Origin of the sequence: Gordonia sp. w5E2 (assembly GCF_036540975.1) — a bacterium.
In the GTDB taxonomy this organism is placed as follows: Bacteria; Actinomycetota; Actinomycetes; order Mycobacteriales; family Mycobacteriaceae; genus Gordonia; species Gordonia jacobaea.
Genome location: NZ_CP144213.1, coordinates 4,089,939 through 4,205,281 on the forward strand (window position 1 = coordinate 4,089,939; position 115,343 = coordinate 4,205,281).

Sequence of the window (115,343 nt, forward strand, 5' to 3'; positions counted from 1 at the left end):
CGCCTCGGCACTGCCGGCGTGAGCGGGTCTGATCCCGACGGTCGCGAACCCGTCGCATCGTTCCGGCACGCCCGACTCGCCTTCGGTGAGCGGGTGCTCTGGGATGATCTCGATCTCGACATCATGCCCGGCGAGTTCGTCGCGGTGCTCGGCCCCAACGGCTCGGGCAAGACGTCATTTCTACGCACACTGCTGCATCAGTACCCGTTGTCGGCGGGTGAGCTGACCGTCACCGACCAGGTCGGATACATCCCGCAGCAGCACGCAGACGACGCCGACTCGATGGCGATCCGCGGTCGCGACCTCGTCGGATTCGGAGTCGACGGCGCACGCTGGGGTCTCGGCATCCGCGGGCGTCGTGCGCGCAGAGCGAAGGTCGACGCCGCGCTCGCCGAGGTCGACGCGACCGAATACGCCGACGCACCCGTCGGCCTGCTGTCCGGCGGCGAGCAGCAGCGGCTGCGCGTGGCCCAAGCACTGACCACCAATCCCGAACTGCTGCTCTGCGACGAACCGCTGGCCAGCCTCGACCCGGCCAACCAGGAGCGGGTCGTCGAACTCATCGACAAACGACGCCGCGACGCCGGCACAGCCGTCGTATTCGTCACGCACGAGATCAACCCCGTACTCCCCTACGTCGATCGCGTGCTGTACCTGGTCGGCGGCCGGTTCCGCATCGGCACCACCGAGGAAGTGATGAACACCGCGACGTTGTCGGAGTTGTACGGCAGCGACGTCGAGGTGTTGCGGGTCAACGGTCGGTTGCTCGTCGTCGGCGGTGAAGAGGACGCACACCACTGCACCGCTCCCGAGGGGCTTCCGGCGACATGACGATCAGCTCGACCCCAACCGACCTCGCCGCCGGGCACACGGTGCTTGCCGCCGACGTGCACTGGAGCGACTTCTGGGACTTCTCGGTGACCGCGGATCTGCTGCACTACGACTTCGTGCTGCAGGCCATGCTCGCGCTGGCACTACTCGGACTGCTCGGCGGCGTACTGGCGCCGCTGATCGTCGTGCGACAGATGTCGTTCGCGGTGCACGGCGCAAGCGAACTGTCGGTGACCGGCGCCGCCGCCGCACTGCTTGCCGGCATCAGCGTGAACATCGGCGGGATCATCGGCGCCGTCGTGGCCGCCGGAGTGTTCGGCTATCTGGGAAACAAAGCGCGAGAACGTGATTCGGTCATCGGCGTGGTGATGGCGTTCGGGCTTGGTCTCGGCGTGCTGTTTCTCGCGCTCTACGGTCGGATCGGCACGGGCTTCGCGCTGCTGACCGGGCAAGTGGTCAGCGTCGGCGTGCAGGGCCTGACCGCGATCGCGGTTACCACCGTCGTCGTGCTCGCAGTGCTCGCGGTGATCTACCGGCCGCTGCTCTTCGCGTCGATGGACCCGAGGGTCGCGGAAGCGAACGGCGTTCCGATGCGCACGCTGTCGGTCATCTTCGCGATCCTCATGGGCCTCGCATGCGCGCAGGGCGTGCAGATCATCGGCGCACTGCTGGTGATGTCGCTGATGATCACCCCCGGCGCCGCCGCGGCCCGCCTGACCGCCAACCCCACATTGATGATGGTGCTGTCGGTGATCTTCGCCGAGGTCGCCGCCGTCGGCGGGCTGATCCTCTCGCTGGCCCCCAAGCTGCCGGTCTCGGTGTTCGTCACGACCATCTCATTCGTCATCTACGTGATCTGCCGCCAGATCGGCGCGCGCCGCGAGCACACGACCCGCCGCGCCATCGCCGCCGCGGGGTAGGGGTTTGGGCTGTGGTCGGAGCGGGTCTTGCGGCCCGCGGCGCTGGCAGAAAGTAGGGGAAGGATTCTTTCCGCGGGATGTTCACCCTTCCCCTAGCAACAACTCGAGGAAACGTACACAACCCAAGGAAGGATTCCTTCCCCTACTTTCTGCGCCGCTCGACGACCCTCCCCTACTTCCCGCGCCGCGCCTCACTCCTCCGGCGCGCCGGGGTTGCAGCGGGTGGCGATCATCGTCGAGTCGTCGACGACGGGTCGCTGCGGTTCGATGTTCCAGCTCGGTTTGTTCGGGTCGACGGCGCGGGCGAAGTTCCAGTGGCACACGAACTGCGCGTTCATGCCGGGGGTGTCGGCGTCGGGGGCCAGCGCGAGCACCTCGCGCCAGGCGACCTGCGCGCCGTCGTCGGCGATGCTCGCGCGGCCGTTGGGCGTTGGATAGATCTGCAGACTCGGCCCGACGGCCGTGCTCACCCACGTGACGTGGTCGACGTATGGCGGCGGGTGCGCCGGATCGAGGACTGGGGACGCTGACGGCGCCCCAGACGCAGTACCGGACGGCGCCCCGGAGCCAGACGCAGCATCCGACACACTCGACTCGGCCCCAGACCCCGACACACTCGACGCCGCCCCGGACGTCGGCGCGCTCGACGTCGAGTCCGCGCCGCAGCCAGTCAGCGCGGAGACGAGCGCCACCATCAACGAGAGCACCGCCGTGGCGCGCGTCGTCCGGAATGTTCTCACCGCTTCGACGGTAGTCGGCGGAGTAGGGTTCGATGCGTGACCTTCCGGCACGCACTCCGATCCGTCGTGACCGCTGCGCTGGTCATGGTCATCGCCGCCGCGTGCGGCCAACCTGCTCCCAGAACGCTCGACGACGAGTCGGCGGCACCCTCGGCGCACCACGACTTCGCGGGCAGGGTGGCGACGACAGAAACCGGGCTCACACTCGACGGACGCACCTGGTTTCCCGCAGGTTTCAACAGCTACCAGCTCGGCACCGATTGGGCGATCAATGTCGGATGCGGCGCCCAGGTCGATCTCGACGAGTACTTCGGCAAGCTCCCACCGCGGGCGCTGACGCGGTTCAACCTCTACTCGGCGTTCATCGTCGACAAGAAGACCGGCAGAAGCAACTTTTCACGGCTCGACGCCGTCTTCGCCGCAGCCAAGCGGCACAACCAGATGATCCTGCCGGTGCTGACCGGAAGCTCCGGCGCGTGCGAGAACGAGAAGTTCAAAGAGCGTTCCTGGTACCAGAGTGGTTGGCGCACAACTGAAATCGCCGCAGCAATGACCTTCGACGACTGGCTGTCCACTGCGATCAAACGCTGGCACGACGAACCGACGCTCGCGGGCTGGGAGCCGGTCGGAGAGCCCGAGGCGAGCAACTGCGGAGCCACGGGATGCGCCTGGCAGACACGTACCTGTCCAGCCAACGGCGCGGCGGTTCTGCGTACGTTCTTCGACGAAATCGGCCAACGCATCAGGGCCATCGACTCCAAGCACCCGATCTTCGCAGGCTTCGTCGGGGGCGACCAATGTGGGCTCACGGGAGGCGATTACGCGCGCGTCGCCGCATCCCACGGCCTCGACGTTCTCGACTACCACGACTACAGCGCGGGCGGCGCGATCGCACCGGGTGGCAGCAACCTCCCTGCGCGCCTTACCCAAGCAAGGAATCTCGGTAAACCGTTGGTGGTCAACGAGATCGGGATCGAGGCCGGGTCGTGTCTACCACTCGACACTCGCGCACGTCGGTTCATCAGCAAGTACGAGTCGCTACGCTCCGTCGGGGTCGCGGGCGCCCTGCTGTGGGCATTCGTCCCCGACCCGCGGCTCGACGACTGCACGTTCGACATCGGCTACGACGACCCCGCCTGGCAGGTCGTTGCACGCGAAATCTCCTGACACGGACCTCACGACGTCCGCGGATTCACCTCGTACACACGCCAATTCGGCATGTTGGCGCCCTGGTTGCGGGCCTCGAGGACGAGTGTTGAGATCTGATCGCCGTTGTCATACAGCGTGGGGTATCGAATGTTCAATGCGTCCGACGACCCGCGGCCGGCTCGCGGCACCGCGAGCAGAAACCGCACTCCGAACCGAGCGGGTTCGTTCAATATCTGGTCGAAGTCCTGATCCGACGGAATCACGAACTGCTTCGGATGTCGGGACTGCACGACGACGGCGAATCCGTAGACGGTGTCGGTGAGCACGCTGCCGTCCGGCAGATGCAGCGAGTCGAGGTACTCCGCGAGCGCCCGCTCCGTGGAGAACGACCGCAGCACTCGGGCTTCGTCGAGATAGCGCTTCTCCGTCGAATCGGGTTTGGGCGCAACGACAGAGCGGTATGCGAACTCCTGCGGCGCATACTTCGGCGACGTCATGCCGGCGGCGGTGACGGGGAGTCCCACCACGAATGCGAGGACCGCGACAGTGCCGATCACACCGTAGCGCCACCCTCGTCCCGCGCGCGGATTCACTTGCGGCAGTGACGCTCGCGGTCCGAGTCGACGATACGGTTCGATGCGGCGCGCCGGGGTGGCGAGCAGCGCGGTCACCGCGGCCAACAGGATGATCGTCATGTAGAAGCGCAAGAATCCGAAAGTGGTTCCGCGGACGTAGCTCAGTACCTGAAACGCAACAACAGCACCGATGATCAGGACCGGTACCGCGAGCGGATACAGCCGGTGTCGGCGAATACGCACCCACGCGACGAGAACGAACAGCACGATGTACAGCGGCGCGAGGATGAGTAGTTCGGTAATCGAGAAACGCAGTGCCTCAATGCCGGTCGCGCTGCCCGTGCCACCCGACTGATCGATGATCGCGGTGTTTCCGTACTGCGAGGTGAACTGCGCGAACGCCTGGCCTGTGATCAGCCAACTCGTGATTGCCCAGACGATGAACGCCAGCAGGCTCGGCGACGCGACGAGCACGACGTCGAGCAGCGCCCGCTGCGCGCGCAGCCTTCGCCCGACCGCCTTGTCGGAACGTCGATACGTCACGAACGCCACAAAGCACCCTGCGACAAATGCTGCGACCGCGCCGTCGTATCTCGTGAGGTAGGCGAGGCCGAGAGCGATTCCGGCGACGATCAATTCGTGTACGTCGTCGGTGTCGACCCACCGGATCAATCGCCGGACGGCCCACGCGAGAAAGAAGATGTACGGCGCTTCGCTCATTCCGTTGGCCCCGTACAGGACGATCATGGGGTTGAGCGCGAACACGAGCGTCACGATGACGGTCATCGCCGGAGGCAGTGCGCGGTCGCGCGCCACCCCAGACACCTGCACCACGGCGCCTGCCATGAACGCCGAAGACATGATCGCGGCCGACAACGCATCGGTCGTCATCTGCGGCCACCACACCGACAGCGCGGTGAGCGGTAGCTGCACCAGCGCGGTCAGGGGCGTGAAAATGAATCCTATTGCGGCCAAGTGGGGATCCCGACTGAACAGCACGCTCTGCGCTGCTTGCACACGCGCCAACGAGTCGCCGAAGTAGGCATGTACGCCGACTGCCAGGTACACACCGAAAGACAGGTAGGCCAGCCACACGACGAGCCACAGCGCGACGGATCGACGGGTCATTGAGCCGCCTGCGTCGACGAAGCCGTACCCGACGAAGCCGACGTGTCAGAAGCACCGGAAGCGTCAGACGTGTCAGACGGACTGGCGTCGGACGTGAGCCCGTGGGCCGTCTTCTCCCAGTACGACGGCCGAAACAGCAACTGCCACATGCCCTTGATCGCCGCGATACTCATCATCACCCAGTAGAACGGGACGATGAGCCCCGACCAGAGCAGTTCGCCACGGTCGTCCTCCCGATTCGCGACGAGCGTCATGTAGATCGCCGCGCTGTTACCGATGACGAACGAGATCAGCGACAGGTAGTAGATCGGCCCGGGGAAGAGCTGCGCGACGAACGCCGGCTGCCCGGCGATCCACACGATCAGGATGAGCCAGAAGATCATGTTCATACACGCGATGAAGGGAGTGCCTGCGATCAGCAGGGTGAACCGAATCATCCCGAGCAGACCCATGAAGTGGAAGAGGCGCCGCGGCCTGCGCATGTGCACGAGCCACGTCTGCATGTAGCCCTTGTACCAACGCGACCGTTGACGAATCCAGTTGATCCCGTCCACATTTGCTTCTTCGAGCGTGACCGAGTCGAGCACAGCGGTGCGGTAACCCTCGCCCGCGATGCGGACCCCGAGATCGGCGTCCTCGGTGACGTTGAACGGATCCCACGCACCGAGCTCGATGAGCATGTCCTTGCGGAAGTGATTCGACGTCCCGCCCAACGGAATCGTCGCCTTGCTGACCATCAGTCCCGGCAACAGGTAGCCGAACCAGATGCCGTAGTCGGCGGTGAACCATTGCGTGAGAACGTTATCGGTGACGTTGTAGAAGCTCAGCTTTCCCTGCACGCAGATGACGGAATCGTCGTCGAGTTCACGAAACGTAGCCACCACCCTGCGCAACTGGAGCGGGTCGGGGTGATCCTCCGCGTCGAAGATGGTGACGATATCGCCTGTGGCGAAATGCAATCCGTAGTTGCAGGCTTTCGGTTTGGTCCGCGGATCGCCGGGCGGTGTGAGCACCGAGGTGATGATGGGCGACGAGTCGACCGCGTGAGCGGCCTCGATCGTCGGGGCGTCGTCCTCCTCGAGCAGCAGCAACACCTGCAGCTTCTCCTGCGGGTATTCGAACGACTCCATCGCCTCGATCAACTGTCCGACGACCTCCGGCTCACCGTATGCGGGAACCAGCACGGTGTACTTCGGCAGGTCGTCGTCGGCGATCGCACGCGCCGCCTCGTCGGAGATCCGGATCGCACCGTTGACCAGGCCCAGCCGAAATGTGTTGAGCCGCTCGATGAGCGAGACGATGTAGATCACCGTCGCGATCGACACCAGCGTCGCCGCGGTACCGACCGGCCAGAAGACGAATCCGACGACGATGACGGCGACCACGACGGCACCGATGATCTTCTGCGTCCGACTGAACGCGACAGACGCGGTCATCATCGGATCTTCGCGACGCAGCCGGTTGATCGCATCGTCGAGCGCTGCAGTGCGGTACTTCTCGTCCGAAAGCAGTTCGTCGACTTCTTCTTTGGTGGTAGGCGAGGCGAATGTCGGTTGCTCCGACGCGGATTCGGTCATGGCTGATCCTCCCGCCGTACGCCGGACAGTTGTTCGTTGACGATGTCGCGCCCGGCGTCGAGTACCAGCTGTCGGTCCTTGAAATCAGGGCGGTCGTCGCGGGTCACCGCGTTGCCCCGCAACGTGATGTCGACCAGCGCACGCAGATTAGACGCGATCGTCAGGTCGGGTTGGGGAAAGTAGGCGTTCGGCTCGTGGTTGTCGACCGACCACACCGACACCTGCTGCGCGTGCGTACCGTTGCCCCATAGCCAGGTGAGCAGGGTGTAGGTGAGGTACCTCTTGTCGTCGAGGATCACCTCGAGAACTGCTGGGATGCCGTGCGGCAGAATCACATTGACAGAGTCCGAGAAGCGGTCACCGAAGAGGTCGTAGGTGAAGATCTGCGGATAGAGGTCGAACTGCAGCGGGTGAAGCGTCTCGATCGAGTCGACGACCACCTTGCGCGGGCGGGCCTCCTTGTCGAATGCAATATCCCCGGATTGCTGGATCAGGTTCTGTCGCGCCAACTGCGCACCGCGTCCGTAGAGGTTGTGGGCGAAGTCGTAGCGCAGCGTCGGCCCATCCTGGCGCCACTCGGGTGGCACCGCCAATGGAGCCTGGGTCGACAATCCCGCGATCGTCGTCACCGGCGAAGCAACCACTCGCTGAAACGGCAGCAGCAGTGTGATCACAGCACTGACCACGAGCACGGCGATCGCGCCGGCCTTGACCGTCTCGACGCCCGGCTCGTACAGCGGGCGGTCGAACGGACGCGACGTCGTGTGCCGCCGGCGATGCAGGTACGCGATCAACCCGACGACGAAGACGCTGCCAACCGCGGGGAGTGCCTGAAACGCGAACAGCGGGGCGTCGGGATGCAGTACGTAGACAACCGCGACGATCACGACCCCGAGCACGACCGCCGCGACGAAGCCGATCAGGGCCGACCGTCGATCACGACCGATCGCGATCGCCGCGGCCATCGCCCCGAACACCGTCATCACCAGACCCGCGGACACCTCGTTGCCACCGATACTCAGCAACGCGACCCGGTACACAATCGGAAACGTCACCAGTCCGAACAGCCACACCCAGTGGTAGCGCATCGTCGGCCGCAGCCCGAACATCAGGATCGAACCGCCGAAGAAGAACGTCAGCAGGCCGAGGATGTCGAGGTGCGTCAGCAGATACAGCGAACCGGTGAACCGGTTGGTCAGCGCGCCGTCGAAGCAGAACGACAGCAGCATCACGATGACACCGACGATGATGTCGGTCTGACGATCGCGGATCGCCCGCTCCTCGTGGCGGCGCAACGTGACCCCGTACGCGGCCATGGCGACAAGGACCAGCACCACGAGGATGTAGCTGAGATCCGACTCGTATACGAAGATCTCGCGGTACCACTGCCCGATGTTGTGCCAGTAGGCGACAACCGTCGCCGCGACCAGCAGCAGCCACCTGAGGAGCAGCCGCGAGACAATCGACCTACCCGCACTCCGCGATTCCTCCGACGACGCGCCGGAGGAGTCCGCGGGTGCCTCGGTGACGGTCATCGCGCGCTGTCGTCACCGGTGTGTCGACGCCGCAGCAGCTTGAGTCCTGCGGCGACGATCAGGAACAGGATCACCGCTCCCAGGATCACCGCCACGACGACGAGCCACCCCAGCGGATGACTGTTCGACGTCTCGTCGTGGGCACCCGCGTCGGCGTCGACCGTGATCGGATCGCGGCCCGAGATCTTCAGCGCGGCGTCGCCCGTCGCGTTCGAGGCGTTGTCGGAGAACCAGCGCAGTAGATCGTCGAGGTCACCGACGTCGTTGGTCGAGGTCGCGACCAGCATGCTGCGGTCGTCGGACCGCGTCACCTGCAGCGACCCGAACTGCACCTGCGGATTCAGCGTCACCTTCGATTCGGCGCCGGACGACGAGCGCACGGTGACCGTCCCCGACTTCTGCGTCACCGGCAGCGCGACGCCGTCGGGTAGTCCCTGTCCGTCAGCGGCGATCAGCACCGCAGGCTGTGTCGATGACGCGGCGTCGGACATCGAGACCACGTCGACGCCGAGCGGCACCGCGGACAACCGCTGCATAGTCGTCATGATCGAGACCGCACGCGCGACGTCGGGGACGTCGCCCTTGGTCCATGCCAGTTGCGTGCGCGGCATCAGTGACTGTGGCATCGATCCGAGCCCCGCGGGGATCGGCGGATCTGCGGGCGAGCTACGTATCTCGCCTGCCGCAGAGACGCTCAGCGACCCACGGGTCCCGTTGCCGCAGCCCTCTTTGACGTCGCCACGTTCGAGCGTGACGACCAGCCCGTTGTACCTGCTCAACGCATCGTTTGGCAGGTCGACCCACTGGTTGAACGCACCCGAGTCATCGGTCTTGATCGTCGCGATGACGCGATCGCCCAGCCGTACCGATACCACCGGCGACGACCCGTTCGCCGCCGGTGTCGCCGATCCGATGAGTTGCACACGGATGTCCTGCGACGGCCTGCCAAGGCGCGTCTGGTCGATCCCGAGCGTGATCGACGGCCATGCCGACGACGTGACGATCTGATCGTTGATGCCCAGATCGGCCAGCGTCTGCACCTCGGGAGTCAGCTGCGGCGCGTCGTGCAGCGGACCGGCGACCGCGGAGGAACTCTGCGCGATCGGCGACAGACTCGACGTCAGAGCCCGCGCCTGGTTGGTCAGCTCGTTGGCCTGACCGCCGATCACCAGATAGGCCGCGCCGTTCTGATTCTCGACGCTCAGCCCGGCGGGCGCCGCGCTGCTGATCACGATCTGACGTTCGAGCGAATCCGGTTGACCGCTCGGCACGAGCGAGCCCGCACCCAGTGATGCGACGTCGATGTCGAAGTCGGCGGTGCCGTAGTTCGACGCGACGGACGTCGCCAGACCGACGGCCGCCGACGCCTCGGCACTCGTCGGGTTCTGCGGGACGAAGATCGTGAGTTTGCGCAGGATCGGGGGAAGGAATTCGGCGACATTTCGGGGGATCGCCTCGCGCCCGGTGAAGGAGAGCGTCGTGTCGCGGATGTGGAACGCGTTGTCCGGGTCGAACTGGCAGATTCCGCTCACGGTGAGGTAGGCCCGCAACGTGATGTCGGCGGCGTTGCGGGTCACACGAACACCTGCCAGCGGCAACTCGATCGGCGAGTTCGGTGCCGGATTGATCGGCGTCCGCGAGATCACCCGGTCACCCTGCAGTACGTCGACCGTCCCGCCGGTGACGAACGGCGGGACGTCGGTGAATCCGCTCAATTTGTCCGGCGTCAGGTTCTGTGGCACTGGAATCGAGACGCTGACTTGGGCCTGCTGGCCCGCAAAGGTGATGTCGGGAGCCGCCCCGATCGATCGCAGTCCCAGCGGAGGTGGTGTGTCGCCCTGCGCTGCCAACGCGTCGCCGACTCCGGATAACGCCAGCACTGCACACAGTGCCGCGGCGATCACAACAATCCGACGGCACATGCCCACTCTGCACACCCAATCCCCCGTGACGGGAACTCCACCGATCTCGCCTCAATGCGTCTGGCCGGAAGCACTTGCACGTTTGAGGTTAATGCTGTGCAGATGCGACTGTCAGCGAACACACATCAGCGTGTCAGCGTTGGGACGGGTGACCTGCCGCATGTGTGCTGCCGTTGCAGTTTCGAGTCCATTCCGTGTCCACAGGCTCCACGGCTTCTGGAAGCATGGGCCGCATGTCCAACGGCAGTTGTCGCCGCCTGGGAGGGTTGGCCGGAGAATCGAGCGGATGATCGACGCACATTTCCGCAGTGCATCACCGAGTGTCGGCGACCGCGCCGACGGTGGAAGCTACATCGACATCAACGGGGATCTGCTGTGGCATTTTCAAGGTGGCGACCCGATGGGTCCGCCCACCGTGCTCCTGCACGGCTCGTTTTCGTCGGCGTCGAGTTGGGGTGCGCAGTTCGGCGACTTCACCGACGCGGGCCTTCGCCTGTTCGTACCCGAGCGCAGCGGTCACGGCCACAGCCCCGACTGCCCCGGCCCCTACAGTTTCGCGTCGATGGCCGACCAGGTCATCGCCTACCTCGAGAATGTCGTGCGCGGCCCCGCGAACATCGTCGGCTGGAGCGACGGTGGCGTCATCGCCCTGATGATCGCGCAACGCCGTCCCGAACTCGTGGCCCGGATCGTGACAACGGGTAGCTATGTCAACCGGCACGGACTCACGGTCTCAGCACTGACCGACCGCCTCGACGAGAGCGACGAGAAGGTCGTCGCGTGCCTTCGGGACTGCTTTCTGCACGACGACGGACAACACGACGGCAGGGAATCCGACGTCGTCTTCGACAAGACGGTCACCATGCTGCGCTTCGAGCCGGAATTCGAGAGCACCGACTTCGCGGCGGTGGCTGCCCCGACCCTCGTCATCGCGGCCGACTGCGGCATCGTTCGGATCGAGCACTCCGTCGACCTCGCGGCGACCCTGCCCAACGGTCGGCTCGCCGTTCTCCCCGGCACCCATATCCTCCCGTTGGAGTCACCGCACCTGTTCAACCCACTGGTGCTGACCTACCTGGCGTCAGATCCCCCGAGCAGCGTCGAACTCTGACTCGATCAGGTCGTCGCCGACGATCACTCCGGTCCCCCGGTGCCAGGCGAGTCTGCGTTCCCCGTCGGGATCAGCTTCGACGCGATCGGTCCTGTCGATGACCAGGACCTCGCGGTCGTCCTCGAAGTAGCGCGGCCAGTCGTTGCCGGGGACGCCGGTGCGCGCGAAGGTTCCCCACCGCGACTGCACGTCGGCGGTGACGCGGGCGACGGCACGCCAATCCCCGACGCTCAGCGGCGCTCCGAGAGCCGAGCGGTAGGCACCGAACACCGCGAACAGTTCGGTCGCGTGCGTCGCTCCGACGCCGAGCTTGCCGAGCACCTTGGTGAAGAAGTCGTAGCGATAGGTATAGGTAGGCGCAACGCGACTGTGCCCGTCGGCAAAGGCCACCGCTGGCGCCCAGAAGGTCGCGTCGGCCGACAGTCGCAGCCGTTCGCCCGGACCCGCATAGAGCGCGGAGATCTGCTCGCGGGCACCCTCGTCCTCGACGCGCAGGAGCATGCGCTCGGCGTCGGGAAGCATGTTCCACAGCTTCTCGAAGAGTTTGCCCTCGTCCCGGTTACCGCCGACGATCAGCGGAACCGGGTGTGTTTCGCCTGCTCGCGCCGCGTCGACCGGTAGTTTCGGCAGCAGCGCGCTGCCCGCGACGGGCGCGAACGGTACCGGTTCCGGGGTCTGCGCCCTGGCGGCGAAGCGCATCAGCCGATTGCTCGCCCGGAAGATCTGCTCGGGGCTCGCGCCGTCGAGGAGTTCACGCGCGGTGACGGGGTCGATCGGCTCTTCGCCATCGTCGGGGTCTCCGGTGCGACGCTCCGGGTCACGCAGCAGGCGCAGGAACTCGTCGGCGAACGTTGTCGCGCTCGGCTTGCTCACGACGAGTTCGGGCGCGGGACTCTCGGCGATCGCGCGCGCGAACAAACCCTTGGCTTCCGGCGTCGCGAGCAGCGTCAAGACCGCCGATCCGCCCGCACTCTCGCCGAACACCGTCGTGTTGTCCGGGTCGCCGCCGAATGCCGCGATGTTGCGCTGTACCCAGCGAAGCGCGGCGAGCATGTCCGACAGTCCCGGGTTCTCGTCGAAGGTGCGTTCCGGCGTCGAATAGTCACTTAAATCGAGCATTCCGAATGCCCCGAAGCGGTACTGCACAGTCACGACGACGACGTCCTGCGCGCGTGCGAGCGCCGCGCCGTCGTACAGCGGCGTCGCCGCGGTGCCGAGGATGTATGCGCCACCGTGGATGAAGACCATCACCGGGCGCGGCGTCGACGACTGCTCCTCGGGAGAGAAGACGTTGAGCGTCAGGCAATCTTCGCTGGTCGGTACGTAGCGCCCCGGACCCGTCGCCGTGAATCGACGCTCCTGGATGGCGGCGTTGCCGAATGCCGTGCAGTCGCGAACACCCGGCCACGGCGCCACCGGTTGTGCGTCGCGAAAACGGCCCTCACCGACGGGCGGAGCCGCGAACGGAATGCCCTTCCAGCTGATGGTGCCGCGTCGGGCGCGTCTTCCCCTGAGACCCCCGACAAGTCCGTCGGTCGTGGTCACGATGGTGTCGATCAGCGTCATTGCCTCAACCTAACGAACGTCGGGCGACCACGGTCACACAGGTCCGATGGGACGCCTGCCGGCAGGGGGCTACTGCTGACGACGCTGGCGCGCGAACTCGGCGAGCACCACACCCGCGGCGACCGACGCGTTGAGGCTTTCGACGTCGCCCGCCATCGGAATCGAGAGGATCGAGTCGCACGTCTCGCGCACGAGCCGCGACAACCCCTTGCCCTCCGATCCGACGACGATCACGGTCGGCCCGGTGCCGTCGTAGTCGTCGAGCGTCACGTCGCCCTCGGTGTCGAGGCCGACGATCTGCGCGCCGGTCTCCGCCCACTCCTTGAGCGTGCGGGTCAGGTTCGGTGCCTGCGCGACCGGTAGGCGCGCGGCTGCGCCGGCACTGGTCCGCCACGCCACCGCGGTGACGCTCGCACTGCGGCGCGCCGGGATCACTACGCCGTGCCCACCGAACGCGGCGACCGAACGGATCACCGCGCCGAGATTGCGCGGGTCGGTGATGTTGTCGAGCGCGACGAGAAGCGGCGGGCTGCCCGACTCCATGGCGTCGCGCATCAGGTCGTCTGGATGTGCGTACTGGTACTCGGGCACCTGCAGTGCGACACCCTGATGCAGTCCGTTGGCCGACATGCGGTCGAGTTCCGGCTTGCCGACCTCGAGGATCGCGATGCCCTTGTCCGCCGCGAGTTTCACCGATTCGGCGACGCGGTCGTCCGGTTCGCTGTTGACCGCGATGTAGAGGGCCGTCGCGGGAACGCCTGCGCGCAGACACTCCAGCACCGGGTTGCGGCCGAGCACGTACTCCGGACCGTCGTCTTTGCGACGCGGATTCGGCCGTCCCGCAACGCTTTTCCCGGCAGCCTTCGCCTTCTTGTGCGCGGCGTGGTACGGACGGTCGACGGCCTTGGGTGTCGCGCCACGGCCTTCGAGTCCGCGTCGACGCTGCCCACCGGAGCCGACGGTCTGCCCCTTCTTGCTGCCCGATTTGCGCACTGCGCCACGGCGTTTGGAGTTTCCGGCCATCGTTGTCGTCCCGTCCGCTTGAATTGCTTACTTGCCCTTGAGCGCCCAGGTGGGGCCGTCGGGAGTGTCGGTGACCTCGATACCGGCCTCCGACATGCGATCTCGCACAGCGTCGGCCGTCGCCCAGTCCTTGTCGGCACGCGCCTGTGCGCGCCGACCGAGTTCCGCATGCACCAGCACATCGAGCGCCGACATCGCATCGGTCTCGTCGGAGCCTTCCAACCAATGCTCGTCGAGAGGGTCGACGCCGAGCACATCCATCATCGCGCGGACGGATTCGGCGGCGGCAACAGCCGCGGCACCGTCGCCCGCCTCGAGAGCGGTGTTGCCCTCGCGCACGACGTTGTGGATCGTCGCCAACGCGGCGGGCACGCCGAGGTCGTCGTCGAGCGCCGCGGCGAAGTCGGGATGCACCTGCCCCACGGCGACCTGGCCCACGCGCGAAACAACCCGTCCCACAAAGGATTCGATACGCCGATATCCCGCAGCAGCCTCGGTGAGCGCGCCGTCGGAGTACTCGAGCATCGACCGGTAGTGCGCACTACCGAGGTAATAGCGCAGTTCGACGGCCCGCACCCGCTGCAGCATCGCCGGGATCGCCACGACGTTGCCGAGCGACTTGCTCATCTTCTCGCCACCCATGGTGACCCAGCCGTTGTGCAGCCAGTACCGAGCGAACGGATCGCCTGCGCCATGCGCCTGCGCGATCTCGTTCTCGTGGTGAGGGAAGATCAAATCCATTCCACCGCAATGGATGTCGAACTCAGGTCCGAGCAACGACGTCGCCATCGCCGAGCATTCGAGATGCCAGCCGGGCCGGCCAGGACCCCACGGCGTCGGCCACGACGGCTCGCCCGGTTTCGCGGCCTTCCATAGGGTGAAGTCCTGCGGGTTGCGTTTGCCGGTGCCCGCACTCTCGCCCTGATGCATGTCGTCGAGCTTCTGCCCCGACAGCGCACCGTAATCGGGGAGGCTGCGGACGTCGAAGTAGACGTTGCCGTCCGAGGCGTAGGCATGTCCGCGCGCGATGAGTCGCTCCATGTACTCGACCATCTGCGTCACGAAACCGGTCGCACGCGGTTCGGCCGACGGCGGTTGCACGCCGAGCGCGTCATACGCCTTCGAGAACTCGCGCTCGTGCGTCGCGGCCCACTCCCACCAGGGCCGCTCCGCTTCGGCGGCCTTGCGCAGGATCTTGTCGTCGATGTCGGTGACGTTGCGGACGAACAGGACGTCGTCGCCCTTGTACTCCAGCCAGCGGCGCAGTACGTCGAACGCGATGCCGCTGCGCACATGACCGATGTGGGGAACGCCCTGCACGGTTGCGCCACACAGATAGATCGTCACTCGGCCGGGGTGCAGCGGCACGAAGTCGCGCACCTCTCGAGCAGCGGTGTCATGTAGGCGCAAGGTCACGACGTGCGATTCTACCGGTCGCCCGGCGTCGGACCCGCCTCGGTCACCAGCGCCGTCGCCACTGCGGCCACACCCTCGCCGCGGCCGGTCATACCGAGGCCGTCGGTTGTCGTCGCCGAGACCGAGACCGGAGCACCGAGCGCGTCACCGAGAACCTGCTGCGCCTCCACACGGCGCGGACCGATCTTGGGTGTGTTCCCGATCACCTGAACCGCGGCGTTGACCACGACCAACCCGTCGTCGGCAAGGAGTTGCGACACGTGCGCGAGCATCGTCACGCCCGATACCCCGTCCCATTCGGGCCTTCCGGTCCCGAACACCGAGCCGAGGTCGCCGAGACCTGCAGCCGACAGCACGGCGTCGCACAGTGCGTGCGCGCCGACGTCGCCGTCGGAATGCCCCGCACATCCGGGCGTGTCGGGAAAGAAGAGCCCGACCATCCAACACGGAGCGGCCGGGTCGAGTGCATGTGCGTCGGTACCGATGCCGACTCTCATCGAGTTGCTCCTGAAGTCATCGGGCGTCGTTTCATCAGGCACCGTCTTGTCACCGTGCGCTGCGTCATCGTGCGACCTCTTGCACCAGATCACGGGCGATGCGGAGGTCCCACGGCGTGGTGATCTTGAAGGCCAGCGGGTCGCCCGCGACGACGTGGACGTCGATACCGATGCGCTCGGCGAGTCCGGCGTCGTCTGTGGCAAGGCCGGAGTCGTCTGCATGCGCCGCGATCAGCGCGTCGCGGGTGAAACCCTGCGGCGTCTGGATGGCGCGGAGTGGTTCGCGATCGACGGTGTCGAGCACCCGGCCAGAACCGTCGACGCGTTTGAGTGTGTCGGCCACCGGCAGGCCGGGCACCACAGCGCGATGTCCGGCAAGCACGGCGTCGACGACTGCGCGGAAGACGCGGGGAGGTGTGAACGGGCGCGCGGCGTCGTGCACGAGCACGATGTCGGCGTTGCCACTCACCGCGATACCGGCACGCACCGATTCGGAACGGTGAGCACCACCGGCCACAACGACGGCCGACGGAACGAGTGCAGCAGCGTGCTCGACGAGATCAGCGGGAACGACGACGACGACCTCGGCGTTGATGTCAGCGTCGAGGACACCATGGACACAACGCTCGAGAATCGTCGATCCGCCGAGGTCGACGAATGCCTTGGGCTGGTCGAGTCCGAGTCGGGTACCCGATCCAGCTGCAGGGATGATGACGCTGGTCAACGGTCCGCCGGGTGTCGGCTTGGTCCCTTGGGCCACGTCTATCAGTAGCCGGTCAGCGTCAAGACGCCGCGGCCAGCACCTCGTCGAGGATGCTGGTGGCCCTCTCGTCGTTGGTGTTCTGTGCGAGCGAGAGCTCGTCGACCAGTACGCGACGAGCGCGGGTCAGCATGCGCTTCTCGCCTGCGGACAAGCCACGATCCTGCTCGCGGCGCCACAGGTCGCGCACAATCTCGGCGACCTTGATGATGTCGCCGGAGATCAGCTTCTCCTGGTTGGCCTTGAAACGTCGGGCCCAGTTGGTGGGCTCCTCGGTGTGGGGTGCCCGCAGCACCTGGAACACCTGGTCGAGTCCCTCTTGACCGACGACGTCTCGGACGCCGACATACTCGAGCTTTGTCGAGGGAATCTGGACTGTCATATCACCATCGGCAACCTTCAGAACGAGGTATTCGATCTGCTCACCTTTGATGGTCCGGGTAACGATGTCTTCGACCCGGGCAGCACCGTGATGGGGGTAGACAACGGTGTCGCCAACTTTGAAATTCAATGTTCCGTGCCCCTTTCGAGTAGGCCCAGTCTAGCACGGGGGTCATTTGGGTCACATCCAACGGTGCAGGTCAAGGCACTACTGCGTGGTCGCAGACCCTCGAGTTTCACCGTTGCAGCAGGTGAGCGGGTAAGGCCGTAACAGCCTCGGCGACAACGCGCAAGAGCTCGCTCCACAGGCCTCTGCGAGACCGATTTCGACGGCCCGCCCACCCGCGTTCGAGAAGCGCGAGATCCGGCTCGCAGATACCAATCCGGTACCCCGTCGGGCTTTTGGCACGCCCGCCCACTACGCTGCGTAGTGCAGGGTTCGCGCCAAGCGATTTCGGCCTTTCGATTACCTGGGAGGAACGGGTGTCTGTGTCATCGCAGAATGAGGCAACTCGGAGTGGGACAACTCGGAGTGGGTCGAGCCATCCGACTCGTCGTGTGCGTCGGTTCGCCGAAGCCACAGCCATCGCAGCAGTCGGAATCGCGATCGCGTTCGGGACGACCGGCTGCGGTGCCGGACAGATCTCGCAGACCGCGAACCAGCTGCCCGCCGTCAACGGCAACAATGCCAACCTCGGCAGCATCGAGCTGCGCGACGTGCAGATCATCTACCCCACGCAGAACGCGGCGTCGGTCTTCGACAACGGCGGCCCGTTCCAGCTGTCCTGGGTGATCGCCAACCAGAGCGAGATCGACACCTACCGCCTCACGGGCGTGACAGCCGAGAAGGGCACGGTCACCCTCAAGGACCGTTACGACCTCGAACCCGGCAAGGCCCTGCGCGCAGGCGAGCCCGCGGCCCTCATCAAGGATTCGAGCATCACCGACGAGAAGCGCATGTCGGCGACCCTCGACGGCACTGGGAAGTCCGTCGCTGTCGGGCTGACCACCAAGCTGACCTTCACCTTCGAGAAGGTCGGCCCCAACGGCGCCACCTCTCCGGTCGGCTCGGTCACCGTCGACACCCCCGTCGACTCCGGCACGCTGCTCACCCGCCAGGACAAGGTCCGCGAGGGCGAGGCACCTGCCGACGAGCACGGCGAAGAAGCGCCGAACGTCCTGCCCAACTGACTTCTCGCGCAGCCTCTCGCGGTGTGACCCCGGTTTACGCTCACCCGCTTCCTTCCGGCTTATTGAATTCAATGAGCCGGAAGGAAATGGGTGAGCCTCATGGCCCCTCCCGACACGTCCCGGTAGCCATGCCGAGAAGTGTCGGTGGCCTGACCTAGGCTCGGATTCGTGGCAAAACCCAAGTCGACGTTCCGCTGTTCCGCGTGCGGCCATACCGTCGCGAAGTGGGTGGGGCGCTGTCCCGAGTGCGGCGAGTGGGGCACCGTCGACGAGGTGGCCTCGCTCCCCGCAGCGACCGCCGCACACAGCGCGGTCGCGCCGTCGAGTCCAGCCGTTCCGATCACCCAGGTCGACGCCGCGTCGTCGAACGCAATCCCAACGGGCATAGCCGAATTCGACCGTGTCCTCGGACGCGGCGTCGTACCGGGATCGGTCATCCTGCTGGCTGGCGAGCCGGGCGTCGGAAAGTCGACGCTGCTCCTCGAGACGGTCAAACATTGGGCACGCGGCGGGCGCATCGCGCTGTACCTCACCGGCGAGGAGTCGGCAGGGCAGGTCCGGTTGCGCGCCGAACGTACCGACGCCGTCCACGAAAACGTCTATCTCGCAGCCGAAACCGACCTCGCCACGGTCCTCGGCCACGTCGACGCCGTGCGCCCGACACTCCTCGTGATCGACTCGGTGCAGACCATGGTCGCCACCGGAACCGACGGCGTGACGGGTGGCGTCACCCAGATCAGGGCTGTCACCACAGCGCTCGTCTCGCTCGCCAAGAACCGCGGGATCGCGGTCATTCTCGTCGGGCACGTCACCAAGGACGGCAACGTCGCCGGACCGCGCTCACTCGAGCATCTCGTCGACGTCGTGCTGTCGTTCGAGGGCGACCGCCACACGTCGTTGCGCATGGTGCGCGGCATCAAGAACCGGTTCGGCTCCGCAGACGAGGTCGGCTGCTTCGAGCAGCGCTCCGACGGCATCCATCAGGTCACCGACCCGTCGGGAATCTTTGTGCACCAACACGATTCGGACGTGAGCGGATCGTCGTCGATCGTCGCGATGGACGGCAAGCGCGCGCTTGTCGGCGAGATCCAGGCTCTGCTCGCCGAGTCCAAGATGGCCAATCCGCGTCGTGCGGTGTCCGGCCTGGACTCGGCACGCTCCGCGATGGTCCTCGCCGTGCTGCAGGGTCGGGCAGGGTTGCCGCTCGGCGAGAAGGAGATCTATCTGTCGACGGTCGGCGGGATGAAGGTCACCGAGCCAGCCGCCGATCTCGGCATCGCGCTCGCGGTGAACTCCTTCGTCACGAACAAGCCGACGCCGCGCACCACCGTCGCGATCGGCGAGGTCGGCCTGGCCGGAGAGGTGCGTCGGGTCTCGGCTGTCGGACGTCGGGTCGCCGAAGCCAAGCGGTTGGGCTTCACGCACGCGATCATCCCCGCGGGCTCCGACGATCCGCTACCCAAAGGCATCCGGGTCACTCGTGTGTCGGGGATTTCCGACGCCATCCGCGCGGTCACGATCAGAGACGTGTCGCGCGCACCGTTCTGACGCTCACGGACGCGACATGCGCTGCTTGTACTCGTCGGCCATCGCGCTGTTCTCGACGTGCTCGGCGAAGTGCTGCCGCGCATCGATGGTGACAAAGATGCTGTGGCCGACGACGACCGGCTGCGAGGGGTCGCCGAGATGGCCGACGGCCTCGACATAGACCTTGCGCCGCTGCCTGCCGAGGATGTCGGCCCGCAGGTGCAGCGTCGAGCCGATCGGCACCGGGGCGACGAAGTCGACCTCGAGGTGCACCGTGACGGCCGACGGTCCGACCAGCAGCGGAACGGTCCCCATCACCTCGTCCATCGCGGTCGACAGGATGCCTCCGTGAATGACGCCGGGGCCGCCCTCGAATCGGGACTCCACCAGCATCGACGTCTCGACGGCGAACCCGTCTGCCGCGCGTACCTCCAGGTGCAGTCCCTGTGCCGACTCGGCGCCACAGCCGAAGCACAGCGGATTATGCATGCGGATCGCCTCCCCCGGCGCAGCCGCTTTGGGGTGGCGTTGCAGCGGGTCGAGGTCGGTGGGCACCACGAAGTCACGTTTCACGTGCCGTTACCCTAGTCTGCGACGGACCGTGAGCTTCTCGCGGCCGCGAGAAGGGAACGCAAGCCATGAGCGACATCGCGCGAACCGAGCCTGGAACACGCTCGGAACTGATGCGCGAGACGCTTGCACGCGTCGCGCCGGGAACAGGACTTCGCGACGGGCTCGAGCGCATCCTGCGCGGCGGCACCGGCGCGCTGATCGTCATCGGACACGACTCCGACGTCGAGAAGATCTGCGACGGCGGCTTCCACCTCGACGTCGAATTCGCGCCGACGCGTCTACGCGAACTGGCCAAGATGGATGGCGCCGTGGTGCTGTCCACCGACGGCAAGCGCATCGTGCGCGCCAACGTCCAACTCGTGCCCGACCCGTCGATCCCGACCGAGGAGTCGGGCACGCGGCACCGGTCGGCCGAGCGCACAGCGATCCAGACCGGGCATCCGGTGATCTCGGTGAGTGCGTCGATGTCGATCGTCAGCGTCTACGTCGACGGACTCCGCAAGGTGGTCGAGAGTCCCGACCCGATCCTCTCGCGAGCGAACGTGGCGCTCTCGACGCTCGAACGCTACAAGGCGCGTCTCGACGACGTCAGCGCCGCGCTGTCGCGCGCGGAGATCGAAGACTACGTACTACTCCGCGACGCGATGTCGACAGCCCAACGCATGGAGATGGTGCGTCGGGTCTCGGCCGAAATCGACGACTACGTATTGGAACTCGGCGTCAACGGCCGACAGGTCAGCCTGCAGCTCGAAGAGCTCATCGCCGAGAACGACACCATGCGTGAACTGCTGGTCCGCGACTACTACGCCAGCCCGGAGCCCGCGACCACCGAGGAGGTGCGGGGATCGCTCGAGGCGATCGAAGCGCTCTCCGACGCCGACCTCCTCGACCTCTCTCTCCTCGCGGGCGCATTCGGTTACCCGACGACGATCGAGGCCCAGGACACCGCGATGAGTCCGCGGGGATACCGCCTTCTCGCGGGCATCTCGCGGCTGCAGTTCGCGCACATCGACCGCCTCGTGCGCAGCTTCGGCACGCTACAAGCGCTTCTCGCGTCGTCGGCCGCCGACCTGCAAGCCATCGAGGGCATCGGCGGCATCTGGGCCCGCCATATCCGTGAGGGTCTCTCGCGGCTCGCCGAGACCAGCATCGAACGGTTCGACTAGCCCACCTGCCTCCACCCTCGAACCACCTTGACCTTCGAGTGGGTCGAGACCCGATGATGTTCGAGTGACTGACACCGAACTTGTGACCGACTCGGAACTGATGTCGATCAGTGCGTTCGCCGAGCTCGCCGGACTCACGGCAAGCGCGCTGCGGTTCTACGACGACGCCGGCGTGCTTCGTCCCCACCACGTCGACCCGGCGTCGGGGTACCGGTTCTACAGCAGGTCACAGTTGACGCGCGCCACGCAGTTGCGCCGGCTCCGCGCTATCGGGATGCCCCTGCCGACAATCAATCGGTTCTTCGACGCGAACGCCGACGAGGCTGCGGCGCTCATCGACGAGCAGGTTGCCAAGGTTAGCGCCGAGGCCGACGAGATCGCCCGTGCCGCAGCGACTCTCAAAGCATCACTCGACGATGCGTCCTGCCGCCCACTCTGCGCCGTCGCAGGTCCGGTCCTCGCCGCGGCAGTCCATCAGGTCCTGGCTTCCACCGCTGACGACCCCGACTTCCCGGTGCTGGGTGGCGTACGCGTCGAGGTCGACGGCGACGGCATCACCCTGACCGCAACCGATCGCTATCGCCTGGCCACCAGGACGTTGGTCGCGAGCCGACTGCCGGAAGCGAACCAACCCTGGGCGGCGACTGTCTCCGGAAGAGACCTCGCGGCGTCGACCTCGCTGCTGCGCCGCAGTCCGTCGGTGGGGCTGGAGGCGTCCTCCACGACCCTCGACCTACGCACGGCCGACGGCGCCGTGACGCATTGCCGTCTGCTCACTGCGGATTACCCCGACCGATCGCTTCTGCTCGACTCTCTCGCCGCGCCGACGCATCGCGTCACCGTCGGGACCCGACACTTCCTGAAAGCCCTGGAGCAAGCACCGGCAAAGGTCGGTCTGCATGTCGCCGAAGGCGGGGTGAGTCTCCTCCTACCCGAGGAATCCGTGGAACTCGACGGCACGTCGACGGGCGGTGACATGACGGTCTGGTTCGAGCTGACCACTCTGTACCCGGCACTGAGCAACGCACTCGGCAGCGACGTGATCCTCGACCTTCGCTCCACCGATCAGCCGGCCACCGTGCGCTCAGCTGACGACGGCGACCTCACGACTCTTGTCATGCCATGTCGGCCCAGCTGACCCCGAACCGAAGGAGGGCATGGACAGGGTGGACGGGCTACTGCTGTGCGGGCGCCACGACGTTGAATGTGATTGGCGCCGACTCTTTCTCGCCCATCTTGCCGATGGCCTGATATGAACCGACGGGCACCTGGACGCGCGGCTTGTCGCAGCCGGGGTTGCTGGTCGTACCCGACCAGGTGATGGTGTCGGTGGCCTGCTGCTTCGGCTGCAGTACGACGTTGTTCACGTCCTTCAGCGGCGAGCAATCCTGCGCCGACCACAGCGTGCGCGTGCCGTCGAGTGTCCGCACGACGACGTTCTGCGCGGCCTTCCCGACGTCGCGGGTGCACGCGGTCAAACCGGCGTTGGTGGTGACGATCGTGAACACCGGCTGATCCCCGACCGTGTAGGTCGGCTTGTCGGTGTAGAGCACCACGGCGATGTTCTGGTCGGGGCACAGCGGGGTCCCGTTCACTCCGGCCGCGGGAGCGGGGGCGTCCCCGGAAGCCTGCGACGCGCCCGGCTGACCGGACACACCGGCGGGGTTGTTTCCGCCATTGCCGCCGCCACCGGTACCGGCTTGACCGGACGGGGCCTCCGACGATGCCGACGATCCGTACGCGGGCGAGGTCGTGGTCGAGATCGACGACGACGATGCGGCGTTCGACGGCGACTTGTCGCCTCCGGAAGTCGTCCACACGATCAAACCGATGACCAGAGCAAGCACAGTCACCCCGACGCCACCGGCGACAATACGACGACGCCAATAGATCTCGGATGGCAACGGGCCCTGCGGTTCGATCACGCATCCACGCTAACGGCCACCTTCTATGCGACGGCTGACCCGCAACGGCGTGTCGCTGAGAAAACCGCGCCTGACCGGCGCAAAGTCTAAAGGTTGACTTAAGCTGCGCAATCCCTCAGCCGCGTGAGCCTCACGCCGACTGGGCTTCGTCGACCGCGGCGGACGCTTCGTGTGCGCCCTTGTGGCCATTTCCAGCGGTATCGATCTCGACGTAACTCTGGCCGATATCTCCGTAGGCACCCTGCAACTGGACGGCACCCTCGTTGAGCGCATACGTCAGTCCGACGATGGCCAGCTTTCCGTTGGCCACCCGATCGGCGATGATCCGACTGCGCTGCATCAGCAAGCGGCCGGTTTCGACGACGTGCCGCGCCTCGAACTCGTCGACCCTGGTCAGCCCCTCGCTGCGGCCGGCGAGGATGCTCGGCGTGACACGTTCGACGACGTCGCGGATGTAGCCACCGGGGATCTGCAGGTCGTCGAGTGCGTCGAGGGTCGCCTTGACCGCTCCACAGCTGTCGTGGCCGAGGATGACGACGAGCGGCACCTCGAGCACCTCCGCCGCGTACTCGAGCGAGCCCATCACCGCCGAGTCGACGACGTGGCCCGCGGTGCGGACCACGAACATGTCGCCGAGACCCTGGTCGAAGATGATCTCTGCCGCCAGTCGCGAGTCGGCGCAGCCGAACAGCACCACGTGGGGGTGCTGGCCTGCGACGAGACGTGCACGGTCCTCGATACCCTGGCTGGGATGCTCAGACTCTCCGTTGATGAAGCGCTTGTTACCTTCGCGCAGAACGTCCCATGCCTGTTTCGGGGTCAATCCGATCATGTCGTTTAGTCTGCCACCTCAGGTGCTATTGGGCTGGTTCGACGCCAACGAGCGCGACCTGCCATGGCGCGAGCCAGGGCTTTCGGGCTGGCAGATCCTCATCAGCGAGATCATGCTCCAGCAGACACCCGTCGCCCGGGTCGTCGAACCGTGGCGGGAATGGGTCCGACGCTGGCCGGTGCCATCCGCGATGGCCGCCGCGTCGCCCGGCGACGTCCTGCGGGCCTGGGGGAAACTCGGCTATCCGCGTCGTGCGCTGCGCCTCCACGAATGCGCACGGGTGCTCGCCGCCGATCACGACGACAAGGTCCCGGACGACGTCGCGACGATGCTCACTCTGCCGGGCATCGGCGACTACACAGCGCGAGCGGTCGCCTGCTTCGCCTACGGCCAGTCGGTTCCCGTCGTCGACACCAACGTCCGACGCGTTCTCGCGCGTGCCGTCCACGGTCGTGCCGAGCCCGGCAATCCGTCGAAGAAAGATCTCGCCGACGCCGAGGCCGTGCTGCCCCGTGACCCAGACGGCACCTACGCGTCGTCGACTCCTCGTTTCAGCGCAGCACTGATGGAGCTCGGCGCCCTGGTGTGCACGGCACGAAACCCCGACTGTGCGCGATGCCCGCTCTCATGCGCGTGGGTCAACGCGGGCAAACCCGCCCACACGGGCCCGCCCAAGCGGGTGCAGAAGTTCGCGGGCACCGATCGCCAGGTTCGTGGACTGTTACTCGACGTTCTGCGCGGCACCGAGGGGCCGGTCGTCCGCGACCGACTCGACATCGTTTGGCCGACCGACACGGCCCAACGTGACCGTGCGCTCGACTCACTACTTGTCGACGGCCTCGTCGAGATCACCTCCGACGGCCGCTTCTGCCTGGCAGGTGAGGCGGGTTGACGGCCCGCGCGACCCTCGTCAGGTGAGCCGACTTCGCGACACGTTGAACGGTATGTCGTTCGAACTCTTCATCTGAGCCGCGCGGGTTGCTAGCTTTGCCTGATGACCGAGCCGCCGAACGAATCGACGCCTTCTTCCGGACCCAACCCGAACGAGCCGCATGGGACGAATCCCACCCCGGGCCAACCCCAGTACGGCCAACCATCTCCCGGCCAACCCCAGTACGGCCAACCATCTCCCGGCCAACCGCAATACGGGCAGCCCGCTCCTGGTCAGCCCCAGTACGGCCAACCATCTCCTGGTGAGCCCCAGTACGGGCAACCTGCTCCCGGCCAGCCCCAGTACGGGCAACCCGAGTACGGCCAGCCCCAGTACGGGCAACCCGAGTACGGGCAACCCCAATACGGCACGCCCCAGTACGGGCAACCACAGCCGGGTTCGGTTCCCCCCGGCGGCACGCCGCCTCCCGGCCAGTTCGGTGCCGCACCCGGTTATCCCGCCGCACCGGCCCCCGGCGCTCCGGGCACCCCGTTCAGTGTCGGCGAGAGCTTCAGTTGGGCGTGGAGCCAGTTCAAGGCCAACCCCGGCCCGATGGTCCTGCCCGGCGTGATCATGGCCGCCGTTGGACTGCTGTTCTGGGCGCTCATCTTCTGGGGATCGTCGTGGGTCGAGACCACCACTACCAATACCGTCGGCAGTTACGGCGACACGACCTACAGCTACGAGACGACGACGGTTAACGGCGGAGCTCTCGCAGGTCTGATCGCCGTCTACATCGTCGGGCTTCTGCTCCTGCTGTATTTCCAGGTCTCCATCCTGTCCGGCGCGGTCCGCGTCGCGAACGGCGAACCGATCGACGCGAAGTCGTTCCTGGTCCCGCTCCGCTTCTGGCCGGTCGTCGGCACGGCAATCCTCGTTGCGCTGATCGCCTTCGTGCTCAGCTTCTGTGTCATCGGCGGAATCATCGCGGCGTTCTTCCTACAGTTCGCCGTGCTCTCGACGATCAGCGAATCCCGTTCACCCGGCGATGCCATCGGTCGATCGTTCCGCGTCACCAGCGACAACATCGGCGACTCGATCCTCACACTGATCATCGTGTGGTTCACCAACGTCGTCGGCGCACTGCTGTGCGGCATCGGACTGATCATTTCGGCACCGCTCGCGGCGCTGTTCCAGGTGCACGCGTTCCGCCGCATCGTCGGCGAGCCGGTGGCACCGCCCGCCGCCTGAGTACTCAGCGGTACGGCAAACCAGAGAGAAACGCTTCGACGGCGCCCCGGAAGACCTCCGGGGCGTCGTCGTGTATCAGGTGGCCTGCTCCGCTGACCTTCAGGTGTGCGGCGTGGTCGTTGACAGACGCCATCTTCCGCATCTGCCCCTCGGGCGTCACGGTGTGTCCGGCCTCGATCAGCAGACTCGGCACCGGCACTCTGCGCCACTGATCCCAGAAGTCGCGCTCGCCCCACTCCTGTGCGATCGCCGCCCAGGTCGCGAGTCGACCGTGCAATGCGCCGTCGTCGAATGCCTCGTAGAAGTACCGTCCCGCGACGTCGCCGAACATCTGCCTGGCATGTCCGAGTGAGCTGAACCGGTCCGGCCACGAGTCGAACCAGGGCGTCCACTCGGCGGTGGTGCGGCCACGGAAGTCGGGCGCCATGTCTTCGACGACGAGCGCACTGACGAGTTCCGGATACTCCGCGGCGGCGCACCACGCATGCAGCGCGCCCATCGAATGTCCAACCAGCACAGCGGGTCCGAGGTCGATCCAGGTGAGGATCTCGGCGAGGTCGGCGACGAACCGCTCGGTCGAGACCTCCGCGGGGTCGGAGATGAGCGCGGCGTCGGCTCCGGTGTGGAACGCGGCGTCGAACGTGAAGACCCGGCCATACCTCCGCAGCCAGGGGATCTGTCGCCGCCAGGTGCGGCCACGCCCCATGAGCCCGTGGAGTAGCACGATCGGCCCCACGCCGAGCGCCTCCGTCGACTGCTGCGCGTCGGGGCCCCGGTCTGGACCACCGTGGTCGAGCAGGCCCGTCTCGGCCGTCACATACCCCGCCTCAGACATCGCGTACGCACTCACAGTGAATGAGATTAATCCGACGCACAGACATTCCGAACTAGGCTGAGGACATGACTGTTGTGAAGATCAACGCGATCCATGTCCCCGAGGGCGCTGGGCCCGAACTCGAGAAGCGCTTCGCACACCGCGCACACTCGGTCGACGGCTCGAAGGGTTTCCTCGGATTCCAGTTGCTGCGTCCGGTCAAGGGCGACGACCGGTACTTCGTCGTCACGCAGTGGGAGACCGAAGAGGATTTCCAGGCATGGGCTGCCGGCCCCGCACGCGAGGCTCATTCGGGTGAGCGCGCAAAACCTGTCGCCAGCGGCGCGGACCTTCTCGAGTTCGAGGTCGTGCTCGACGCCAAACCGTCTGCCTGACAACCCAATTCAACGTGGGCCGACCAGCCCACCGGAGTGTGTGAACATGAGCGCACAACCCATGTTCCCGCTCGGCACAGCACTGCTGCCGGGTGAGGTGCTTCCGCTGCGGATCTTCGAACCGCGCTATCGAACGATGCTCGACGACTGTCTCGCCGCCGCCGACGGACCGCCCGGCTTCGGCGTCGTCCTCATCGCGCGCGGTTCGGAGGTCGGCGGCGGCGATGTTCGCCACGACGTCGGGACCTTCGCGGCAATCGACCGCGTGAGCCGCGACCCCAGCGGACTTTCGTTTGTCCATTGCGTCGGCACCAGACGCTTCCGGGTAACCGAATGGCTGCCCGACGATCCGTACCCGCGCGCCGAGGTGACCGTCCTCAACGAACCGAAGACCAGCGCGGCGGCCCGTGCCGACTCGATCGCGCTCGGAACCCGCATCCGCGAGATCGTCGTCGACGCCTACGCCCGCAGAGGCACACCCCTGCCCGACGACCTGCCTTCGTTCGACGACGCCGACTTCGACGACGCCGGGCTCTTCGGCTGGGCAGCCCGCCTACCGATCGGCGCCGCCGACCGACAGTCGCTCCTCGAAGCACAGGACATGCCCGCGCGGGTCGCGATACTCGACGACGCCGTCGAGGGATTCGCCGCCCGCATCGCCTTTTGACTCCTGATCTCGACACCCAGAGTTAGAACGTGTTCTAGTATTGGATGTGCGGTGGTTCACACCTGTCCGCGCCCCTCCCCGAGAAGTGTTCAGCAGTCTTCAGAGCACAACGGGTCGAGGGAAACATCGAGTACCAACTTCAGGAGCACGCATGACCCAGACCGTCGAACCTCGTTCCTCGAACGAGGCAGGCACATCCGATGACCGGACCGAGCTCTACATCGGCGGCGCGTGGGTGAAGCCCCATTCGACCGAGACTCTCGAGGTGTTCTCGCCCGCGACCGGCGAGCGAGTCGCGTCCGTTCCGCTCGCCGACGAGGTCGACGTCGACACGGCAGTCCGTACCGCCCGCGCCGCCTTCGATTCGGGCGTGTGGTCGCAGAAGTCGCCGGAAGAACGTGCAGCCGTGCTCGACCGCGTCGCTGACATCATCGATGAACGCGCAGAAGCGATCTCGGCTCTGGTGTCGTCGGAGATGGGCGCCCCGCCGAGTGCCGTCGACATGCTGCAGAAGCTGCCCGGTACCGGCGTGCTGCGCTCGTACGCCGAGGCCGCACGCAACTACGACTGGATCGAGTACCGCAACGGCCTGTTCGGCACCACGCGCATCACGCGCGAACCGGTCGGGGTCGTCGGCGCGATCACCGCATGGAACGTCCCGCTGTTCCTGGTCTGCAACAAGCTCGGCGCTGCACTCGCCGCCGGCTGCTCGGTGGTGCTCAAACCTGCACCGGAGACACCGCGCACGGCCAACGCCGTCGCCGAGATCTTCACCGAGGCAGGCGTTCCCGAGGGCGTCATCTCGATACTCCCCGGCGGGCCGGACACCGGCAAAGCACTCGTCGCACACCCCGACGTCGACAAGATCACGTTCACCGGATCGACGGCCGCCGGTCGGCAGATCGGTGCCGCGTGCGCCGAAACGCTCAAGCGCTGCTCGCTGGAGCTCGGTGGCAAGTCCGCCGCGATCGTCCTCGACGATGTCGACATCAACAACATCGGCATGATGGTCTTCCTCGGCCTGTTCAACACCGGCCAGGCGTGCGTCGCCCAGACCAGGGTGTTGGTACCCGCGAGCCGCAAGGACGAGATCGTCGCGGCAATGGTCGAGGCGGCCAACGCCATGAAGGTGGGCCTGCCGAGCGAACCCGACAGCCAGCTCGGACCCGTCATCAACAAGCGGCAGCTGGAGAAGATCGAGGGCTACATCGCCAAGGGCAAGCAAGAGGGAGCCACCGCGACCCTCGAAGGCGGCCGCCCCGAAGGCCTCGACGCCGGCTTCTTCCTCACCCCGACGATCTTCACCGACGTCACCAACGACATGACGATCGCCCAGGAAGAGATCTTCGGCCCGGTGCTGTCGGTCATCACCTACGACGACATCGACGACGCGATCGCCATTGCCAACGACTCCGACTACGGACTCGCGGGCACCGTGTGGACCGCCGACGTCGAGCGCGGCATCGAGATCTCCGAGAAGATCCGCACCGGCACCTTCGGGATCAACTTCTACGCCATCGACCCCGGCTCACCGTTCGGCGGTTTCAAGAGCTCGGGCATCGGCCGCGAATGCGGCCCCGAGGGACTCGAGTCGTTCGTCGAACACAAGTCGACGATGATGCCGATGGGCTATCAGGTCTCCTGACTCGAGTCCCCTGACCGGCCTCAGAGCAGCGAACTCACGAATCCGCCGTCGAGCACCAGGCTGCTGCCGTTGCACCACGACGACTCATCCGAGGCGAAGAAGGTCACCGCTGCAGCAACTTCTTCCGGCGTTCCGTAGCGTCCCTGCTTCTGCGCCATGACGGCGTCGAAGCCGCCTTCCGGCAGTCCGAGGGCGGCTTCGAACAGCGGCGCCGCGGTGGTGACCAGTTCCGTATCGATGAAGCCCGGCAGCACGGCGTTGACGCGGATGCCGTGCGCGCGGAACTCCGCGGCGGCGGTCTCCGTGAGGTTGCGTACGGCGGCCTTGGCCGCGGCATACGGAGCGATCAGCGCGGAGCCGGCGGTCGCGGTGATCGAGCTGATCGTCACGATCGACCCTCCACCGGAGGCGATGATCGCCGGTGCGGCGTAGCGGATCGAGAGGAACACGCCGTCGAGGTTGACCGAGGTGGTCTTGCGCCAGTCCGCGTAGGACATCTCCGCGATGGGCTGCACGGAGCCGACTCCCGCGTTGGGAACCATGATGTGCAGCGCGCCGAAGTGCTCCTGCGTGTCGGCGATCAGTTGCTGCACATGCTCTTCGTCGGTGACATCCGTTGTGCACGCGATAGCGCCGTCGATCGAGTACGCGACCGACTTGGCGGCGTCGGCGTTGATGTCGGAGACCACGACGCGCGCACCCTCCTGTCCGAGCCGCCTTGCGATCGCGGCGCCCAGTCCTGCGCCCGCACCGGTGACGACGGCAACGCGACCGTCGAGTTTCTGTGCCATGAGTTGGTCCTCTTCTCTACAAGTGGATTGGAGTGGATCGAAATACGAAGTCAGACAAGGGATGCGGTCAGTCCGCCGTCGAGCACGTAGTGGCTTCCGGTTACCCAACTGGCGCGGTCGGATGCGAGGAAGCACGCGACCTCCGCGATGTCTTCCACGGTTCCGAGCCGTCCCTGCTTTGCCGCGACAAGGTCACCGAAGGGGGCGTCGGTCGCCGCTTCGAACTCGGGGGCGAGCCGGTCGACCATGGAGGTATCCGCAAATCCGGGGCAGACCGCGTTCACGCGGATTCCGGTCTGGCGAAGTTCGATCGCGAACACCCGGGTGAGCTGGATGAGCGCCGCCTTGGTGGCGCAGTACGAGCCGAGCAACGGACTTCCGCCGACTCCGGCGACCGATGCGATGTTGACGACGTTGCCCTTGCTTTCGGCGAGCGCGGGCACGGCGGCCTTGGTGACGACGAACGGTCCACGGACATTCACCGCGAAGATCTTGTCGAAGCTGTCCGTCGACTGCATTGCGAGCGGGGCCGCGATCTCGATGCCTGCGTTGTTGACCAGCACATCCAGCCCACCGAGCAGTTCCTGCACCCGCGCGATCGCGTCGACGACGCTCGCCTCGTCGGTCACATCGCAATTGGCCACGCCCGCGGCGCCGAGGTCCGCTGCCGTCTTGTGCGCAGCATCCTCGTCGAAGTCACTGATCACCACCTGAGCGCCGCGGCTGATTGCCAGCTCGGCGATTCCCCGCCCGACACCGCGCGCAGAACCGGTGATGAAGACGCGCTTACCCTGCAATTCCGAATTGGATACTTCCGACATTTACACGGACCTCTCTCGAATCTGTTGGCACTGCACAACAGACGAGACGACCGTCATCGATCGGACCGGAAGACACCGAACCCGAAGACCACGGCGTGAACCATCACGAAAGTCATTGCGGCGGAGACTAACTCGCGCAAAGTACCGAGACGTCGCCTGCGCTGTGTGCCACACGACACTATCCAGCAATAGTGACCTAGGCCATGTCCTCCGGACATGAAGTCCGTCGGCGGATTTGGTTCGTGCGCACAAACGCGCCGGCGCCGCTAACCGGCAGGAGGAGCCGAGGACTCGGTGGGGACGGCCGACGGACTCACCGGCGACGGACTTGCAGGTGACGGGCTTGCAGGTGACGGGCTTTCCGATGACGGGCCGGGGAGCGGGACCGCACCTGCCGGCGGAGTCGATGTCTGCTCGATACGGCTCCGGAAGGAGTCGTCGGTGATGATCTCGATCTTTTCGATCATCCAGGTGTCGTCGTGGCGGACCATCGAGAACGTCAGTCGGCTCGGGTCCACCCGCACGAGGTCCTTGCCATTGCGGCTGACCGACTGATTCATGAAGAGCAGCACCGTCGAGGTGTCGCGCGTGTTGGTCACGACACCCGCATCCTGGATGACCGCCTGAGACACGACGCGCTGCTTGCGCACTCCCTCGACAAAGTCGTCCTTGTCGTCGGGCAGCGGCTGCGCGATCAGCCTGTCGTACTCGGTCTTCGCCGATCCGATGACAACATTCTTGGACCGCTGCACGTGGTCGGCGACGTTCACCGGGTCGTAGCCGAACATCGTCGTCGCGTAATCCCTTGCCGCAGAAAGCGATGACTCACGCGAGTCCTCCGTCGCACGAGCGTCGAAGTATCGGAACCCGAGAAATCCGGTCGCCACGGCACACGCCACAGCGATGACGGCGAGACCCACTACCACGAGCCGTCGTGTGGTGATTGCAGTCGACATCAGACCACCCACTCGAAGTTGGTCATCTTGAGATCACCGTTGATCCGTGTGATGTCCACCCGCCAGCGGAACGTCTGAATAACGGTCTCCTGCTTGGGATCCTGCGACTTCATCTCCCAGCCGTACACGACGATCACCGACCCCTCGTCGTCTGTCGCCTTGGTGACCGCGTCGGTGATCACCGATGACGTGACGGTCTGATTCTGGGTACGGATCAGGTCGGTCACCTGCGCCATCGACTGCTTGATCCGTTGCTGCGCAGGGCCACTCGTCTTGTCCTGCACGGTCTGCAATGCCTTGTCGACGTTGCCCGGGTTGAGCGATGTCAGGTCGATGGTCATCTGTCGCGCAAAGGTCGAATACGACGCCCGGAGTTCGTTTCGGTGATCGAGCCGACTGGTGCCGACGGCGAAGAATGTCGACGCGACCACGCACGCGACGATGAAAAGAGCGCACACCGCACCGGCGACGACCCACTTGCCACCTCTTCCGCGACCGACCCTTGCTCGACGCTCCACCGGCCGGCTCGGCGTCGAACCCTGCCTTTTGGCGCGGCGTTCGCGGTAGCTGACCGCGGATTCCCCGGCGGGTTCGGCGGTGCCCCCGGCGGGTTCGGCGGTGCTCTCGGCAATTTCCTCGGCGGCCTCAGGGGGCTCCACAGCGCTCTCAACGGCTTCGGCTTCGGCGGTGTTCTCGTCGAGTTGCTCCGGTGCCGGCGCGCTCTCGGAGGGCTTGATCGGTTCGCGTTTGTCCTTGCGGCCCCGCCGCAACGGCGCCGAGCGGACCGGTTGAGCGCCCACCTGCCGATTCACCCTGCCATCCCGCTGGTGATCAATCCCTGCCACGTGCTGCTTTGTCCTTGACTGTCGCTGCTTGCAGGAGCGTCCCTGCCGGTTCCGGCGTTGTACGTCTTGCCGTCCGGGCCGATGAAGTCACCCGTATCCGGATCGTACGTGGTGCCGTAAACGGCCGGACCAGCCTCATACGACCCGGGGGTACCAGGCGTCGTATAGCCGGCGGGGGCGGGCACGAGGCCCGGGATCCCGTTGGGCAGAGCGACGTTCTTCTCCGTGCTCGCCTTGAAGCCCGTCCGGCATTCCTCAGGCGTCGGGGCGCGTCGGCCGGGGAACTCGGCGCACGGGAAGTTCCTGGCACCGCGAACCGCGATCTGCGCATCCTGCGGTAACCGGCACAGCAGACCGGGAGGCAGGTCGCGGGCGGTTTGCACCGCGGGACTGCGCCACTCGTTGGACGGCATGAATCCGACGGTGCACGGCGCGGGATCCTGGAAGCCCAGCGAGAACAGGACGCTCGGCCCGTACTCAGCCGAGCCCTGATGAACCGCGGTCAGCAGCGAGCTGATCAACCGCGGATAGATCACCACCACCTGCTGGAGATTCGGCAGGTAGAGCGCCAGTGTCTTCGACGCGACGCCGAGGTTGTTGATCAGCATCGGCAGCGTCTGATCCATGTCCGCGAACAACTGCTGCGACTTCGACGCCGTCGACGGCCCCTTGGTCAGGATGTCGGTGATCTCCGGCTTGTTGGCACGCAACTGATCGGTCACCTTGACGGCGTTCGCCGTCCACGCACGGACCGAGTCCGCTGTCCTGTTCTGCGTCTCCAGCAGCGGGCCGGTCTGCTTGATCAGATCGATCGTCACGTCGACGTTCTTGTCGGCGTCGGCGACGAGGAGCGTCATCGAGTCGAGCAGGCGCCGAAGATCCTCACCGGTTCCGTTGAATGCGGTGAACGCCTCGTCCATCACGTTGCGCAATCGGGTGTCGCCCACCTTGGTGAGCAGGGCATTGGCCTGCTCGAGCACCGACGAGATCTCGACCGGCAAGTCGGTGCTGTGCACGACCGCACCGTCGCCGAGGTAGTCGCCACCCGATCCGGACTTGGGTGTGAACTCGACGAACTGCTCGCCGACCGCCGACACGCTGCGGATCGACGCAGTGGAGTCAGCGGGGATCTTCGCCGAGCTGTCGATCGACAGCGTCGCCGCGACACCGTTCGACGTGAGGCGGACCTCCTTGACCTTGCCGACGTTCACTCCGCGGTAGCTGACGTTCGCATTGGTATAGATGCCGCCCGTGCTCGGCAGTTCGAGTGTCACGTCGTAGCGACCGACACCAGCCATCGCGGGCAAGCGCACGTAGTACACGGCCATCGCAACAAGTGCGACGACGGTGACGATCGCGAAGATCGTGAGCTGCATCCGGACGAACCTGGTGATCTTCATCGGCCACCACCGTTCGCGGGAACGGGTGTCCGGGGAGCGGTGGACGTTCCCGTCGCGGTCGACTCCTGCGTTCCGGCGGGGACAGGGTCCGCACTGTCGGGCCGCTTCTCACCGCCGGGTACAAGCGGCGACGTGAACGGATCCAGCCCGCGCTTGGCCGCTCCGGCAGGTTGGCCGGTCACCCCTTCCGGTCCGACGAGACCCGAGGTCATCAGAATCGTCTGCTTGAGCCTGTCGACCGTCAGGTCGAGCACGAGGTCGGAGTTCACGTAGTCGCCCTTGACGATCTGCGGAATCGTCTCCTCCAAGAAGGGGAACGTGAACAGGATTCTGGTCGCCCCCGGCAGCGCCGGACCCGCCGCAGCGAGTGCGCCGAGCGTCGGATTCAGGTTCGCGACGATGGTCTTGATGTCGTCGGTGTTGGCGCGCAGCACATCGTTGACGGTCTTCGAGAGGCCACTGAGCGCCGACAATGCGCCGGTGAACTTGTCGCGTTCGTCGTTGAGCATCGCCAAGATGGCCGGCCCGTCGGCGAGAGCCTTTTCGACGGTCGGCTTCTGCTGGTTGATCGTCGTACTCAACCGGTCGAGGCCCTCCATCGCGTCGATGATGTCGCCCGACTGGCTCGAGAGGTCGGAGATGAGCGTGTTCAGGCGCGGCACGAGCGCGCGGATCGATTCGGCGTTGCCGCCGAGGACCTGGCTGAGCTCGTGGGTGATGTCGCCGAGCTGCGAGAGTCCACCGCCGTTGAGCACCACCGATAGTGCACTGAGCACCTGTTCGGTGGTCGGGAATGCGCACTGGGGCACTTGCTGCGCGGAATTGATGTCTGCGACCCGCTGACCCGATGGCTGCGCGATGTTCTTCTGCTCGGGACACGCGGGCAGCGGAATCTCATCGCCTGCGTGCAGATAGCCGGCCGTCGTCTTCTCCGGCGGCACGATCGCCAGATGTGTCGACCCGAGCACGCTGGTCATCCCGACCTTCACATACGAACCGCGTGGAACCTGCACTCCCGGATTGAGTTTGATCGGAACCGCCGCATGCCAATTCGCGTCGACATCGATATCCCCGACGCTTCCGACCGTCACGTCGTTCAACATCACCGGGGAGTTGTTGGTGAGGCCCGCCGCGGTCGGGATCACCGCCGAGATCTCGTACGATCCGTTGCCGGTGCCCTGCGCGCCCGGCACGGGCAGGCTGTCGGCGCCGTCGAATCCACAGGCCGTCGCGATGGCCGTGACCACCGCGATCATGAGTGCGGCGCGCAGGCTCCTGCGCGGCCCGCGAGTTCGGTTGGGGCGCAGCATCAGCCCTCACCTCCCCACGGCACCAGCAGGTCGCCGAGCCCGCCGCCGTTGCCGCGACGCGTCGCAGCGTCCTGATCGCGAATGCCCTGCTGGGCGCGGGCTTTGACGTCGGCGTTCTGGTAGGTGACCTGGCTGGGGAGCGCACTCTTGCCGACGACGGGGTCGGACATGAACGGCGGATATGCCACAGAGAGCGAACCGAGAACGGGCGCAAGCACATCGACACACTTTTCGACGTCTGCCTTGCTCTGACCCGGCCTGTTGTTGGCCTCCATCGTTCCGCAGAGCAGCGTGATGAGGTTGTTGCCCATGCCGAGGCCGAAAACTCCGGACAGCGAACCGGTCAGCGGGTTGTAGATGTTGTAGAAGTTGGCGAGCTGATTGGGCGCAGAGTGCAGCAACCCGCGGATCTGGCTGTCCTTCTCCGCGAGGATGCGTGTCGTGTCCGACAGCTTCGCCACCGAGGTGGTCAACGATTGCTTGTTCTGGTCGATGAACGTGTTGATATCGCTCATCGCCGAATCCAGATTGTGCATCGCGCCGTCGAGTTGCGTCGTGTTGTCGGCGAGAACATCCGTCACAGAGGCGATCCGGCCGTTGAACTGCACCAGCTCCTCGTGACTCGTTGAGAGCGCGTCGGTCAGCTTCTGCAGGTTGCGGATCGTCGAGAACAGGTCGTCTCGACCCGACGACAGCGTCGACATCACGTCGGAGAGGTTCGTGATGGACGAATTGATCGCCTCACCGTTGCCCTGCAGGTTCTTGTCGGCGACGTCCATCAGCTTGGCGGCCGATCCCTTGTCGGCACCATCGGGTCCGATCGCCTTGGTCAGGCTCGAGAGTTGCTTCTTGACGTCGTCCCACTCCATCGGAACGGCGGTGCGCTCCATGGGAATCGCGCTGCCGTCGTCGAGCTGCTTTCCGCCCGCGTAGACCGGGGTCAGTTGCACGAACCGGCCGGAAACCAGGCTCTGAGCCACCACGACCGCCCGCGCGTCGGCCGGGATCGGCGTCGAACGGTCGACGTCGAGCGTCACCTTCACATCGCCCGCGCGAGGCGTGATGGAGCTGACCTTTCCGACGCGGACACCGAGCACACGCACGGTGTCGCCGGTGTAGAGACCGTTGACCGACGGGAAATAGGCGGTGATCGTCTTGGTGGTCGCCCTGTCGTAGACGGCGTATCCGATGATGCCCGCGAGAACCAGCAGCGCCACCAGACCCGCTGCGCCCCATGCCTTTCGGCTCCCCGGGAGGGAACGACGGAATGCCATGTCAGCCACCTGCCGTCGGGGTCGGGTAAGTCGGCGGCGGAGCCGGTGCGGTGTCCTTCTGCGGGAAGGGCGGCGCTTGGCTCCATGCCTGCGGCAGCAGCGGGAACCCGCTGTAGCCGAACGCCTTCCATGCCTCGGGATACTTCTGCTGAAGGATCTTCATGAACGTCGCGGTGTAATCGCCGAAAGTACTGACACCGACCAGCGATTCGAACCGTGGCCCGGACGCGACGGCCTCGCCGAGCGCGTTGGCGTACGGCCCCAGCCGGTCGAGGGTCTGTTTGAGGTTCTCCTCGTTGTCGTTGAGGATGTCGAGTACACCGTCGAGTTTCGTCAGTGCCGGCCGCAGTTGTTCGTTGTTCTCCTTGATGAATCCGGATATCTGGTCGGCGACATCACGGGTACCACTGATGAGCTGCGCGATGGCGGTGCGTCGGAACTGCAGTTCGCCGACGAGCGAATTGGCATCCACGAGAAGCTGATTGATCTGCTTGCTCCGGTCGCCGATGACGTCGGTGACACCGTTGGCCTTGGCCAGCAGTGCACGAAGGTTGTTGTCGCGGTCGGCAATCGCCTTGGACAGCCGTGACACGCCGTCGACCGCGCCCTGTACTTCGTCGGGGGTCGACGAGAACGTCACCGACAGGGTGTCGAGGGCCTTGTTGAGCTGATCGGTGTCGGTCTGTGCGAGCGAATTGGTCGACTCGTCGAGAGCGTCGGAGAGTGAATACGGTGCGATGGTGTTCCGGTTGGCGATCGACTCGCCCGGCCGGATACGTCCACCACCGTGTGGCAGGATCGTCAGATTCCTTCTGCCGAGCACTGTTTCGGTCTTGATCGCTGCCTGCGTATCCGTACCCATCACCACGGTGTCGTTCATGCGGAAGGTGACCGCGGCCTTCGTGCCCTGGTCGGTCGGTGCGAGCGCGATGTTCTCGACCGTACCGACCTTCACGCCGGAGACCGTCACGATGTCGCCGTTCACCAGCCCGCCAGCGTCGTCGAAATACGCGGTGTATCTGCTGATCGGCGACAGATACGGCAGCTTGTCCATCTGCATCGCGACGATCACGACCATCGCGGTGACGACGACGCCGATGAGGCCGATCTGAACTCGGCTGCGCCCGTTGAGGAGCGCCCGCTTCTCGCTCATGTCGCCGCGCACCTCCCGCCGGCCTTCGTGGTATCGCCCATCACGTCGTTGGAGGTGAAGAAGTACTGCTTGCCGTCAGGTCCGCTGAGCAGCAAACGGATTCGACAGAAGTAGATCTGCAGCCATGCGCCGTAGCTGCCGAGATTGGAGAGCTTCTTGAAGTCGTTCGGCAGTCGTCCCGCGAGTTGTCGCAGGTATGGTTCCGACTTCAGCAGGTTGCCCGACACCGTGCCCGTCTCGGCGACGATCTGCTTGAGGTCGGGGCGGGTCGCTCCGAGCAACCCCGACAGTCCGTTGGTCACCGCGGCCGTCTGCGTCAGCGCATTGCCGATGGTTCCGCGCTGCGCCGACAGTCCGGTGATCAACTGCTGCATCTGATCGAGGCTCGTGTCGAGACCCTTCTTGTCCCCGTCGAGAATGCCGAGCGTCTGGTTGAGGTTGTCGATGACGTCGCCGATCAACTGGTCTCGATCGGCGAGCGCGCCGGTGAACGACGACGTCTGCGCGAGCAGGTTGGTGAGCGCCTCCCGCTGGGCTCGGCCCTGGAAGACCTCGATCAACGACGCCGACAGCTGGTTCACCTCGTCGGGATTGAGCGTGCGGAACAGCGGCTTGAACCCGCCGAGCAACTTGTCGAGGTCCATCGCGGGCTCGGTCTGCCCGATCGGGATCGTCGCACCCGAGGGCAGTGTGTCGTCGGGATCGCCACCGCCCTGCTCGATGTCGAGATAGCGGTCGCCGGTCAGGTTCTCGTAGCGGATCAACGCGCGCACCGACTTCGGCAGCCGGTACTTCTCATCGACGCTGAACGACACCTCGGCGTCGTTGTTCCGCGTCAACGCGACCTTGTCCACGGTCCCGACCTGCACACCGGCGATCTTCACCTTCGACCCCGACTTCATCTCCGACGCACTCACGAAGATGGCGGAGTAGTCCGACGACGACCCCGGTCGATAGTTGCTGAACACCGCGACGAGGCCGACGAAAACCAAGATCATGACCGTCGCGAAGGCGCCCAGCTTGATGACGGTGGCGCGGAATGCGCGGGTGCGATTGTCAACCACGGGCGGGCTCCCCGAAGAGCACCTGGAAGAGCTTCTCGCGTGAGGCCTTGGCAGTGGTGCGTGGCTGGTAGGGCACCGGAGCGTTATCGGTCACGTAGAAACCCGAGTTGACGTCGGTTGTGGGATCACTCAGGGCTCCATCGCAGGTCGGCGGGCCGTCGGCGCCGACAATCGGGAGGCTCTGTGGATACGTGTACGGGTCGGTGCCCGGCTGCAATCCCGCGTATAGGAGCAGATTGTTGTTCTTTCCGCCGAGCATCGGCTTGGCGAGATCAGCTGCCTGCGCGCTCGCCGTCAAGAAGCACGTCAGTCCCGGCGACTGGTAGCCGAGAAGCCGCGCGACGGGGTTCAGGTTCGACAGTGTGTTGATCAGTGTCTGCTTGGGCGGCGAGAGCACGCCGTTGATCGTATTGGCCATCCCGGTCGCGTTGATCAGCAGCGCGTCGAGGTTGGCCGAGTTGTCGAGCAACGTGTTGCCGAGGAACGTCGCGTTGTCGATGGTCCGCATCAGATCCGGCATGGCGTCGGCGTACACATTGGTCGCTCCCGCGGCCTGTTCGATCGCCTCGTTGAGCTCCGGCAGATGAGGGTTGGTCTTCGCGAGCAACCCCGACAATTGGTCGAGCGACGCACCGATCTGCTTGCCCTGTCCCGACAGTGCGGTGTCGACGGCGCCCATCACGGCGTTGAGCTTGTCGGGCTGGAGGTCGGCGAGCACGTTGACCAACTGTTGGAAAACGGTGTTGAGTTCGACGACGACGCGGTCGGCCGCGATGACCTGCCCGGCGTAGAGGTGGCCCTGCGGTCCGGTCTCCGGGATCACCAGGTTGACGGCTTTGGCCCCGAAAACCGTGTTGGATTTGATGTCTGCGGTCACGTTCGCGGGGATCTGCGACATTTTGTCGCTGTCGATGTCGAGGTCGAGCACCGCGTGACCGTCGGCCTGCCTGATCGTCGCGACCCTGCCGACCTGCACACCGCGCAGTTTCACCTTGGCGTCGGGACTCATCACCAGACCGGCTCGCGGCGTGTTGAGCGTGACCGGCTGGGTGTCGGCGAACCAGCCGAGGAATTGTGCGCCGGCACCGACGACAACCGCGACGAGACCACCCACCATGATCACCGCTGCCGTTTTGCGGACCAGCGGGCTCCGCTCTTGTCTGCGCGCCATCTGATCAGCCCGCCAGGTTGAACTTGCCGTCGGCGCCGTAGATGGCGAGCGAGGTGAGCAGAGTGATGACGACGACAACCACCAGCGACGCGCGCACCGCGTTGCCGACCGCGACGCCCACGCCGACCGGACCGCCGTCGGCGTTGTAGCCGTAGTAGGTGTGGATCAGCATCACCGCGATGGCCATACAGATGGCTTGCACGAACGACCAGAGGATGTCCGACGGGATCAGGAACGTATTGAAGTAGTGGTCGTACACACCCGACGACTGCCCGTAGAGCACGACCGTTGCGAATCGGCTGGCGACGAAGGCGGCGAGGGAGGCCAGCGAGTAGAGCGGGATGATCGCGATCATGCCCGCCACGATGCGCGTGCTGACCAGGTACGGAATCGACGAGATCGCCATGGTCTCCAGTGCGTCGATCTCCTCGCTGACGCGCATGGCACCCAACTGTGCTGTCGCTCCCGCGCCGATCGTCGCGGCAAGCGCGATACCCGCGATCACCGGAACCGCGATGCGGACGTTGATGAACGCCGAGAAGAATCCCGTCAGTGCCTCGACACCGATGTTGGCCAGCGAGCTATAGCCCTGAACCGCGATGGTGCCGCCCGTGAACAACGTCAGGAATCCGACCACGACGACGGTCCCGCCGATCATCGCCAGCGCACCAGAACCCATGGAGATCTCCGCGATCAGCCGGAGCGTCTCCTTCTTGTACTGGCGTACCGCTCGCGGGATCGCAATCAGGCTGTCCCAATAGAAGAGCGCCTGATCGCCGATCTGGTTCCAGTCGTCGCCCGCGCGTTTGATCGCGACTCTGGCGGTCTGGAGCCGCGTCGTGAAAGGAAGGACCATTTCTCAGCCCGCCGTCGCCTTCACGCCGACCGCGGTCACCACGACGTTGACGACGAACAGCGCCATGAAGGAGTAGACGACGGTCTCGTTCACCGCGTCGCCGACGCCCTTGGCCCCACCCTTGACGTTGAGTCCCTGATAGCAGCCGACCAATCCCGCGAACAGCCCGAACAGCGCCGCTTTGACCATTGAGATCATCAGCTCACCGAAGCCGGTGAGCAGCGTGAGGCTGGCGAGGAACGCACCCGGATTGACGTCCTGCAGATAGACCGAGAACAAGAATCCGCCGCCGATACCGATCGTGCACACAAGGCTGTTGAGCAACAGCGCCACGCCGGTCGAGGCGATCACGCGGGGAACCACCAGTCGGTGCACCGGGTTGATCCCGAGCACCTCCATCGCGTCGATTTCCTCACGGATCGTCCGTGCGCCGAGGTCGGCGCAGATTGCCGTGGCGCCCGCTCCGGCGACGATGAGCACCGTGACGATGGGACCGATCTGCGTGATCGTGCCGAGCGCTGCGCCTGCTCCCGACAGGTCTTGCGCACCGATCTCGCGCAGCAGGATGTTGAGCGTGAAGCTGACGAGCACGGTGAAGGGGATCGCCACGAGCAGCGTCGGCATCATCGAAACACGCGCGATAGCCCACGATTGCTCGACCGTCTCCCGCCACTGAAAAGGACGATGAAACAGCTCGCGGAATGAATCGACACCTAGGGCAACGAAGTCGCCGACCTGTTCCAGCGGCGCGTCAAGCCTGCGCGACAAACGTCTGCTCCTCTTCCCCGGTTTCCAAGCAACCTAGCACGCAAAACACACAGAAGTGGGTCAGTTGACCAGCCCACGCGCCGTGAAGGTTTTCGACGGATCGCGCTCGGCAAAATACGACGTGAGCGTCTTCGCGAGATCGTCGGAATCCCAGGTGCCACTCTCTGCCTCGAAGACCTCGTCGACGGTCGGCGCGGCCATCAGGGTAACGCGCGGACCATAGACGACGAAGACCTGTCCGGTCACGTCGTCGGAGTCGGGCGACGCCAGAAAATTCACGAGCCGCACGACGTGCTCGGGCGACAGCGGGTCGACGCCATCGGCGGGTGCATCACCGAATACCGCGGCGGTCATCGCAGTCCGCGCGCGTGGGCAGATCGCGTTCGCACGCACGCCGTAGCGCTTGAGCGCGCGCGACGAGGAGAGGGTGAGCGCGGTGATCCCGGCCTTGGCCGCGGCGTAGTTCGCCTGCCCCTCGGGGCCCAGCAGACCGGCTTCCGACGAGGTGTTGATCAGGCGCCCGTAGACGGGTCCGCCCGCCTTCTTCGACTCGTTGCGCCAGTAGGCGCCCGCATTGCGGTTGAGCAGGAAGTGTCCCCGGAGATGGACCCGGATCACCAGATCCCACTCGTCGTCGGTCATGTTGAACAGCATCTTGTCGCGGACGACGCCCGCGTTGCTGACCACGACGTCGAGTCGGCCGAGGTCTTCGGTGGCAACGCGCATGATCTCGGCCGCGACGCCGGAGTCGGAGATGTCGCCTGCGACGGGCACCGCTCGGCCGCCCGCGCCGGTGATGGTCTCGATCGTGTCGCTGGCGTCGAGCGCGTTCGCGAGGTCGTTGACGATCACCGTCGCACCCGCCGTGGCGAGCCCGATCGCCTCGGCCCTGCCGAGACCCGCACCGGCGCCGGTGACCACGGCGACCCGATCGTCAAGTGACTGCACCATCACGAACCCCTTTCGATTACTAGAACCTGTTCTAACATGCGCTCCCTGCGCGCCGGAACAGAACCCCCGAAACCACTCGTCGAATTCACTCGAGCCGCAGTGCCGACTTCGGACATCCGGCCACTGCCCGACGCACCTCGTCGACCTTCTCGTCGGGCACCTCGTCGGACAGAATCACCAGGTAGTCGTCGTCATCGAGGTCGAAGAACTCGGGTGCGAATCCGACGCACACACCGTTGGCCTCACATAGGTCGAAATCCGCCTTGATTCGCATCAGTACCCCTCTTCGTTGTCAGGTCCGCTGGTTGACGGCTGGGTGGATACAGGTTAGAACGTGTTTCAGAAGTTGGCGAGTACCCACCGAAAGCACAGGGGTCGAACATGCGCATCGCGTACACAGAGCAACAGGCCGATCTTCGTCGCGAGCTGCGGTCGTATTTCGCAGGACTGATGACAGACGAACGACGCGCCGCACTCACGGGCGGTGACGGCGAACTCGGCGAGGGCGACGCGTACCGCGACGTCGTGGCGCAGATGGGCTCTGACGGCTGGCTCGCGCTCGGCTGGCCGACCGAGTTCGGCGGCCAGAACCGTTCGATGATGGACCAGTTGATCTTCACCGACGAGGCCGCGATCGCGGGCGCGCCCGTCCCGTTCCTGACCATCAACTCCGTTGCGCCGACGATCATGAACTACGGCACCGACGAGCAGAAGGCCTTCTTCCTGCCCAAGATCGCGGCGGGCGAACTGCACTTCTCGATCGGATACTCCGAGCCTGAGGCAGGCACCGATCTCGCGGCTCTACGCACGACCGCCGTGCGCGACGGCGACGAGTACGTGATCAACGGGCAGAAGATGTGGACGTCGCTGGTCGCATACGCCGACTACATCTGGCTCGCGTGCCGCACCGACCCGTCGACCCTCGAGCCCGGCGGGAAGAAACACAAGGGCATCTCGATGCTCATCGTCCCGACCGACAGCGCCGGCTTCGACTACACCCCGGTCCACACGATGTCCGGCGTCGACACATCGGCCACCTACTACTCCGACGTCCGGGTGCCGGTGAGCGCGCGAGTCGGCGAAGAGGGTGGCGGCTGGCCGCTGGTGACCAATCAGCTCAACCACGAGCGGGTCGCGCTGTGCAGCGCCGCCCCCGTACAGACCGCGCTTCGCGAAACCGTCGCCTGGGCACAGCAACACAAGACCGGCGACGGCCAGCGGGTCATCGACGCACCGTGGGTGCGCACCAACCTCGCGCGGGTACACGCGAAGGTCGAGTACCTGAAGCTGATCAACTGGAAGATCGCCTCCGCGGCGGCCTCCGGCGGATCACCGAGTCCTGCCGACGCCTCTGCCACCAAGGTCTTCGGCACCGAATTCGCCACTGAGGCTTACCGTTTGCTGATGGAGGTCGTCGGCCCTGCCGCGACGCTGAGGCAGGACTCACCCGGCGCCCTACTCCACGGCCGCCTCGAGCGCTACCAGCGGACGTCGCTGATCCTCACCTTCGGCGGCGGCACCAACGAAATCCAGCGCGACATCATCGGCATGCTGGCCCTCGGCCTGCCGCCCGCCCGCCGCTAATCGACCCGCCGACCGAGCTTCCGTCCGATGATCGAGCCCGCACCCGATGATCGAGCTTCAATCCCGCTGATCGAGCCCCACCCGCTGATCGAGCTTGTCGAGATCACCCGCTGACCGAGCCCACCACCCGCCGACCGAGCCCCAACCCCGCTGATCGAGCCTGTCGAGATCACCACCCCGCTGATCGAACTTCAACCCCGCTGATCGAGCTTGTCGAGATCACCGCCCGCTGATCGAGCCCAACCCCGCTGATCGAGCTTGTCGAGATCACCTACCCACCGAGGAGCACCCGCCATGGACTTCACTCTCCCCGAGACCGCAACGGCGGTGCGCGATCTCGCCGCCGACATCGCGACCAAGCTCAGCACCGACGAACGCGTCGCTGCGCTCGAAACCTCCTCGGCGCCGCTCGACGACCAGCTTTGGCGTGAGCTCGCGGCCGCAGGCCTGCTCGCCCTCGAACTCCCCGAAACCCTCGCGGGCGACGCCGCAGGCGAACTCTCGACCGTCGAGAACACCGCCGTCGCAGAGCAACTCGGCACGCACCTTGCCCGTGTCCCCTTCGGGCAGCACGCCATCGCGGCCGGACCGATCCTCGCCCGACACGCCACCACGACCCTCGCAAAAGACCTACTGCCCCGCCTCGCCGACGGCACACTCATCGCGACCGCCGCCGTCGAAGAGGATCTCGGCGACGACACACTCTCGCCCACAACCACTCTGACCAAAACCGACAACGGATATGTGTTGCGCGGCAGCAAGGTCAACGTCGGCTACGCCGCTGCGGCAGGGCTGCTGCTCGTCACGGCCAGCGATGCCGACTCGCTCGCCGTCGCGGTCGTCGACGCCTCCGCCACCGGCATCACGATCACCGAAACCCGCACAACCGGACTCACCCCGACCTATCACGTCGACTTCTCCGACGTCGCACTCGACGACGCCCATGTCCTGCACGGCGTCGAGGTCGTATCCGACCTCGTCGATCGCCTCACCCTTGCGGTCTGTGCCGAGCAGTCCGGTGTGCTCGCCGCCGCGCTGGACGCCACCGCACGCTACGCCCGCGAGCGTGAGCAATTCGGGCGGCCGATCGGCTCCTTCCAGGCCGTCGCGCAGCGCCTCGCAGATGGCTACATCGACGTCTCGGCGCTGTCGCTGACGACCACTCAGGCCTCGTGGCTCCTCGCGCAGTCCGACGCCGGTTCGTCCAGCGACCCCGACACCACCGGCAGCGCAGACGTTTCCGCTGCCATCGCCACCGCAAAGTTCTGGGCGGCGGAGTCGGGGCATCGAGTCGCGCACACGGCCGTCCACGTCCACGGCGGCGTCGGCTTGGACACGAGCCATCCCACGCATCGATACTTCCTACGCGCCAAGCAGAACGAGTTCACCCTCGGATCTGCCAACACGGCGCTCCGACGGCTCGGCGACGCGCTCGCGGCCGAGCCTGCATGACGATCACACCGTCGTGACCGTCACCGACCTCCTGTCGAAACTGGCAGACGTCACCGACCGCGGACTCTGCGTCGACGACGAATTCGTCACGTGGAGTGAGCATCTGCGACGCTCCGCGCAGCGCGCAGCCGCTGTCACCGACCTGTTGACCGACGGCCGACCGCCCCACGTCGGCGTGCTGATGAGCAACGTCGCGGAGTTCAGCTACCTGATCGCTGCGGCGGCGCTCGGCGAGTTCGTCGTCGTCGGACTCAACACCACTCGACGCGGCGCCGCCCTCGCCGCCGACATCGCCACCGCCGACTGCGATCTGGTACTCACCAACTCCGACACCCGCCACCTCCTCGCCGACGTCGAAGTCGGCGCGCGAACAATCGACGTCGACTCAGACGAGTGGCCCAAACTACTTACACCCCATGTCGATACACTCGTCGAGTTCCCCGATTGCGCCGACGACGATCTACTGATGCTCATCTTCACCTCCGGTACCACCGGCGAGCCGAAGGCGGTTCGCTGCACCCATCGAACCTTCGCTGCAAGCGGCACGATGCTCGCCGAACGTTTCGACATCGGCCCAACCGACAACGTCTACCTCTCGATGCCGATGTTCCACTCCAACGCCACCATCGCCGGCTGGTCGGTCGCGGTGGGGGGCGCAGCGTCGATCACGTTGCGGCGCAGGTTCTCTGCGAGCGCCTTCCTGCCCGACGTTCGTCGCTGCGGCATCACCTACGCCAACTACGTCGGCAAGCCACTCAACTACATTCTGGCGACGCCCCAGGACCCCGACGACGCCGACAACCCACTGCGGATCGTCTACGGCAACGAGGCGTCGGCACGCGATCGACGACGCTTCGCCACCCGATTCGGCTGCAGCGTCGTCGACGGTTTCGGTTCCACAGAGGGAGGTGTCGCCATCACCCGAACACCCGATACTCCCGACGACGCACTCGGACCTCTGCGCTCACCGACAGCCATAGTCGATCCGGAAACCGGGGAGCCAGCACCGCCCGGTGAAATCGGCGAGATCGTGAACACCTCTGGCCCAGGACTTTTCAGCGGCTACTACGGCGACCCCGCAGCGACTGCGGAGCGCATGCGTGGCGGGATCTATCACACCGGCGACCTCGGCTGGGTCGACGATGCGGGCTACATACACTTCGCCGGTCGCCTCGGCGAGTGGATGCGCGTCGACGGCGAGAACCTCGGCACCGGCCCGATCGAGCGAATCCTACTGCGCCACCGCCGAATCGAACAGGCCGCCGTGTACGGAGTGCCCGTCGAGATCGGCGACGAGATCGAAGCAGTCCTGGTTGCTCCGACCCTCGAACCATCAGAGTTCAGCGACTTCCTCGCCGCCCAGAGCGACCTCGGCCCCAAACAGTGGCCCCACCGCGTGCGCATCGTCGACGAACTACCTGAGACGGCCACATTCAAGACGCTCAAACGCACTCTCCGCGAATCCGACTCACCTGCAACCTGGACCCGCCACGGCCGCACGTACGCCTGACCACCCACCCCGCTGCCGACCAAGCCCGATCGCCGCCCGCCCCACCGCGCAGAAACTAGGGGAAGGATTCCTTCCCCTAGTCTCCGACCCCTCCCCGCCAAACTTCGCGCGGAAACCCCAGAACCCCGAGGAAAGATCGCGCCCCGTGCCCGCGCGGCCAACACGCCCCGCCCCTGACCGCCCGCCCCACCGCGCAGTAGCCCGGGGAAAGATCGCGCCCAAACCCCCATCGAGTGGCCCCCGGGCCGCCAGCCCAAGCCATCGCCGACGCGACGACTTATCCACACCGCTGCGAATCTGCCCAGTTATCCACAGCCCGCCGTCGACGACCACTCCCTTCCGCGACTTTCAGCCACGATCAGTCCGTGACCACGTTCCCCGTATCCGACCCCGAAGGGTCAACCTCAGACAGCCGAATCATTTACCGACGCAGCGTAATCGGCGGGGGCGGCACCGACCGCGACATCCGACGCGCCCTCAAGGATCGACAGATCGACCGATTACGCCACGGCTCGTACGTGTCGTCTTCCGCGTACGCCGACCTCGAAGACCACGAACGCACCGAGACCAGATACCGCGACACCGTCGTGGCCGCGGCACGCAGCGGCACCTCCCGCCGATTCCTCAGCCATCAGTCCGCGGCGGTCATGCTCGACGTGCCGCTGCTTGACCCCGACCGCTCAGCCGTGCACTTCGTGTCCCAGCGTTCCGGGCGCACGTCGCCAGGACTCGTCATCCACCAGACACCGATCCCCGACCACCATCTGGTGACCGTCGACGGATTCCAGGTCACATCGATCGGGCGAACCGTCTGCGACGTCGCGCGTCTCGGCACTTTCCGACAAGCTGTCTGCGCCCTCGACAGCGGGCTCCACCAGGGGCGCATACGCGAGCAACCCGTCGACCTTCAGCCCATCGTCGACGCGCTCGGCCCCTGCCACGGAATCAACGTCCTGCGAACCGCACTCCCCCTCGCGACCGACCAGTCAGAATCGATCGGCGAGACGATCAGCCGCTGCGTTTTCTGCGACGCCGAACATCTCCCGGACCCCGAACTGCAGGTCGTCATCACACTTCCCGACGGCACCACGTTCCGATGCGACTTCGGCTGGCGCGATTCGACCGGCCGGCTGCGCGTCGTCGGCGAGTTCGACGGACGGATCAAGTACCACCGCCAGTCCGCAGCCAGCGGCGGTGCACTTCCCGAAGAAGTGATCTACAACGAGAAGCTGCGCGAGGACGCCATCCGCGCCCGCGACGTCGCTGTCGTGCGGTGGAACTGGAACGATCTCGCCGCACCTCGACGCCTCGTCGGCCGAATCTACGAGGCGCTGCAACGCAGCGGCATCGTCGAGTGAGACCGTCGTCAGCTGAGCGGCATCATCGAGTGCGTTGCTCATCGGGCGCGCAGAGAGTAGGGGAAAGGTCCTTACCCCACTCTCCGACCCCTCCTCGCCAAACATCGCGGGGAAACCTCAAAAGCCCACGGAAAGAATCCTTCCCCTACTTTCTGCCCGGCCGCCAGCCCGCACCCAGGGCCGCCCCGCACCCCCGACGGCCCGCACACCAGACCCCGACCCAACTACTCCAGCGTCTTCCCGAGCCGAGCGGCGGATTCCTGGTACTCGCTGACGAGGTCGGCGATCAGTTCCGCGACGGGGGTGATCGAGTTCAGCCGGCCGACGATCTGGCCCGCGGGCATCGCGACGACGCCGGCGTCGTCCGCCTGCGAAATCCGCGCATGGGCCTCCCCGACAAGCAGATTCTGCAGCGGCATCGGTAGCGGCTCGGGAGCGCCGGGAGCATCCCACGCGTCGGTCCACTTCGTCTTCAACAGGCGGGCGGGCTTGCCCGAGTAGATCCGACGACGCACCGTGTCTCTCGACGACGCCGCGAGCAGCGCCTTCTGCACCGTCGACGGTCCGTCGCCGGTGGCGCCGAGTCGGTACTCGGCAGCGGTCAGCCAGTACGTGCCCATCCACACGCCCTGTGCGCCAAGGGCTATCGCCGCCGCCATCTGCCGACCACTGCCGACGCCGCCCGCCGCCAACACAGGTGCGCGATCGCCGACGACGTCGACGAGTTCGGGCCAGAGCACCATCGACGTCACCTCGCCAGTGTGCCCGCCACCCTCGTAGCCCTGCGCGATCACGATGTCGACGCCCGCCTCGACATGATGCAGCGCATGGTCTTTCGCGCCCGCAAGCGCTGCGACCTGCACACCATTCTCGTGCGCGACGCCGATCACATCCGGCGGCGGTGAACCCAGCGCGTTCGCGATCAGCTTGATCTGTCCGTACTTTCGGGCGTGCGCCATCGCGACGTCGACGTGCGAACGCGCCACCGAGTGCAGCCAGCCGAGCACCCCGGCATCCACCCGGTTGCCGTCCGGCAGCGGCGGCACCCCGAGGTCGTCGAGGGTACGTTCGACGAATGCCCGATGCTCGGGCGGAATCATCGACTCCAGGTCGACCTTGCTGCCCTCCGTGGGGATCTTGGCAGGCATCACCACGTCGACACCGAACGGCTTGCCGTCGGTGTTCTCGTGCATCCACTCGAGCACCTCGTCGAGCTCCGACGCTTCGTTGAAGCGAACGCATCCGAGAACACCCATTCCGCCGGCGCGACTGATCGCGGCCGCGACCTCCTGACTCGGCGTGAAGCCGAAGATCGGATAGTCGATACCAAACCTTTCGGTCAGTTCCGTGCGAATCACTCTCTCGCCCATATCTTTATGCCCTTCCACTGACGGCCTGCACCGACGCGTCGGCCGGTCGTGTCTCGGTGATTTCCCTGCCCCATCGGTAATTCGGCTTACCCGCAGGCGACCGCTTGATCTCGTCGACGTACCACACACTGCGAGGACACTTGTATCCCGCAACCTGTTCGCGCACAACGGTGTTCAGGTCTTCTAGCGTCGGCCTCGCACCGTCACGTGTGGCGATGACTGCCGCGACGCGCTCGCCGTACCGTTCGTCGGGAACGCCGACGACGACGGTGTCGAACACATCCGGATGCGCCTTGAGCGCCGCTTCGACCTCTTCGGGAAAGACCTTCTCGCCACCGGTGTTGATCGACTGCGATCCGCGACCCATCATCGTGATCGATCCGTCGGCTTCGACGGTCGCCAGATCACCAGGAATCGAGTAGCGAATCCCGTTGAACTCCTTGAAGGTTCGTTCGGTCTTGGCCGGGTCGTTGTAGTAACGCAACGGAATATTGCCGGAACGCGCCAGGATTCCCACCTCGCCCGAACCCGGTTCCACGGGCGTTCCGTCCTCCCGCAGCACCACAGCAGCCTTGTCGGCGGTCACCCGCGGAGCACCCGTGTGCGACTGCCCCTTCTGCGCCGCCGACATCCCGCTGAAACCCGTTTCCGACGACCCGATCGCGTCGATCACGAGCAGGTTCGGCAACAGATCGAGGTACTCGTCCTTGACACTCGCAGAGAAGAGCGCGGCCGACGATGCAAGTGACACAACCGAACTGGTGTCGTATGTCCGCCCATCGGGATGTCCCGCACGCAACGCGTCGACCATCGGGCGCGCCATCGCATCTCCGGTGATCATCACGACGTTGACCTTGTGCCGCTCGATGATCTGCCAGGTGCGGTGCGCGCCGAACTCCGGGTAGATCACGGCCTTGCCGCCGACGAAGAGTTCCTGGAACACAGCCCACTGCGACCCGCCGTGAATAAATGGCGGGATCGGAAAGCGCACCAGTTGTCCCCCCGCCGCACCGTCACGAGCCTGCTGCCACTCGTCGGACACGCGCTCACCGGTGTAGAAGCTGATTCCGCCGCCCAACACCCGCCAGATGTCCTCCTGGCGCCAGACGACGCCCTTCGGGAACCCCGTCGTGCCGCCGGTGTAGAGCATGTACAGGTCGTCGTCGCTGCGCGGCTCGAAGTCACGGTCGACGCTCCCCCTGGCAATGGCGTCCGCATACGCAATCGCGTCGTCGGGAGCAGGTTCATCGCTGCCGTCTTCGACGACGATCACGTGCGCCAGTTCAGGCGCTTTTGGTAACACGTTCCGCACGCGGTCGCCGTATTGCCGCTCGTAGATCAACACCTTCATGTCGGAGTCGGTGACGATGTGCTCGAGCTCTGCCGCGACGTACCGGTAGTTGACGTTGATCATCACCGCGCGGACCTTGAAGATCGCCAGCATCGCGACGACGCACTCGAGTGTGTTCCTGCTGTATAGACCGACCGAATCGGTCGGCCGGACGCCGAGCGCGATCAGTTCGTGCGCGAGCGCGTTTGCCTCTCGCTCCAGCTCGGCATACGTCATCGACCGGTCGTCTGTTTCCAGCGCGGTCCGGTCGGGCATCAGGTCCACGGCGTGCTCGATCAGGTCAGCGATATGGAAGGCCATGACGACAAAATTAGAACGTGTTACTGTTTTCGGCAAGGCCTGTTCGGCTACCGATCACCAGCCACCAAGGAGTACCGATGCCGGAGTGCCTCGTCGAGAAGCGCGGACACGTTCTCATCGTCACCATGAACCGACCGGAAGCGCGCAACGCGTTGTCGACGGAGATGATGGCGATCATGGAGGAGGCCTGGGATCAGGTCGACGCCGATCCCGACATTCGTGTCGCCATCCTGACCGGTGCAGGCGGATACTTCTGCGCCGGCGCCGACCTCAAGTCGATGAACGCCAAGCCCGCGGGCGACAAATTCGCCGACGGCGGGTGGGACCTCACCCGGATGCCCGCACTCCTCAAGGGTCGTCGACTCACCAAACCGCTCATCGCAGCCGTAGAGGGACCCGCGATCGCCGGGGGCACCGAGATCCTGCAGGGCACCGACATCCGCGTCGCGGGCGAGAGCGCAAAGTTCGGTGTGTCCGAAGCCAAATGGGGCCTGTTCCCCCTCGGCGGCAGCGCCGTCCGGCTCGTTCGTCAGATCCCCTACACGATCGCCGCCGACATCCTGCTCACCGGACGCCACATCACCGCAACCGAAGCCAAGGAGTACGGCCTGATCGGCCACGTCGTGCCCGACGGCTCGGCACTCGACAAAGCCCTCGACATCGCCGACGTCATCGCCGCCAACGGCCCGCTCGCCGTCCAGGCGATCCTCAAGACCATCCGCGACACCGAGGGAATGCACGAGGAGGACGCGTTCAAGATCGACGCCGACCTCGGGGTGCGCGTCTTCATGAGCAAAGACGCCAAAGTCGGCCCACGGGCATTCGCCAATAAGGAAAAGCCCGTCTTCACCGGCGAGTGACCACTCGCTAACTCCGCGGAGTGACCACTCGTTGACAGGCCAACCGGAAGGCGGCAGGGTCGGAGCATGGCGCGGCTGCACATCAACAACGACTGGTCAGGTCAACGATTTCCGAGTCCCGGGCGTCGAAAGCCACTGATCGGCGATCTCGGCGTTGCCGATCCCCGCCATCCGTTGCTGAGCATGCTGACCCTCGGCGCCAACCTCGGCCCGATCTACGAGATGCAGGTCTTCCGCCAGAAGTTCGTCTTCATCGCCTCGGCCGAACTCACCGCCGAACTCTGCGACGAATCGCAGTTCTGCAAGGCGCTTCCGCCCGCGATCGAGGCGCTACGCGACTACGCGGGCGACGGCCTGTTCACCGCCCGCAACGACGAGTCCAATTGGCAACTCGCACATGACCTTCTGATGCCCGCGTTCACCAAGTCGGCCATGCGCTCCTATCACCCGATCATGCTGCAAACGGCCAACGAATTGTTCGACTACTGGGACGCACTACCGACCGACCCCGCCGGCACCACCACCGTCGACGTCACGCGTGACATGACGAAGCTGACCATGGAAACATTGAGCCGCACCGCATTCAGCCACGACTTCGGGTCCTTCACCTCCGCAGAGCAGCACCCGTTCGTCAGTGCCATGATCCGCGCGCTCGAGACCGGTCGACGCAAGGGAGCACTGCGCACCGCGCCCGGCGGACGCTACCTCACCGCCCTGCTCGACCGCCGCAACGCGCAGGCACAGAACTACGTCGACGACCTGCTCGACGACCTCATCGCCGAACGCGAACACACCACCGACCAGCACGACCTGCTCGGGATCATGCTCAACGTCGCACATCCCGAGACCGGAGAACGCCTGTCACCGTTGAACATCCGACACCAGATCCTCACCTTCCTCGTCGCGGGACACGAAACCACCTCGGGCGCTTTGTCGTTCGCGCTGTACTACCTGTCGCAACACCCCGAAAGCCTGGAACAGGCGCAACGTGAAGCCGACGACGCACTCGGCGACGACCCGACGGCGATGCCGACCTTCGAGCAGGTGCCACGCCTGCGCTACATCAGGCGCGCACTCGACGAGGCATTACGCATCTGGCCGACGGTGCCCGCATTCGCACGCAGCCCACGATCGACGACGATGCTCGGCGGGCGGTACCGCATGACACCGGAAGACTGGGCGGTCATCATCCTCGCCCAGGTCCACCGCGATCCCGCGGTCTGGGACGATCCCGATTCCTATGACCCGGACCGCTTCCTCCCCGAAAACATCAAGAAGCGTCCGGCGCACACCTACAAACCGTTCGGCAACGGCGTACGCGCCTGCATCGGAAGACAATTCGCGCTCCACGAGTCGGTACTCGTCCTCGCGAGCCTGCTCCATCGATACGACGTCGCACCCGATCCCGACTATGAACTTCGCGTCGACGAGCGACTCACCATGGTGCCCAAAGACTTCTACGTCTCGCTGACACCACGCAGAGTGCCCGCCCGGTTGTCGGAACAGCCCGTCGGCTGACGGCCGCTCACACCAGCGTCGCGAGCTCGCGGATCGTGGCGGCGTCGCGCGTGGTCACCATCAGCATCGAGACACCCGCCGACTCCCACTGCTTGATCTGCTCGCGCACCTCGTCGGCGGTACCGACGATCATCGTCTCGCGCACCATCTCGTCGGGCACCGCTGCGAGTGCCTCCTCCTTACGACCCGCGAGGAACAACCTGCCGATCTCATCGACCACCTCGCCATAGCCCATCCTGCGGTACAGCTCGGCGTGAAAGTTCTTCTCCTTGGCGCCCATCCCGCCCACGTACAGCGCGGTGGCGGGTCGATACGCGTCGACAGCGGCGGCGACGTCGTCGGTGATCACCACCTGCACGGTTGCCGCGACCTCGAAGTCGTCGCGCGTCCGACGCGCACCCGGACGCGCGAATCCCTCCGCGAGCCACGACTCGTACTGATCGGCGAGCGAGAGGCTGTAGAAGATCGCGAGCCAGCCGTCGGCGATCTCCGCGGTCTGGGCGACGTTCTTCGGCCCCTCCGCGCCCAACCAGATCGGTATGTCGGCGCGTAGCGGATGCGTGATCGGCTTGAGCGATTTCCCCAGCCCGGTCGCGCCTGGCGCGTCGGCCGGATACGGCAGCGGGTAATGCGGTCCCGCGCTGCGGACTCGGTCGGCGCGCGACAGAACGTCACGCACGATCTGCACGTATTCCCTTGTGCGAGCGAGTGGTTTGCCGAACGGCTGCCCGTACCACCCTTCGACGACCTGAGGTCCCGATACCCCCAGCCCGATGATGTGTCTGCCGCCCGAGAGGTGGTCGAGGGTCAGCGCATGCATCGCGAGCGATGTGGGCGGTCGCGCCGACAACTGCGCAACTGCGGTGCCGAGCCGTATCCGCGACGTCGCCGCGCCCCACCAGGCCAGCGGGGTGTAGGCGTCCGACCCCCACGACTCCGCGGTGAACACGGCGTCGAATCCCGACCCCTCGGCCGCGGCGATGAGCTCCGGGGCGTCGACGATGGGATCCGCTCCCCAATATCCCAGTTGCAGCGCAAGTTTCACGACCTCGACCTCTCCACGTCGGCACCACGAAGACAACCGTCATCACGGCCTTGTGCCCCAATACTAGAACGTGTTCTACTCGAAGTGTGAGCAGCATCGACACATCTCCCGCCGTGACGACCGCCAGCCCCGTCGCCGTGGTGCCCGATCCCGAGACCGCCATCCTGACCGCTGAGCTGAGCAACACGTTCAGCTACACGCGTTCGCTCGGACCGGTGTTGAGCCGGTTCGCATTCGGGCTACGCGACGGCCACATCGTCGGATCGCGGTCGGCCGACGGAACCGTGTCGGTACCGCCGATCGAATACGACGCCGCGTCGGGCGCACCGATTACCGACATCGTCGACGTCGCCTCCGTCGGCACGGTCGTCACGTGGTCGTGGAATCCCGACCACATCGACGGCCAGCCGTTCGACGCACCGTTCGCATGGGCGCTGATCCGACTCGACGGCGCCGATACCGCGTTGCTGCACGCGGTCAAGGTCGGCGGGCCGGCAGACATCGAAACAGGAATGCGGGTACACGCGGTCTGGCGTGCGGCGCGAAGCGGCCGCATCGACGACATCGCCTACTTCGCACCCGGCGACTCCGCTGAGCAGGCCGAGCCGAACACCGCCGAGAACCCCGACGACGAAAACGTCATCATCACCACACCGATCACGACAAGCATCATTCACTCCGCGACCGAAGAGGAATCGCGCTATCTCGAAGGCCTCAAGGCGGGCAAGCTGATCGGGACGCGTATCGGCTCAGGAGTCGACGCCGGACGCGTCTACTTCCCGCCACGCTCGGTGAGTCCCGCCGACGGTGCGCCGGCCGTCGAACACGTCGAACTCCCCGACACCGGAACCGTCACGACGTTCTGCATCGTCAACGTGCCCTTCCAGGGGCAGCGGATCAAGCCCCCCTACGTCGCGGCGTACGTGCTGCTCGACGGCTCCGACATCCCGTTCCTGCACCTCATCCTCGACGCTCCCGCCGACGAGGTTCGCATGGGCATGCGGGTGCAGGCGGTCTGGGTTCCCGACGACGAGCGCGAGCTGTCGATGGGATCGATCAGCCATTTCCGCCCCACCGGCGAACCCGACGCCGAGTACGACACCTACCGCGAGTTCCTCTGACCCGCGATCCCCATCTCTAGGAGAAGCACGTGACACTCCCCCGCATCGCGATCGTCGGGTTCGCCCACAGTCCCAACGTCATCGGCACACACGGCACCACCAACGGTGTCGAAATGCTGATCCCCTGCTTTGACAAGCTCTACGCCGAACTCGGCATCTCCCGCACCGACATCGAGTTCTGGTGCAGCGGATCGTCGGATTATCTTGCCGGACGGGCCTTCTCGTTCATCTCGGCGATCGACTCGATCGGCGCGATGCCGCCGATCAACGAATCCCATGTCGAGATGGACGGCGCGTGGGCGCTGTACGAGGCGTGGGTGAAGATCGCGAGCGGCGAGGTCGACCTCGCCCTTGCCTACGGCTTCGGCAAAGCGTCTGCGGGAGATAGCAATCGCACGCTGTCGATGCAGACCGACCCCTACACCGTCGCTCCACTCTGGCCGGGCGACCGCGCTCTCGCCGGATTGCAGGCCCGCGCAGGCCTCGACGCCGGTACGTGGACCGAAACCGACATGGCCGCAGTGGCAGCACGCACGACCGGGGCGTCGACCGACGACCTGCTCGCGACCGATTACGTCGCCAATCCCCTCCGTGCACATGACATCGCACCGTTCACCGATGCCGCCGCGGCCGTGATCATCGCCAGTGAGCGCCGCGCCCGCGAGCTCGTCGCCAATCCAGCATTCGTCACCGGCTGGGACCACCGGATCGACAGCGCCAACTTCGGAGCACGAGATCTCACGGTCTCGCCGTCGACGACACTGGCCGCCGACACCGCGTTCGGCGATCGCACCCGCGCCGTCGACGTCGCCGAGATCGCCGCCCCGTACACACACCAGGAGATCATCGTCCGCAACGCGCTCGGACTGCCCGCCTCGGTGCGGATCAATCCGTCCGGCGGCCTGCTCACGGGCAATTCGTTGTTCAGCGGCGGCCTGCAGCGTATCGGCTACGCGGCGCACTCCATCCTCACCGGCGATGCGCAGACCGCGGTGGCGCACGCGACGAGCGGCCCTCTGCTGCAACAGAACATGGTGGTCACGCTGCAGGGTGACTCGAACAGCGGTGATTCGAAGAGCGGCGACTCGATTGTGGGAGACGACAACTGATGGCACACAACAACCGTGCGGCGGTCCTGGGCACCGGACAGACCAAGTACGTCGCCAAGCGGCACGACGTCACGATGGCAGGTATGTGCCGTGAGGCAATGGACGCGGCCCTCGCCGACGCCGGGGTGAGCATCGACGAGATCGACGCGATCGTCATCGGTAAGGCACCGGATCTCTTCGAGGGTTCGATGATGCCCGAGCTGGCCATGGCCGATGCCCTTGGAGCCGTTGGCAAACGACTGATCCGCGTGCACACCGCAGGCTCCGTCGGCGGCTCGACGGCCAACGTCGCGGCCTCGTTGGTGTTCGCGGGCGTCCACAAACGTGTGCTCGCGATCGCGTGGGAGAAGCAGTCGGAGTCAAATGCCATGTGGGCGTTGTCGCTTCCGGTTCCGTTCACCAAGCCGGTCGGCGCGGGAGCGGGCGGATTCTTCGCCCCGCACGTGCGCTCGTACATCCGGCAGTCGGGCGCGCCCGAGCACATCGGCGCGATGGTCGCCACCAAGGATCGACGCAACGGCGCGCGAAATCCGTTGGCCCATCTACATCAACCCGACATCACCGTCGAAAGCGTGATGGCGTCGCAGATGCTCTGGGACCCGATCCGCTACGACGAGACATGCCCGTCCTCCGACGGCGCGTGCGCGGTCGTCATCGGCGACGAGCAGGTCTCCGACACCGCGGTCGCCGACGGCCGCCCCGTCGCCTGGGTCCACGCCACCGCGATGCGCACCGAACCGCTGTTCTTCGCGCACCGCAACACCGTCAACCCGCAGGCCAGCCGCGACGCCGCAGCAGCACTGTGGAAGTCCGCGGGCATAGACAATCCGATCGACGAGGTCGACGTCGCCGAGGTCTACGTCCCGTTCTCGTGGTTCGAGCCCATGTGGCTCGAGAGCCTCGGCTTCGCCCCCGAGGGCGAGGGCTGGAAGCTCACCGAGGCCGGCGAGACCGAGATCGGCGGCCGCATCCCGTTCAACCCGTCGGGCGGCGTGCTGTCGTCGAACCCGATCGGAGCGTCGGGCATGATCCGCTTCGCCGAGGCCGCGATCCAGGTGATGGGCAAGGCAGGCGACCACCAGGTGGCCGACGCCCGCAAAGCCCTCGGGCACGCCTACGGCGGCGGGGCGCAGTACTACTCGATGTGGCTCGTCGGCGCCGACAAGCCGTCGAACTAGCTGGGCCGCACACCAACGGGCGTGCAGCTACCTCATCTGTGCACAGCTACCTTCTGCACCGCCCAAGGTGGCTGCACACAGATCAGGTAGCTGTGCCGAGAGCTGCATCGAGAGTCACCCTTACGCCGCGCGCCGCCCGAGCATGCCCAGCACCCGGCGCGCCAGGACAGCAGGCTCGTCGATGTCGCGCCAGCCCCACCGCAACAAGGCGTGTCCGGTCTCGACGATCCCGTCACCGCGCGACTTCTCGGCGAGTAGTGCACGTCGGGTCTCGTCGGCATCGTCGCCGTACTTCTTGTTGCCGTCGGCCTCGCCGCACAGCCGCGCATCCCGCCAGTACAGATCGACGCGCGCGAGGAAGTTCCCGTGCGCGTCATAGATGTTCACCTGCAGCTCCGGCTCCGGGACGCCCGCGTCGACCAGTTCGACGCGGCTGCGCGTCTCGAGCACCGACTCCGTCCTACCGTCGCACCGGCCGACCGCGCGGATCGCCGCGGCACGCCCCCGCATCCCGGCGAGCAGGTCCAGCTCATTCTGCAGATCGTCGACGGTGCAGAGTCCGGCGTGCAGCGCGGCGTCGCCCACCGCGATGGCGGGTATCCGCGCTCCGGTGCGCGCGATGTCGACGACGGTGCGAGCAGGCGACACCACCAGCACACCGTCGACCTCGACGAGGGCTGGTGGTCGGGTGTCGGTGATCAACCTCGTACGCGATGTGGTGCGCGTGCCCGGCGTGCGTCCACTGTCTGCGATCGACACCCGCGAGGTATCCAACCCCCAGACCGGTAGGCCAAGCACCGCAGCGGCCGACGAAAGTGCCAGCGCGCGAGTGTGTTTGGCAGCCCGCACCTCCGGCGTGCGGGCGTCGCGTCGTATCACGGCAAGCGCTCGCTGGCGGTGCCGCTCCTCGGGAGTGTCTTCTGCCAGCAGATCGCGCGGAATCACCACTCCCGGCGCCAGCGACACGAGGGTTCCGACGTCGAGCGCCAGCCGTATCTCACGGTCGACGTAACCCGCCGCGAGGAGCTCGGCGCGATTGACCGCGCCCGTGACGCCATGGAAGTGGACCATGCAAGTTGTGACGCACGCAGCGTCGAATCGGTTCCATGAAAAATCCGCACCTCATCTGTCACGCTTCACCTTCGGCAGTGCCGAAGGTGAAGTGCCACAGACGAGGTGCGGATTTCGACCCAAGTCCCAGACGTCAGGCCGGCCGGACCGAGTTGATCGTCTTCTCGACCTCCCAGAACGCGCGCAGCGCCGACAGCTTGCCCTCGTCGTCGGCCCGATAGGTGAACACGCCGTGCGCCTCCGACACGTGGCCCGCGATGTGGGTCACGATCTTCCCGACGTACGCGACCTCGTTGCCGCAGATGATCTCGTCGTCGAAGACGAAGTCGATACTCTCGGTTGTCGCGATCGACAGATCCCAGAACTGCGAGATACGCTCTCGCCCTTGGAATCCGACCCCTCGTTCATCGAACATCGACGGCCCGACCGGGTCCTCGACCTTCGCGTCGGCCGCGAAATTGTCGAGCCAGGCCTCCTTGTCACGAGCCGCGACCGCCTCCCGCGATCGACGGCCCGCCACCACTGCGGGATTGTTCTCCCTATCGATGCCCAGATATGCGGGTTGACTCGAATCCTGTTGGGCTGCACTGGTCATCGGTCACCGAGTCCCGTAGTCGACCTGGAGTTCCTTCACGCCGTTGATCCAGCCGTGCCGGAGTCGACGCGGCTCGTCCAGCCGCGAGATGTCGGGCACGAGGTCGGCGATCGCGTTGAACATCAGGTTGATCTCCATGCGTGCGAGATTCGCGCCCACACAGAAGTGCGCTCCATTGCCGCCGAATCCGACGTGCGGGTTGGGGTCGCGCAGGATGTTGAAGGAGAACGGATCGTCGAACACGTCTTCGTCGTAATTGGCTGAGCCGTAGAACAATCCGACGCGCTGCCCCTGCTTGATGTCGACGCCGCCGACCTGCGTGTCGCGTTTGGCGGTGCGCTGGAAGCAGTTGACCGGCGTCGCCCAACGCACGATCTCGTCGACCGCCGTTGCGGGGCGTTCCTTCTTGAACAACTCCCACTGGTCAGGGTGCTCCAGAAAGGCATTCATGCCGTGGCTGATCGCGTTGCGCGTGGTCTCGTTGCCCGCGACGGTGAGCAGGATGAAGAAGAATCCGAACTCGGCCTCATCGAGGTGCTGTCCGTCGATATCGGCGTTGACCAGCGTGCTGACGATGTCGTCGACGGGACACTTTCGACGCTCCTCCGCCATGTTGTAGCCATAGCCGAGGATCTCTGCCGACGCCATCTGCGGATCGACGCCTGCGAACTCGGGATCGTCGTAGTTCATCATGCCGTTCGACCAGTCGAACAGCTTCTTGCGATCCGACTCCGGGACACCGAGCAGATCGGCGATCGCCAGCAGCGGGAGGTCGACGGCCACGTCGTGGACGAAGTCGCCGGTTCCCCGGTCGGCCGCCTGGCGCACGATGGTGCGCGCCGCGTCGTCGAGCTTCTCCTCGAGCGCCTGCACGGCCCGCGGCGTAAACGCCTTCGAGATCACCTTGCGCAGGCGGGTGTGCTCGGGCGGGTCGTGATTGATCAGCAGCGCCTTGGTGACGTCGAGCTGATCTTGAGGCATCTCGTCGTCGAACCGCATGATGACGCCGTTGGTCGACGTTGCCCAATCCTCGTTGTTCTTCGAGATCTCGCGAACGTGTGCGTGCTTGGAGACGACCCAGTAGCCGCCGTCGTGGAAACCGCCACCCTTACCCGGGAGCTGGGCATTCCACCAGACGGGAGCGGTCTTGCGCAGGGCCGCGAACTCGGCGACCGGGATGCCCTTCTCGAGCAGGTCCGGACTGGTGAAATCCCACCCCTCCTGATGCATGAACGGGCATGATGCTGCTGGTGAGGATGACGTCTGGTCGGCCCCCACGCCGTCGGTCTGGATCACGTGAAATACCACCCTGTTCTCAATGTTTGCAACCGAGACGCGAACGTGTTCACGTCTCACTGACGCTCACTGTACACACAGTATCGCACCAAAACAGGAACTCGTTCTACTTTTCTGCCGGCGCAATGGACAGGAACAGGAACATGTTCTACTTTCGTGCCAGAGCAGTAGATCTGTACCAGTGCAGTCCGCGCGCAACAGGGCTGCGCCGAGAAGTAGCAGAAAAGTAGAAGCCCGAAAGGTGACGGACATGGGTGTGCCGGTAATCGTCGAAGCAGTGCGAACCCCCATCGGCAAGCGGGCGGGCTGGCTCTCCGGTCTACACGCTGAGGAGCTACTCGGCCTCACTCAGCGCGGCTTGATCGAGAAGGCGGGTATCGACGCATCGCTGGTCGAGCAGGCCATCGGCGGATGTGTCACCCAGGCAGGGGCGCAGGCCGGCAACATCACGCGCAAGGCGTGGCTGTCGGCCGGGCTTCCCGAGCAGACCGGTGCGACGACCATCGACTGCCAGTGCGGCTCGGCGCAGCAGGCAAACAACCTGATCGCCGGGCTGATCGCCTCGGACGTGATCGACGTCGGCATCGCGTGCGGCGTCGAGCTGATGACGCACACCCCGCTGGGAGCCAACGTTGGCGTCGACGCCGGCCCGTACCACGCGGACTCCTGGAACGTCGAGATGCCCAATCAATTCGAAGCCGCAGAGCGAATCGCAGCACGCCGCGGGATCACCCGCGCCGACGTCGACGAACTCGGGGTGCGCAGCCAGCAACGCGCACATCAGGCGTGGGACGAGCACCGGTTCGACCGTGAAGTGTTGAGCCTCAAGGCCCCTGAGCGCACCAAAGAGGGCGTGGTGACCGGCAACATCATCGACGTCACACGCGATCAGGGCCTTCGCGACACCACACCCGAATCGCTCGCGGCACTCAAGCCGGTCATCGACGGCGGCATCCACACCGCGGGCACGTCGTCGCAGATCTCCGACGGCGCTGCGGCCGTCCTGCTGATGGACGAGACCAGAGCGCGCGAGCTCGGACTCCGCCCACGAGCACGACTGCGGGCCGCCGCCCTCGTCGGGTCCGAACCGTACTACCACCTCGACGGCCCGGTCCAAGCCACCGAACGGGTGTTGGCCAAGGCGGGAATGTCGTTGTCCGACATCGACATCGTCGAGATCAACGAGGCATTCGCGTCGGTGGTACTCAGTTGGGCTCGCGTGCACGGCGCCGACATGGACAAGGTGAACGTCAACGGCGGCGCTATCGCCCTCGGACATCCGGTCGGCAGCACGGGTTCGCGGTTGCTCACCACCGCACTCCACGAACTCGAACGGCGTGACGCACAGACTGCTCTGGTCACCATGTGCGCGGGCGGCGCACTGGCAACCGGCACCATCCTCGAGCGCATCTGAGAGTCACGGGAGAGCGCATGAAGGCCGAAAACCGTCCCACACAACTCGATTCACCGATCGTGTCGAAAGCGATCAAGCTCGGCTCACGCCTCAACACCGCACTGTACAAACGCAGCGGAGGTCGGCTCGGCCGCACATGGCGGGTCGGCGCGGCGATGCGCAACCCCGTCGACGTATGTCTGCTGACCACGATCGGCCGCAAGTCCGGCCAACCGCGCACCGTGCCGCTCCTCTATCTGAGCGACGGCGACACGATCGTCGTCGTCGCCTCGCAGGGCGGATTACCGTCGAACCCGGCATGGTACCTCAACCTGCGCAGCAACCCCGACGTGTCGATCCAGATCGGTTCGCAGACAGGCGAATACACGGCACATACGGCGAACGAACGGGAGCGCGAACGACTCTGGCCTCGCCTGGTGGAGCTGTACGCCGACTTCGACACCTATAAGGCGTGGACCGAGCGCACCATCCCGGCGGTGATCTGCACACCACGCTGAGTCAGATGCGATCACCCGGCACGGCTGCGCCCGTCGGCAACGCGCGGATCGCCGCACCCGCCCACGCATCGAGGAATGCACGACGCTGCGCACCCGAACGTGCCGTACTGTGGTCGATCATCATGGACTGCAGTGTGCGCAAGACGATTTCGACGATGATATCCATCTCGGCCGGCCCGTATCCGCGTGCAGCCCAGTCGACATCCATGCGCTCGACCATCGAACGTGCGAATGTCTGACCGGCCTCCGACGTCACCCCCTCCACCGCGAACAGACTCACATTGTCTGCCGCGAACAGAAGGCCGACGTAGCGGTCGTCGGGCAGCTCTTGAAGTACGACGTCGATCCCCTCGACGACCGCGGCGTCGGGCTCACGAATACCGCTGATTCGTAGCGCGATTCGCTCGAGAAATGCACCGACGGCGTCGAGAGCGGTTGCCCGGAGCAGCGCCTCAGCGCTGGGGAAGTATCGATACACCGTCTGGCGAGTGACCCCGAGAGTGCGCGCGACGTCGCTGATTGTCGTCGCAACACCGTGTTCGTCGATCGCCGACCGCGCGGCCGCAAGAATGCGCGCCGTGGCCTCCGCGTCGTCGACCGGGACACTTCCGGCCCAGCCGTGCGTACGCATCCTTCGCGACCACCTCCCGGCACCGATTTCCCAGTACCTATGTCCCGGCACCCACTTCCCAGTACCGACCTCTACCAGCGCAGACCGTATCACGGGAAAACGACCATACACATGGAATCAAACTGTATGGTGAAGCCATGACAGCCATCACCACCGATGCGGCTTGCCCATTCGGCAAGGGTTTCGACTTCACCGATCCCGATGTGCTCGAATCCGGGCTACCGAAAACCGAATTCGCTCACCTGCGCCAGACCGCGCCCGTCTGGTGGAACGAACAGCCACTCGGCACCTCGGGTTTCACGGACGGCGGCTACTGGGTGATCTCACGACACAGAGACGTGCGCGAGATCTCGAAGAACAACCAGGTGTGGTCGACGAATGCCAACGGCGCCATCATCCGACTCCCCGACTACGTCACCCCCGACCAGATCGAGTTCACCAAGGCGCTCCTCGTCAACCACGATCCACCGGAGCACACTCGTCTGCGCAAGATCGTGTCGCGACTGTTCACACCGAAGGCTGTTGGGTCACTGGAGGAGAATCTCGCAACGTCGGCGCGCCAGATCGTCGAATCGGCCGCAGCCAAGGAGTCGGGAAACTTCGTCGACGACGTGGCCATCCACCTTCCCCTGCAGGCGATTCTGGATCTCATCGGTGTCCCGACAGCCGACCGTCCGCGTATTCACGAGCTCGTCGACGCGATCATCAACAGCGACGATCCCGACCACACGATCGACCCTGCGATGGCCAATGCCGAGCTCCTCGGCTACGCCTATTCGATGGCCGAGGAGCGTCGGCGTAACCCCACCGACGACATCGTCACCACTCTGATAGAGGCCGACATCGACGGAGAGTCGTTGTCCGACATCGAGTTCGGGTTCTTCGTCATCCTGCTGATCACCGCAGGAAATGAGACGACCCGCAATGCGACCAGCCACGGTATGAACGCCTTCATGTCTCACCCCGAGCAGTGGGAGCTGTTCAAGTCGCAGCGCCCGAAGACCGCGATCGACGAGGTGCTGCGCTGGTCGACCCCGGTCAACGCCTTCCAGCGGACGGCCAAGGTGGACACCAGCATCGAGGGCGTCGACATCGCCGCGGGACAACGGGTCGGAATCTTCTACGGTTCGGCAAACTACGATGAGGACGTCTTCGACGACCCGTTCACGTTCAACATCCTCCGAGATCCCAACCCACATCTCGCTTTCGGCGGTAGCGGCGCCCACTTCTGCATCGGCGCCAACCTCGCGCGCCTCGAACTCTCCCTGATCCTCAACGCTGTCGCCGACGTACTCCCCGACATCGAGCGGATCGGAGAGCTGCGTCGTGTGCGATCAGGCTGGCTCAACGGCGTCAAAGACCTGCCCGTTCGCTACGGCGCAACCGGGGGCTGCCCGGTCGCGCACTGAGCAGTCTCCGCGTCTCTGGATTGCCCACTACCCCGACGTCGCTTTACTCACATCACATTCACGTGCAAGACAGTCACCATCCCGGTTGAATGGCAGCATGGCGAACGAAAGCACTGAGTTGGCGGCCCCGCGAGTCGCTGTCGTGGTCCCCGCCTACAACGAGGTCGACTACATCGGAGACACGATCCGCGCGCTGCAACAGCAAACTTTTCGCGATACTGCCGCCCACGATGCGCGCGCGCCATTCCGCATCATCGTGGTGGACAACAACAGTACCGACGGGACCGGTGATCTCGTTCGCGAGCTCGCGTCCCACTCGGCTGTCCCCATCGATGTGCTCACCGAAGTCGAGAAGGGCACGGGTAGTGCCGCAGACTCGGGCTTTCGTTACGCAATCGACGCCGGAGCCGAGTTCATCGCTCGCACCGACGCCGACACGCTCCCCGCGCCGGACTGGCTGACACAGATCGTCGCCCCACTGCTCGATGGCAAGAGCCTCGCGGGAGGTCGAGTGCGGGCCCGCAGTTCCGACGGAGCGCGTGCGATCGCGTTCAACCTGATCGGCACGACGTGGCGCCTCGGACACCTCATCACCTGGTTGCGCACACGATCTCAGCCGGCGCACCTACGAAAGAGTTTCCTGGTTGTCGGAAACAATCTGGCGGTCACCGCTAATACCTACTGTGCGGCAGGTGGATTCCCGCGAACGAAGATCGACGATGTCGATGAGGACGCGGTCCTACAGCAGCGCGTCACCGCACAGGCGGGAGCCGATTCCGTAGCGCTCGCACCGCATGCCGTTGTCTACACATCTCTTCGCCGACTGCAGGCCTACGGCACTCGGGGTTACCTCGATTGGTATCAATCCAAGAACGCCGGCGACGGCGACGTGCCCACAGATGTTCGCTGATCAACAAGGCGCTCGCTGATCTCCCTGACCGCAGCACCGGTGAGCTCCAGTACATCGCCGACCACGGACTCCGCCGCCGCTGTAGCGGGGTACCGAACCCTGACATGGATGCCATCGTCGTCGCGCCACAGCCACCACTGCACGTTGTCGGTCGCGTGGTCGCCCGATAACTGCTGCACTGCAACATCTTTCGACGGTCGACGTTGACGGGTGTAATCGACGTACGAAACCATGAAGACATCGCCGCGTGTGCTGCGCAGTCTGCTGCCGAATGTCTGATAGACCGCCGTCAGTCCGACGCTCGCGAGAGGTAGAGCTTCGGCGAGTCGATCTGCGTTGAGCGGCAACAGTTCGACGAGGTCCCCCTCGCCGCGGACACGCAGCGGGATGTTGGCAACCACCCAGGCAACGATCGACTCGGATGTCTGGAGCCCCGACGGGACGATCAGCGCGGTATCGGCCGGACCACCAGCCAGACGGATTGCGCGCCCGATGCACGTCAACAGCGCCGAGAACGTTCTCGCGCCACGCGTGTGTACAGCCGAGCTGAAGTGCTGCGCCTCAGACCTACCGAGGAGGGTGCTCACCCGTGTTCTCATCGGCGCTCGCCGTCCGGGTTCCAGCCCCAGGTCGAGGGGAAAAGCTGGTATCTCCCAGTCCGATTCGTCGAGGAATCGGAACCAACCGGCGAGTCGTGGATCGTCGGGGGCCACGTCGCCGCTGAACGTATGCGCGCGCACGGCGGCCAACCCCGAGCCGGCACTCGACAATGCACGGCCGGCAACCACGTCAGAGATGTCGGCTGCGAGCACCGTCAATGATCGCGCGTCGACGTAGAAGTGATCGAACGCGCAGATCACAGTGGTGGTATCAGGACGGAGCACCGCCCCGAAAAAGTGCGAAAGCGGCTCGGTTGGGTTGCATGCCAGAGCGATTCGCTCGAGCACCAGCTTCGTCATGCCCGCGTCTGAGGCGTCGGTCGGAGCCTGGGAGTCAACACTGACGCCGATCGACGACAAGGGGACTTCGCGCCGACTGAGGTCATGGCCATCCGCTACAACATAGGTTCGCAGGACATCATGCCGCGACAGCAACACCTCGGGAAGCCGTGCCAGCAGCCCGCGCTCAACCGGATAGGGAAAGTCGAGAACCAGTGTCAGCGAACCCGGATGCCCCGCTCGATGAGAATCAACGTGAAATCGTTCGTTCTCCGACAGTCCGGTATCAGAAGGCAGATCGTCTCCGATGAGATCGGCATGAAAGACGGAGAGTTGACCCGAGCTCAGTGAATAATCCTGTGTACCAGTTAGTTTCATTGCCTCACCCGGGTACCCGCGATCGCGGTGACCGCGGAGTCTGCAGATTCCAGGAGCGCTCTGAGCTGTGCCGCAACTGTGTCGAGATAGCGATTGATGTTCGCGCGAGCGACATCGTTGTCGGGAATTTGAGATTCGACGACCAATCCGTCAACCATCCGACTCAGCCACAAGTTGGAGTTCTTGGTTTTGCCGATACCAGGGAACCCCACAGTGGTTCCGACAGTGGGGTCGTCGATTCCCGGCAGCCGACGGTGATCGATGTAGGTCACCATCTGAGGAGAACCGGCCATCTGTGGAAGCTCGCCGGACCGCGCAAGGACCTGCAGAACCGCTCCGATGGGGGCGGCCGCAGCGTTCTTGGCCCGCTTCACCGCGACGGATGCCGTGCGCGCCAACTCAATCGGGTCAGCTCCGGGTTCAACGTCGAAGTACACCGGTGCGAAGTTGCATGCCCAGCCCTGAGTGAACTCGAACTCAGGCCCGCGAGTTGCCAGCGCAGTCGTCGTGAAGAAGCGCTTCTCCCCTGTGCACAGGTACTGCGCAGATGCCAACGCGGAGAACAGGCATCCAGCAATGGTGACCCAGCTCGACGAAGCACTGACGATGTCGAGCGCATCGGCTTCGTCTGCTGTGAGCAGATCCCGACGGCAGCGCACAGCAGGCGCGGGAGCGTCGTCGTCGAGTCCGAGTGGAACCGGCGAATCGGGAAGAGATCCCTTGATGGCCAGCGCTTCTCGCCACGCCTTGACGCCGATGTCATCGGCACGCACACGCGCAGCGCGACGATGCTCATCGGCGACGTAGCTGTCGAATGATGCCACATCGGTCAGCTTGACCGACGTTCCCGAGGTCTCCGCCCGATACAGTGCGTTGATCTCGTCCATCGCCAGCCATAACGAATAGCCGTCCCCGTGCACGTGATCGGCGCCGAGGTAGAACGTGAATCCACCATCGCCGTCGAACGCTCCGAAGTGCATCGACTGCGGGGAATCGAACGCGGTCGCAACGGAGATGCGATTCGCGAGGTAGTCACCCGCATCCGCCGCGTCGACTCTCCGACTCCGGCCCAGCGGCCACTGCGCCACCATCTCGATGTGGGTCTGCGGTATGACGTACCGTTCGACGCCCACCTCGCCCAGCGTGTAGTAGCTCCGCAGTTCGTCGTGCCGTCGTACGAAGGCCGTCAGCGCTGCGGCCATCGCAGCCGGGTCCAGCGGGGTATCGAATCTGGCAACAGCGCCCACGACGGAACGGTGCTCGTCGCCGCGGGCTCGCGCCGCGGTCGAAGTGACCACGTGCTCGGTCTGCAGAAACGTTGCACCACCGGTCACACGTGCGGCCTGCAACGCCGCATCAGGTGAACACAGCGACCACTCGATGGGCGTGCCACCAGGAAACTGCCTACGCAGCAGCGGTTCTGGCGTCGCAGCCGCGCCGAATACCACCGTCATGCCGTGATGTCCGCCGACGCTTGCGACGTCATCTCGCGCGCAAACATGTAGTCATGGTCACCAGCGTCGACGATCGTGCGCAGAACCTCCGCGAACACCGAGAGGAAAGCTTCGACCTCGCGCCTACGCTCCCCCGACGGATAGCGCGTCGAGATGTTGATCCCGTCGGGAATCCGGTTGATCCACAGGTACACCTCGTCGACTTCCCGGGTGGCACTGCGCAACACTCGCGCGTTTCGACGATCCCATTCCGCAGCTCCCTGCGCCCGCCGCAGATCGATATAGGACACGACGAATCCCGGAGGCGTCACGTCGCCTCCGATCAGATCAGCGATCGGGGCGAACGGTGCGGTACCCACGTTCTTGTACCGCGACACCGACTCGGCGACACGCGGCAGAGCCTGAGAGAAGGTCTGCGCATCAGATGGATCGAGGTGCACGGGAACGAGACCGACGAACCACCCGACTGCCTCGCCCCACTCGGGTCCCGTGCGCGTGTGTACAGGGCTGACAAATCGCATTTCGCCAGTTCCGGCGAGCGCCGCACTCGCGATCGACATCGCAGTGTAGATACCCGTGGTCACCGAGCCACCTGCTGCCTTGCAGATGTCGTTGAATCGAGCGGCCTCCGCGCTGTCGAGAAGGTCCTGCGAAAGACTCACTTGCATACCGGAATCCGGCTCGCGGGGAGGCACTACCGCGTCGACGCCACCGGCGACACAACGAGGGAAGCGGGGCATCGCATGTGGCTGGACGGACGTGGGTGACTCGTTGAAGAACTGCCGCCAGGCGACGACGGCAGAGTTGTTCGCATCGATCTGTTCACCCAGATGCCGCTCCGCATCGCTGAAGTCCAGGTAGCTGCCGTACTCGGCGAGCCCATGGTGCTCATCGTTGATCTCCGCGCGATAGAGGGCGCTGAGCTCATTGATCGCGAAAACCTGTGTGTAGGCGTCCATCACGGTGTGGTCAGCACCGAAGACGACGAGGAATCTGTCGTCACGGTCATCGGGTTCCAGAGTCACGACGACGCAGTGCGGCCAGGTCAACGGGTTGACCGTGGTATCGAAGAAGTCCTGAATCCTCTGGCGGGCCGCGTCGGGCGACGCCGCCACACCCATCGAAAGCCCGGAAACTCCGACGGCCTCCGGCTCGATGGTCATCCGCACCAGATCGTCCTCAGGAGTCCCGCCGAGCTGGACTGCGGAACGGAGCGCCTCGTGGCGGGCGAACCACTGCCTGATAGTCGCGGCGAACGCATCGCGGTCGAACCGCTCCTCGATGGTGAAGGCCGTTCCGATCCAGTGTCCGTGCCATTCGTCACCGAGTTCGGCAGCGCGTCGAGCGTGCTCGAGGTGCATGTATGAGAGCCGACGAGAATCGGCACACCATGAATCCGGGTCGGCAGTAGCTTCCCACGCGGTGATCGCGCCAGTGGGAACCTGATAGTCAGCGAGCTCTGTGTATTCCATCGGCATCCTTTTCAGTCACCCGTGCACGGGTACACGTGAATACCCCGGGTATCGAGGAGGGTTTGCAGCCATTGTTAACAGAATGGAATTCAGCTGTTCATCCCATGCTCAAGAATGGGCCAGCTCTCACGCTGCTGGTCTCGCCAGTAAGGCCATGCGTGAGTTCCAGGATCAACGTAACGAATTGTCGCCCCAATATGCTGCGCCGTCAATCGGGACTCCAATTGTTGGGTGCACCAGAGGGAACCCGTTTCGATTGCTCCGCCAATGACCTGCCGATCAATGGGGTCGGAATTGTCCGGATATCCGGGTTGGTCATACGTGCCCGCCCGCCCTGTTCCAGTGGATATATAGAGCGTGGTGCCACGGAGGTTGTGCGAGAGCGACAGTACGTCGTGGGCCGCCCAGCCCGGACTACCGGGAGGCCCCCACATGTTATTTGCGTCACCCCCGAAGGCTGCGACGATCGCCCGTGGATAAGCCTCGCCTGCGACGCCTGTGGTGCTGTAGCAACCGCTGTAGGCACCAACCGCCCTGTAGAAACCCGGGTTCCTCGCCGCGAGCACCAACCCCGCTCCCGCGCCCATCGAGATCCCCGCGATCCCTCGTCGTCCGTTGCCGTCGAACGCGGCGTCGATAAGGGGCGGCAGCTCCTTCACAAGGAAGGTTTCCCACTGGTAGCGGCCTAGTTTCGGGTCGTCGCGCTGCCAATCGGTGTAGAAGCTTCCGTTGCCCGCCAACGGCATGACAACGTTCACATTCTTGTTCGCGTAGAAGTTTCGGGCGTCGGTCTTGCGTAGCCACATGCTGTTGGTCGGGTCCTCTTCACCGAGACCACTCAGCAGGTACAGCGATGGCCTGGTTCCCGAAGGGTTACGGGGCGTGATCACCTGCACCTTGATCGTCTTGCGCATGGCAACCGAGTAGACGTAGACCGCCGTTACACCCTGCCCCTCTGCGACTGTTCGCTGTATCGTCGGACGTAGGGGTTCTGCTCGTGCAACCCCAACTCCCAGCGACGCCGCTGCAATCACAGTGATCAGAACTGATACGGCACATTGCCACGCAAAGCGCGGTCTGCGGTTTTGAGCTATGACGATTACCTCCAGATCGCGACGGGGAGTCGCCAAAGAATAGCGACTAAGCGATACCCTCGCACACGGACCGTGTGACCGTAGCGTGCGCTGATCGGCAATTTAAGGGGATAGAGACATATACCACTCGATGCGGATTGTCAGGAATCTCGCAGGGTTCAACTCGCCTCGACACTTTCTCGACGAGCAAATAGCCTGTTGAAGATCTGACGGATGATCCGACGAGGACGGAGGGCACTCGATGGTGATGTTGCCGACGATTGCAATCGAGGCCGACTCGCTCGGTAAGAAATTCGGAAATGTCAATGCAGTTTCAGACATTTCCTTATCGATACCGACGGGATCGGTGTGTGGGTTGTTGGGCGCGAACGGCGCAGGCAAGACCACGACGGTACGTATGCTCGCGACGCTCATCCGGCCGGACTCCGGCTCGGCACGGATCTTCGGCCGTGACGTCGTGAGACAGGCGACCGCCGTGCGTTCGATGATCGCGGTGACCGGTCAGTACGCCTCACTCGACGAGGATCTGACGGCAGAACAAAACCTCGAGCTGTTCGCCACCCTGCGCGGATTCGGCCGACGTGCGGCTCGTTCTCGTGCGCACGAGTTGATCGAACAGTTCGGACTCAGTCACGCCGCCTCGCGCCCCGTGTCGGGTTTCTCCGGCGGCATGCGACGACGACTCGACATCGCCACCTCACTGATCTCCGCTCCGCCGCTGCTCTTCCTCGACGAACCGACGACAGGTCTCGATCCCACCACACGGACTCAGATGTGGGCCGTCGTCCGCGACCTCGTCGATAACGGTACGACGGTGCTACTCACCACCCAATACCTCGACGAGGCAGACAAACTCTCCGACTCAATCGTCTTGATCGACGGCGGGCGGGTGGTGGCCGAAGGTACGGCCAGGTCGCTCAAGGAGCGCATCGGAACGCGCACACTGCACGTTCAACTCGAAGACAGATCCAGAATGCGGGAGGCCGCAGAGATCATGGGGGCAACGTTGTCCGCGGATGTCGTTCAGATTCCTGCCGAGGGCGCGCTCTCGGCGATCACCTCGGAGCCGGGGCGGGCCGCATACGCGGTGTCCCAACTGGAGTCCGCGGGCATCGAGGTCGCCGACTTCTCGTTCCAGCGCCCCACGCTGGACGATGTCTTCTTCGCCATGACAACCCGAGAGTCGGCCCGGACATGAGCAGCACCATCGATCAGACGAAGTCCGGCGTCGCCGATTCGGGAGCAGCGGCGACGGCCGACGCCACCAGTAGCGGAATCGAATGGCCGATCACTCCTGTCGACAGGATTCCCTTCAGCCAGGGGCTGCGCCAGACGTTCGCACTAGCTCGTCGCGGGCTTCTCCGGATGAAGCACTCCCCACAGCAACTGTTCGACGTGATCATCGTGCCCATCGTCTTCACAGTGATGTTTGCCAACATCTTCGGCGGAGCCGTCGCGGGAGGCGTCGACAACTACCTCGTCCTGCTTGTCCCCGGCGTCCTGGTCTCGGTGGCGGTGACCACGTCGGTGGTCACCGGAACGCAGTTACGTGAAGACATCGACAGCGGTGTGTTCGACCGGCTGATCTCCATGCCCATAGCGCGCATCGCGCCACTCGCAGGCTTGCTGACTGCGGATACCCTGCGATACGTCATCGCGAGCGTGATGTCTCTCGTCGTCGGCCTCTGCATGGGCTACCGGCCGGCAAGCGTGATCGGGGTCATCGCAGGCGTCACACTTGTCGTCTACGCAGCGTTCTCGCTGAGCTGGATCTTCGCGTTGCTGGGTGTCCTGCTCCGCAAAGTATCAGCGATACAAGGCATCTCGATGCTCGTGCTGATGCCGATGACGTTCACGTCCAATGCGTTTGTGCCGACCACGACAATGCCCGGTTGGATGCAGGCGATCGCTGACGTCAATCCGGTCTCACACCTCATCTCCGCGTTTCGCGGGCTGGCAAACGAGGGACAGATCACAAGCGACGTCGGATGGACGCTGGTGGGAACCACCGCGATCTTGATTGTCTTTGTCCCACTTACGTTGCGCGCCTACCTCTCGCGGTCATGACGACCACTTCGACGCGCACGACCGGGTCGATACACTCGGCCCTGCCGGTTGAGCGTCTGACCACCGACGACGATCTGTTCGTACGGATGGAACACGCGCTGGGGCTCGGGGTTGTGAATCAATGCGTATGGCAGCTACCCACTCGCCTCGACGAGGACGCATTCTCCCGACTCGGAGAGCGACTCTGCGCGGGTCGCGCATCGAGACTCGTCGCGCGACGGCCACCACCGGCTCGCGATGCGTGGCGGTACACGCCGACCGCCGGGTCGGTCGAATTCTTCACTGAGACGGTGCGTGCCGAGAATATTGCCGCATGGGTCGACGCCCAGGCACAGTTCGCTCTGAACAGCGTGTCGGGCCCCTCCTGGCGACTGAGCGCCGCCCACTCCGACGGCATTGGTACGTACGTCTCATTCACGGCGGCCCACGCGATCGGCGACGGCGCCACGCTGATAACGGCGATCGTCGAAGCATTGTCGGGGACCGCCTACAACACAGACGTAGCCATGCCCGACCTCGTATCCGACCTTTCCGATGGAGCAGGCACTGCGGCGCGGGCAGCTCGCGCGGCGGCTTCCAGTGTCGTCGCGACACTTCGTGACGCATCACCACGAGGATCTGCGCGCCCCCAACCGTCACGCGCACCTTCCCCGAGCCCGGCGCCTACTGGTGCGATAGCGACGACAAGCGCAGGGCGGGCTGCCGGAACCGAAGCAGGCATACCCCCCTCGGTGATCGTGACCGTTGATCGCGAGGAAGCACTTCGGGTTGCCGCAGAACGCAACGGCACGCTGAACTCACTGTTCGTCGGGCTGATGGTCGGAATCGTCGACAAAGCCGGACTGGCATCGTCCGGAGACGTCGTCCCGGTGTCGATTCCGGTGTCACAGCATCGTGAGGACGATCGGCGCGCCAACGCCACGACAGGCGTCACCGCCCACATACGTCTCGACTCCAACCGCTACACCGACCTCAGCGAGATTCGCGACGCGTGCAAGGCGGCATACCGCACGCTCGATGCGCGGCCCGGCTCGATGGCCGCGATGTCCACTGTTGCACAGGCTTTGGGCGACAGGGCCGTGCGTCGACTCGCTGGTGGGATGTCGACGCCCTTATGTGTGGCGTCGAACGTCGGGCGGGTGAACCCTTTGTTTGCGTCATTCGGTACCGACCGCCCCGGAGTCACCGCGATGCGTGCCGTCACCACGGATACCGCCGGATTGGCCGGACACGCCGGCGGTATCAGCGGCTGGTTGTGTACCGGAGATGAGGTGCTGACGCTGGCGGTGAGCTCGCTGAACCCGTCCCGGATCAACGATCGGGATTCGCTCCGCGCACTGATCGCCGCCGAGTTCGCCTCGTGGAAATTGACCGAAACAGATTGGGGCATATGCGAATAGCATTCGTCATGCACGGCAGTCGAGGTGACGTTCAACCTGCGGTCGCGCTCGGAGCCGAACTCAGCCGACGCGGACACAGCGTCGAGTTGGCTGTTCCCGACGACCTGGTCGCTGCGGTGTCACGTTCTGGATTGCCGACGCGCAGCCTGTGTCCGTCGACTTCGGAATTGCTCTCGAGTCCGCTCGTGAAGCGAGACCTCAAGTCGTGGAATCCGTATAAGCGGTTGACCGCGCTCCGCAAGGTCGGATCGCACGGATCGGCGATGTCGGAGAGAGTCATGGGCGAACTCGCCGATACAGCGGATGTCCTCGTCGGCGGACCACTGGCGCAAGAGCGGGCTGCGACAGTCGCAGAGAGCCGAGGCATCGCTTTCGTGCCACTGCATTACTGCCCGATACGTCCCAACCACCAGCTGTCGCCGCTGTACCGGCCATTGCCCACTGCAATCAGCGCCGCCGTATGGCGCACAGCCGACTTCCTCTTCTCACTCACCCAGCGCCCAGGCGACCGCGCCCTGCGCCGTCGTCTGGGTCTCCCGTCGGTATCGGGAACCATAGGCGCGAGGCTTCGGCGGCGGGGGTCACCGGAGATCCAGGCGTACGACGCCGAGCTGTTCCCACTCCTCGAGGACGAGTGGGGAAAACAGCGCCCGTTCACGGGCTTCCTGCTCCCTGACAGTCAGACCCGAGCAAAACTCAACGGACACAACGACGATAGCCAGACCACCAGCATTCTCGACTGGATTCGATCCGGGCCATCCCCCGTCTACGTCGGCTTCGGGAGTATGCACATCCCACCCGAGCGCATCTCGTCGATCGTCGATGCGATCCTGTCGCTACGCCTTCGTGTGATCGCCCATACGCCTCACGCACTGCCAGAACGCGATGGCCTGCTGCACATCACCGACCCTGTCGACCACGAGGTCCTCTTCCCTGCTTGCCGAGCAGCCGTCCACCACGGTGGAGCCGGCACCACTGCCGCCGCTCTGCGAGCTGGAATCCCATCAGTGATCGGTTGGCTCAGCGCAGACCAACCACTCTGGGCGGCCGCTCTTCGCGATCGAGGAGCCGGGATCGGCGCGCCGCTGTCGCGGCTCTCGGACACCGACCTCGAATTGCTTACTGCCAGCGAGCCCTATCGCGCGGCGCAGGCGTTGGCGAGTCGCATCGTCGATCCGGGACAGGCAGTCGACGCCGCATGTGACGTAATCCTGCAGGCAGCGGCAGGCCCGACTCTATACGCAGGCGTGCCGCCTGACGGCTCTAGCCGACGCCACGCTCCGACGACGCCCAGAACTTAGCGCGCAACGCCTTCTTGTCGGGCTTACCGAGACCGGTGAGTGGCAGCGACTCGACGAAGATCACGTCCTTCGGTGATTGCACGGCCCCCTTCCGCTGCTTCACCGCGTCCTGGATCTCTGCCGTGATCCGCTGCCGGTCATCGTCATCGGCCTCGACGTCGCCACGTAATACGACGACGGCGGTCACCGCCTCACCCCACTTCTCGTGCGGCACACCGATCACACCCACCTGACCGACCGACGGATGTTCTGCGACAACGTCTTCCACCTCTCGCGGAAACACATTGAAGCCACCGGTGACGATCATGTCCTTTGTGCGATCGACGATGTACCAGTATCCGTCGGTGTCTTCACGCGCGACGTCGCCGGTGCGCAGCCATCCGTCGCGGAACGTCTCCGCTGTCTGCTCCGGCAACCCCCAGTACCCAGCGGCGAGAAGTGGTCCGGCAACACAGATTTCGCCCGGCTCGCCCGGCGCCACTGGCTTGTCGTCCGGCCCGAGGAGCGCGGTACGCAGAAACGACGACGGTCGCCCACAACTCGACAGCCTGCGCGTGTCTTCGCCCGGCTCGGGGTGCTCATCCTTGGCGAGGTAGCTGATGACCATCGGCGCCTCCGACTGCCCGTAGTACTGCGCGAAGATCGGCCCGAATCGCTCGATGGCCTCGGCCAGCCGCACCGGATTGATCGGCGAGGCACCGTAATACACGGTTTCCAGTGACGAGAGATCGCGGGTGTGTGAGTCCGGATGATCCATCAGGGCGTAGAGCATCGACGGCACGAGCATGGTCGCGCTGATTTTCTCCTCCTCGATGGTCCGCAGCACCTCCGCGGGATCGAACTTGCTCAGCACCACCATCGACCCGTTCTTCATCAGCGTCGGGAGGAAGAACGCCGCGCCTGCGTGCGACAGCGGCGTGCACATCAGAAAGCGCGGCCGCGTTGGCCATTCCCACTCCGACAACTGGATCTGCGTCATCGTCGTCATCGCGCGAACCGTGCCGATGACGCCCTTGGGTTTGCCCGTGGTGCCACCGGTGTAGGTGATCGACATGATGTGGTCCGGCGAGAGCTCTGCCGCGGTGAGCGTCGTAGCGTCGTAACCCGCCGCCTCGGCGACGACGTCGCGACCCACCTCCGACAACTCCTCGGGCACGGGGCCGAGCGTGAAGATCTGCTTGAGTCCGTCGACTCGTTCCATGAGTGCGACTGCGCGCTCGACGAACATCGGCACCGGATCGATGACGAGCGTCGTCACTCCGGCGTCGGACAACACGTACGCGTGATCGTCGAGCGAGCCCAACGGATGCAGTGCGGTGCGTCGCCAACCCTGCGTCTGTCCTGCGCCGATGACGAACAGCACCTCGGGGCGATTGAGTGCGAGCAGACCTACCGACGATCCCGTGCCCGAACCAAGCCCCTCAAAAGCCTGCACGTAGCGGCTGATCTCGTCGGCCATCTGCGCGCCCGTGAGCGTGGTGTCGCCGAGTTCCAGCACGTTGCCCGACGCGTTCTTGGCCAGTGCCGCGACAAGGAGGTCGCCCATATGGGTCGATCCGCGCAAGTGGTCGATTTCGGACTCAGAGATCTCAGATGCCATGCATCTCAGAGTAGGACGTGTTCTAGATTCACGAAAGGTCAACCAGCCGATTGCTGCCTCTAGGTGCGACAATCAAGATTCCGCGGCCGCGATGGAGAACTAGAACCTGTTCCATGTCGTACCGGCCAGTAGCTCACTAGGATCGACAGCATGACTGATGTGGATCTGGCAACCGAACGTCGCGACATCGCCGACGCTCTCCTCACCGCTCTCGACCGACGACATGAGGTGCTCGACGCCATCGTCGACGCCGACGATCACACCCAAGCCGTCTCCGCGATCGCAGAACTCCTCGGCAAATCACAGCTCGGCGCATCGGCAATCCTCGACATGAAGCTCGACCAGTTGACCAAGGACGAACGCCGACGAAATCAGAGCGAACTCGACGACCTGAACCACCAACTGACCTTCACACTCGCCGAGCGTCCCGCGAGCAGTGGAGACACCGTCGTGCTGCGCGCCTTCTCCCCCAGTGACGACGCCGAACTGTTCGCCGAACGCACCCGCGAACTCGGGGTCGCCGGCGACGGCTCGGGACAGCCCGCGCGCGAAATCGACCAGGAGATCGCACAGGCTGCCGGGCGCGTCGACGAAGAAGAGGCGGCCTGGCTGGTCGTCACCGACGGCGCCGACAAGGTGGGTTTCGTATTCGGCGAACTCACCGATGGCGAGGTCGACGTCCGCGTGTGGGTCCACCCCGACTTCCGCAAGCAGGGTTACGCCACCGCCGCGATGCGTAAGGCACGGTCGGAGATGGCCGGCTACTTCCCCGGGGTTCCCATGGTGGTGCGCGCACCGGGCGTCTGACGGACAGCTCGTCTGACATCACCGGGTCTGGCGTCCCCGGATCTGATATCACCGCGTCGGCGCTGAGTGGCCCACTCAGCGTCGACGCGGAAACCCGAAACGCGCGACGATGGTGCGAATCCGGACCTCGTCGTCGATCAGAAACGATTCGCTCACCGGCGCCCACAGGCCGAATGCCTTGGGGGCCACGTGAACTCGATACTTGGTCGACACCGTGTGGCCTTCGACCACCGCCTCGAACCCGCTGACCCGATGAATCAGACGGAATTGCGGGCCGCGTGCCAAGCTGCGGGCGATGTGGTCGCCGCTTCGTCCGGTCTTGATCCCCATCTCCACCCTCGTGCAATCCGGATGAAGGCGAACGCCAGAGGGATCGTGACTCACCAGCGCGTCGACATATGCCCGCGCGGCAGCGATCCGTTGTCCGCCAACGGAATCGCCGTCGTCGTCGGCAGGAGCAATGTCGGTCATCGTGCTCCGTACACGGGCACCGGGGCGGGCGTCTTGGCCAACAGATCGTCGACGACGGGCGTGAGTTCACCCGGTTCCCAGCGGGCGCCCTTGTCGATCGACGCTGTGCGCTGCCAGCCGTCGACGACGGTGATCTTGCCGCCCTCGACCTCGAAGACCCTCCCGGTGACGTTTGCCGACTCGACCGATCCGAGCCACACGACCAGCGCGGAGATGTTCGCGGGGTCCATCGCGTCGAACGAACCGTCATCGGGAGCAGCCATCTGCGCCGCCATCGCCTCACCGGCGCCAAGCGTCATCTGCGTGCGTGCCGACGGTGCGATCGCGTTGACCGTCACGCCGTAGGCACCCAGCTCGGCCGCCGCCTGGATAGTGAGTTCGGCTATGCCTGCTTTCGCCGCCGAATAGTTGCCCTGGCCAACCGATCCGAACAACCCTGCGCCCGACGAGGTGTTGATCACCCGGGCCTGCCGCGTCGACCCCGCTTTGGATTCCGCCCGCCAATACGCTGCAGCGTGGCGTAGCCCGACGAAGTGCCCCTTCAAGTGGACGCGGACGACGGCATCCCACTCGTCCTCCGACATCGCGACGAGCATCCTGTCGCGCACGAATCCCGCGTTGTTGACCAAGATGTCGAGGCCCCCGAACTCCTCGAGTGCGGTCGCCACCATCGCAGCGCCGGCGTCCCAGTCGGCGACGTCGCCGACCGAAGCGACGGCCCGACCGCCGCTCGCGGTGATCTCCTCGACGACCGCTACTGCGGCATCTTCGGCGTAGTCGTTCACCACGACGGACGCACCGTCTGCCGCGAACGCCAGCGCGTGGGCACGTCCGATCCCCTGACCCGCGCCCGTTACGATGGCCACGCGATCCGCGTTCGACCCATGTCCGTTGTCGCTCAACACAATCCCTTCACTAGCATCGACCCATGCAATGTCCTTGATTCCGAGTCACTCACACGGCGTTGCCCGCGTTGGCGGCGTCGAGGAATGCAGGCTTCTCGCCACCGCCGTGGACGGTGAGTGTCGAGCCGGTGATGTAGCCGGCCAGCGGTGAGAGCAGGAAGGCGACGGCATTGCCGACGTCGCGCGGCGTTGCCATCCGCCCCATCGGGATGGTGCGCCCCACCGCCGCGATGCCGTCTGCGTCACCGTAATGCATCTGTGCCAGTTCGGTTTCCACCGGACCGGCCACCACCGAGTTGACCCGAACGCGCGGCGCCCACTCGACGGCCAGCGACGTCGCCGCATTGTCGAGACCGGCTTTTGCCGCGCCATACGCGGACGTGCCCGGCGACGGTCGGTGACCGCTGACACTCGACACGTTGACGATCGCTCCACCCGATTCCTGTTGCTGCATCACCGCATTCGCGGCGCGAGCGACCAGTAGCGGTGCGAGAAGATTCAACTCGACGATCTTGCCCGCAAACGACGACGACGCGTCGGCCGCAAGCGCGAACGGCGATCCGCCGGCATTGTTCACCACGCCATCGAGCGAGCCGTAGGTCTCGACGATCTGCGCAACCATCCCGGCCACCGCAGCTTCGTCGCGCACGTCGCACGCGATGAACTCACCGAGCGCCAACGCGTCGTCGGTCGGGTTGCGCGCGCAGATCACCGGAACCGCACCGAGATCGGCCAACACGTTGGCGATACCCAGGCCGACGCCGCGCGCACCACCGGTGACGAGGACGACCTTCTTCTCCACACCGAGATTCGTCTCCCGTGGCGGGTCGAGACGTGTGACCTGTGACCGCGGACCCATGGGTGCTACCCTACCAAACAACCAAGCATTTGCTTGGTATGTGTTTTCCAGAGTCAGTGGTCATCCGAGTTCACTGCCTTGGTCACGGGGTTCACACACGGGATGCGTCCCGGGAGGAGGGCATGGCGTGCCGATCACCAGTACGCGCTCGGCGAGTGGTGTCACGACCATCACCGTCGACTATCCGCCGGTCAACGCGCTGCCGTCCGCAGCGTGGTTCGAGTTGGCCGACGCGATTCTCGCGGCGGGCGACGATCTCGACACCCACGCGGTGGTGTTGCGGGCGGAAGGTCGGGGATTCAACGCGGGCGTCGACATCAAGGAGATGCAGGCAACCGAGGGGTTCGACGCACTGATCGCCGCCAACCACGGCTGTGCCGCCGCGTTTTCCGCGGTCTACGACTGCAAGGTGCCGGTCATCGTCGCGGTCAACGGGTTCTGCGTCGGGGGCGGAATCGGTCTTGTCGGCAACGCCGACGTGATCGTCGCGTCGGAGGGCGCGGTCTTCGGGTTGCCGGAGGTCGATCGCGGCGCGCTCGGCGCGGCAACGCACCTCGCCCGGCTCGTCCCGCAGCACATGATGCGCACGCTGTACTACACGGCGAGCAACGTCACCGCAGAACAGCTCCTGCACTTCGGGTCCGTCTACAAGGTGGTGCCGGCCGACGAGCTCGACGCGACGGCACTCGACGTCGCCGAGCAGATCGCCGCCAAGGACACGCGGGTCATCCGCGCGGCGAAGTCGGCCATCAACCACATCGACCCCGTCGACGTGAAGGCCAGCTATCGCCTGGAGCAGGGGTACACGTTCGAACTCAATCTGGCAGGCGTTGCCGACGAGCACCGCGACGCATTCGTCGCGACCGGAAAGCCGAAGACCACACAGGGGAGCCGCTGACATGGCCGACACCTCAACAACGCAGACCGCGACGCTGCAGGCCTCGACACCCCAGACCTCGACACCGGCCGACAAGACCAGCACGCTCGACGACGTCATCGGAGAACTCCGCGACGGCATGACCATCGGAATCGGTGGGTGGGGTTCGCGCCGCAAGCCGATGGCACTGGTCCGGGCTCTCGCCCGCTCCGACGTCAAGGATCTGACCGTCGTCACCTACGGTGGACCCGACCTCGGATTGCTCTGCGCCGCAGGCAAAGTCCGCCGAGCGTACTACGGTTTCGTCTCGCTCGACTCGGCACCCTTCTACGATCCGTGGTTCTCGGCGGCGCGCACGAGTGGCACCATCGAATCCCGCGAGATGGACGAGGGCATGGTCAAGAGCGGGCTGCAGGCCGCTGCCGCTCGCCTGCCGTTCCTGCCGACACGCGCCGGTCTCGGATCGTCGGTGCCCGATTTCTGGGAGGGCGAACTGAAGACCGTCGCGTCGCCGTATCCCGATCCCGACGGCAGAACCCAGACCCTGATCGCCATGCCTGCACTGCAACTCGACGCCGCATTCGTCCACCTCGACATCGCCGACTCCCGCGGCAACGCCGCCTACACCGGCGTCGACCCGTACATGGACGATCTGTTCTGCGCCGCGGCACAGCGTCGCTACCTCGAGACCGACCAACTCGTCTCGACCGAGGTACTCGCCAAGTCCGTTCCGACGCAACGGCTTCTACTCAACCGGATGCACGTCGACAAGGTTGTCCACGCACCCAACGGCGCCCACTTCACGTTTGCGGGCGAGTACGGCCGCGACGAGGCGTTTCAACGGTTCTACGTCGAATCCGCCAAGGAACCGGATAAATGGTCGACGTTCCGTCGTCGCTTTCTCGACGTCGACGAGGCGACATATCAGCGCGAGGTCGACGCCTGGCGCCGTGAGCAGGAGGAGTCGAAGTGACAACTGCGGAAACAGAAGCTGCAGCAACAGAAACCGATGTCACTCGTGCAGAGGTGTGCGTCGTCGCGTGCGCCGAGATCTTCCGCGATGCCGGCGAGATCATGGCGTCGCCCATGGCGCCGGTGCCGCTGCTCGGTGCCCGGTTGGCGCGCCTGACCTTCTCACCCGACCTGCTCATCACCGACGGCGAGGCGTTGATCCTCGCCGACACACCGCCGATCGGGAAGTCGGGTCCCATCGAAGGATGGATGCCGTTCTCAAAAGTCTTCGACGTCGTGGCGTCCGGTAGGCGACACGTGGTCATGGGCGCCAACCAGATCGACCGACACGGTAACCAGAACCTGTCGGCGTTCGGCCCACTCCAACACCCCACGCGTCAGATGTTCGGTGTGCGCGGAGCGCCGGGCAACACCATCAACCATCCGACGAGCTACTGGGTCCCCCGACATTCCGCGCGTGTCTTCGGCGATAAGGTCGACGTAGTCAGCGGAATCGGTTACGACAAGGTCGATCCCGACAATCCCGCATTCGACGACCTCGACATTCATCGGGTCGTCACCAATCTCGGCGTCTTCGACTTCAGCGGACCCGGGCACACGATGCGGGCGCTGTCGCTACACCCCGGCGTCGAGGCGGGCGAGGTCGTCGAGAACACCTCGTTCGAGATCGCGGGTCTCGAGGAGGCTCCGGCAACCAGGTTGCCATCGGAGAACGAGCTCGCCATCATCCGAGACATTCTGGACCCCAGGGGTGTTCGCGACCGGGAGGTGAAATGAGTTCGACGGCACGCGCGGCCGCGCTACCGACCCGGTTCACCGAGTTGGTCGGCGTCGAATATCCGATCGTGCAGACCGGGATGGGGTGGGTGTCAGGCCCGTCGTTGACCTCTGCGACATCGAATGCGGGCGGTCTCGGCATCCTGGCGTCGGCGACGATGACCTATGCCGAGCTGGAATCGGCAATTGCGAAGACGAAGTCGTTGACCGACAAGCCCTTTGGGGTCAATATCCGCGCCGACGCCACCGATGCCACCGAACGGATCGACCTGCTGATTCGCGAGGGGGTGCGCGTCGCGTCGTTCGCGCTGGCACCCAAGAAGGACCTGATCGCGAAGCTCAAGGGCAGCGGCGTCGTGGTGATCCCGTCGATCGGTGCGGCCAAACACGCGGTGAAGGTCGCGTCGTGGGGCGCGGATGCGGTGATCGTGCAGGGCGGTGAGGGCGGCGGCCACACCGGACCGGTCGCGACGACGCTACTGCTTCCCTCCGTGCTGGATGCATTGCGCGACAGCGGTTCCGACATGCCAGTGGTCGCGGCGGGAGGCTTCTTCGACGGTCGGGGGCTCGCTGCGGCGCTGGCATACGGGGCAGAGGGTGTCGCGATGGGTACCAGGTTCCTGCTCACCGCCGACTCCGCAGTTCCCGACGCGGTGAAGCAGGAGTATCTGACGCGCACTCTCAACGACACCGTCGTCTCGGTGAAGGTCGACGGTATGCCGCATCGGGTGCTGCGCACCCCACTCGTCGATGCGCTCGAAAGTGGCAGCCCGATCCGCGCGTTGTTCGCGGCGGCACGAAATGCCAACGAGTTCAAGCAGTTGACCGGCATGAAGTGGACGACGATGCTGCGCGACGGGCGTGCGATGCGCAAGTCGGGCGAGCGCAGTTGGCAGCAGGTCATCATGGCGGGCAACACCCCGATGCTGTTGCGCGCGGGTCTCGTCGAAGGTGATACGCGCGCAGGAGTTCTCGCGTCCGGCCAGGTGGTCGGGATGATCGCCGACCTTCCCAGCTGCGATGCACTCATCCAATCGATCATGGATCAGGCACACGAGCGGCTGAAAGCACTGAGCGCGCTGGGGTGACGCTGCGGCCGGTGCGGCGAGACCGTCACCCGTGGTGGCGACGGTACGCCGCGATCGCGGCCGGATGAAGTTGCAGTCCGTAGACCTGAATGAGGGTCTGAGTATCCAAGAACTGCACTCCGACAGTACCTTTGGGAATCAGCTCCGACGCCTTGTCGACCAACGCGTCGACAACCGCTGTGACCACCGAGTCCGGTGTGCTCGCAGTGGTGAGCAGCACGCTTGGCACGCCGATCGTCGCCGTCTCGGTGCGCGTGCCGTACATCCCCGCGGGCACCGCAACCGGCTCGTAGAGCGGTCCGTACCTCTCGCGCAGTACGGCGAGTTCGGCTGACAGGTCGAGCAACCTGATCCCGCCCGCCGGACCGTAGCCCGGTCGGGGGATGGCCGACGGGGTGGGTACGCCACCCGCCCACATCGCCGCGGCAACCGTGCCCGAAGCCAGTGATTCGAGCACGTTGGTCAGCGATACCGGTGTGATCTCGACATCGTCGGGCGTCATCGAGGCCGCGGCGAGGACGCGACGTCCCGTCCATTCGGTACCCGAGCCACGCGCACCGAGACTGATGCGCTTCCCGCGCAGATCGGCAAAGGTCTGGACGTCGCTCGTCGCGGGTACCGCGAATTGGACGTAGTTCTCATAGACACGTCCCACGGCGCGCAGCGGCCCGCCCCGCGCCGCGGCAACATCGCCGAGTGAGAGGCCGAAGTCGACGCGCCCCTGTTCGAGAAGTTCGATATTGCGCACCGAGCCGGTGGTGTTCATCGGTACGAGGCGGGTGGAACCGTCGGCCATCGCCGACGACAGCAGCTTGGCGAACTCTGACTGGAACCCTCCCGGCTCACCGGTAGCGATCCGATACCCGCGCACGTCACCACTCGCGCAGCCGGCGGCAAGCAGCGGAATCACCGCCAGTCCCTTGAGCAGTGTCCGGCGCCTCATACGGCATCTCCCCCGGCGCTGGCATCTGCTGCGGTGTCGAAGCCTGTCTTAGTGTCTGTGCGTCTCACCAACAGCACACGAACGCTCAGTCCACCTTCCGTCGATCTGCCGAAGTGCACGTCTCCCCCGACGGCGCGGACGAGGATGTCGACGATCGCGAGTCCGAGCCCCGTTCCGTGCGCCTTGTCGCGCGTGAAGAATCGCTCCGTCAGCCTCGGCACGTCCTCGTCTGCCACGCCGGGCCCATCGTCGGCGACCTCGATCACCACCGAGTCGGGCGAGTCCTCGGGTATCCCGATCGACAGCGCGATCTTCGGATGTGGCCCGGCGTGCCGTGACGCGTTGTCGACGAGGACGTCGATCACCTGCGCGAGCGCATCCTCGCTGATCCGTGCCTGCGTCGCCGGGTCGTCGAGTTCGTCGCGGAAGGTCAGCCGCGCGCCTCGTTCACGCACCGGCACCGACCAGAACTCGACACGGTCGGCGAGGACCGTTGCGGCCGTGCTCCATTCGTCACGTCGCCCACTCTCGAGCCTCGGCGTCTCCGCGCTGGCGAGGGTCAGGAGCTTGTCCAGGATCAGCTGCAGGCGTTGCGCCTCGGCACCGATCATCGCGAAGTCTTCTGACAACGCATCGGGAACCTCCGTCTCCACGATGTCGATCCGGAACTGCAGCGCCGCCAACGGGTTACGCAGTTGGTGTGAGGCATCTGCCACCAGGCGGCGCTGCATTTCGACCGACCTCAACACGGTCGTCACCAGGCCGTCGAAAGTGTCGGTGAGTTGACGCACCTCAGGCGGCCCACCGGTTTTGGCGTCCGACGACGCGTGTATCGGATCGTCGGCCGCCGATGTCGGAATGGACGGCAGTTCTGCTGCGAGATCGGTCATCGCGTCGGACAGGTCCGCGAGCGGACGTAGCACCCAGCGGCTCAACACCACTGCGAGCGCGGCGAATGCGAGGATCACCGCAGCGGCGCCACCGACAATGAGCAGCCACCAGCGGGTGACGTCGGACCTCGTCGCCGCTGTCGAGGATCGCATGACCACAGTGCCGTTCACCTGGGCGCCGCTGCCGACCGGGGCGACGAACACCGCCGAGTCGGGACCCCACGGCGCCACATGTCGAAGCTCCGACGACTTCTCATTGCGTAGCCCGCGTGTCACAGCGACCCGCATCTCCTGATCCGTCGGTCCCACCGACAGATCAGGGACGCCACGGGTGGAGACGATCAGCACCGAGTCGCCGTACACGTCGTGGTAGGCGCGGATCTCATCGGCGATACGGGCCGAGTTACCCGTCGTCACATACTCATTCGACATCGCAGCGAATCGATTCACGTCGCTCTCGCGCTGCTGCACGAACTGCCGCGTGCGCGCCTGCGACGACACCTCGATCAGTGGCACTGCAAAGCCGGCAATACTGACAGCCCCGATGATCGCGAGCACAATCAGCAGTCGCCTACGCATCGTCGACGGCCCCGTCCCAGCGGTAGCCGAATCCGCGGATCGTTGCGATGAGCCCCCGACGACCGAGCTTGGCGCGCAATCCGGTCATATGGACATCGAGCGAGCGCGATACGGCCACAAAGGCATCGCCCCACACCTGATCCATCAGCGCAGCACGACTGACCGCCAACCCCGCGTTCCTGACCAGAACCGCCAAGATGTCGAATTCCTTTGCGGTGAGCTCGATATCGCGTCCGTCGACGGTAGCTGTACGGGCGTCGAGGTCGATGGCCAGGTCGCCGGAGACCACGAGGTGTTGCGCCCCAGCGGGTTCCGGGCGGGCGGCTCGTCGACTCACGCTGTCGATGCGCGCAACCAACTCGACGAATCGGGCCGGCTTCACCAGGTAGTCGTCGGCTCCGAGGCGCAGGCCGCGTACGACCGACCGCTCGTCACCTCGCGCGGTGAGCACAATGACCGGTACCGAACTCACCTGTCTCAGTTGCCGAAGTACCTCGAGGCCATCCTGATCGGGCAGGCCGAGATCGAGCAGCACGAAATCGAACCCTGCGTGATGGAGCAACAGATCGGCCCCGACGGCGTATCTGGTCGGTTCGTGCCCGAAGCGTCGCAGGCCCGAGACGATCGCGCCTGCGACGCCGTCGTCATCCTCCACTACCGCAATACGCACGACGCCCATTATCCGCATCCCGCGGTCGCGGAATGCGGATAATGATGGCATTCAGTCCAATTCATCGAGATGAAGAGGGACCCTCATCGATGAGCGACTTCGTTCCCGTTTCGGCGTACTGCACTGTCGCCGAGGGAAAGTCGACGGTCGATGGGTTCGACGAATCGACCAGCGAGTCCTGCGAGACAGCCTGCGCGGAAGTCGACTCCTTCGCGCCGGCGTCGGCGGGGTCGAGCATCGAGTCGCCCCGCGTTTCCTTCATGAAGTACGCGGCGATCCAGGTCAGCAGGGCGCAGGCGGAGACGTAGTAGAAGAAGGCTCCCTCGTGACCGGCCTGCTTGAGTCCCAACGCGATCGGCTCAGCCGTGCCACCGAACACGGCGGTGACCAGGGCGTGAGGCAGTCCGACACCGAGCGCGCGCACCTTGGTCGGGAAGAGCTCCGCTTTCACGATGGGGCTCAATGCCGAGTATGCGGTGACGATCGTCAGCCCCGCCATCATCAGGCAGAAGGCGACGAACGCGTTGGACACGTGACCGAGGGTTGTCATGATCGGGACCGTGAGCAGCGTGGCGCCCGCACCGAAGAAGAGCATCACCTTGCGGCGTCCGATCTTGTCCGACAAAGCGCCGGCCAACGGCTGCATGCACATGTAGACGAACAGCGCGCAGAAGCTGATCCAGGCGACGGTCTCCTTATCCATTCCCGCGGTGTTGATCATGTATTTCTGCAGGTAGGTGGTGTACGTGTAGTAGCAAACGGTTCCACCGATGGCCAGTGCGAAGACCAGCGCGAACGACTTGCGGTACTGCATGAGGGTGCGGAGTGTTCCCTCCTGCTTGGCGGCACCCGCACCCAGTGCGGCGACCCGCTGCTTCTCCGCGAGGTACTGCGGCGACTCATCCATTCCGCGTCGGATGATCATCACTGTCACCGCTGCGACCGCACCGATCACGAACGGCACACGCCAGCCCCACGAATCCATCTGGGCCGGTGTGAGGATCTGCAGCAGGATGATCTGGATGCCGAGTGCGCAGAGTTGGCCGAGCACGATCGAGACATACTGGAAGCTCGAGAAGAAGCCACGTCGACCCGGCGTCGCGACCTCCGAGAGATAGGTTGCGCTCGAACCGAATTCACCTCCAACCGAAAGCCCCTGCAGGAGCCGGGCGAGCACCAGGATCACCGGAGCGAGAATGCCGATGGTGGCGAAACCCGGTGTGACCGCGATGAGTAGCGATCCGGCCGCCATCAGCAACACCGATAGGGTCAGTGCGTTACGCCGTCCATATCGGTCGGCGAATCGACCGAGGACGTAGCCGCCGAGCGGTCGCATCAGGAAGCCGACGGCGAACACCACTGCCGCGGAGAGCAATTGGGCCGTTTGGCTTTCGCTGGGGAAGAACACCGGGGCGAAGAACACGCTGAACGCTGCGTAGACGAACCAGTCGTACCACTCGATCAGGTTGCCGATGCACCCTCGGAAGACGTTGGCGACGACGCGCCGGTTGGATGTGGAGGACTGTTGAGTCATCACACGCTCCTTTGTGAAATGGGACTTTTGTGAGGTGGGACTTGCTTTCCCCATCACTGTGGCAGCGGTCACAAGCGCAGCCAATGCCTAGCGGCGTTTCCTAACAGTCCCTTTGGAAAGCTCGTGCCGTTTGCCGATGCCCCCTACGAAAGCGCGGTCAGACCATCCTCAGACCAGCCGGGCCGACGGCCACCGTCCACTCGCGACAGAGGTGGCGACGACCTCTTCGAGCAACTCGACGACGAGGTCACAAGCCGTCGATTGCGCCCGGTTGCGCGCTACGGCGGTGCCGATCGTCCGTGACAGAGCCGCGCCGACGATCGGCGCACAGCTCACCGCTTCCGCCGCGTCGATCGCCATCGCGGCCGGAAGCACCGTCCACCCGTGACCATCGGCGACGAGCCGACGTTGTACGCCAGCATCGTTGGTCTCCACCGCGACGGAGATGTCGACGCCCGCGGACGCGGCGTCGACGATGCTGCGCAACCCGTGCGGAGGGGCAGGCAGCACGAGGGGATGCTGCAGCAACTCCTCAAGCGCGACAGGTTCGTCGGCGTGTAGACCAGCCGAACTCGGCGCCACCGCCCACAGGTCTTCGCGCAGCAGCGGACGGATGCGAAACGCCGAGGTACTCGGCTGCTCGAAGAGCAATGCGACGTCTACGTCGCCGAGTTCGAGCCACTGTGCCAGGTGCCCCGCGTATCCGACGTCGACGCGCAACGCGATGCCTGGATAGCGTTGCGACACAACCGAGATGAGTCCGGCAGCGAGCAGCCCGACGGTCGAGGGCAACAACCCGATGCTGACCCGCCCGCGGACATCCTCACCGGTACCCGAGAGCACTTCCGCCCGTGCCCGGTCGAGTTCCTCGAGCGCCCGTCGAGCACGTTCGAGCACCAGTTTGCCGCTGGCGCTCAACGACATCCCCGACCGGCTTCGTTCGAACAACTCGACGCCCAGTTCCGATTCCAATGCGTGGATCTGCTTCGTGACAGCCGGCTGCACCACGTGCAGTGTCTTCGCGGCCGCGGTCACGCTTCCGGTATCGGCCACTGCCAGCAACGCCCGTAGCTGTCTGATCTCCACGTCATCTCCACTCGCCCCGCCGTCGCACGAGGTCGTCGGTTGTCGGTCAGCGCTGTCCGCCAGCATTCCGGCACGGAATGCGGAGCCATGCCGAAATTCTATTACCCACTCATTCCCATAACGATAGAGAATCGTTGGCAGCTCAACAACGAAAGGTTCTGCCCATGACCAGCGCGCTTACCGACGGTGAATTAACCAACGACGGTGAATTAACCAACCACGGGGCAACAACCGACGGGTCACCGGTCGAGATTGTCGGCCCCGGCTGGCAACGCGATGTCTTCGAGGTGCTCAAGCAAGGCGGGGTGTCGCAGATCGCCTACGTCCCCGACGCCGGTCACTCCTACGCGATCCGTGCAGCGATCGCCGACCCCGACATCACCGACGTCGTGCTGACGACGGAGGAGGAGGGCGTCGGAGTCACGGCCGGAGCCTGGCTCGGTGGTGTGCGCTCAGCGTTGCTGATGCAGAGCAGCGGCGTCGGCAACTGCCTGAACATGTTTTCGTTGCTCGAGATGTGCCGATTTCCGTTCCTGACCCTCGTGACAATGCGCGGCGAGTACGCGGAATTCAATCCATGGCAGATCCCGATGGGTTCGACCACCCAGCGCGCACTCGAACTCGGCGGCATCACCGTGCTGCGTGCCGACAAACCCGATGAGGTTCGTGAGGTCGCGCAGGCAGCCCTGGAATCGACCTTCCTCGCGGGCGAGCGCACCGCGGTACTGCTCGGACAAAGCCTGATCGGCCGTAAGAAGTGGGAGCGAAACTGACATGACCGCAACTGATTTCACCGCCGTACGAGAGAACACTCCGATCGACCGCCGCGAGTTCGTGTCGGCACTGATCGATCGCGTTCCCGACGCTCTCATAGTCACCGGGCTCGGCTCGGCGTCGTACGACGTCTTCGCCCACGGCGAGCGCGACGGGAACTTCTACCTCTGGGGCGCGATGGGCGGTGCTGTTCCTGTCGGCCTCGGACTGGCACTGGCTCAGCCGGACAAACCCGTCGTGGTGGTGACCGGCGACGGTGAGATGCTGATGGGCATCGGATCGCTCGGCTCGGCCGCGGTGCGCGCGCCCGACAACCTGACGGTCGTCGTGCTCGACAACGGACACTTCGGCGAAACGGGGATGCAGCGCAGCCACTCCGGGCTCTGCACACGCCTTCTCGACGTCGCGCACGGTTTCGGGATCCGTCACTGCCGCGAGGTCGATTCGCTCGGCCAGGTAGCCGACGTCGCGTCGAACATCAACGCACGCAACGGACTCTCGTTCGTGCAGGTGCACATCGACACCGGCGAGCCGCCGCGCGCTCTTCCGCCACGCGACGGAGTCGCGGTGAAGAACAAGTTTCGCACAGCACTCGGCCTGACCACATTCTGAGGAAAGACGGCACCATGCAGACCTATCAGCTCCGGATCAACGGCCGCTGGCGCGACAGCAGCACCGGTGAGTTCTTCGACTCGTACGACCCTTTCACCGGGAAACCGTGGGCCAGCGTTGCCCGCGGCAGTGCCGCCGACGTCGACGATGCCGTCCACGCGGCGCACGACGCTCTCACCAACAGTGCGTGGTCGCAGATGACGGCGAGCGCACGGGGCAAGCTCTTGCATCGACTCGGCGACGCAATCGCCGCCAACAGTGCCGAGCTCGCCCGAACCGAGGTGCGCGACAACGGAAAACTGTTCGCCGAGATGTCTGCACAGACCGCCTACATTCCGGAGTGGTTCTACTACTACGGCGGTCTGGCAGACAAGATCGAGGGATCGGTTGTGCCACTGGACAAGAAGGGATACTTCGCCTACACGACGTCGGCTCCGGTCGGGGTCGTCGGCATCATCACACCGTGGAACTCACCGCTGCTGCTGCTCACCTGGAAGCTGGCGGCAGCTCTCGCTGCGGGCTGCACCGTCGTCATCAAACCTTCCGAGCATACGAGCGCCTCGACGCTGGAATTCGTTGCGCTGCTCGAGGAAGCGGGCCTACCGGCCGGAGTGGTCAATGTGGTCACGGGGTTCGGACAGGAAGTCGGCAGCCCCCTGGTCGATCACCCGCTGGTGCGCAGGGTCAGTTTCACCGGCTCGGACGCGACCGGCAGCAGGATCGGCGCGCAGGCCGCGGGCGGCATCAAACATGTCGGCCTCGAACTGGGTGGCAAGTCGCCCAACATCATCTTCGACGACGCCGACCTCGATGCCGCGGTCAACGGGGCGGTGTCGGGGATCTTCGCCGCAACCGGTCAGACCTGTATCGCCGGATCACGACTGCTGGTGCAGTCGTCTGTCCACGACGAGGTGGTCAGGCGCGTCGTCGAACTGTCGAAGACCGCGCGCATGGGAGATCCGGCCGATCCGGACACACAGGTGGGGCCGGTGACGACCCGCGACCAGTACGAGAAGGTTCTCTCCTACATCGAGATCGCGAGATCCGAAGGCGCACAACTGAGTCTAGGTGGAGCAGCAGCAACCCGACCCGAGTGCGGCGACGGCTGGTTCGTCGAACCCACGATCTTCACCGGTGTCGACAACTCCTCGCGCATCGCGCAGGAGGAGGTATTCGGTCCTGTGCTCTCGGTGATCCGATTCGACGACGAGGCCGAGGCGATCGCCATCGCCAACGACTCCCGATATGGTCTCGGCGCAGGCGTCTGGACCTCCGACATGGCGCGAGCATTTCGGATGACTGCGGCGATCGAGTCGGGCACGGTATGGGTCAACACCTATCGTGCCGTGAGCTACATGATGCCGTTCGGCGGCGTCAAGGAGTCCGGCCTCGGTCGCGAGAACGGCATCTCGGCAGTGGACGACTACCTGGAGACCAAGAGCGTGTGGATCAACACCGGCGCACCCTCCGGGAATCCGTTCGTGCTGAAGTGAACTAGCTCGACCCCGCGATCTCGGCATGCTCGACGCGCAGGTTCTTCTTCAGGATCTTGCCCGACGGGTTCTTCGGCAACGCCTCGGCGAACACGACGAACTTGGGCCGCTTGTACGGTGCGAGGATCGACGAAAGATGTTCCATCACTTCGTCTTCTGACAGGACCACACCGTCCTTGGGAACGACGACAGCCGTGACGGCCTCGATCCACTTCGGATGCGGCACACCGAAGACGGCCACCTCCGCGACGCCGTCGTGAAGGTAGATCGCCTCCTCGACCTCGCGGGACGCGACGTTCTCACCGCCGGTCTTGATCATGTCCTTCTTGCGGTCGACGACCGACAGGTACCCGTCCTTGTCGATCACGCCCAGGTCGCCGGAGTGGAACCAGCCGTTGCGGAAAGCTTCGGCGGTCTTGTCCTCGTCGGCGTAATAGCCCAGTGCCGCATGCGGACTGCGGTGCACGATCTCCCCGACCTCGCCGACGGGCACCGGATTGTCCTCGTCGTCGACGACGCGGGTCTCGACGTTGAGTGCCGCGCGCCCCGCCGATCCCGCCCGGTCGAGTTGCTCGTGCGGCTGCAGAATGGTTGCCAGCGGCGACATCTCGGTCTGTCCGTAGAAGTTCCAGAGGCGAACGTCGGGAAGCCGACGTGCCAGCTCACGTAGGACCTCGACGGGCATCGCCGCGGCACCGTAGTAGCCCTTGCGCAACGACGAGAGGTCGCGGGTGTCGAAGTCGGGGTGGCGCAGCAGCGAAATCCACACGGTGGGTGGGCAGAACAGCTTGGTGACGCGCTCGGCCTCGATGGTGGCCAACATCGTCGCGGCGTCCGGCGCGTGCAGGATGATGCTGGTCGCACCCAGGTAGACGTCGACCGAGAAGAAGCAGTCCAACTGGGCGCAGTGGTACATCGGGAGCGCGTGGATCTCGACGTCGGAGCCCTCCATCCCACCGTCGACGATGCAGGAGACGTACTGCGTCATCAGCGATTTGCTCGACAGCAGAACGCCTTTCGGCCGCGACTCGGTGCCCGATGTATACATCATGCGGACCGGCTCGTCGTCGTCGATGACAATGCCAGGGGCAGACGCGTCACCCGTCGTCATCCATTCGGCGACCGGCTCGTATCCCTGCGGTGCCTGCGTCCCCGCCAGAGGAATCCACCCGCGGATGTCGATGGGCGTACCCGCGGTCGCGACCGCCTCGATGACCGTCGGCCCGAGCGCATCCTCGACGACGACGCCCGACGCCTGGCTGTGGTCGAGGATGAAGGCGATCTCGGAGACGCCGAGTCCGAAGTTGATCGGTACGAGGATTGCGCCGATCCGCGCGCACGCGAAGTTCAGCACGGCGAATTGCCACGAGTTGTGACTGATCAGCGCCAACCGGTCGCCACGAGCGAGTCCGCGCGCGGTGAGCGCGTTGGCGCAGCGGTTGACCGCGGCGTCGAACTCGGCGTAGGTGAGGCGCACATCGCCGTCGATGACCGCCACCTTGTCGGGCGTGCGTGCAGCCGTGCGGTGCAACATGTCGCTGATCGTGTTGCCGCGTGCCGTCGCCACCGCCGCCTGCGTTGATTCAGTGAAGGACGATTCCCTCCCGGCCGATTCCCTCCCGGTCGACTTCTTCACTGTCGACTCGTAACGTGTGCTCACCGCGTGCTCCTTCGTCCCTACCGAACGACACCCAAATTACTAGGTCATCCAAGTATGTGGACGCGAATCGGCAGCTTGAAGTCAGCTCGAGGACTGGGTGGGTAGGGATTTAGCGCGGCAGTATTCCGTCGAGCACGATGGACAGGTACTGCTTGGCGATGTCGTCGACCGACAGCGAGCCGCCCGGCCGGTACCAGCGGACCGCGACCCAGACGGTGTCGCGTAGGAAGCGGTACGCCAACTCGATGTCGAGGTCGGCACGGAACTCACCGTCGGCGACGCCACGCGCGAGTACCGAGTGCCACAGTTCACGGAACTCGACGTTGCGCTTCTTGATGTACGCGAAACGCTCTTGTCCTGCAAGGCGTTTGGCTTCGTCCTGGTAGATGGCGACCGCATGGCGTTGTGCGCCTATCGATTCGAACGAGGCGACAACCAACTCGCGCAGCGTCTCCGTCGCGGAGAGGTCTGCGGCGGCGATCTCCTGGTATCGCGCGAAGAGGGAGTCGAGGAAGCTCCGCAGGATCTCGTCGACCATCGACTCCTTGGAATCGAAATGGTGGTACAGGCTTCCCGACAGGATGCCGGCGGAATCGGCGATGTCGCGCACCGTCGTCGACCGTAGTCCCTGCTCAGCGAACATCCGACCTGCCGTCGCCAGTAGTTCGTCTCGCCTGGTTGACCCGTTGCGCGTCGCCACTCGCCAACCCTAGCAACTGCTTGGGCGTCGACGTGGGTCCACCGATCGGCTGAGTCGAATGTAGTCGAGCGGTGGATCCGCATGCGGCGTGCGCGGCGGATCGTTGTACGTATGGCAATGATCGAAGTGGCAGGACTGACCAAGAGCTACGGCGACAAGCAGGTGGTCCGTGGCGTCGACCTCGAGATCGCCGAAGGCGAGATCTTCGGCATCCTCGGCCCCAACGGGGCAGGTAAGACGACGACCGTCGAGTGCATCGGTGGACTTCGCCGACGCGACGGCGGCCATGTGCGTGTCGCCGGGTTCGATCCGGCCGACGAGGGACGCGGACTCCGCGAGGCCCTCGGCATCCAACTGCAGGAGTCGCGCCTGCCCGAGAAGCAGACCGTCGGCGAGGCGATGCGGCTGTACTCCAGCTTCTACTCGGCACCGCGTGACTGGCGTGAACTACTCGACCGACTCGGTATGAGCGGCCACGAGGGGACCTACTTCGGCAAGCTCTCGGGCGGGCAGAAGCAGCGTCTGTCGGTGGCATTGGCACTCATCGGCAATCCGAAGGTGGCCATTCTCGATGAGTTGACCACCGGACTCGATCCGAGCGCGCGCCGTGAGGTGTGGGGTCTGCTCGAAGACCTCAAGGACACCGGCGTCACGCTCCTGCTGGTCAGCCACTTCATGGAGGAAGCTGAACGGCTGTGCGACCGCGTCGCCGTCATCGACGACGGGCGCGTCGTCGCCCTCGACACACCGGCAGATCTCGCGACCGCGGTCCAGGCCGACCAACGGATGTCGTTCATCCCGACGGCCGCCGTCGACCTCCACGCGCTCGCAGCGCTTCCCGACGTTCACCGCGTCGAGCGCACAGGTGAGCGGGTTCTCGTCACCGGAACCGACAACGTGGCGTCCGCCGTCATCATCGCGCTGCACGAACACGGCATCGCGTGCGGCAAGCTCCGCGTCGACCAACCGAGCCTCGACGACGCGTTCCTCGCGCTGACGCACGCGCCGAACCTTCATGTTGCCGCCACAACCGAAAACGATTCCGAAGGAGTACGACGATGAGCGCCACCACCGTGATGATCGGTTCCGAAGCGAAGCTGTTGGCCCGTAACCCGGGGGTTGTGATCTGGACGGTGATCCTGCCCGTCGCGGCGTCGATCATCATCGCGTCGATCCCCGCCGCGCGACAACCGCTCGACGAATTCGGCGGCCTGAGCGTGTTTCAGGTGTACCAGCCGATTCTGGTGCTGTTCGTCGTGGCGTTGCTCGCCGTCCAGGCGCTACCGGACGTACTCACGAGATACCGAGAGATGGGCATTCTCAAGCGATTACGCACTACTCCGGCATCTCCGAGTCTCCTGCTGATCGCGCAGTTCGTGTTGACCTCCGCCGTCTCGATCATGTGTCTCGCGCTGATCGTCGTCGTACCGGGGATCATCTCGGGGCAGTGGCCGCAACATCCCGTCGGGTTCATCGTCAGTTATGTGCTGACGGGTTGGGCTTTTCTCGGCCTGGGCATGGTGATCGCGTCGCTGTTCCGGAACGCGAAGGTCGCTGCGGGATTCGGCTCACTGGTGTTCTTCGTGTTGATGTTCTTCGCCGGATTGTGGGTACCCCGGGCGACGATGCCCGGGTGGTTGCACGTCACGTCGAACCTCACTCCGTCGGGAGCGGGAACACAAGCGCTCGTAGATACCGCGACGACGGGCTGGCCAGCGATCGGGTACTTCGGCACACTACTGGTGTGGGGCGCAGTGACCACCGCGATCGCGGTCCGGACCTTCAAGTGGGAGTGAACAGCCCATTCACCACCACTGCGCTGGCGCACGGCCTGTTCCGACGCAACCTCGAGCGTGAACCGCAGGGACGCTGGCGCGACTGTCGGCACGAGCTGACCTGGCCGGACATCATCGTGCCCCCCAGTGCCGAGGTGTGGACGCTTCGGGTTCTCTATCTCGTCGCGCTTGTCGTCGCCCAACTCGTGCCCGCGTCGTCGACACAGCATCTGGTGAGTGCCTCGGCGTTGATCGCGCTGATGGTCTTCACCGAGATCTGGACTCGCGTCAACATCGGGCCCATGTGGCGGCGTGTGGGGATCTTCGCTGTCACCACCACGCTGATCGCCGTCGCGATCGCCGCGACACCGATCGCAGGCATCGCGTCGTGGGCGGGTTACATGCTCTACGCGTCATTGTTCACCGGGCTCCCGATGGTGCTGACCATCAGTGTGTCGTGCGTGCTGATGACGGCGACGCAACGCTATGGCTGGGAGAACCTCGCCAATCCCTGGTGGGCGTCGGTACTCGCGTGGATTCTGAACTTCGTGATCGGCGTCGCCGTCGTAGTCGTGACCGACGCACGCGAGACATCCGTGATACGGCGCAACCAGCTCACCGAAGACCTCCTCGCAGAACGTTCTCGCACCGCCCGACTGCAGTCCGAACTCCTCGAGCAAGCACGACTCGTAGGCATCCGCGACGAGCGTTCCCGCCTCGCCCGCGAATTGCACGACACCGTCGCACAGGGATTCGTCGCGGTGGTCACGCAGTTGGAATCCGTCGACGAGGCTGAACTGTCCGACGCCACCCGCGACCGTGTGGACAACGCGAAAATGCTTGCGCGCGAAGGACTCGGCGAAGCGCGACGCGCGGTGAACGCACTCCGACCGCTCACACTGGACGCACAACCGCTACCCACCGCTGTACAGGATCAGCTCACCGCCTTTTCCAAGCGCAATCACATCACCGCGGTACTGCGGGTCGACGGCGACGCCCACGACCTCGGCGGCAGCGACGACACCGTACTGCGCATCCTGCAGGAATCACTGGCGAACATCGCCAAACACGCGGGTGCGCAGCAGGTCGTGGTGACGCTGACCTACCTCGACGACGAACTGCTGCTCGACATCCGTGATGACGGAGACGGTTTCGACGTCGACGCGGTACGACGATCCGCTCACAGCGGCTTCGGGCTGACCGGCATGGCCGAGCGCGCGCAGTTGCTCAGCGGCACCGTCGTCGTCGAATCCGATCCCGGTGCGGGTTGCGTTGTCTCCGTGTCGATTCCCACCGAGCGGTCGATTCCCACCGAGCGAAGCGATGTGCCGAAAGGAGTACCGCAATGAGCTCGCGGTCGGACCAGATCAGCATCCTCGTCGTCGACGATCATCCGGTGGTGCGCGACGGGATTCGCGGGATGCTCGAGCGCGAAGCAGACCTCACCGTCGTCGGCGAGGCGACCAGTGGCGACGAGGCGCTCACCCAGGTGGCCGCGCTGACACCCGACGTCGTGTTGATGGATCTGCGCATGCCGGGATCCGATGGTGTCGGGGCGATTCGCGCTCTGCGCGCAGCCGACCGCGACTGGCCGCGCATCCTGGTGCTGACGACGTACGACACCGACACCGACATTCACGCGGCCGTCGACGCGGGAGCCGACGGCTACCTTCTCAAGGCAACCCCGCGCGAGGATCTGATCTCAGCGGTGCGTCGTGCAGCAGCCGGCCACAGCGTTCTCGACCCGAGCGTGGCGGGAAGCCTGATGAGCCGCAACCGTGCCGACACCCTCACCGAACGAGAGCGAGAAGTGTTGCACGCCATCGCCGGAGGCGGCACCAACCGTCAGGTCGCCGCCGAACTGATGATCAGCGAGGCGACGGTGAAGACGCACCTGCTGCGGCTCTACCCGAAGCTCGGTGTCGCCGACCGTGCCGCGGCCGTGCGAGTTGCGTTCGAGCGCGGACTCATCCGGTGACGAAGTAGTCGTCGAGGGTGACCATGGTCAGCTTGCGTTCTCTGATGATCTCCGCCAGTTGTGGATAAATGTGCGTTACCGCAGGGTGATTGGCGTGCCCGATCACCACGGCCTGCTGGCGGAAATAGGTGCGCGCGTTGGCGATGATGTCTTGCTCGCGCAGTACCCGCTCGTCGCCCAACGTCCCGTACCACATGGTCGACGCCGTGTAGCCCTGGTCGGCGGCGACGCGATCGACCGCCGCATTGCGGTGTCCGTAGGGCGGACGATAGAACGGGGTGCCGTCGACTCCAAAGGTGTTCTGCAAGAAGCGCTTGTTGCGGTTGAGCTGGTCGGCGATCGCACTCTCCGACAATGAGGTCAACGAGGGATGCGTCCAGGTGTGGTTGCCCAACTGGATCTGACCCGATTCCACCAGCGGAACAAGCGAACTCCGATGGTCGGTCCAACTCTTGTAGACGCCGGTCACAAAGAACGTGAAGCGCGCACCGGTGTCCTGCGCGAACTTGATGTACGCGCCGACGACGTCCGACCGCACCCCGTCGTCGATGGTCAGCGCGAGATAGTTGCCGTGCCCGGGTAGCGCGGTAATCGGCCCCTTGGGGAGCGGCGCCTTGCTGGGCACAACGGGTGGGGGTGCAACGAGGGGCGGCGTGAGCAACTGCTCAGGCAAGCCCGGCAACCGGAGGTTCGGTGGAAGCCCCGGCGCCGCAGCGGCTTTCGATTCAGACAAACCGGATATCGCAACGACGGTGCCTGCCGCCAGTGCTGCGAGGAAATGGCGACGGTCCACGCCGTCCACTTAACAGCAGAGCCACTGGCCACACCAGTCACAAGAGGGGCACAGATGATTCATGGGTGGGTAAAGCCCCTGAAGGATCTACCCACCCATGACGGGGTGTGACGTCGCTGAGCCTGAATGGCTCAGCGCTTACGCGCCTTCTTCGCGGCGCGCTTGTTGAGCTTGCTCCAGAACTTGATCTGCCCGTTGGCCATTCGCGTGTCGCGCTTGGTGAACGGCGGCGCGATCATCTCGGCGACGGTGAACGGCATCGTCGAAAATGCCACTGCGCGTGCATGGCTGAACGTCTCGAAGCCGGTCTTGCCGTGGTAGGCGCCCATACCGCTGCGGCCGATGCCGCCGAAGGGCAGTTCCGCACCGAACATGTGCAGTGCGAAGTCGTTGCCGTTGATCGATCCACTGCGTGTGTTGTCGGCAAGCCGCTTGAAGTTGGCGTTGTCGTCGCCGCACCAGTACATGGTCAGCGGATGGGGATTCGCTGCGATGTGGGTGATCGCCTCGGTCAGATCGCGGTACGGGTAGACACTCAGGACCGGGCCGAACACCTCGTCGTCGGCGATCTTCATGCCTGCCTTGACGCCGGTGAGCAGCGTCGGCGGGATCTTGCGGCGCTCGGCTGACGGAAGCTGCTCGCCTCCCGGGATCACCTGCCGCTTGGTCGCACCGAGCTCGACGGCGTCGTCGATCAGTCCGACGATGCGGTCGTAGTTCTTCTGGTTGATCGTCGACGTGTAGTCGGAGTTGTCGTAGATCGTCGGGAAGCTCTTGGTCCAGTGGGCGATGACCTTGTCGGTGAACTCACCGAGCTTTGCCTCGGGAACGAACACGTAGTCGGGGCACAGACACACCTGTCCGCCGTTGGCCATGCGGGCCTCGGCCAGCATTTTCGCGGCCTTGCCGATGTCTGCCGAGACGTCGACGACGGCCGGGTTCTTGCCACCCAACTCGAGCGTCACCGGCACGAGGTTCTTGGCCGCCTCCTGCGCCACCGACGACCCCACCTCGGGCGAACCGGTGAAGAACAGATGGTCGACGGCGAGCTTCGCGAAGTCGGAGCCCGAACCATGCTTGGGCGTGATCACCGCGAGTTCTTCGATCGAGAAGTAGTCGGGTGCGTGCCGCGCGATGACCTCGGTGGTGCGGGCGGTGATCGACGACGGCCGCATCAGCACGCGGTTGCCTGCCGCGAACGCCGAGGCCGCGGGTACGAACGTCAACTGCAGCGGGAAGTTCCACGGCCCCATGATCCCGACCACGCCGAGCGGATCGTGCCGCACCCGCTGCTTGAACCCGATCAACCCCTGCACCCGCGCCGACGGGGTCTCCTTCATCCATTCCTTGACACCACGGCGCTGGTGGGTGATGTCGATGAGGCAGCCGGCGACGTCGGCCGTGATGCTCAATTCGGCTGGGCGCGTGCCGAAGTCGGCGGTCAGCGCCGCGCAGATCTCGTCGGAGTTGTCGAGCAGGAGTGACCCGAGCCGCGTGATGCGGTCGATGCGCGTGTTGGCATCCGGGATGCCGTCACGCAGGAACGCGGCCTGCTGGATCTCGAGCAGTTCGGCCATCGAGTGAGCCTCCGACGAGACCCCCTTCTCGATGCGTCGACCCGCTCCGGTCGTCACGTCCGCAGGCTTGGTCATGGTGGCTCCTTGAGGATCTACGGGTACTCGGGGGCATAGTCGAATGAGACACCGCCCCGATTGTGTATCACATGCTATGCCGTAGATCACACGAATGCGAGCGCGGGTCGACGGCGCACACCCCGCCTACGCACAGTCGACCCGGGCGAGCCGTCGACTGGGCGCTCGAGCGTGCCGACTGTGCGCCCGAGACCGTCGACTGTGCGCTTAAAACTGCCGACTGGGCGCACGAGAACCCTGACTGTGCGCTCGAGAGTGTCGACTGGGCGCCCGAGAGTGTCGACTGGGCGCCCGAGAGTGTCGACTGGGCGCTCTAGATGATCGACTGGGTCAGCCGAGGCGCTCGATGATCGTGACGTTGGCCGTGCCGCCGCCCTCGCACATGGTCTGTAGGCCGTAGCGGCCGCCGGTGCGCTCAAGTTCGGCCAACATCGTCGCGAAGAGCTTGGCCCCCGTGGCTCCGAGAGGATGCCCGAGCGCGATTGCCCCGCCGTTCGGGTTGACGCGCGCCGGGTCGGCGCCGGTCTCCTTCAACCAGGCGAGGACTACCGAGGCGAACGCCTCGTTGATCTCGACGACGTCGATGTCGTCGATGCTCAGCCCCGACTTGGCCAGCGCGTACTTCGTCGCGGGGATGGGCGCGGACAGCATCATCACGGGGTCGTCGCCGCGGACCGAGATGTGATGGATGCGGGCACGCGGGGTCAGGCCGTACTCGGCGAGCGCCTGCTCGCTGACCACCAACGCGGCCGACGCCCCGTCGGAGATCTGCGACGCCACTGCCGCGGTCAGCCGCGAACCGTCGGCGAGCGGAGCTAGCCCGGCCATCTTCTCCAACGACGTCTCACGTGGGCATTCGTCGACGACGCAGTCGGCCAGTGGGACGGTCTCGCCGTCGAACCGTCCCTGTGCGATAGCGGCTTTGGCCCGCTGATGTGACTGCAGCGCCCAGGCCTCCATATCCTCGCGGCTGATGTCCCACTTTTGCGCCATCAGGTCGGCGCCGACGAACTGCGAGATCTCGGCGTCGCCGAATCGTTCGCGCCAGCCGACGGATTCGGCTGTCGGCGTGGTGAATCCGAACTCCTGGCCGGCAATCATGGCTTGCGAGATGGGGATTGCGCTCATGTTCTGCACACCACCGACCACGACGACGTCCTGCGTCCCACTCATCACACCCTGCGCTGCAAAGTGGATGGCCTGTTGGCTCGAACCACATTGACGGTCGACGGTGGTCCCGGGTACCTCCAGCGGCATTCCTGCAGCCAGCCATGCGGTTCGGGCGATATTGCCCGCCTGCGGACCGATTGCGTCGACACACCCGAAAACGACGTCGTCGACGACTGCGGGATCGATTCCTGTCCGACTGACGAGTGCGGAGATGACATGCGCACCCATGTCGGCCGGATGCGTCTTGGCCAGCGAGCCGTTGCGTTTGCCGACGGGCGTGCGAATGGCGTCCACGATGTACGCCTGTGGTGTGCTCATGAGAACTCCTGATAGATAACGGTCTTCGCGCTCAGGCGCGCTGACTGGAGATGGACACCACTTCGCCCGTGAGATAGGTGGTGTAGTCGCTGGCGAGCATCGCGATGGTGGCCGCGACCTCCCATACCTCGGCCGCGCGGCCGTAGGCCTCGCGCTGCGCAAGGTCGTCGAGCAGTTCGTCGCTGGTCACCTTCGCAAGGAAGGGATGCTTGGCAATCGACGGAGCAACAGCGTTGATACGCACCCCGAAATCGGCAGCCTCGACGGCTGAACAGCGCGTCAGTGCCATCACTCCCGCCTTGGCGGCGGCGTAATGTGCCTGTCCGCGTTGGGCTCTCCACCCGAGGACCGATGCGTTGTTGACGATCACGCCACCATGCTCGACGGCACGGAAGTAGCGGAGCGCGGCCCGCGTGGCCCGGAACGTCCCGGCGAGCGTTATGTCGACGACGCGGTCCCACTCCTCGTCCGACATGTCGGCGACGGGTGTCTCACCACCGAGGCCGGCGTTGTTCACCAACACGTCGATGCGGCCGAGTGAGTCTGCGGCACTTGCGATCAGCGCATCCACATCGGCAGTGGACTGCACATTGCACACCACCTTGCCGACAGTCTGACCGTCGAACTCGGCAGCGAGTTGGTCGGCGGCCTCGCCCAGTCGTCGCTCATGCCAGTCACTGAGCACGACGTCGGCGCCCTCGAGTAGCGCACGCCGCGCCGTCGCGAATCCGATACCCGTACCTGCCGCCGCGGTCACGACCACCTTGCGTCCCAACAACAATCCGTGGCCCGGCGTCTCCTCCGGAGGTGTTGCCAACGGCGACCTCGCACCATCGACCTGACTCGACGTCGTTTGCGTCATCGTGTCCCAACCTCCCGTAGTGATTCCACACTCGTACCTCGTCGTGCTTCATTCATGCTCGCGCCTCGCTGTGCCCTCTTCACGCTCGTGCCTCGCGGGGTAGGCCGAGTACGCGCTCGGCAATGATGTTGCGCTGCACCTCGTTCGAGCCGCCGTAGATGGTGTCGGCACGGGTGAAGAGGAACAGGCGTTGCCACTCGTCGAGTTCGACGTTCTCCGGATCGTGAATGTCGTTGAGGTGGCCCTCGACGGTCTCGCTGGGCCCGATCAACGACGCCGGACCCGCCACCGCCATCGCGAGCTCGCCGAGGTCTCGATGCCAGTTGGCCCACAACAGCTTTGCCACCGAGGCTGTCCCCGCAGCGGCGGCCGCACCCCAGGTCCCCCCGGAAACTGTCGCGTCGTCGTCGAGTGTCCGTTGCGCATTGGCGCGCATCGCGCTCAGCCTGATGCGGGCGCGCACGAGGCGTGCGGCTATCTCCGGATTCTCGAGAGCTCCGTTGGCTCTTGCCATCTCGGTGATCGCGTCGAGTTCACGCGCGAAGCCCACCTGCTGTCCCAGCGTCGAGACGCCACGCTCAAACTGCAGCAGCCCCATCGCGACCCGCCAACCGTCGCCGGACTCGCCGACGATGAGGTCGGCGTCGGTGGTCGCGTCGTCGAAGAAGACCTCGTTGAATTCCGATGTTCCAGTCAGTTGCTGGATCGGCCGCACCGTGACGCCGGACTGGTCGATCGGAACCAACAGGAAACCGAGCCCCTTATGACGCGACGAACCAGCTTCGGTACGCGCCAGCACGAACACCCATTGCGCCACATGCGCGAGCGACGTCCAGATCTTCTGTCCGTTGACATGCCAACGCGCGCCGTCGTCGGAAAGTCGGGCCGTCGTGGAGACGCCCGCGAGATCGGAGCCCGCCCCGGGTTCGGAATAGCCCTGGGCCCACAGCTCGGTGACGTCGACGATTCCAGGAAGGAAGCGCTGCTTCTGCTCTTCCGTACCGAACTCGATCAGCGTCGGGCCGAGCAGCTCCTCACCGAGGTGATTCACCCTCGCAGGCGCGTTCGCGCGCGCATACTCCTGATGGAAGATGATTCGCTGCTCGAGTGTCGCGCCACGGCCCCCATACCGCGTGGGCCAACCGAGGCATGTCCAGCCGGACGCCGCGAGGTGGCGATCCCACGCCAGCCGCTCGGCGAAGAACTCGTGCTCGCTCCCCGGCCCACCCCGACCCTTGAGCGAGGCGAAGTCGCCGACGAGATTCTGCGCCAGCCACTCGCGCACCGCTCGCGTGAACTCTTCGGTCGCGTCGGGCGTGCTTCGCACCCATTCGCCCAGGTCGACGGCACGATCGGCAAGGTTGATCGACGTCATGATCGCTAGCATAACCTACCAAGCATTTGTTAGGTTATGGCCATGGAGTCGATAGTCACCAACGGCGACGCACAGTCGGCGCGACAGAGCGCCCAGTCGACGGGACAGAGCGCCCAGTCGGCGGGACAGAGCGCCCTGTCGGCGGGACAGAGTGCCCGGTCGACGGGAGAGAGCGCCCAGTCGACGCCCGCGGCGCTGATCCGGGCGGCGCGGACCTGGCCGGCGCAGCAGGCGATCGTCGACCGCCAGTGGAGTACAAGGGGTGCAGGCGTCGAGCTCACGTATTCGGAGCTGCTCGAGTGCGTCCGTGAGTTCGCCGCGGCGCTTGTCGCATCGGGTTTCGAGGCTGGCGACAGGGTGGCCATCTGGTCGCCCAACAGCTATCACTGGCCGATCGCCGCATTGGGCATCCAGTACGCGGGCGGGGTGCTGGTCCCCCTCAACACCCGCTACACGGCGACCGAGGCCGTCGACGTGATCGAGAGAGCTCAGGTGTCGGCGGTGGTGGTGTCGGGCGAGTTCCTCGGCGTCGACCACGCGGCGGAACTGCTTGCCGAGCATCGCGGCTCGCTGCCTGACCTCGTGGTGCGGGTACCGCTCGACGGGTCGGCGCCAGCACCCGAGGGCAGCGTCGACTGGTCGGACTTCGTCACGCGTGCCACCGACGAGACGCGTGCCGAAGCGGATCGTCGAGCAGATACTGTTGCGCCAGAAGATATCTCCGACATTCTGTTCACCTCAGGGACCACCGGGAAGTCGAAAGGCGTTCTGGCCGAGCACCAGCAGACCATCGCGGGCGCGCGGGCGTGGGGAGCCAACGGACTCCTGAGTCCAACCGATCGCTACTTGATGGTGAACCCGTACTTCCACACGTTCGGATACAAGGCGGGCATTCTGCCGTCGATTCTCTTCGGGACGACGATGATTCCGCTCGCGGTCTACTCCCCCACCGAAGCCATGCGGGTCGTCGAATCAGAGCGTGCGACAGTCTTTCCGGGTGCGCCGACCATCTTCCAAACCATCCTCGACGACCCCGCGCGCGCAGCCCACGACCTGTCGTCGCTTCGCCTGGTGGTGACCGGCGCGGCCATCGTGCCGGTGGTGCTGATCGAGCGTATCCAGCGCGACCTCGGCGTCGACACGGTGATCACCGCCTACGGCCAAACCGAATCCAGCGGCTTCATCACCACGTGCACCCCCGATGACGACGACGTCACGGTCGCGACAACGTGCGGCAGAGCCTTCGACGGCATGGAGATCGCGCTGTCGGACCAGGGCGAGGTGCTCACTCGTGGCGCGATGGTCATGCGTGGCTACCTCGACGATCCCGCGGCGACCGAAGCGACCATCGACGCCGACGGGTGGTTACACACCGGCGACGTGGGTGTGATCGACGAGCGGGGGAATCTCCGGATCACCGACCGGCTCAAGGACATGTTCATCTGTGGAGGGTTCAACGTGTACCCCGCCGAGGTCGAACAGACGCTCGCACGCCTCGACGGAGTCACCGAAACCGCTGTGATCGGAGTTCCCGACGACCGACTCGGCGAGGTGGGGCGGGCCTACGTGACGATCCACGACGCTGCCCACCTCACCGAGAACGACGTACTCTCCTATGCGCGAACACATCTCGCGAACTTCAAGGTTCCCCGATCGGTGGTGTTCGTCGACGCGTTTCCCCGCAACGCGTCGGGCAAGATACTCAAACGCGAACTGCGCTGAACTCCAACTCGTTCACGAATCGGACTGCGATGCAGCCCATTCGGCGACGCGCTGGGCGCTCTGCTCTTCGGAGAGATCCTCGACGCGAGTCATCACCGACCATCGCACCCCGAACGGATCGAGGATCGACGCGAACCGGTCGCCCGAGACGAAGGTCGAGAGGGGCTCGCGGACCGTCGCGCCAGCGGCTTCGGCCTTGGCCACCACCTCGTCGGCGCTGGGGCAGTAGAAGCCCAACGAGTAGCACGCGGCAGGCCCGTCGGGCGCGGCGATCAGGCCGTACTCCTCGTTGGGCTCGCCGAGTTGCAGGTGGCCGGTGCCGAAGTCGAGGTCGGCGTGCACGACCACGCCGCTGAACTCCGTGGCATCGACCAGTCTCGCCCCGAAGACGCTGGTGTAGAACTCGATTGCCTGCTTCGCATTCGGTACGGCGATGAACGGGGTGAGACTCGTCAGGCCGTGCGGGATGCCGTCGGTGGTGTGGTCGCCGGTGACGCCGGTCGTCGGCTCGGTGGTGGTGTTCTGCTGTGTTGTCATGCGTTTCACGCTAGGGATCGTGTGCGGTGCGCGGCTTGTAGATTTGCGACGACTATCGTGGACGCATGCCCGTCAGCGGAGCCGACCACTCCGGCGCCCCAGACACCCGCGCCCCAGACACCCCAGTCACGGACACCGCAGACACCCGCGGGGTGCTCTACCCCGCTCGCCTGCCCACCTTCGACCGCGTCGGCGCGCCCGACGACCTCTCGTCGATGGTCTCGTGGTTCTGGATACCCCAGTGGAGCCTTGCGCCCGGACGGACGTCGCGGCAGAACATTCTGCCGTTTCCCGCGTGCAACCTCGTCGTCGAACCTGATGCGGTGCTAATTGTCGGGCCGTCGACTCAGCGCACACACCGCGATCTGACCGGCTCCGGCTGGGCCGTCGGGGCATTGCTGCGACCCGCGGGCGCTGCCGCGCTCGACGTTTCGCCACGATCTCTGCGCGACACCGCGCAACCCTTCTGCGCGCCCGATCTGTTCCAATCTATCTCTGCAACAATGACTGTCGATCAACCCGACGTGTCCGATGCCGCGTCACACTTCGCGTCGTGGCTGCGTGAACACGCGACGCCGCCCCAGGAGTCGGCACTGCTCGCGAACGAGATGCAAGACCTGATCGCAGCGGATCGCAGCATCGTCCGCGTCGACGACCTCGCACGCGAGATGTCGATGTCGGTGCGCACACTGCAGCGCATCGCCGATCGCCACATCGGTCTCTCCCCATTGGCAGTCATCCGCCGATACCGATTGCAGGAGGCCGCGGAACGGCTGCGCGACGACCCGACGATCACCCTCGCCGACGTCGCCGCCGACCTCGCATACACCGATCAGGCGCACTTCTCCGCCGACTTCCGGCAGACCCTCGGCATGCCTCCAGGCGAATACCGCCGCGCCGTGGCCGAATCCGGTACGGACTCATGAACGACACGGCACGAGCCGAGGACCTGCTGGCCCAGGTCGGCGCCCTCGACCCTGACTCCCCGACCAGAAGCATCGTCACGCACGGCGCGGTGATCGTGCTCAACGGTCATCGCGCGTGGAAGCTCAAACGACCGGTTCGGTTGCGCTACTTCGACTTCAGTACGCCGGAGCGGCGTCGAGCAGCGCTTGACGCCGAACTCCGGCTCAATCGACGCTTCGCTCCCGGTCTCTATATCGCGGTCCACGCGATCCGACGCGCCCCAGACGGTTCGCTCTCGTTCGACGGCGCGGGAGAGATCGTCGACCACGTCCTGGAGATGACGCGCTTCGACGACGACGCACTGATGGTCAACTACGCACATCCGGGTGGCCTCGACGACGACCTGCTGCAGCGACTCGCGATGCGCGTCGTCGAACTACATCAGGGATCTGAGATCAGTGCGGATTCCCATGGTGCGCAACGATTGCAGGAGGTCGTCGACGGAAACCTCGCGAGCATGGCGGTGTTCCCGGAGATCATCGAACCCGTTGTGGCACAAAACCTCACCGACCGAATCACGGCACTCATCACAGAAAGTCGTGACCTCCTCGACGCTCGAGCACGCGGCGGACGCGTTCGCCACTGTCACGGCGACCTGCATCTCGGGAACGTCGCGATCATCGACGGCGAGCCGATTCCGTTCGACTGCTTGGAGTTCGACGCGGAGCTTGCCACGACCGACGTCCTCTACGATCTCGCGTTCCTCGTGATGGACCTGTGGGCGCGCGGGCTACGACACGAAGCCAACGTCGTCGCCAACACCTACTTCGATCATGCGACATTCGATGGTTCTATCGACGACGAGGAGGCATTCCGCCTGCTGCCGGTACTGCTCGCGGTACGTGCCACCGTGCGCGCACACGTCGCGGCAGCCGAGCACGACGTCGAACGCGCACACGAATACCTCGCGCTTGCACTGGGTTTCACCGACTTCTCGCTCCCGCAACTTGTCGCGATTGGCGGCGGTTCCGGTACCGGGAAGTCGACGATAGCGCGGGCGGTCGGAGGCAGTCTCGACCCCGCTCCGGGCGCCCGCATCCTCCGCACCGACGTACTGCGCAAACGTCTTGCGGGAGTAGGTATCGCGGACAGGCTCCCGCGGTCGGCCTACACCGACGCCGCGCGGGCAGCGGTGTACACCGAGCTGTTCCGGCTCGCCGAAGCAGACCTGCGCGGCGGAATGAGCGTCATCGCCGACGCCGTGTTCGGCCGAAGAAGTCAGTCCTCGGCAATAGCCGACGCAGCCGAGCGCGCGGGCGTCGACTTCACCGGAATCTGGCTGGAACTACCTGAGGCCGAGCGCATTTCACGTATCGAACATCGCGGACTCGACGCCTCGGACGCCGACGCGACTGTCGCACGCAGGCAGAGTGAGACGCTCGAACTGCCCGACGAGCGCTGGCGGCGCGTCGAGGCGTCGGGCGGCGTCGAATCCGTGGTCGCCGCGAGCGGGCTGGGTGCTGATCGCGGCTGAGGACGGCGTCTGGCAGCTCAGTCGCGCAGCGGCTTGACCAGCGGGAACAGGATTGTTTCGCGGATGCCCAGGCCGGTGAGCGCCATCAGCAGACGGTCGATGCCCATGCCGGTGCCCGCCGTCGGGGGCATGCCGTACTCCATCGCGGCGAGGAACTCCTCGTCGAGTCGCATGGCCTCGTCGTCGCCGGCGGCAGCGAGGCGTGCCTGGTCGACGAAGCGCTCACGCTGGATGACCGGGTCGACGAGCTCGGAGTAGCCGGTGGCCAGCTCGAAGCCGCGGACGTAAAGGTCCCACTTCTCGACGACGCCCGGCACGCTGCGGTGCGCGCGCACCAGCGGCGACGTCTCGACGGGGAAATCGCGCACGAACACGGGTTGCGAGAGTTTCTCGCCGACCATGTGCTCCCACAGTTCCTCGACGAGCTTCCCGTGACCGTAACCCTTGTCCTTGGGCACCTCGAGGCCGACGCGGGCGGCGATGGCGAGCAGCTCGTCGACGCTGGTCCCGGGATGCTCCGGGCCGCCGTCGGGAACGATCTCCTGGCCGAGCGCCTCCGAGAGCGACGGGTACATCTCCAACGAGGTCCACTCGCCGGAGAGGTCGTAGGTGGTGCCGTCCGGCATTTCCGGCGTGAGCGTGCCGATCGCGCCGAGTGCCACCTCCTGGATGATCTCGCGGGTCATCGTCGCGGCGTCGTCGTAGGTGCCGTAGGCCTGGTAGGTCTCGAGCATCGCGAATTCGGGCGAATGGGTGGAGTCGGCGCCCTCGTTGCGGAAGTTGCGGTTGATCTCGAAGACGCGCTCGATTCCGCCGACCACGGCCCGCTTGAGGAACAGTTCCGGCGCGATACGCAGGTAGAGGTCGATGTCGAAGGCGTTGGAATGGGTCACGAACGGCCGTGCCGCCGCGCCGCCGTGCAGCGTCTGCAGCATCGGGGTCTCGACCTCGAGGAATCCTCGGGTGACGAGTGCCTTGCGCAGCTCGGCGATCACCGAGATACGGGTCCGCGCAGTCTCACGTGCTTCCGGACGCATGATGAGGTCGACGTAGCGCTGACGGACGCGCGTCTCCTCGTTCATCTCCTTGTGCGCAACCGGCAACGGGCGCAACGACTTCGACGCCATCGCCCAGTCGTCGGCCATCACCGACAGTTCGCCGGTACGCGAGCTGATGACCTCACCGTGGACGTAGACGATGTCGCCGAGGTCGACGTCGGACTTCCATCGCGCGAGCGACTCCTCGCCGACCCCGTTGAAGCTGATCATCGCCTGGAGCTGGGTACCGTCGCCCTCCTGCAGCGTGGCGAAGCACAGCTTGCCCTTGTTGCGCAGGAAGATCACACGTCCGGCGACGCCGACGTTCGTGCCCGTCTCGGTGCCCGCTTCGAGGTCGGGGTGTGCCTCGCGGATCTCGGCGAGGCTGTGCGTACGGCCGATCGACACCGGATAGGCCTCGCGTCCCTCGTCGAGGATGCGGTCGCGCTTCTCCCGACGGATACGCAGTTGCTCGGGCGTCTGGTCGTCGTTTTCGGTGGTCGAGGGGTGATCACTCACTCCCGAACCCTATCGGATCGGCTTTTCCCGCCGGTGCGGGACCGACGCCGCCCGGCGCTGCGGTCACACACCGGTCGGCGCCAACACGATGTCGAATCTAGTGCGCGACCAGCTACCGGTCACCACCCTGCCGTCGGGTGTCGGCGTCCCAGCGGGCTGTTCGACGAAGTCGTGCACGAGGGAGTCTTTCACTCCGAACACCGAATCAGAGCCCAGCAGCCGATCGCCGCGAACAAAGATGTGCGTCACGAGCGTGCGGCATCCCTCGTGCGACACCATGAAGTGCAGGTGAGATGCCCGCATCGGGGACCGACCGACCGCGGCGAGCATCTCACCGACCGGACCGTCGGCCGGGATCGGATACGGAGTGGGTGTCACGCCCCAGAACCGGTACGACCCATCCGCGCCGGTGAAGAGATGCGCGCGACCGGCGACCCGATCATCGTCGTACTGCACGTCGTAGAAGCCGTCCTCGTCGGCCTCCCATACCTCCACCCGCGCGCCGTCGAGCGCGTTCCCGAGGTGATCGCGAACGGTTCCCTCGACCCAGCACGGCTGACCCGACGCACCGGCCGCGATGTCGCCGCCGTCGGGTATCCGCGGCGAGTCGTCGACGAAGAACGGCCCGAACACCGTCGCCTCGGTCGCGTCGCCGTAGGCGGCGTTGTTCACGGCGATCGTTTGCATCGACGCGCCCAATACGTCGGAGAGCAGGATGAACTCCTGACGACGGTCATCGGTGATGTGTCCGGCGCGGGTGAGGAAGTCGATGGCGGTGCTCCATTCGGCCTCGGTGAGGCGGGTTTCCCGGATGAAAGCGTGCACGTGTTCGACAATGCCGATCATCAACTCCCGCAGCCTCGGATCGGCACAGTGTTCGAAGGAGGCCACGACGTCGGCGATGAGTTGCGCTTCGCGTCGCTGCTGCTCGTCGACCGAGTCGACGGCACGGTCCACAGTGGAGTCGGTGGTGCTCATGTGATCGGTGTTCCTTTCCATGCGCGGCGAAGCAGCGCTGCGAGGTTGACTTCGGTCAGCTCGACCGGGTTGCCGGCGGGCATGACGCCGATGATGGCGAGCGCAGCACGTTCGATTCCGGCTTCGGGCATACCGAGTTCGGCCAGTGAGCGCGGCGCATCCAAGCGCTGGTAGAGGTCGGCAAGTCCGTCATTGGCTGTGGACGAACCCAGCGCTCTGGAGATGCGGGTATTCGCGGCATCGTCGGCGGGTGCGTTGAGCGCCACGACGTGCGGCAGCACGACGGCATGGGTCTGCGCGTGGGGCAGGTTGAACATGCCGCCCAAGACGTGGCAGACCTTGTGGTGCAGCCCGGAACCCGCCGATGCGAACGCGACCGCGGCCAGATATGCGCCGTACAGGGTGCGCTCCCGTCCGGAGATTGCGCCGGGATCGTCGACGATCTCCCCCAGTCCATACGCCAGTGACCGGATGGCCTCCTCGGCCAGCGCCTGATCGATCGGATCCGACCGCGGTGCCCACATCGAATCCACCCCGTGGGCCAGTGCATTCAGCCCGCTGGCCACCGCCATGTTTGACGGCATCGACGCGGTCAACGTCGCGTCGTAGATCACCGCGCGCGGCAGCACCCTCGGGTCGACGCCGGTGCTCTTCGTAGCGTTCTGCGTCATCCCCCACATATCGGTGGCCTCCGATCCGGCGAAGGAGGTAGGCACCGCGATGATCGGCAGCCCGGTGGTCAGCGCCACCGCTTTGGCCAGCCCGATTGCCGACCCGCCGCCGACACTCATCACCGCATCGACATCGGCGATCTTGGCGCGCTCTCGTGCGGTGTCGGCGAGTTCGACGGGCACGTGCATGGTGACCTCATGCTGCCGAATCGCGACCGGCAGGCCCTCGGCGAGCCTGTCAGCGTGCCCGCCGGATGAGCCGATCAGCATCAACCGTCGGACCCCGAGCCGTTCCACTTCGTCTGACACCGCACGGGCTGCATCGTCGGGAGCGAACACCACTCGCTGAGGATTGCTGACGTGCACGAAACTCATCGTCATGTGCGGCACAGCAATTGGGTCATGGCAGCACGCAGCGCGGCCTCCGGATCGGTCGGCAGGTCTTGTGACCGCCAGGCCACATGTTTGTCCGGCCGGATCAGCAGCGCACCGGCCTCGCCGACTTCGCGCAGCCTGGCCCAGTCGAAGTAGAGGTCGGTCACCTCGCGTCCGGGCCCGATCACGATGGCCTCCAACGGGATTCCCATGGTCGCCGACACCTTCGCGGCAGCCTCCTCCCACTGCTCGCCTGCCACGCCGGTGATCAGGGTCCAGCGACGGTAGGGTGCAAGATCCATCGTGGCGAGCTTGGTGTTCTGATCTCCGACCCAAGCGTGCGGCAGGTGGGCACCAGGGCTGGTCGACATGACGTGATAAAGATCCGGATCGAGGCTCGGTGGTGGCGACGTTCCATCGGAGATGACCGCGTCGGACTGATAGAACTGACCGAGTTCCACTCCGTGAGCGTTGAACTCGTAGTTCTTGGTCTCCATGGCGTCGACCAGTGCGGCGCGCATCGCGGCACCTTCTGGGGTGTTCTCCTTGCGACGGTTCATGGCCGCAGCCATCTCTGCCGGGTCGGTCAGTCCCTCGATATCGAGTGCAGTGAAGATGTCTGCGAACTCTCGCGCCGACCGATTCGCCCGTGTGACAATGCGTTTGGCGACCGGCGCCCGTTCAGCGGTGTAGGTGTCGAGCAGTCCCTGCCCGGCCTGACCGGACAGCACGGCGGCGATCTTCCACACCAGGTTGTAGGAGTCCTGGATGCTGGTGTTGGACCCCAGTCCGTTGCTGGGCGGATGGCGGTGC

107 protein-coding genes (2 of these 107 cut by a window edge) are annotated in these 115,343 nt (G+C 65.3%); 46 read left to right on the top strand and 61 right to left on the bottom strand.

What is annotated here, in order from left to right; all coding sequences use genetic code 11:
- The 3 genes in view from RND64_RS18455 to RND64_RS18465 are tightly spaced (each overlapping or abutting the next) and all read left to right on the top strand, a layout consistent with a single transcriptional unit that may run on beyond the window.
- On the top strand, nt 1-22 hold the end of the coding sequence (locus RND64_RS18455; RefSeq protein WP_270484189.1) for a metal ABC transporter solute-binding protein, Zn/Mn family. The gene continues 896 nt to the left of window position 1, outside the view; the window shows 22 of its 918 coding nt (coding positions 897-918); its start codon lies beyond the left edge, outside the window; its stop codon occupies nt 20-22.
- Entirely contained in the window at nt 19-831 is an 813-nt protein-coding gene (locus RND64_RS18460) for a metal ABC transporter ATP-binding protein (RefSeq protein WP_049699857.1), read from the top strand. Before RND64_RS18455 ends, RND64_RS18460 begins: the two co-directional genes overlap by 4 nt.
- Nucleotides 828-1,751 carry a metal ABC transporter permease gene (locus RND64_RS18465; RefSeq protein ID WP_270484192.1) on the top strand — a complete coding sequence of 308 codons (924 nt, stop codon included), beginning with the start codon at nt 828-830 and terminating at the stop codon, nt 1,749-1,751. The genes RND64_RS18460 and RND64_RS18465 overlap by 4 nt, the downstream gene beginning before the upstream one ends.
- A gap of 191 nt (nt 1,752-1,942) precedes the next feature.
- Here RND64_RS18465 and RND64_RS18470 read toward each other — a convergent pair whose 3' ends face one another.
- Complete coding sequence (locus RND64_RS18470; RefSeq protein WP_416259123.1) at nt 1,943-2,491, bottom strand: DUF2599 domain-containing protein; 549 nt, start codon at nt 2,489-2,491, stop codon at nt 1,943-1,945.
- A 36-nt stretch (nt 2,492-2,527) separates the two neighbouring features.
- Here RND64_RS18470 and RND64_RS18475 point away from each other — a divergent pair, with 36 nt between their 5' ends.
- Nucleotides 2,528-3,658 carry a beta-mannosidase gene (locus RND64_RS18475; protein ID WP_331436255.1) on the top strand — a complete coding sequence of 377 codons (1,131 nt, stop codon included), beginning with the start codon at nt 2,528-2,530 and terminating at the stop codon, nt 3,656-3,658.
- An 8-nt stretch (nt 3,659-3,666) separates the two neighbouring features.
- Here RND64_RS18475 and RND64_RS18480 read toward each other — a convergent pair whose 3' ends face one another.
- The 4 genes from RND64_RS18480 to RND64_RS18495 are packed head-to-tail and all read right to left on the bottom strand — an operon-like array spanning nt 3,667 to nt 10,377.
- Nucleotides 3,667-5,343: an ArnT family glycosyltransferase gene (locus tag RND64_RS18480; protein ID WP_270484195.1), complete on the bottom strand. Its 1,677-nt coding sequence runs from the start codon at nt 5,341-5,343 to the stop codon at nt 3,667-3,669.
- Nucleotides 5,340-6,920, bottom strand: coding sequence for a glycosyltransferase (locus tag RND64_RS18485; RefSeq protein WP_270484198.1), 1,581 nt, complete (start codon nt 6,918-6,920; stop codon nt 5,340-5,342). Before RND64_RS18485 ends, RND64_RS18480 begins: the two co-directional genes overlap by 4 nt.
- A complete protein-coding gene (locus tag RND64_RS18490; protein ID WP_270484199.1) occupies nt 6,917-8,455 on the bottom strand; it encodes a hypothetical protein in 1,539 nt (512 codons plus the stop codon). Before RND64_RS18490 ends, RND64_RS18485 begins: the two co-directional genes overlap by 4 nt.
- Entirely contained in the window at nt 8,452-10,377 is a 1,926-nt protein-coding gene (locus tag RND64_RS18495) for a hypothetical protein (protein WP_270484202.1), read from the bottom strand. The genes RND64_RS18490 and RND64_RS18495 overlap by 4 nt, the downstream gene beginning before the upstream one ends.
- Nucleotides 10,378-10,663: 286 nt before the next feature.
- On the opposite strand from RND64_RS18495, the gene RND64_RS18500 reads away from it, so the two are divergent.
- Nucleotides 10,664-11,488, top strand: coding sequence for an alpha/beta fold hydrolase (locus RND64_RS18500; protein ID WP_270484205.1), 825 nt, complete (start codon nt 10,664-10,666; stop codon nt 11,486-11,488).
- Here RND64_RS18500 and RND64_RS18505 read toward each other — a convergent pair.
- The 6 genes from RND64_RS18505 to RND64_RS18530 all read right to left on the bottom strand — a co-directional run bounded on the left by RND64_RS18505 (nt 11,459) and on the right by RND64_RS18530 (nt 17,261).
- Nucleotides 11,459-13,054 (bottom strand): carboxylesterase/lipase family protein, encoded by a 1,596-nt coding sequence (locus RND64_RS18505; protein WP_331436256.1) that lies wholly within the window; start codon nt 13,052-13,054, stop codon nt 11,459-11,461. The genes RND64_RS18500 and RND64_RS18505 overlap by 30 nt on opposite strands.
- Before the next feature lie 69 nt (nt 13,055-13,123).
- Entirely contained in the window at nt 13,124-14,077 is a 954-nt protein-coding gene (gene rlmB, locus RND64_RS18510; RefSeq protein WP_331436257.1) for a 23S rRNA (guanosine(2251)-2'-O)-methyltransferase RlmB, read from the bottom strand.
- Between the two features lie 27 nt (nt 14,078-14,104).
- Nucleotides 14,105-15,493, bottom strand: a complete 1,389-nt coding sequence (gene cysS / locus RND64_RS18515; RefSeq protein ID WP_049699867.1) for a cysteine--tRNA ligase — start codon at nt 15,491-15,493, stop codon at nt 14,105-14,107.
- An 11-nt stretch (nt 15,494-15,504) separates the two neighbouring features.
- Nucleotides 15,505-15,990: a 2-C-methyl-D-erythritol 2,4-cyclodiphosphate synthase gene (gene ispF, locus RND64_RS18520; RefSeq protein WP_049699868.1), complete on the bottom strand. Its 486-nt coding sequence runs from the start codon at nt 15,988-15,990 to the stop codon at nt 15,505-15,507.
- Nucleotides 15,991-16,054: 64 nt separating this feature from the next.
- Nucleotides 16,055-16,750: a 2-C-methyl-D-erythritol 4-phosphate cytidylyltransferase gene (ispD, locus tag RND64_RS18525; protein WP_049699869.1), complete on the bottom strand. Its 696-nt coding sequence runs from the start codon at nt 16,748-16,750 to the stop codon at nt 16,055-16,057.
- Nucleotides 16,751-16,772: 22 nt separating this feature from the next.
- Nucleotides 16,773-17,261, bottom strand: a complete 489-nt coding sequence (locus tag RND64_RS18530) for a CarD family transcriptional regulator (RefSeq protein WP_049699870.1) — start codon at nt 17,259-17,261, stop codon at nt 16,773-16,775.
- A 428-nt stretch (nt 17,262-17,689) separates the two neighbouring features.
- On the opposite strand from RND64_RS18530, the gene RND64_RS18535 reads away from it, so the two are divergent.
- Together RND64_RS18535 and radA are read left to right on the top strand one after the other, a co-directional pair.
- Complete coding sequence (locus tag RND64_RS18535; protein WP_049699871.1) at nt 17,690-18,322, top strand: hypothetical protein; 633 nt, start codon at nt 17,690-17,692, stop codon at nt 18,320-18,322.
- Nucleotides 18,323-18,490: 168 nt separating this feature from the next.
- Nucleotides 18,491-19,870 carry a DNA repair protein RadA gene (gene radA, locus RND64_RS18540; RefSeq protein ID WP_049699872.1) on the top strand — a complete coding sequence of 460 codons (1,380 nt, stop codon included), beginning with the start codon at nt 18,491-18,493 and terminating at the stop codon, nt 19,868-19,870.
- A 3-nt stretch (nt 19,871-19,873) separates the two neighbouring features.
- Here radA and RND64_RS18545 read toward each other — a convergent pair whose 3' ends face one another.
- Nucleotides 19,874-20,422, bottom strand: a complete 549-nt coding sequence (locus RND64_RS18545) for a PaaI family thioesterase (protein ID WP_049699873.1) — start codon at nt 20,420-20,422, stop codon at nt 19,874-19,876.
- 65 nt (nt 20,423-20,487) lie between these two features.
- Between RND64_RS18545 and disA the strand changes: the two genes are divergently transcribed.
- Entirely contained in the window at nt 20,488-21,588 is a 1,101-nt protein-coding gene (disA, locus tag RND64_RS18550; RefSeq protein WP_049699874.1) for a DNA integrity scanning diadenylate cyclase DisA, read from the top strand.
- A gap of 64 nt (nt 21,589-21,652) precedes the next feature.
- Nucleotides 21,653-22,726: a DNA polymerase III subunit beta family protein gene (locus tag RND64_RS18555; RefSeq protein WP_235434408.1), complete on the top strand. Its 1,074-nt coding sequence runs from the start codon at nt 21,653-21,655 to the stop codon at nt 22,724-22,726.
- A 37-nt stretch (nt 22,727-22,763) separates the two neighbouring features.
- On the opposite strand, the gene RND64_RS18560 is transcribed toward RND64_RS18555, so the two are convergent.
- Nucleotides 22,764-23,513: a hypothetical protein gene (locus RND64_RS18560; protein WP_331436258.1), complete on the bottom strand. Its 750-nt coding sequence runs from the start codon at nt 23,511-23,513 to the stop codon at nt 22,764-22,766.
- A gap of 130 nt (nt 23,514-23,643) precedes the next feature.
- Nucleotides 23,644-24,345: a carbonic anhydrase gene (locus RND64_RS18565; RefSeq protein WP_049699876.1), complete on the bottom strand. Its 702-nt coding sequence runs from the start codon at nt 24,343-24,345 to the stop codon at nt 23,644-23,646.
- Here RND64_RS18565 and RND64_RS18570 point away from each other — a divergent pair.
- Both RND64_RS18570 and RND64_RS18575 read left to right on the top strand, forming a co-directional pair.
- On the top strand, nt 24,344-25,237 hold the full coding sequence (locus tag RND64_RS18570) for an A/G-specific adenine glycosylase (RefSeq protein ID WP_064866588.1): 894 nt from the start codon (nt 24,344-24,346) through the stop codon (nt 25,235-25,237). The genes RND64_RS18565 and RND64_RS18570 overlap by 2 nt on opposite strands.
- Before the next feature lie 102 nt (nt 25,238-25,339).
- Nucleotides 25,340-26,467 carry a hypothetical protein gene (locus RND64_RS18575; protein ID WP_049699878.1) on the top strand — a complete coding sequence of 376 codons (1,128 nt, stop codon included), beginning with the start codon at nt 25,340-25,342 and terminating at the stop codon, nt 26,465-26,467.
- A 4-nt stretch (nt 26,468-26,471) separates the two neighbouring features.
- On the opposite strand, the gene RND64_RS18580 is transcribed toward RND64_RS18575, so the two are convergent.
- Nucleotides 26,472-27,302 carry an alpha/beta fold hydrolase gene (locus RND64_RS18580; protein WP_049700081.1) on the bottom strand — a complete coding sequence of 277 codons (831 nt, stop codon included), beginning with the start codon at nt 27,300-27,302 and terminating at the stop codon, nt 26,472-26,474.
- 65 nt (nt 27,303-27,367) lie between these two features.
- Here RND64_RS18580 and RND64_RS18585 point away from each other — a divergent pair, with 65 nt between their 5' ends.
- From RND64_RS18585 to RND64_RS18595, 3 genes are all read left to right on the top strand, one after another.
- A complete protein-coding gene (locus RND64_RS18585; RefSeq protein ID WP_049699879.1) occupies nt 27,368-27,676 on the top strand; it encodes an antibiotic biosynthesis monooxygenase family protein in 309 nt (102 codons plus the stop codon).
- A gap of 61 nt (nt 27,677-27,737) precedes the next feature.
- Nucleotides 27,738-28,343 carry an LON peptidase substrate-binding domain-containing protein gene (locus RND64_RS18590; RefSeq protein WP_049700082.1) on the top strand — a complete coding sequence of 202 codons (606 nt, stop codon included), beginning with the start codon at nt 27,738-27,740 and terminating at the stop codon, nt 28,341-28,343.
- A gap of 151 nt (nt 28,344-28,494) precedes the next feature.
- Complete coding sequence (locus RND64_RS18595; RefSeq protein ID WP_049699880.1) at nt 28,495-29,988, top strand: aldehyde dehydrogenase; 1,494 nt, start codon at nt 28,495-28,497, stop codon at nt 29,986-29,988.
- 20 nt (nt 29,989-30,008) lie between these two features.
- Here the strand turns inward: RND64_RS18595 and RND64_RS18600 are convergent, their stop codons facing one another.
- The 14 genes from RND64_RS18600 to RND64_RS18665 all read right to left on the bottom strand — a co-directional run bounded on the left by RND64_RS18600 (nt 30,009) and on the right by RND64_RS18665 (nt 43,622).
- Complete coding sequence (locus RND64_RS18600; RefSeq protein ID WP_049699881.1) at nt 30,009-30,779, bottom strand: glucose 1-dehydrogenase; 771 nt, start codon at nt 30,777-30,779, stop codon at nt 30,009-30,011.
- A gap of 50 nt (nt 30,780-30,829) precedes the next feature.
- The gene (locus RND64_RS18605; RefSeq protein ID WP_049699882.1) at nt 30,830-31,600 is read right to left on the bottom strand and encodes an SDR family NAD(P)-dependent oxidoreductase; all 771 of its coding nucleotides are present in this window, start codon (nt 31,598-31,600) and stop codon (nt 30,830-30,832) included.
- Between the two features lie 266 nt (nt 31,601-31,866).
- On the bottom strand, nt 31,867-32,556 hold the full coding sequence (locus RND64_RS18610) for a hypothetical protein (protein WP_152930105.1): 690 nt from the start codon (nt 32,554-32,556) through the stop codon (nt 31,867-31,869).
- Entirely contained in the window at nt 32,556-33,356 is an 801-nt protein-coding gene (locus tag RND64_RS18615) for a hypothetical protein (RefSeq protein WP_200903274.1), read from the bottom strand. Before RND64_RS18615 ends, RND64_RS18610 begins: the two co-directional genes overlap by 1 nt.
- Before the next feature lie 8 nt (nt 33,357-33,364).
- On the bottom strand, nt 33,365-34,801 hold the full coding sequence (locus RND64_RS18620; protein ID WP_331436259.1) for an MlaD family protein: 1,437 nt from the start codon (nt 34,799-34,801) through the stop codon (nt 33,365-33,367).
- On the bottom strand, nt 34,798-36,111 hold the full coding sequence (locus RND64_RS18625) for an MlaD family protein (protein WP_049699886.1): 1,314 nt from the start codon (nt 36,109-36,111) through the stop codon (nt 34,798-34,800). Before RND64_RS18625 ends, RND64_RS18620 begins: the two co-directional genes overlap by 4 nt.
- Nucleotides 36,111-37,385: an MCE family protein gene (locus tag RND64_RS18630; protein WP_049699887.1), complete on the bottom strand. Its 1,275-nt coding sequence runs from the start codon at nt 37,383-37,385 to the stop codon at nt 36,111-36,113. The genes RND64_RS18625 and RND64_RS18630 overlap by 1 nt, the downstream gene beginning before the upstream one ends.
- Nucleotide 37,386: 1 nt before the next feature.
- Nucleotides 37,387-38,538, bottom strand: a complete 1,152-nt coding sequence (locus RND64_RS18635) for an MCE family protein (protein WP_049700083.1) — start codon at nt 38,536-38,538, stop codon at nt 37,387-37,389.
- Nucleotides 38,535-39,602, bottom strand: a complete 1,068-nt coding sequence (locus tag RND64_RS18640) for an MCE family protein (RefSeq protein WP_049699888.1) — start codon at nt 39,600-39,602, stop codon at nt 38,535-38,537. The genes RND64_RS18635 and RND64_RS18640 overlap by 4 nt, the downstream gene beginning before the upstream one ends.
- Nucleotides 39,595-40,773 (bottom strand): MCE family protein, encoded by a 1,179-nt coding sequence (locus RND64_RS18645; RefSeq protein ID WP_049699889.1) that lies wholly within the window; start codon nt 40,771-40,773, stop codon nt 39,595-39,597. Before RND64_RS18645 ends, RND64_RS18640 begins: the two co-directional genes overlap by 8 nt.
- Before the next feature lie 4 nt (nt 40,774-40,777).
- Nucleotides 40,778-41,629, bottom strand: a complete 852-nt coding sequence (locus RND64_RS18650) for an MlaE family ABC transporter permease (protein WP_005204760.1) — start codon at nt 41,627-41,629, stop codon at nt 40,778-40,780.
- A gap of 3 nt (nt 41,630-41,632) precedes the next feature.
- A complete protein-coding gene (locus tag RND64_RS18655; protein WP_005204758.1) occupies nt 41,633-42,397 on the bottom strand; it encodes an MlaE family ABC transporter permease in 765 nt (254 codons plus the stop codon).
- 60 nt (nt 42,398-42,457) lie between these two features.
- On the bottom strand, nt 42,458-43,348 hold the full coding sequence (locus RND64_RS18660; protein WP_049699890.1) for a 3-oxoacyl-ACP reductase: 891 nt from the start codon (nt 43,346-43,348) through the stop codon (nt 42,458-42,460).
- A gap of 85 nt (nt 43,349-43,433) precedes the next feature.
- On the bottom strand, nt 43,434-43,622 hold the full coding sequence (locus RND64_RS18665; protein ID WP_005204755.1) for a ferredoxin: 189 nt from the start codon (nt 43,620-43,622) through the stop codon (nt 43,434-43,436).
- A 107-nt stretch (nt 43,623-43,729) separates the two neighbouring features.
- On the opposite strand from RND64_RS18665, the gene RND64_RS18670 reads away from it, so the two are divergent.
- From RND64_RS18670 to RND64_RS18685, 4 genes are all read left to right on the top strand, one after another.
- Nucleotides 43,730-44,932, top strand: coding sequence for an acyl-CoA dehydrogenase family protein (locus tag RND64_RS18670; protein WP_049699891.1), 1,203 nt, complete (start codon nt 43,730-43,732; stop codon nt 44,930-44,932).
- 294 nt (nt 44,933-45,226) lie between these two features.
- Entirely contained in the window at nt 45,227-46,384 is a 1,158-nt protein-coding gene (locus RND64_RS18675) for an acyl-CoA dehydrogenase family protein (RefSeq protein WP_049699892.1), read from the top strand.
- A 13-nt stretch (nt 46,385-46,397) separates the two neighbouring features.
- Nucleotides 46,398-47,894: a long-chain-fatty-acid--CoA ligase gene (locus RND64_RS18680; protein ID WP_049699893.1), complete on the top strand. Its 1,497-nt coding sequence runs from the start codon at nt 46,398-46,400 to the stop codon at nt 47,892-47,894.
- 365 nt (nt 47,895-48,259) lie between these two features.
- Nucleotides 48,260-49,252, top strand: coding sequence for a hypothetical protein (locus RND64_RS18685; protein WP_049699894.1), 993 nt, complete (start codon nt 48,260-48,262; stop codon nt 49,250-49,252).
- A 224-nt stretch (nt 49,253-49,476) separates the two neighbouring features.
- Here the strand turns inward: RND64_RS18685 and RND64_RS18690 are convergent, their stop codons facing one another.
- Together RND64_RS18690 and RND64_RS18695 are read right to left on the bottom strand one after the other, a co-directional pair.
- Entirely contained in the window at nt 49,477-50,607 is a 1,131-nt protein-coding gene (locus RND64_RS18690) for an NAD(P)H-dependent flavin oxidoreductase (RefSeq protein ID WP_331436688.1), read from the bottom strand.
- A 19-nt stretch (nt 50,608-50,626) separates the two neighbouring features.
- A complete protein-coding gene (locus tag RND64_RS18695; protein WP_331436260.1) occupies nt 50,627-52,273 on the bottom strand; it encodes an acyl-CoA synthetase in 1,647 nt (548 codons plus the stop codon).
- Nucleotides 52,274-52,350: 77 nt separating this feature from the next.
- Between RND64_RS18695 and RND64_RS18700 the strand changes: the two genes are divergently transcribed.
- Together RND64_RS18700 and RND64_RS18705 are read left to right on the top strand one after the other, a co-directional pair.
- On the top strand, nt 52,351-53,133 hold the full coding sequence (locus tag RND64_RS18700; RefSeq protein ID WP_005204741.1) for a crotonase/enoyl-CoA hydratase family protein: 783 nt from the start codon (nt 52,351-52,353) through the stop codon (nt 53,131-53,133).
- A 66-nt stretch (nt 53,134-53,199) separates the two neighbouring features.
- On the top strand, nt 53,200-54,651 hold the full coding sequence (locus RND64_RS18705) for a cytochrome P450 (RefSeq protein ID WP_331436261.1): 1,452 nt from the start codon (nt 53,200-53,202) through the stop codon (nt 54,649-54,651).
- A gap of 7 nt (nt 54,652-54,658) precedes the next feature.
- Here RND64_RS18705 and RND64_RS18710 read toward each other — a convergent pair whose 3' ends face one another.
- On the bottom strand, nt 54,659-55,696 hold the full coding sequence (locus RND64_RS18710; RefSeq protein WP_049699897.1) for an LLM class F420-dependent oxidoreductase: 1,038 nt from the start codon (nt 55,694-55,696) through the stop codon (nt 54,659-54,661).
- A gap of 140 nt (nt 55,697-55,836) precedes the next feature.
- On the opposite strand from RND64_RS18710, the gene RND64_RS18715 reads away from it, so the two are divergent.
- Genes RND64_RS18715 through RND64_RS18725 form a run of 3 tightly spaced genes read left to right on the top strand, consistent with a single transcriptional unit; the run spans nt 55,837 to nt 59,104 of the window.
- Nucleotides 55,837-56,817, top strand: coding sequence for a Zn-ribbon domain-containing OB-fold protein (locus tag RND64_RS18715; protein ID WP_049700085.1), 981 nt, complete (start codon nt 55,837-55,839; stop codon nt 56,815-56,817).
- Nucleotides 56,818-56,846: 29 nt separating this feature from the next.
- A complete protein-coding gene (locus tag RND64_RS18720) occupies nt 56,847-57,926 on the top strand; it encodes a thiolase domain-containing protein (protein ID WP_049699898.1) in 1,080 nt (359 codons plus the stop codon).
- Nucleotides 57,926-59,104: a thiolase domain-containing protein gene (locus RND64_RS18725; RefSeq protein ID WP_049699899.1), complete on the top strand. Its 1,179-nt coding sequence runs from the start codon at nt 57,926-57,928 to the stop codon at nt 59,102-59,104. Before RND64_RS18720 ends, RND64_RS18725 begins: the two co-directional genes overlap by 1 nt.
- Before the next feature lie 120 nt (nt 59,105-59,224).
- Here the strand turns inward: RND64_RS18725 and RND64_RS18730 are convergent, their stop codons facing one another.
- The 3 genes from RND64_RS18730 to RND64_RS18740 form a co-directional block, all read right to left on the bottom strand.
- On the bottom strand, nt 59,225-60,175 hold the full coding sequence (locus tag RND64_RS18730; RefSeq protein ID WP_049699900.1) for a hypothetical protein: 951 nt from the start codon (nt 60,173-60,175) through the stop codon (nt 59,225-59,227).
- A gap of 133 nt (nt 60,176-60,308) precedes the next feature.
- Nucleotides 60,309-60,770, bottom strand: coding sequence for a nuclear transport factor 2 family protein (locus RND64_RS18735; protein WP_049699901.1), 462 nt, complete (start codon nt 60,768-60,770; stop codon nt 60,309-60,311).
- A 3-nt stretch (nt 60,771-60,773) separates the two neighbouring features.
- Entirely contained in the window at nt 60,774-62,066 is a 1,293-nt protein-coding gene (locus RND64_RS18740) for a cytochrome P450 (RefSeq protein ID WP_049699902.1), read from the bottom strand.
- A gap of 250 nt (nt 62,067-62,316) precedes the next feature.
- Here RND64_RS18740 and RND64_RS18745 point away from each other — a divergent pair, with 250 nt between their 5' ends.
- Complete coding sequence (locus tag RND64_RS18745; protein ID WP_049699903.1) at nt 62,317-63,480, top strand: steroid 3-ketoacyl-CoA thiolase; 1,164 nt, start codon at nt 62,317-62,319, stop codon at nt 63,478-63,480.
- Nucleotides 63,481-63,497: 17 nt separating this feature from the next.
- Nucleotides 63,498-63,977, top strand: coding sequence for a nitroreductase family deazaflavin-dependent oxidoreductase (locus tag RND64_RS18750; RefSeq protein WP_049699904.1), 480 nt, complete (start codon nt 63,498-63,500; stop codon nt 63,975-63,977).
- A 1-nt stretch (nt 63,978) separates the two neighbouring features.
- Here RND64_RS18750 and RND64_RS18755 read toward each other — a convergent pair whose 3' ends face one another.
- On the bottom strand, nt 63,979-64,608 hold the full coding sequence (locus RND64_RS18755) for a TetR/AcrR family transcriptional regulator (protein ID WP_049699905.1): 630 nt from the start codon (nt 64,606-64,608) through the stop codon (nt 63,979-63,981).
- A 137-nt stretch (nt 64,609-64,745) separates the two neighbouring features.
- On the opposite strand from RND64_RS18755, the gene RND64_RS18760 reads away from it, so the two are divergent.
- Together RND64_RS18760 and RND64_RS18765 are read left to right on the top strand one after the other, a co-directional pair.
- Nucleotides 64,746-66,017, top strand: coding sequence for a cytochrome P450 (locus RND64_RS18760; RefSeq protein WP_049699906.1), 1,272 nt, complete (start codon nt 64,746-64,748; stop codon nt 66,015-66,017).
- Nucleotides 66,018-66,114: 97 nt separating this feature from the next.
- Entirely contained in the window at nt 66,115-66,927 is an 813-nt protein-coding gene (locus RND64_RS18765) for a glycosyltransferase (RefSeq protein WP_049699907.1), read from the top strand.
- On the opposite strand, the gene RND64_RS18770 is transcribed toward RND64_RS18765, so the two are convergent.
- The 4 genes from RND64_RS18770 to RND64_RS18785 form a co-directional block, all read right to left on the bottom strand.
- Entirely contained in the window at nt 66,879-68,243 is a 1,365-nt protein-coding gene (locus RND64_RS18770) for a condensation protein (RefSeq protein ID WP_049699908.1), read from the bottom strand. The two genes, RND64_RS18765 and RND64_RS18770, sit on opposite strands and share 49 nt — an antisense overlap.
- Nucleotides 68,240-69,697, bottom strand: a complete 1,458-nt coding sequence (locus RND64_RS18775; RefSeq protein WP_049699909.1) for a condensation domain-containing protein — start codon at nt 69,695-69,697, stop codon at nt 68,240-68,242. The genes RND64_RS18770 and RND64_RS18775 overlap by 4 nt, the downstream gene beginning before the upstream one ends.
- Nucleotides 69,694-71,169, bottom strand: a complete 1,476-nt coding sequence (locus tag RND64_RS18780; protein ID WP_049699910.1) for a condensation domain-containing protein — start codon at nt 71,167-71,169, stop codon at nt 69,694-69,696. The genes RND64_RS18775 and RND64_RS18780 overlap by 4 nt, the downstream gene beginning before the upstream one ends.
- Nucleotides 71,170-71,258: 89 nt before the next feature.
- Nucleotides 71,259-72,083, bottom strand: a complete 825-nt coding sequence (locus RND64_RS18785) for an alpha/beta hydrolase (RefSeq protein ID WP_414652019.1) — start codon at nt 72,081-72,083, stop codon at nt 71,259-71,261.
- A gap of 421 nt (nt 72,084-72,504) precedes the next feature.
- Here RND64_RS18785 and RND64_RS18790 point away from each other — a divergent pair, with 421 nt between their 5' ends.
- Genes RND64_RS18790 through RND64_RS18805 form a run of 4 tightly spaced genes read left to right on the top strand, consistent with a single transcriptional unit; the run spans nt 72,505 to nt 77,031 of the window.
- Nucleotides 72,505-73,461 carry an ATP-binding cassette domain-containing protein gene (locus RND64_RS18790; protein WP_082937838.1) on the top strand — a complete coding sequence of 319 codons (957 nt, stop codon included), beginning with the start codon at nt 72,505-72,507 and terminating at the stop codon, nt 73,459-73,461.
- Complete coding sequence (locus RND64_RS18795) at nt 73,458-74,330, top strand: ABC transporter permease (RefSeq protein ID WP_082937839.1); 873 nt, start codon at nt 73,458-73,460, stop codon at nt 74,328-74,330. Before RND64_RS18790 ends, RND64_RS18795 begins: the two co-directional genes overlap by 4 nt.
- On the top strand, nt 74,327-75,730 hold the full coding sequence (locus RND64_RS18800) for a hypothetical protein (RefSeq protein ID WP_049699911.1): 1,404 nt from the start codon (nt 74,327-74,329) through the stop codon (nt 75,728-75,730). The genes RND64_RS18795 and RND64_RS18800 overlap by 4 nt, the downstream gene beginning before the upstream one ends.
- A complete protein-coding gene (locus RND64_RS18805) occupies nt 75,721-77,031 on the top strand; it encodes a glycosyltransferase (protein ID WP_083444423.1) in 1,311 nt (436 codons plus the stop codon). The genes RND64_RS18800 and RND64_RS18805 overlap by 10 nt, the downstream gene beginning before the upstream one ends.
- Here RND64_RS18805 and fadD8 read toward each other — a convergent pair.
- The gene (fadD8, locus tag RND64_RS18810; RefSeq protein ID WP_049699912.1) at nt 76,994-78,631 is read right to left on the bottom strand and encodes a fatty-acid--CoA ligase FadD8; all 1,638 of its coding nucleotides are present in this window, start codon (nt 78,629-78,631) and stop codon (nt 76,994-76,996) included. The two genes, RND64_RS18805 and fadD8, sit on opposite strands and share 38 nt — an antisense overlap.
- A gap of 150 nt (nt 78,632-78,781) precedes the next feature.
- Here fadD8 and RND64_RS18815 point away from each other — a divergent pair, with 150 nt between their 5' ends.
- Nucleotides 78,782-79,438 carry a GNAT family N-acetyltransferase gene (locus RND64_RS18815; RefSeq protein ID WP_049699913.1) on the top strand — a complete coding sequence of 219 codons (657 nt, stop codon included), beginning with the start codon at nt 78,782-78,784 and terminating at the stop codon, nt 79,436-79,438.
- A gap of 75 nt (nt 79,439-79,513) precedes the next feature.
- Here the strand turns inward: RND64_RS18815 and RND64_RS18820 are convergent, their stop codons facing one another.
- From RND64_RS18820 to RND64_RS18830, 3 genes are read right to left on the bottom strand one after another with little or no spacing between them, the layout of a single operon-like run.
- Entirely contained in the window at nt 79,514-79,909 is a 396-nt protein-coding gene (locus tag RND64_RS18820) for a hypothetical protein (protein ID WP_049699914.1), read from the bottom strand.
- A complete protein-coding gene (locus RND64_RS18825; protein WP_200903275.1) occupies nt 79,906-80,814 on the bottom strand; it encodes an SDR family oxidoreductase in 909 nt (302 codons plus the stop codon). Before RND64_RS18825 ends, RND64_RS18820 begins: the two co-directional genes overlap by 4 nt.
- 49 nt (nt 80,815-80,863) lie before the next feature.
- The gene (locus RND64_RS18830; protein ID WP_049699915.1) at nt 80,864-81,673 is read right to left on the bottom strand and encodes an SDR family oxidoreductase; all 810 of its coding nucleotides are present in this window, start codon (nt 81,671-81,673) and stop codon (nt 80,864-80,866) included.
- A gap of 127 nt (nt 81,674-81,800) precedes the next feature.
- On the opposite strand from RND64_RS18830, the gene RND64_RS18835 reads away from it, so the two are divergent.
- From RND64_RS18835 to RND64_RS18850, 4 genes are read left to right on the top strand one after another with little or no spacing between them, the layout of a single operon-like run.
- Nucleotides 81,801-82,571: an enoyl-CoA hydratase family protein gene (locus tag RND64_RS18835; protein ID WP_049699916.1), complete on the top strand. Its 771-nt coding sequence runs from the start codon at nt 81,801-81,803 to the stop codon at nt 82,569-82,571.
- A 1-nt stretch (nt 82,572) separates the two neighbouring features.
- Nucleotides 82,573-83,523, top strand: a complete 951-nt coding sequence (locus RND64_RS18840) for a CoA transferase subunit A (protein ID WP_083444424.1) — start codon at nt 82,573-82,575, stop codon at nt 83,521-83,523.
- Nucleotides 83,520-84,299, top strand: coding sequence for a CoA-transferase subunit beta (locus tag RND64_RS18845; protein ID WP_049699917.1), 780 nt, complete (start codon nt 83,520-83,522; stop codon nt 84,297-84,299). Before RND64_RS18840 ends, RND64_RS18845 begins: the two co-directional genes overlap by 4 nt.
- Complete coding sequence (locus RND64_RS18850; protein WP_049699918.1) at nt 84,296-85,387, top strand: NAD(P)H-dependent flavin oxidoreductase; 1,092 nt, start codon at nt 84,296-84,298, stop codon at nt 85,385-85,387. Before RND64_RS18845 ends, RND64_RS18850 begins: the two co-directional genes overlap by 4 nt.
- A gap of 25 nt (nt 85,388-85,412) precedes the next feature.
- Here RND64_RS18850 and RND64_RS18855 read toward each other — a convergent pair whose 3' ends face one another.
- From RND64_RS18855 to RND64_RS18875, 5 genes are all read right to left on the bottom strand, one after another.
- Complete coding sequence (locus RND64_RS18855) at nt 85,413-86,330, bottom strand: TAXI family TRAP transporter solute-binding subunit (protein ID WP_049699919.1); 918 nt, start codon at nt 86,328-86,330, stop codon at nt 85,413-85,415.
- Entirely contained in the window at nt 86,327-87,799 is a 1,473-nt protein-coding gene (locus tag RND64_RS18860; protein WP_083444425.1) for a sensor histidine kinase, read from the bottom strand. The genes RND64_RS18855 and RND64_RS18860 overlap by 4 nt, the downstream gene beginning before the upstream one ends.
- A complete protein-coding gene (locus tag RND64_RS18865; protein WP_049700093.1) occupies nt 87,792-88,469 on the bottom strand; it encodes a response regulator transcription factor in 678 nt (225 codons plus the stop codon). Before RND64_RS18865 ends, RND64_RS18860 begins: the two co-directional genes overlap by 8 nt.
- Before the next feature lie 61 nt (nt 88,470-88,530).
- A complete protein-coding gene (locus RND64_RS18870; protein WP_235434409.1) occupies nt 88,531-90,003 on the bottom strand; it encodes an MFS transporter in 1,473 nt (490 codons plus the stop codon).
- Nucleotides 90,004-90,171: 168 nt separating this feature from the next.
- Entirely contained in the window at nt 90,172-91,089 is a 918-nt protein-coding gene (locus RND64_RS18875) for a LysR substrate-binding domain-containing protein (RefSeq protein WP_049699920.1), read from the bottom strand.
- A 164-nt stretch (nt 91,090-91,253) separates the two neighbouring features.
- On the opposite strand from RND64_RS18875, the gene RND64_RS18880 reads away from it, so the two are divergent.
- Genes RND64_RS18880 through RND64_RS18890 form a run of 3 tightly spaced genes read left to right on the top strand, consistent with a single transcriptional unit; the run spans nt 91,254 to nt 93,968 of the window.
- Nucleotides 91,254-91,862, top strand: coding sequence for a phosphonopyruvate decarboxylase (locus RND64_RS18880; protein WP_235434410.1), 609 nt, complete (start codon nt 91,254-91,256; stop codon nt 91,860-91,862).
- Nucleotide 91,863: 1 nt separating this feature from the next.
- On the top strand, nt 91,864-92,475 hold the full coding sequence (locus RND64_RS18885; protein ID WP_049699921.1) for a thiamine pyrophosphate-dependent enzyme: 612 nt from the start codon (nt 91,864-91,866) through the stop codon (nt 92,473-92,475).
- 14 nt (nt 92,476-92,489) lie between these two features.
- On the top strand, nt 92,490-93,968 hold the full coding sequence (locus RND64_RS18890; protein ID WP_049699922.1) for an aldehyde dehydrogenase: 1,479 nt from the start codon (nt 92,490-92,492) through the stop codon (nt 93,966-93,968).
- 1 nt (nt 93,969) lies between these two features.
- Here the strand turns inward: RND64_RS18890 and RND64_RS18895 are convergent, their stop codons facing one another.
- A complete protein-coding gene (locus RND64_RS18895) occupies nt 93,970-95,604 on the bottom strand; it encodes an acyl-CoA synthetase (protein WP_049699923.1) in 1,635 nt (544 codons plus the stop codon).
- A 133-nt stretch (nt 95,605-95,737) separates the two neighbouring features.
- Nucleotides 95,738-96,328 (bottom strand): TetR/AcrR family transcriptional regulator, encoded by a 591-nt coding sequence (locus RND64_RS18900; RefSeq protein WP_049699924.1) that lies wholly within the window; start codon nt 96,326-96,328, stop codon nt 95,738-95,740.
- 111 nt (nt 96,329-96,439) lie between these two features.
- Here RND64_RS18900 and RND64_RS18905 point away from each other — a divergent pair, with 111 nt between their 5' ends.
- From RND64_RS18905 to RND64_RS18920, 4 genes are read left to right on the top strand one after another with little or no spacing between them, the layout of a single operon-like run.
- On the top strand, nt 96,440-97,390 hold the full coding sequence (locus RND64_RS18905) for an ABC transporter ATP-binding protein (protein ID WP_049699925.1): 951 nt from the start codon (nt 96,440-96,442) through the stop codon (nt 97,388-97,390).
- Entirely contained in the window at nt 97,387-98,124 is a 738-nt protein-coding gene (locus RND64_RS18910) for an ABC transporter permease (RefSeq protein WP_049699926.1), read from the top strand. Before RND64_RS18905 ends, RND64_RS18910 begins: the two co-directional genes overlap by 4 nt.
- Nucleotides 98,121-99,452: a sensor histidine kinase gene (locus RND64_RS18915; RefSeq protein ID WP_235434411.1), complete on the top strand. Its 1,332-nt coding sequence runs from the start codon at nt 98,121-98,123 to the stop codon at nt 99,450-99,452. Before RND64_RS18910 ends, RND64_RS18915 begins: the two co-directional genes overlap by 4 nt.
- Nucleotides 99,449-100,081, top strand: coding sequence for a response regulator (locus tag RND64_RS18920; protein WP_049699927.1), 633 nt, complete (start codon nt 99,449-99,451; stop codon nt 100,079-100,081). Before RND64_RS18915 ends, RND64_RS18920 begins: the two co-directional genes overlap by 4 nt.
- Here the strand turns inward: RND64_RS18920 and RND64_RS18925 are convergent.
- The 5 genes from RND64_RS18925 to RND64_RS18945 all read right to left on the bottom strand — a co-directional run bounded on the left by RND64_RS18925 (nt 100,071) and on the right by RND64_RS18945 (nt 106,251).
- On the bottom strand, nt 100,071-100,874 hold the full coding sequence (locus RND64_RS18925; RefSeq protein ID WP_049700097.1) for a polysaccharide deacetylase family protein: 804 nt from the start codon (nt 100,872-100,874) through the stop codon (nt 100,071-100,073). The two genes, RND64_RS18920 and RND64_RS18925, sit on opposite strands and share 11 nt — an antisense overlap.
- Nucleotides 100,875-101,005: 131 nt before the next feature.
- Complete coding sequence (locus RND64_RS18930) at nt 101,006-102,526, bottom strand: aldehyde dehydrogenase family protein (protein ID WP_049699928.1); 1,521 nt, start codon at nt 102,524-102,526, stop codon at nt 101,006-101,008.
- Nucleotides 102,527-102,856: 330 nt separating this feature from the next.
- Nucleotides 102,857-104,014 carry an acetyl-CoA C-acetyltransferase gene (locus RND64_RS18935; RefSeq protein ID WP_049699929.1) on the bottom strand — a complete coding sequence of 386 codons (1,158 nt, stop codon included), beginning with the start codon at nt 104,012-104,014 and terminating at the stop codon, nt 102,857-102,859.
- 31 nt (nt 104,015-104,045) lie between these two features.
- Entirely contained in the window at nt 104,046-104,876 is an 831-nt protein-coding gene (locus RND64_RS18940; protein ID WP_049699930.1) for an SDR family oxidoreductase, read from the bottom strand.
- 79 nt (nt 104,877-104,955) lie between these two features.
- Entirely contained in the window at nt 104,956-106,251 is a 1,296-nt protein-coding gene (locus tag RND64_RS18945; protein WP_049700098.1) for an acyl-CoA dehydrogenase family protein, read from the bottom strand.
- A 42-nt stretch (nt 106,252-106,293) separates the two neighbouring features.
- Here RND64_RS18945 and RND64_RS18950 point away from each other — a divergent pair, with 42 nt between their 5' ends.
- Nucleotides 106,294-107,973 (top strand): FadD3 family acyl-CoA ligase, encoded by a 1,680-nt coding sequence (locus tag RND64_RS18950; protein WP_235434412.1) that lies wholly within the window; start codon nt 106,294-106,296, stop codon nt 107,971-107,973.
- Nucleotides 107,974-107,985: 12 nt separating this feature from the next.
- Here RND64_RS18950 and RND64_RS18955 read toward each other — a convergent pair whose 3' ends face one another.
- Entirely contained in the window at nt 107,986-108,510 is a 525-nt protein-coding gene (locus RND64_RS18955; RefSeq protein WP_049699931.1) for a VOC family protein, read from the bottom strand.
- Between the two features lie 65 nt (nt 108,511-108,575).
- Here RND64_RS18955 and RND64_RS18960 point away from each other — a divergent pair, with 65 nt between their 5' ends.
- Both RND64_RS18960 and RND64_RS18965 read left to right on the top strand, forming a co-directional pair.
- The gene (locus tag RND64_RS18960; protein WP_083444426.1) at nt 108,576-109,436 is read left to right on the top strand and encodes a helix-turn-helix domain-containing protein; all 861 of its coding nucleotides are present in this window, start codon (nt 108,576-108,578) and stop codon (nt 109,434-109,436) included.
- Complete coding sequence (locus RND64_RS18965) at nt 109,433-110,950, top strand: bifunctional aminoglycoside phosphotransferase/ATP-binding protein (protein ID WP_049699932.1); 1,518 nt, start codon at nt 109,433-109,435, stop codon at nt 110,948-110,950. The genes RND64_RS18960 and RND64_RS18965 overlap by 4 nt, the downstream gene beginning before the upstream one ends.
- 17 nt (nt 110,951-110,967) lie before the next feature.
- On the opposite strand, the gene lysS is transcribed toward RND64_RS18965, so the two are convergent.
- The 4 genes from lysS to RND64_RS18985 all read right to left on the bottom strand — a co-directional run.
- The gene (gene lysS, locus RND64_RS18970; protein WP_049699933.1) at nt 110,968-112,506 is read right to left on the bottom strand and encodes a lysine--tRNA ligase; all 1,539 of its coding nucleotides are present in this window, start codon (nt 112,504-112,506) and stop codon (nt 110,968-110,970) included.
- A 63-nt stretch (nt 112,507-112,569) separates the two neighbouring features.
- Nucleotides 112,570-113,484 carry a dioxygenase family protein gene (locus tag RND64_RS18975; RefSeq protein ID WP_049699934.1) on the bottom strand — a complete coding sequence of 305 codons (915 nt, stop codon included), beginning with the start codon at nt 113,482-113,484 and terminating at the stop codon, nt 112,570-112,572.
- Complete coding sequence (locus RND64_RS18980) at nt 113,481-114,536, bottom strand: maleylacetate reductase (RefSeq protein WP_200903276.1); 1,056 nt, start codon at nt 114,534-114,536, stop codon at nt 113,481-113,483. The genes RND64_RS18975 and RND64_RS18980 overlap by 4 nt, the downstream gene beginning before the upstream one ends.
- Nucleotides 114,533-115,343 carry the 3' portion of an FAD-dependent oxidoreductase gene (locus RND64_RS18985; RefSeq protein ID WP_049699936.1) on the bottom strand. Its footprint extends 980 nt past the window's final position, so the window shows 811 of its 1,791 coding nt (coding positions 981-1,791); its start codon lies beyond the right edge, outside the window; it ends in the stop codon at nt 114,533-114,535. The genes RND64_RS18980 and RND64_RS18985 overlap by 4 nt, the downstream gene beginning before the upstream one ends.

Bases quoted from the DNA above. Each gene is read 5' to 3' on its own strand.
- RND64_RS18465 (WP_270484192.1), top strand. From the start codon at position 828: ATGACGATCAGCTCGACCCCAACCGACCTCGCCGCCGGGCACACGGTG.
- RND64_RS18480 (WP_270484195.1), bottom strand. From the start codon at position 5,343: ATGACCCGTCGATCCGTCGCGCTGTGGCTCGTCGTGTGGCTGGCCTAC.
- RND64_RS18485 (WP_270484198.1), bottom strand. From the start codon at position 6,920: ATGACCGAATCCGCGTCGGAGCAACCGACATTCGCCTCGCCTACCACC.
- RND64_RS18490 (WP_270484199.1), bottom strand. From the start codon at position 8,455: ATGACCGTCACCGAGGCACCCGCGGACTCCTCCGGCGCGTCGTCGGAG.
- RND64_RS18495 (WP_270484202.1), bottom strand. From the start codon at position 10,377: ATGTGCCGTCGGATTGTTGTGATCGCCGCGGCACTGTGTGCAGTGCTG.
- RND64_RS18500 (WP_270484205.1), top strand. From the start codon at position 10,664: ATGATCGACGCACATTTCCGCAGTGCATCACCGAGTGTCGGCGACCGC.
- RND64_RS18505 (WP_331436256.1), bottom strand. From the start codon at position 13,054: ATGACGCTGATCGACACCATCGTGACCACGACCGACGGACTTGTCGGG.
- rlmB (WP_331436257.1), bottom strand. From the start codon at position 14,077: ATGGCCGGAAACTCCAAACGCCGTGGCGCAGTGCGCAAATCGGGCAGC.
- ispF (WP_049699868.1), bottom strand. From the start codon at position 15,990: ATGAGAGTCGGCATCGGTACCGACGCACATGCACTCGACCCGGCCGCT.
- disA (WP_049699874.1), top strand. From the start codon at position 20,488: ATGAGCGACATCGCGCGAACCGAGCCTGGAACACGCTCGGAACTGATG.
- RND64_RS18570 (WP_064866588.1), top strand. From the start codon at position 24,344: ATGTCGTTTAGTCTGCCACCTCAGGTGCTATTGGGCTGGTTCGACGCC.
- RND64_RS18565 (WP_049699876.1), bottom strand. From the start codon at position 24,345: ATGATCGGATTGACCCCGAAACAGGCATGGGACGTTCTGCGCGAAGGT.
- RND64_RS18575 (WP_049699878.1), top strand. From the start codon at position 25,340: ATGACCGAGCCGCCGAACGAATCGACGCCTTCTTCCGGACCCAACCCG.
- RND64_RS18580 (WP_049700081.1), bottom strand. From the start codon at position 27,302: ATGTCTGAGGCGGGGTATGTGACGGCCGAGACGGGCCTGCTCGACCAC.
- RND64_RS18585 (WP_049699879.1), top strand. From the start codon at position 27,368: ATGACTGTTGTGAAGATCAACGCGATCCATGTCCCCGAGGGCGCTGGG.
- RND64_RS18590 (WP_049700082.1), top strand. From the start codon at position 27,738: ATGTTCCCGCTCGGCACAGCACTGCTGCCGGGTGAGGTGCTTCCGCTG.
- RND64_RS18595 (WP_049699880.1), top strand. From the start codon at position 28,495: ATGACCCAGACCGTCGAACCTCGTTCCTCGAACGAGGCAGGCACATCC.
- RND64_RS18600 (WP_049699881.1), bottom strand. From the start codon at position 30,779: ATGGCACAGAAACTCGACGGTCGCGTTGCCGTCGTCACCGGTGCGGGC.
- RND64_RS18605 (WP_049699882.1), bottom strand. From the start codon at position 31,600: ATGTCGGAAGTATCCAATTCGGAATTGCAGGGTAAGCGCGTCTTCATC.
- RND64_RS18610 (WP_152930105.1), bottom strand. From the start codon at position 32,556: ATGTCGACTGCAATCACCACACGACGGCTCGTGGTAGTGGGTCTCGCC.
- RND64_RS18620 (WP_331436259.1), bottom strand. From the start codon at position 34,801: ATGAAGATCACCAGGTTCGTCCGGATGCAGCTCACGATCTTCGCGATC.
- RND64_RS18625 (WP_049699886.1), bottom strand. From the start codon at position 36,111: ATGCTGCGCCCCAACCGAACTCGCGGGCCGCGCAGGAGCCTGCGCGCC.
- RND64_RS18630 (WP_049699887.1), bottom strand. From the start codon at position 37,385: ATGGCATTCCGTCGTTCCCTCCCGGGGAGCCGAAAGGCATGGGGCGCA.
- RND64_RS18635 (WP_049700083.1), bottom strand. From the start codon at position 38,538: ATGAGCGAGAAGCGGGCGCTCCTCAACGGGCGCAGCCGAGTTCAGATC.
- RND64_RS18645 (WP_049699889.1), bottom strand. From the start codon at position 40,773: ATGGCGCGCAGACAAGAGCGGAGCCCGCTGGTCCGCAAAACGGCAGCG.
- RND64_RS18650 (WP_005204760.1), bottom strand. From the start codon at position 41,629: ATGGTCCTTCCTTTCACGACGCGGCTCCAGACCGCCAGAGTCGCGATC.
- RND64_RS18660 (WP_049699890.1), bottom strand. From the start codon at position 43,348: ATGGTGCAGTCACTTGACGATCGGGTCGCCGTGGTCACCGGCGCCGGT.
- RND64_RS18665 (WP_005204755.1), bottom strand. From the start codon at position 43,622: ATGCGAATCAAGGCGGATTTCGACCTATGTGAGGCCAACGGTGTGTGC.
- RND64_RS18670 (WP_049699891.1), top strand. From the start codon at position 43,730: ATGCGCATCGCGTACACAGAGCAACAGGCCGATCTTCGTCGCGAGCTG.
- RND64_RS18675 (WP_049699892.1), top strand. From the start codon at position 45,227: ATGGACTTCACTCTCCCCGAGACCGCAACGGCGGTGCGCGATCTCGCC.
- RND64_RS18695 (WP_331436260.1), bottom strand. From the start codon at position 52,273: ATGGCCTTCCATATCGCTGACCTGATCGAGCACGCCGTGGACCTGATG.
- RND64_RS18700 (WP_005204741.1), top strand. From the start codon at position 52,351: ATGCCGGAGTGCCTCGTCGAGAAGCGCGGACACGTTCTCATCGTCACC.
- RND64_RS18705 (WP_331436261.1), top strand. From the start codon at position 53,200: ATGGCGCGGCTGCACATCAACAACGACTGGTCAGGTCAACGATTTCCG.
- RND64_RS18725 (WP_049699899.1), top strand. From the start codon at position 57,926: ATGGCACACAACAACCGTGCGGCGGTCCTGGGCACCGGACAGACCAAG.
- RND64_RS18730 (WP_049699900.1), bottom strand. From the start codon at position 60,175: ATGGTCCACTTCCATGGCGTCACGGGCGCGGTCAATCGCGCCGAGCTC.
- RND64_RS18735 (WP_049699901.1), bottom strand. From the start codon at position 60,770: ATGACCAGTGCAGCCCAACAGGATTCGAGTCAACCCGCATATCTGGGC.
- RND64_RS18745 (WP_049699903.1), top strand. From the start codon at position 62,317: ATGGGTGTGCCGGTAATCGTCGAAGCAGTGCGAACCCCCATCGGCAAG.
- RND64_RS18750 (WP_049699904.1), top strand. From the start codon at position 63,498: ATGAAGGCCGAAAACCGTCCCACACAACTCGATTCACCGATCGTGTCG.
- RND64_RS18755 (WP_049699905.1), bottom strand. From the start codon at position 64,608: ATGCGTACGCACGGCTGGGCCGGAAGTGTCCCGGTCGACGACGCGGAG.
- RND64_RS18760 (WP_049699906.1), top strand. From the start codon at position 64,746: ATGACAGCCATCACCACCGATGCGGCTTGCCCATTCGGCAAGGGTTTC.
- RND64_RS18765 (WP_049699907.1), top strand. From the start codon at position 66,115: ATGGCGAACGAAAGCACTGAGTTGGCGGCCCCGCGAGTCGCTGTCGTG.
- RND64_RS18770 (WP_049699908.1), bottom strand. From the start codon at position 68,243: ATGAAACTAACTGGTACACAGGATTATTCACTGAGCTCGGGTCAACTC.
- RND64_RS18775 (WP_049699909.1), bottom strand. From the start codon at position 69,697: ATGACGGTGGTATTCGGCGCGGCTGCGACGCCAGAACCGCTGCTGCGT.
- RND64_RS18780 (WP_049699910.1), bottom strand. From the start codon at position 71,169: ATGGAATACACAGAGCTCGCTGACTATCAGGTTCCCACTGGCGCGATC.
- RND64_RS18785 (WP_414652019.1), bottom strand. From the start codon at position 72,083: ATGCGCAAGACGATCAAGGTGCAGGTGATCACGCCCCGTAACCCTTCG.
- RND64_RS18790 (WP_082937838.1), top strand. From the start codon at position 72,505: ATGGTGATGTTGCCGACGATTGCAATCGAGGCCGACTCGCTCGGTAAG.
- RND64_RS18795 (WP_082937839.1), top strand. From the start codon at position 73,458: ATGAGCAGCACCATCGATCAGACGAAGTCCGGCGTCGCCGATTCGGGA.
- RND64_RS18800 (WP_049699911.1), top strand. From the start codon at position 74,327: ATGACGACCACTTCGACGCGCACGACCGGGTCGATACACTCGGCCCTG.
- RND64_RS18805 (WP_083444423.1), top strand. From the start codon at position 75,721: ATGCGAATAGCATTCGTCATGCACGGCAGTCGAGGTGACGTTCAACCT.
- fadD8 (WP_049699912.1), bottom strand. From the start codon at position 78,631: ATGGCATCTGAGATCTCTGAGTCCGAAATCGACCACTTGCGCGGATCG.
- RND64_RS18815 (WP_049699913.1), top strand. From the start codon at position 78,782: ATGACTGATGTGGATCTGGCAACCGAACGTCGCGACATCGCCGACGCT.
- RND64_RS18820 (WP_049699914.1), bottom strand. From the start codon at position 79,909: ATGACCGACATTGCTCCTGCCGACGACGACGGCGATTCCGTTGGCGGA.
- RND64_RS18830 (WP_049699915.1), bottom strand. From the start codon at position 81,673: ATGGGTCCGCGGTCACAGGTCACACGTCTCGACCCGCCACGGGAGACG.
- RND64_RS18840 (WP_083444424.1), top strand. From the start codon at position 82,573: ATGGCCGACACCTCAACAACGCAGACCGCGACGCTGCAGGCCTCGACA.
- RND64_RS18850 (WP_049699918.1), top strand. From the start codon at position 84,296: ATGAGTTCGACGGCACGCGCGGCCGCGCTACCGACCCGGTTCACCGAG.
- RND64_RS18855 (WP_049699919.1), bottom strand. From the start codon at position 86,330: ATGAGGCGCCGGACACTGCTCAAGGGACTGGCGGTGATTCCGCTGCTT.
- RND64_RS18860 (WP_083444425.1), bottom strand. From the start codon at position 87,799: ATGCGTAGGCGACTGCTGATTGTGCTCGCGATCATCGGGGCTGTCAGT.
- RND64_RS18870 (WP_235434409.1), bottom strand. From the start codon at position 90,003: ATGACTCAACAGTCCTCCACATCCAACCGGCGCGTCGTCGCCAACGTC.
- RND64_RS18880 (WP_235434410.1), top strand. From the start codon at position 91,254: ATGACCAGCGCGCTTACCGACGGTGAATTAACCAACGACGGTGAATTA.
- RND64_RS18885 (WP_049699921.1), top strand. From the start codon at position 91,864: ATGACCGCAACTGATTTCACCGCCGTACGAGAGAACACTCCGATCGAC.
- RND64_RS18890 (WP_049699922.1), top strand. From the start codon at position 92,490: ATGCAGACCTATCAGCTCCGGATCAACGGCCGCTGGCGCGACAGCAGC.
- RND64_RS18905 (WP_049699925.1), top strand. From the start codon at position 96,440: ATGGCAATGATCGAAGTGGCAGGACTGACCAAGAGCTACGGCGACAAG.
- RND64_RS18910 (WP_049699926.1), top strand. From the start codon at position 97,387: ATGAGCGCCACCACCGTGATGATCGGTTCCGAAGCGAAGCTGTTGGCC.
- RND64_RS18920 (WP_049699927.1), top strand. From the start codon at position 99,449: ATGAGCTCGCGGTCGGACCAGATCAGCATCCTCGTCGTCGACGATCAT.
- RND64_RS18930 (WP_049699928.1), bottom strand. From the start codon at position 102,526: ATGACCAAGCCTGCGGACGTGACGACCGGAGCGGGTCGACGCATCGAG.
- RND64_RS18935 (WP_049699929.1), bottom strand. From the start codon at position 104,014: ATGAGCACACCACAGGCGTACATCGTGGACGCCATTCGCACGCCCGTC.
- RND64_RS18940 (WP_049699930.1), bottom strand. From the start codon at position 104,876: ATGACGCAAACGACGTCGAGTCAGGTCGATGGTGCGAGGTCGCCGTTG.
- RND64_RS18945 (WP_049700098.1), bottom strand. From the start codon at position 106,251: ATGACGTCGATCAACCTTGCCGATCGTGCCGTCGACCTGGGCGAATGG.
- RND64_RS18950 (WP_235434412.1), top strand. From the start codon at position 106,294: ATGGAGTCGATAGTCACCAACGGCGACGCACAGTCGGCGCGACAGAGC.
- RND64_RS18955 (WP_049699931.1), bottom strand. From the start codon at position 108,510: ATGACAACACAGCAGAACACCACCACCGAGCCGACGACCGGCGTCACC.
- RND64_RS18960 (WP_083444426.1), top strand. From the start codon at position 108,576: ATGCCCGTCAGCGGAGCCGACCACTCCGGCGCCCCAGACACCCGCGCC.
- RND64_RS18965 (WP_049699932.1), top strand. From the start codon at position 109,433: ATGAACGACACGGCACGAGCCGAGGACCTGCTGGCCCAGGTCGGCGCC.
- RND64_RS18975 (WP_049699934.1), bottom strand. From the start codon at position 113,484: ATGAGCACCACCGACTCCACTGTGGACCGTGCCGTCGACTCGGTCGAC.
- RND64_RS18980 (WP_200903276.1), bottom strand. From the start codon at position 114,536: ATGACGATGAGTTTCGTGCACGTCAGCAATCCTCAGCGAGTGGTGTTC.